Here is a 113,337-nt window from a genome sequence, read left to right on the forward strand (position 1 = left end):
GCCGTTCGGAGGGGAACAATTTCGTAATGAACATCGTTTTCATGTAATGTCGGCGGTCCCACGCCCGGCTCCCTCGCTCCCCGAGCGCGCGCAGCCGGGCGGCCGTCTGTCGAAAGGACCCTGCCCATGGCCGTCCCCAAGCGCAAGATGTCCCGCAGCAACACCCGCCACCGCCGGGCCCAGTGGAAGGCGATCGTGCCGGACCTGGTGCCCGTGACGGTGGACGGGGTGACCCTGCGGGTCCCGCGGCACCTGGTGCCCGCCTACCGGCGCGGTCTCCTGCGCCCGGAGGACTGACCCTCCTCCCCCGCGTTGCGGGTGTGCGGGCCCCGGCGGAGACTGGCGGTGAGCGACTGGCGGCCGGAGAGGGCCTGGGCGATGGGCGACTACGCGGACCTTCCCGGGGTCAGGACCTGGTACGAGACCGAGGGGGACGGCGAACCGCTGGTCCTGCTGCACGGCGGTCTGTGCACCAACGACACGTGGGGAGCGCAGCGTCCCGATCTCGCCGCCGCGTACCGGGTCTTCCTGCCCGAGCGGCGCGCGCACGGGCACACCCCGGACGTGCCGGGCCCCCTCACCTATCAGGACATGGCCGAGGACACGGTGGCGTTCGTCGAGACCGTCGTGGGCGGCCCCGCACACCTGGTCGGCTGGAGCGACGGCGGGGTCGTCGCGCTGCTCGTCGCCGTCGCCCGGCCCGACCTGGTGCGCGGGGTCGTGGTGATCGGGGCCAACTTCCGTCCCGCGACCGAGTGCTTCGCCGCGCCCGGCATGCTCGACGCGATGACGCCCGAGGGACCGGACCTGGCGTTCTTCCGCGAGCTGTACGAGGCGGTCTCGCCGGACGGCGCGGACCACTGGCCGGTGGTGGCGGCGAAGGTGCTCGACATGTGGCGCACCCAGCCGACGCTCACCACCGACGAGCTGGCCCGCGTCCGGGCGCCCACCCTGGTCATGGCCGGTGACGACGACCTGATGACGCTGGAGCACACGACCGCCCTGTACCGCGCCGTGCCCGGTGCCCAGCTCGCCGTCGTGCCCGGCGCCTCCCACCTGGTGCCGCTGGAGAAGGCGACCTTGGTCAACGGACTGATCCTGGACCACCTCGGCCAGGGCGAGGTCGAGACGCTGCTGCCGGTCAGGCGGGCGCCGGCACGCGGCGGGTGACCCGGCGTCAGGGCCGCGCGGCCACCGGGGCCAGGGGGTCGAGCGCCAGGGCGGCGAAGGTCGCCAGCCAGTGGTCGGTGGTGAAGTCACCGCGCTCCACCGCCGGCAGGCCCGCGGTGAGATGTGCCCGGGCCGCCTCGTCCAGGCGGGCGCGGACCGGCCCGTCGGCCAGGGCGTCGGCGAGGGAGCGCAGCGCGGCGGCTCTGCTGAGCGTCAGGCCGAGCAGATGCCCGATCTGCGGGTCGGCGTGGTCGGAGACGACCGGCACCTCCAGCAGGGCGCAGGGGGCACCGGCGCCGAGTCCGGGCAGGAAGCGGTCGAGCCACCGCGCGAGCCGGTCCGGCGCGAGGACCCTGCGCATCGCGTCGGCCTCGGTGAGCGCCGGGGACAGGAAGTCCTGCCCCGACGGTTCCCAGTGCGCGGGCGCGTCGTGGTCGTCGGCGAACCAGCTGAGCAGGCGCTCCCGTACGGCTCGGTCTGTCCCGGCGGACAGTTCGCCCGAGTCGAGTGCGAGGCCCAGTGCGAAGGCGCTGTTGGGGTGGTTGCCGTGGCGCACCGGGTAGGTGGCCTTGGGCAGCCAGTCGGCCAGCAGCCGGTCGACGGCGTCCACGGCCGGCTTCAGCGCACCGGCCCAGCGCTCGCCCTCCGTGCCCCCGTGTGCCCGGCACTCGGCGGCGAGCGCGAGCAGCCACGCCCAGCCGTAGGGGCGCTCGAAGGAGGGACGGTCGCGCAGGTACGCGGCCTCGGTGGCGAGGTTCTCGGGGGTGAGGTGGCGGTCGAGCGCGGCGACGGCGGCCTCGGTGTCCGGCAGTGCGGGGGTGCCGCCGTGGCGGCGGAGCAGGCGGACCAGCAGCCAGTGCATGTGCACCGAGGAGTGCCAGTCGTAGGCACCGTAGAAGGCGGGGTGCAGGGAGCGGGGTGCGAGGTGCTCGTCGGCGGAGGTGATCAGGTGGGCGGGGAAGTTGGGGTACTCGCGGGTGATGTTCGCCAGGGCGAGCTGGGCGAAGGGGGCCGCGTGGGCGCTGAGCGGCATCAGTGGGTGGCTCCTTCGGTGACCTTGAGGTCCTGCGCGGCGGGGGTGCGGGCGGCGGTGGCCAGCAGGGCGCGCAGGCCGTGCGCGACGGTGGCGGGCGGGAGGGCGGGCGCGGTGCCGTCGGGCACCTGTTCCGGGGCCCAGGGCACGTGCGCGAAGCCGCCGCGCAGGTGCGGGAACTCGGTGGCGATGAGGTGGCCGAGGCCGTAGGCCACGTGGTTGCAGACGAAGGTGCCGGCCGTGTTGGAGACGGCGGCCGGGACCCCGGCCTCGCGCATGGCGGCGACGCACGCCTTGACGGGGAGGGTGGAGAAGTAGGCGGCGGGGCCGTCCGGGACCACCGGTTCGTCGATGGGCTGCCCGCCCGCGTTGTCGGGGATGCGGGCGTCGTCGACGTTGATGGCGACCCGCTCGACGGTGACGCCGGGGCGTCCGCCCGCCTGCCCCAGGCAGAGCACCAGGTCGGGGTCCTGCGCCCGGACGGCGTCGCGCAGGGCGTCCAGGGACTCGCCGAAGACGCAGGGCAGTTCGGCGGCGGTGACGGTGAGCCCGGCGGGCGGTTCGGCGGCCACCAGACGGGCCGCCTGCCAGGACGGGTTCACGCGCTCCCCGCCGAAGGGGGCGAAGCCGGTGATGAGGACGCGGGTCATGGGTGTTCCTTGCCGTGCGGGTCGAGGTGGCGGGGATCAGAAGGCGAAGAGCGCCATGATGACGGTGCAGCAGCCGAGCAGGGCGATGCCCGTCGGCAGCTGTGCCTTGATCGGCCCGTACTGGTCCTTCAGTTCGAGCAGGGTGGCCGGGACGATGTTGAAGTTGGCGGCCATCGGGGTGCACAGGGTGCCGGCGAAGCCGGCCAGCATGCCGATCGCGAGGACGGCGGGCTCGTTGCCGTGCATCTGCTGGATGAGCACGGGCCAGCCGATCGCCGCCGTCATCACGGGGAAGGCGGCGAAGGCGTTGCCCATGATCACGGTGAACAGGAACATGCCGACGCAGTAGGCGAGTACGGCGAGGTACTTCGAGTCGTCGGGGAGGACCTTGTTCATGATGTCGCCGACCTGGTCGCCCACCCCGGCGGCGGCGAAGATCGAGCCGAGTACGGCCAGCAGCTGGGGCAGCAGCAGGGCGGAGCCCATCGCCTCCAGCATGGAGCGGCCGGAGTGGACCGGGACGGAGACCCTCTTCTCGCCGGTGACGAACATGCCGACGACGAGTGCGGCGATGCAGCCGAGGCCGAGCCCGAGGAGGGTGGCCTTGCCCGACTCGAAGAGCCCGGACTCGTCGAGGACGGAGGCGCAGACGATGGCGACGAGCGGGATGGTCAGCGCCGGGATGAAGATCTTGTTGCCGAGCCGGGCGGCCGCGGCCTCGCGCTGTTCGCCGGTGGTGGTGACCGGGACGCCCTTGCCGAGGAAGTTGAAGCCGGCCAGCACGATCAGGGCGAGGACGGCGACGCCGAGCGGTTCGGCGGGCAGGGTCCAGCCACCGTTGTCCGCGGTGGCGTTGGCGACGCCGGTGCCGTAGGGGAAGGTGAGTCCGAGCAGGCCCCAGAACGCGGCGGACGTCCACCGCTTGGGGTTGCTGCGGTCGGTGGCCATCTGCACGGCCATCACGACGAAGACGAGGCCTATCAGCCAGTACAGCCATTCGACCTTGATCATTTGTCGGCCCCCTCGGGAAGCGGCAGGTCGTGCTCGGCGGCGGCCTGCGCCATCTCGCGTTCGAGCTGCTTGTCCATGAGCAGCAGCCGGGCGCCGTGGATGAGGAAGGCGCAGACGGCCAGCGGGATCGCCCACAGGGCGAGCTGGGTCGGCTCGATGTCCTGGTGGTACGTGGAGTTCACGAAGCCGGTGATCAGGAGGATGGAGCCGATGGCGATGAAGCAGTCCTCGCCGAAGAAGACGCCCACGGTGTCGGCCGAGGCCGAGTAGGAGCGGACCTTCTCGCGCAGCTTGTCGGGCAGCTTGGCCCCGGTGGAGCGTTCGGCGGCGGCCTCGGCCATCGGTGCCACCAGGGGCCGCACGGTCTGTGCCGGGCCGCCGATGCTGTTCAGGCCGAAGGCCGCGGTGACCTGCCGGACCAGCAGGTAGACGGTGAGGAACCGGCCGGCGCTGAGCTTGCCCAGGCGGCCGATGAGATTGCGGGCCTGCTCGCGCAGGCCGTAGCGCTCGAGCAGCCCGATCACCGGGAGCACGATGGCGTAGACGGTGACCGAGCGGCTGTCGGCGAACGACCGGCCGAAGGCCGCGAGGACCTCCAGCGGGTTCATCTTGCCGAGCAGTCCGGTGACGATACCGGCGACGCCCACCACGAGGACGGGGTTGCGGCGCGTGACGAATCCGAGGATCACCACGACCACACCGAGGAGAACGATCATTCGGTGGCCTTCTTCAGGCATGAGGGGGCAGGGCACGGATCCGGAGCTTCGGAACGTGACTCATCGGTCCCGGGGACCATAGCTCCAGATACGTGGCAGATGCACGGACACTAGCGATCGTTGAACGATCTAACAAGAGGTGAATTCCCTCGTCCTCGCGGGCGGCCGCACGGGCAGTGTCTTGTCGGATCGTTCAACGATCGTCTACTTTCAAGGTGTGATCGACCTCAACGCAGATCTCGGTGAAGGCTTCGGCCGCTGGACCCTCACCGACGACGACGCCCTGCTCTCCGTCGTCACCAGCGCCAACGTCGCCTGCGGCTTCCACGCGGGCGACCCCGCGGTGATGCGCCGTGTCTGCGACCTCGCCGCCGAGCGCGGGGTGCGGATCGGGGCTCAGGTGTCCTACCGCGACCTGGCGGGCTTCGGCCGGCGGGCCATGGACGTGCCCTCCGACGAGCTGGCGGCGGAGGTGGCGTACCAGATCGGCGCGCTCCGGGTGTTCGCCGAAGCCGCCGGGGCCCGGGTGGCCTACGTGAAGCCGCACGGCGCCCTCTACAACCGCACCGTCCACGACGACGAGCAGGCCCGCGCCGTGGTGGCCGGGGTACGGCTGGCGGGCGGCGCGCTGCCCGTGCTGGGACTCCCCGGCTCGCGGCTGCTCACGGCCGCCGCGGACGCGGGGCTCACCGGCGTCCCGGAGGCCTTCGCTGACCGCGCCTACACCGCGGCGGGCACCCTGGTCCCCCGCCGTGAGGCGGGCTCGGTGGTGACGGACGAGGACGCGGTCGTACGGCGTGCGGTGGCGTTCGCCGTGGAGGGCTCCGTCGAGGCCGCGGACGGTACGACGGTCGCGGTGGCCGCCCGCTCCCTGTGCGTGCACGGCGACACCCCGAACGCCGCCCGGATCGCGGCCCGGGTGCGCGAGGCGCTGGAGACGTCCGGGGTCGGGATCGGGGCGTTCGCATGACGGACGACGGCCCCACGACGCACACCGGGTCGCTCACGGCCCGCCCCGCCGGTCGCCACGCCCTGCTCGTCGAGCTGCCCGACGCCGGGCGCACCGCCGCCTTCCACGCCGAGGTGCTGCGCCGGCGCGCGGCCGGGACCCTGCCCCCGGTCGGGGAGATCGTGCCGGGGGCGCGGACCGTGCTGCTGGACGGGGTGCCGGACCCCGAGGCGCTGGCCCACCGGATCGCCGGCTGGGAGGTGCCGCCGGTCGCGGACGACACCGGGGACGTGGTGGAGATCCCCGTGCGGTACGACGGCCCGGACCTGGCCGACGTGGCGGCCCTGTGGGGCGTCGGTAGTGACGAGGTCGGCGCCCTGCACGGCTCGCACACCTACCGGGTCGCCTTCTGCGGGTTCGCGCCCGGGTTCGGCTACCTCACCGGACTGCCCCCTCGGCTGCACGTCCCCCGCCGGTCCACGCCCAGGACCCGCGTCCCGGCGGGCGCGGTGGCCCTCGCCGGTCCGTACAGCGCGGTCTACCCCCGCGCCACCCCCGGCGGCTGGCAGCTGATCGGCACCATGCCCGACCCACGGCCGCTGTGGGACCCGGCACGGGAGCGGGCCGCGCTCCTCACGCCGGGGACGCGTGTGCGGTTTGTCACGGCGGACGGCGCGGCTACGGCGGGCACCGCGACCGGCGGCACCGGGGCGGTCGGGACGGGACCGGAGGCCGGGGCATGACGACGAAGCTCACGATCGTGCGCTCCGGGGCGCTCACGACGGTGCAGGACTCGGGCCGGCCCGGTCACGCCCATCTGGGCGTACCCCGCTCCGGTGCGCTGGACGCGCCCGCGATGCGGCTGGCCAACCGTCTCCTGGGCAACGCTCCGGACGCCGCCGTCCTGGAGACGACCCTGACCGGCTGCGCCCTGCGGCCCGACCAGGACGTCACCGCCGTGGTCGGCGGTGCGCCCTGCCCGGTGACGGTCGACGGCGGACCGGTCGCCTGGGGCGCCCCGGTGCGGGTGCCGGCGGGTTCGGTCCTGGACGTGGGGGCGGCGACCGCGGGCGTCCGCTCGTACGTGGCCGTCGCGGGTGGCATCGCCGCCGAACCCGTCTTGGGCAGCCGCTCGACGGACCTGCTGTCGGGTCTGGGCCCGGAGCCCCTGCGGGACGGGGACCTCGTCGCGGTGGGCACCCCCGCGCGGCCGGTGCCGGCGCCGGTCGCCGCGCCCTGGCCCGGACCGCCCGCCGAACTGGTCCTGCCGGTACGGCTCGGCCCCCGCGCCGACTGGTTCACCCCGGCCGCCCTGCGCGCCTTCACCTCGGCCACCTACCGTGTCTCCCCGCACAGCAATCGCATCGGCCTGCGCACCGAGGGACCCTCGCTGGAGCGCGCGTCGGCCGGCGAACTGCCCAGCGAGGGCATGGTCCTGGGCGCGGTGCAGGTGCCGCCGGACGGACGGCCGGTGCTCTTCCTGCACGACCACCCGACGACGGGCGGCTATCCCGTCGTCGCCGTCGTCCCGGAGCCCGCTCTGGCCGCGGCGGCCCAGGCCGTGGCCGGAACCCCGGTGCGCTTCACGCTCGCCTGACGGCCAGCAGGCCGGTCGCCGCGCCGACCGCGTACCAGAACAGGTCCGGTGCGTTGAAGGTGGAACCCAGGACCAGACGGGCCGCCGTGCTCTGCCGGGCGAGGTGCGCGGGCACGTCGGTGAGCTGGAGGAACTCCACGCCCCAACTCACCGCCAGGGCCGTCGCGGCGGCCTTCGCCGGTGCCGTCCTCGGCGCCACCAGGAGGACGAGGGCGAACAGCAGCAGGGTGTACAGCGCGTCTCCGCCGTACTTGGCCACCGCGCCCGCCGCCACGGCCCTGAGCCCGAGTCCGGCGCCGACGATCACCGCTGCGGCCAGGGCGGCCGTGAGGCGGGTGCGCGTGGGCGTCTGGTCGTCCCGCACGGCGACCCGGGTGGAGGGGGAGGTCATGCGTCCATTGTGCGGCCGGTTCCGCCCTGTCGGAGGGTCGGCAGGTGGGGACGCCCGGGAGCCGGGCGTCGGCCACGTCGATGAAGACGTTGAAGACGTTGGAGACGTAACCGTCGTGGTCGGGCAGTCAGGGCCGGGCGGCGTTGCCGTGGCCGTCGTGGTTCACGAGCCGGCCGTGGTCGACAGGGGCGTGGTGTCACCGCCGCTCTCAGTCCACAGGTAGGTGACGGTCACCCAGCCGTTGTCGTCGAGACCGACGTTGTAGAAGGTGCCGTCGGCGAGGTCGATGCCTGCCGGGTTGGCGACCTGCCGGCCGAACTCGTCGCGCCCGCCGTTGTAGCCGTCCTCGTAGGCGGCCTGGGCCTGGGGCAGCCCCTGCGGCAGGTCCTTCCACTGCTCGCGCTGCGCCGAGGGGTTCCAGTGGTCGTCGTGCGTGTTCCACGGGCCGACGTCCCAGACCGGCGCCGTCTCGCAGCGGGCGGGCCCGCACACCTGCACCGAGTACTGACCGCTGCCCTTGGGCGACAGGGCCCGACGCGAGGGGAGGGCCACGAAGTGATCGTCGGCCTCGATGACGTGCCCGTTGGCGGTGGTGTACCCGACGAGTCCCTCGCGGGTGGCGTAGACGCGGGCGGAGAAGGCGGCGGCCCTGGTCGTCGGCGCGGGCTCGGCGGGGGCGGTGCCCGCGTCGTCCGCCGTCAGGGTCACCGCCCGTACCACCGCGGTCGGCCCGCCCTTGGCGTTCCACAGGGTGAGCCGGGCCTGGACGTCGACGACGTCGCGGGGCAGTTCGGCCGGGGCGCCGGGCGCCGCACCCCGCCACTCGGTCCAGGTGCCGTCGGCCGCGCGTCCGCGTACGTCGGCCTCGACGCTCGCCGTGTCGGGCACCGTCGCGTCGAGGGCCACGGCGACCCGGTTCACGGGACGGCCCACGGGGTGCGGGTCCAGTACCGCGGAGGCGTAGCCGCGGTCCCGGCCGAGGGAGGCGGGGCTGACCGAGCCGTCGCGTACCCGTAGGGCGCCCGAGTCGTACCGGACGTTGACGTCGTCGGTGCCGACCGGGGCCAGGTCGGCCCGCCAGGACACCGGAGCGGATGGGTCGAAGCCCTCGGCGCCCTCGGCGGGCACGGTGGCGAGGGCCGTGCCGACGAGGGCGAGCAGGCACACCGTGCCGCTCGGGGCGCGGGTGGTGCGAGGTCTGGGGCGGGGGGAAGGGGTCAGCATGTGGGCACTCCGGGAGCCAGGCGTCGTCGAGGTCGAGGAAGGTGCGGGAGACGTAGCCGCCGTGGCCGGGCAGACATGACCAGGCGTCGTTGCTGTAGCCGTCGTACTCGACGGGGCCGCCGTGAACCGGGCAGGCCACGCGGAGGGACCTCGGTCCGGGCGGAGTCGCCACCCGTGCGGAGTCGGCCGTCGGCTGCTGACGGGTGCTCACCGACCCCGACGAGACCCGGCGTCTCCGCGGCCGCCTTCGCGAGCCTTGTGTACAGGTCAAGCTGTACAGCTCAACCTGTGGACATTATTCTGGGGGCATGAGCGAGAACGAGAGCCCCTCACCGTCGGCCGTCCAGGCCTCGCGGGAGGTCCGGGCGGTCATCAGCCGGCTGCGCAGGCGCATCCTCAAGGCGTCCGAGGTCGAGGACCTCACCCTGGGCCAGGCCTCGGTGCTGGCCCGGCTGTCCGACCATGGGGGCGTCACGGCCAGCGAACTCGCCGCGACCGAAGGGGTCAGGCACCAGTCGATGACGGCGACGGTCACCGCCCTCGCCTCCATGGGGCTGGTGGAGCGGCACCCCGACCCCGACGACGGACGGCGCCTGCTGATCACGCTGACCCCGGAGGGCGTCCGCCGCGTGGAGGAGGGACGGCAGGCCCGCACGGAATGGCTCGCCGCGCGCCTCCAGGACCGGTGCACCGAGGAGGAACGCCGGACCGTGATCGCGGCCATGGCCGTGCTGGAGCGACTGAACCGTGACTGACGCGAAGGCGGACCCGGAGGTCGGCACGGAGCGGCCCGGCTTCGACCGCGGACTGCTGCCGCCGATGCTGCTCGGTTCGGTGCTCAACCCGATCAACTCGACGATCATCGCGGTCGCCCTCGTCCCGATCGGCAGAGCCCTGGGCGCGCCGGCCTCGCAGACCGCCTGGCTCGTCTCCGCCCTCTATCTGGCCACGTCGCTCGGACAGCCGGTCGTCGGCCGGCTCATCGACGTCTTCGGACCGCGCCGGCTCTTCCTCCTCAGCACCGGCCTCGTCGGCGTCGCGGGTGCCGTGGGCGCCCTCGCGCCCGACCTGGGTGTGCTGATCGGCGCGCGGGTCCTGCTCGGGTTCGGCACCTGCGCCGGCTACCCCGCGGCGATGGCCCTGGTGCGCAGCGAGGCCGAGCGCACCGGACGGAACAGCCCCGGCGGCGTGCTCACCGCGCTGGCGGTGGCCAACCAGACCATCGCCGTCGTCGGCCCGCTGCTGGGCGGCCTGCTGATCGCGGTGGGCGGCTGGCGCGCCACCTTCGCGCTGAACGTGCCCCTGGCCGTCGCGGCCGTCCTGCTGGGGCTGCTGCGGCTGCCCAAGGCTGCGCCCGCGGCGCGGTCCACGGCCGAGCCCGCAGCGGAGTCCACCGCGGAGCCCGCGGACCGGTCCGCGCGGCGCGGGAGCCTGGCCGCCCGCCTCGACCTGCCCGGCATGGGACTGTTCGCGGCGATGCTGGTCTCGCTGCTGCTCTTCCTGATGAACCTGCACCTGCGCGACTGGTACCTGCTCGTGCTCGCCGCCGCCGCGGGAGCGGCGTTCGCGGTACGGGAACTGCGCGCCGCCACGCCCTTCATCGACCTGCGGGTGCTCGGCGGCAACACTCCCCTGCTGGCCACCTACGGGCGGGCCCTCGTGGCCTACGTCGTCGCGTACTCCTTCCTCTACGGCTTCACCCAGTGGACCGAGGAGGGCTTCGGGCTGACGCCCTTCCACGCCGGCCTGGCGCAGATCCCCATGTTCCTGCTGGCGATAGGGGTCTCGCTCGTGTCGGGGCGCAGCACCGGCGTCCGGGGGAAACTGCTGCTCGGCGCGGTCGGACAGATCGCCGCGTGCCTGGTGATCCTCACGCTGGGCGGCGACAGCCCGCTGTGGATGCTGCTGCTGGTCGCGCTGATCTTCGGCGTCCCGCAGGGGCTCAACAACCTCGCCCTGCAGAACTCCGTCTACTTCCAGGCCGACCCGGAGCGCACCGCCTCCTCGGCCGGGTTGCTGCGCACCTTCGCCTACATCGGCTCGATGGTCGCCTCCTCCGCGACCGCGGCCTCCTTCGGACAGCGCGCGGACACCGGCGGCCTGCACCGGCTGGCCTGGGTGATGCTCGGCGCCGGCGTGCTCTATCTGCTGCTCACCCTCTTCGACCGCACGCTCGGCCGGGCGGCGGGGGCGGACACGCGGGTGTCGGCCTGAGCAACCCCCGAAGGGGCAGACCTGAGAGGCCGCGGGCTCAACAACTGTTTCCCGCAAGTGCATTGACCACGACCACGTTTGTGCCTAGCGTCCCGGTCAAGCTTCATTGAATCCTTTCAGTGCCCTGGCCCCACGCTCGGGCGGCCCTCCGAAAGAAGCACATGCACAACACCCCCTCACGCCGCGCCGCCGTACTCGTCGCCGCCGTGTCCTCCCTCAGTCTCCTCACCGCCGCGTGCGGTGAGGGTGACAGCCCGGCGGGCGACACGGCGGCGAACGCCAAGAACGCCGAGGCCTCCCCCAACGCGCCCACCAAGACCGGCCTGACCGTCGGCTTCCTTCCCAAGCAGGTCAACACGCCGTACTTCTCGGTCGCCGACCGGGGCGGGGAGCGCGCCGTCGAGGCCCTGGGCTCCACCTTCAAGGAGGTGGGCACGGACCAGGGCTCCGACGCCTCCGGGCAGGTGTCCCACATCAACGACCTCACCGAGCAGAAGGCCGACGCGATCGCCGTCTCGGCGCTGGACCCCGACGCGCTGTGCGACGCCCTCAAGCAGGCCATGGCGAAGGGCGTCAAGGTCGTCACGTACGACTCCGACACCAAGCCCGAGTGCCGCTACGCCTTCGTCTCCCCGGCGAGCGCCGAGGACATCGCCGTACGGCAGCTGGAACTGCTCGGCGAGCAGATCGGCTACAAGGGCGACATCGCGATCCTGTCCGCCGCCCGGACGGCGACGAACCAGAACGCCTGGATCAGCAGCATCAAGAAGGAGCTGGAGGATCCGCGGTACAAGGAGATGCGGCTGGTGGACGTCGTCCACGGCGACGACGAGGCGGAGAAGTCGTACCGGAAGGCCGAGGAGCTGCTGCGGGACCACGGGAAGCTGAAGGGGATCATCTCCCCCACCACCAACGGGATCAAGGCGGCCGCGAAGTACCTGTCCCAGTCGCGGTACAAGGGCGAGGTGAAGCTCACCGGGCTCGGCGCCCCCAACGACATGCGTCCCTACATCGAGGACGGCACGGTGGAGGCGTTCCTGCTGTGGGACCCGGCCAAGCTCGGCGAACTGGCCGGTCACGCCGCGGTGGCCCTCGCCTCCGGACAGATCACCGGCCGGGAGGGGCAGATGTTCCTGGCCGGCGACATGGGCTGGTACAAGCTCGGCGGGAACGGGGTCATCACGCTCGGCGACCCGACGGTGTTCGACGCCGGGAACATCGACGACTACGACTTCTGACCACCGTGCGCCCGGCCCCGGACGGGTGATGTCCGGGGCCGGGCGGCGGCCGCCTGAAGCGACCGGGCCGGGGTGCCGAGCGCTTGCCGCTCACCGGGCGTCTCCTCCGGGCGGGCCCTGGTTGCCGGAGCCGCCGGCGTTCAGGTGCTGAAGTGCCTCGACCAGCTCGTGGCAGGCGCGCTCCACCGACCGTCTGGTGTTGAGCTGTTCGCTGATCACCGCGGAGAGCAGGAGCGCGGTCAGTCCCAGGGTGCCGTTGAACGCCTGGAGTCGCATCATCGTCTCGATGTCGGTCAGCTTGCTGAAGGAGCCTGCCTCGTGCCGGGCCACGACGGTGGCCGTCACCGACACGAACAGGGCGCACGGGATGCCGCCCGCCAGCTGGAAGCGCAGCGCCGACCAGATCAGGATGGGATACGCCAGGAACAGCACGCTGACCGAGCTGTACATGATCAGCGGCACCAGGACGCACACGACGACGGTGAGCCCGACGGCCTCGGCCCAGCGCGCTGACGGGGGCGGCAGGCGAGCACGGTACAGCAGGAGCAGCAGCGGGGTGACCAGGACGACGCCCATGGCGTCACCGACCCACCAGGCCAGCCAGACGATCTCCAGATGGCCGGTGGGGAGTTTGTCCGCCAGCACGAGCATGCCGACGCCCGTGCCCGAGCTGATCAGCATGGCGGTCAGCGCGCCGAGGAAGACCAGCGCGAGTCCGTCGCGCAGACGGCTCAGGCTCACGCGGAACCCCACCGCGCGCAGCATCAGCCAGGCGCAGACGGGGGCGGCGGTGTTGCCGGCCATGATTCCGACGGCCTCGGCCCCAAGGTCTCCGAGGGAGAGTATGACCAGCAGGGCGCCGAGGGCGATGCCCGGCACGCACCACGGCCCGAACAGGAGCAGGCACGCCACCGCGAGGCCGGTGGGCGGCCAGATGGGCGTCACGACCGAACCGTCGGCGGTCAGCTGCTGCGACAGTCCGAGCCGCCCCGCCGCGTAGTAGCAGCCGGCGACCAGCAGCGTCGCACAGGCGAGGACGACCGGTCGCGGCCATGCACGGATACCCACCACAGCAGCCATCAGACACCGGTGCCGCCGGGTCGGCGAGGTGACAGGCGCGCCGACCCGCCCTACGGCGTAACGCCCCGCCTGTCATGGCCGACGACGAGCACGGCGGCGTCGTCCTCGTGCCCGATCAGCTCGGCGTTCTTGAGCACGGCGGCCGCCAGCGCGTGCACCTCCATCCCGGCGACGGCGGCGAGGCCGGCCAGCCGCACCACCCGTTCCAGGCCGTCGTCGACGCTCAGGGAGGGGCCCTCCACCACACCGTCCGTGACCAGGACGAACACCCCGCCGGTGGCGAGCCGGTACCGGGTCACGGGGTAGTCGGTGCCCTCCAGGACGCCCAGCGGGGGCCCGCCCTCGTCCCGGCAGACCTCCGCCCTGCCGTCCGCCGTGGCCCGGACGCAGGGGACGTGGCCGGCCCGGGCGCTCTCCAGCAGGCCGGACGCCGGGTCGTAGCGCATGAAGGTGCAGGTGGCGAACAGGTCCTTGTTCAGGGAGAGGACCAGCTCGTTCGTGCAGGCGAGGAGGTCACCGGGTTCACTGGTCACGGAGGCGAGCGCTCGCAGGCCGACCCGGACCTGGCCCATGAAGGCGGCCGCGTCGATGGCGTGGCCCTGGACATCGCCGACGGAGAGGCCGATACGGCCGTCGGGGAGGGTGAAGGCGTCGTACCAGTCGCCGCCCACGTTGAGTCCGGCGTACGCGGGCGAGTAGCAGGCGGCCAGGTGAATGCCGGGAACGACGGGCAGGTCCGCCGGGAGCATGTCGCGCTGCAGGGCGATCGCCAGCTCCACCTGCGACCGCCGCAGCTCCGCGAGCTCCTTGGCCCGGGTGGTCAACGAGGCCAGCCGGGCGAGCAGCTCTTCACCGTCAGGTGCGGGCTGTTTGCGGAACATCGACCACTCCCCGCCAGGCCGCCTCCCGGCAGGAGCCTCTCGGCCCCCTGGACAGTGCAAGTCTGTCACCCGGGGCGGAAAAGGTCATGCGGGAGCCGCCCGGGGGCGGCGGCGGAAGGGTGCGCGGGCACGCGGAGAAGGGCGACCGACGGGCGGGTCCCGCCGCCATGCCGGGGTGGGCGGCACCCACCGCGCCGGGAAACAGGACGCCCCCGCTGCAAGCCACCCGCGCGTACGCCTCCCGCACGCCGGGAAGCGCGGCGGGTTCCGTACCCTTGCCGCATGCGCATGCGGCCCACTTTGAGCTGGACCCCGGGAGCGGACCTGCCGCCGGGCACCACGGACCTGGCGCCCGTCGCCGAGGCGCTGCGCGCCGGGGGTGTGCTGGTGCTCAGCGGGGCGGGCATCTCCACGGAGTCGGGCATCCCCGACTACCGGGGCGAGGGCGGCAGCCTGAGCCGGCACACGCCGATGACCTACCAGGACTTCACCGCCCATCCCGACGCCCGCCGGCGGTACTGGGCACGCAGTCACCTCGGCTGGCGCACCTTCGGGCGGGCCCGCCCCAACGCGGGGCACCGGTCGGTGGCGGCGTTCGGGCGGCACGGTCTGCTCACCGGCGTGATCACGCAGAACGTCGACGGGCTGCACCAGGCCGCGGGCAGCGAGGGCGTCGTGGAGCTCCACGGCAGCCTGGACCGGGTCGTCTGCCTGACCTGCGGCGACCTCAGCCCCCGCCGCGAACTCGCCGGGCGACTGGAGGAGGCCAACGCGGGCTTCGCGCCGGTGGCCGCCGGCATCAACCCGGACGGCGACGCCGACCTCACCGACGAGCAGGTCGGTGACTTCCGGGTGGTGCCGTGCACGGTCTGCGGCGGCATCCTCAAACCGGACGTGGTGTTCTTCGGCGAGAACGTGCCGCCACAGCGCGTGGAGCACTGTCGCGAGCTGGTGCGCGAGGCGTCCTCGCTGCTGGTCCTCGGCTCCTCGCTGACGGTGATGTCCGGGCTCCGTTTCGTCCGCCAGGCGGCCGAGGCGGGCAAGCCGGTCCTCATCGTCAACCGCGACGCCACCCGCGGCGACCGGCTGGCCGTCACCCGGGTCGCGCTCCCGCTAGGACCGGCCCTGACGAGTGTCGCCGACCGGCTCGGCCTCTCCGTCGAGGCAGCGGCGACGGCCTGACCAGGCAACCCGCGTCCCGCCGAGGAGCGCAATTCCCCGCGCCACCCCCTTGACCGTGGTCCCCGCACTCCATACAGTCCTCGCACCTCACGAGGTACATCGATTAACCAATCGTTAACCGCTTGGTTGGAGACCACCCCTGTGCGCTCATCGCTGACGCGGCGCGAACTGCTCGCCGCCGGTTCCGGTCTGGCCGCGGCCGCTGCCCTGCCCGCTCTGTCCGGCTGCTCGTCGTTGGCGTCGGCGGACTCCGACCCGGACACCCTCGTCGTCCACACCCAGCTCGGCACCACCGCGCCGGGCTCCCCCACGTACCTCGCGGCCGTGGACCGCTTCCGCGAGGAGAACCCGGGGGTGAAGGTCAAGAACCTCGTCAACGGCGACGACCTCGCCCAGGTCTACGAGACCTCACGGCTGGCCCGCAAGGAGGCCGACATCGTGATGGTCAACCTCTACGACAAGACGCTGGCCTGGACGGACGTGGGCGCGACCGTGGACGTCAAGCCCTACCTCGACGACTGGGGGCTGCGCGGACGCGTCCTGCCCGCCGCGCTGGCCGACTGGACCGACGACGAGGGCCGGGTCCGTGCCTTCCCCTACTTCGCCACGAACTGGCCCGTCGCCTACAACCGCGCCCTGCTCGACCGGGCCGGTGTCGACGCGATCCCCACCACGGGTGACCAGCTGATCGCCGCGGCCCGCAAGCTGCGCGGCAAGGGCATCGCCCCGGTGACCGTGGGCGGCAACGACTGGACCGGCCAGAAGCTGCTGGCGCAGATCATCCAGACCTTCCTCTCCCAGGAGGAGGCGCGGCACGTCTACGCCACGGGGGACTTCTCCGGGCGCGGAGCCCGCCGGGGCATCGAGTACTTCACCCACCTGCGCGACGCCGGTGTGTTCGCCGACAAGGCGCAGGGCCTCACCTCCGACTCGATGACCACGCAGTTCAACACCGAGGAGGCGGCCGTGCAGTCGGCGATGTCCTCCGCCCTGGCCAAGGTGCCCGAGAAGGTGGCCCGGCACACGGAGGTCGGCGGCTGGCCGCTGGCCGACGGGGCGGCGCACGACGGTCCCACCGTCATCCGCGCCTACACCCTCATCGGCTTCTGGATCAGCCCCAACGGCGTCCGCAAGATCGAGCACGTCGAGAGGTTCCTGCGGTTCATGTACCGCGAGGACGTCGTGGCGCGGTTCGTGACCGAGAGCGGCCGGGACATGGCCCTGCGCACGGACGCCGTCTCCACCGGCTTCCCGCTGGTCGGGGCGGCCCAGCGGCTCGGCTCCGGGGTGAGCCAGGTCCTGCTGCCCGACGTGTATGTGCCGCCCGCCGCCGCGCAGCCGCTGATCACCGCGACCAGCACCTCGTTCACCCGGGGCACCAGCCCGGCCCGGGTGCGCGCCGCCCTCGAATCCGCGTACCGGTCCGCATGAGCCGCCCGGACACCCCCGGCTCCCCCGCCCGGTCCTCCCTCGTCCCCCTCCCCCGTTCCACCTGTTCTCCGGGAGTCACCGCATGACGACGCTCACGACGACGCCGGGCGGGAGCGCGGCCCCGAGGTCCGCCCCGCCCGCCTCCCCCGCCCCGGCCGCGCGCCGGCCCCGGCAGGGCGGCACCGTCCTCGCGGTGCCCGCGCTGGTGTGGTACCTGGTCTTCATGGTCGGGCCGCTGCTCGCCATCTTCGTGATCGCGGCACTGCACTGGCCCGGCATGCTCCAGCCGGTGTCCTTCGCCGGCCTCGACAACGCCCGGGTGGTGCTGGACGACCCGGTGTTCTGGGACGCGGTGCGCAACACCGCAGTACAACTGGCCGTCGCCGTCCCGGTGATGATCGTCTGCGCGTACATGCTGGGGTACTACGTGGCCCAGCGGCCGCCCGGGCACCGGGTCATCCGGTACCTGCTCTTCATCCCGGGGCTGATCTCGACGCCCGCGAAGGCGATGGTGTTCTACGCCGCCCTGTCGCCGGACGGGCTGCTCAACGGCGGGCTGGAGAGCGTCGGCCTCGGCTCCCTCTCCGACGCCTGGCTGGCCTCGCCGTCGACGGCCCTGGCGTGTCTGATCGCCCTGGACATCTGGGCCGGCATCGGCTTCACCGCCGTACTGTTCGCCGCCCGGCTGGGCAGCGTGCCGGACGAGCTGGGCGAGGCCGCCCAGCTGGACGGGGCGGGGCACTGGCGGACGATGTGGTCGGTCCACTTCCCCGTCATCCGTGACTACGTCGGCGTGGTGACGATGCTCCAGTTCCTGTGGACGCTGTTCGGCTCCGCGCAGCACGTGCTGCTGCTCACCCAGGGCGGTCCCGGCACGTCGTCCACCACGCTGTCGTTCCTCGTCTACCAGAAGGCGTTCATCGCCGCCGACCTCGGCTACAGCCAGACGGTCGGCGTGCTCCTCTTCCTGGTCGGACTCGTCGGGCTGCTGACGATCCGCCGTGTCTTCCGCCAGAACTACTGATCGGAGCAGCACTGATGAAGCTCGGCAAGCGCTGGCTCCCGGCCCACATCCTGGTGTGGACGTACGCGGTGCTGCTCGTCGTCCCGCTGTACTACTTCCTCGCCTCGGCCTTCAAGTCGAACGACGAGATCTTCGCGCACCCCTTCGCCCCGCCGTCCTCGCTGGGCCTAGGCAACTTCCGCACCGCGTTCGAGAGCGCCGACCTCGGGCCGGCGGTCGTCAACTCGGCGCTGGTGACGGTGTTCTCGCTGGCGCTCACGCTGCTGCTGGCGATCCCGGCCTCGTTCGCGCTGGCGCGTTCGACCGGGCGGCTGGCGGGCGTGGTCGAGAAGGTCTTCTCGCTGGGCTTCCTGATCCCGACGTTCGCGGCCCTCTTCCCCACCTTCCTGCTCGCGGCGGCCACCGGGCTGTTCCACACCCGGATCTTCATGGTGCTGTTCCTGCCGGCCACGGCGCTGCCCCTGTCGGTGGTGATCCTGGTGCAGTTCATGCGCACCATACCGCCGGAGATGGAGGAGGCCGCCCGGCTGGACGGGGCGTCCACCTTCGCGGTGCTGCGGCACGTCTACACGCCGATGTGCCTGCCGGGCATCGCCACCGTGCTGCTGCTGAACTTCCTGACCTTCTGGAACGAGTACCTGTACTCGCTGGTCATCATCGGCCCCGACCCGGCGCAGCGCACGGTGCAGGTGGCGCTGCCCACACTGAAGTCGATCACCGGCACCGACTACGGTGTGCTGACGGCGGGCACGGTGCTGACCCTGGTGCCGGTGTGGCTCGTCTACACCCTGCTGCAGAAGCGCATGCAGCAGGCCCTGGTCAGCGGGGCGGTGAAGATGTGAGCGTCTCCACCGAGCGGCCGGGGCGCCGGCCGACCATCAAGGCGGTCGCGGCGGCGGCCGGGGTGTCGACGGCCGCCGTGTCCCAGGCCTTCAACAACAAGGGCCGGCTCTCCGAGGCGACCCGCCGCCGGATCCTCGACGCCGCGCTGGAGCTGGGCTGGTCGCCCAGTGCCTCCGCCGCGGCGCTGCGCAACGCGCGCACCCGCAGTCTGGCCCTGGTGGTGCGGCGCCCCACGGACGTGCTGGGCTCCGACCCGCACTTCAGTGAGCTGATCACCGGCATAGAGGGCGAGTTGGCGCCGCGCGGTTACGGTCTGCTGCTGCACCTGGTCAGCGGTCACCGCGAGGAGAACGCGCTGTACGAGCGACTCGCGGCCGAGGGCCGGGTGGACGGCGCCGTACTCACCGACGCCCGCGACGACGACGCCCGGCCCGCGCTGCTCGCCCGGCTCGGGCTGCCCGCGGTGCTGCTCGGTTCGCCGGACGACACAGCCGTCGTGCCGCGCGTCGGACTGCGCGACCAGGGCGCGGGGATCGCCGAGGCCGTCACGCACCTGCTGGGCCTCGGCCACCGGCGCGTCGCCTACGTCAGCGGGCCGCCCGAGCTCCAGCACACCCGCGTGCGCCGGGCCGCCTTCGAGGGCGCCCTGCGCGAGGCGGGCCTGCGCCCGTTCGCGGTGCTGCCCACCGACTTCAGCGAGCGGCGCGCCGTCGGCGCCACCGAGGCGCTCCTCGACGCCGCCGACCGGCCCACCGCGATCGTGTACGCCAACGACTCGATGGCGGTCTGCGGCATCGGCACCGCGCAGCGCGCCGGACTGGCCGTCCCCCGGGACGTGTCCGTCGTCGGCTACGACAACCTGCCGCTCGGTTCCTGGCTCCATCCCCGGCTGACCACCGTGGACCAGCAGGTGCAGCGGGTGGGCGCGGCCGCCGCGCGCATGCTGCTCGCCCTGTGCGGCGAGGAGGTCGAGGACACCGCCCTCGCCGAACGGCCGCGCATGGTCGTCCGCGAGTCCACGGGGCCCGCGCCCACCTGACCACCGGACGCGGCACGCCGCCGCGGCCACGCTCCATCCGCACCCTCACCACCCGAGAAGGACCATGCGACGCCACAGCGCCCAGCTCACCCACCAGCCCGACGTCCTGCCCTGGCTCGGCGCCAACTTCTGGTCCCGCACCGGCGGCCCGCTGATGTGGCGGAACTACGACCCGGCTGTCGTCCGTGACGAACTTCGGGTGCTCGCCGGCCACGGCCTGAACACGACCCGGTCCTTCTTCTACTGGCCGGACTTCCACCCGGAGCCGGACCGGATCGACGACGAACTGTGCGCGCGCTTCGAGGACTTCCTCGACGCCCACGTGGAGGCGGGCATGGGGACCGTGCCGACGTTCATCGTCGGCCACATGTCCGGCGAGAACTGGGACCCCGTCTGGCGCGGCGACCGTGACCTGTACGAGGACGTGTGGATGGTCGGCCGTCAGGCGTGGTTCGTCTCCCGCATGGCGCGCCGCTTCAAGGACCACCCGGCGGTCACGGGCTGGCTGATCACCAACGAGATGCCCGGCTACGGGCGGATCTACCAGGTCGACCCGCCGTCCACCGAGGTGGTGACCGCGTGGGCGCAGGCCATGTGCAACGCGGTGCGGGCGACGGGCGCGAGGCAGCCGGTGTCGCTGGGCGACGGGGCGTGGGGCATCGAGGTCACCGGCCGGGACAACGGCTTCTCGCTGCGGGAGACGGCCGAGTACGTCGACTTCGTGGGCCCGCACGTGTACCGCTCGGACACCGACCGGCCGCGCCAGCACTACCGTGCCGCCTTCGAGTGCGAGCTGGCCTCGGTGACCGGACAGCCCGTCGTACTGGAGGAGTTCGGGCTGTCCACCGACACGGTCTCGGCCGCCAACGCGGGGATCTTCTACCGGCAGACCCTGCACAACTCGCTGCTGGGCGGGGCGACCGGCTGGCTCACCTGGAACAACACCGACTACGACGACCTGTGGGACCAGTCCCCTTACGACCACCACCCCTTCGAGATGCACTTCGGGATCACCGACTCCACCGGTGCTCCCAAGGAGCCGCTGCGGGAACTGGCCGCCTTCGCGGGTGTGTTGAAGGCGGTGGACTTCCGGCGCTGCTCCCGGACGGACGCGGACGCGGCCCTCGTCGTCCCGGCCTTCCTCGAACGGGGCTATCCCTACAGCCGCCCCGCCGACCGGCCGCTCATCTTCACGTCCCTGCACCAGGGTTACGTCACCGCGCGCGCCGCCGACCTGCCGGTGGCCCTGACCCGTGAGGCCGACGGACTGCCGGGCGAGGCGTCGCTCTACCTGCTTCCCGCCACCCGGCAGCTCACCACCCGCACCCGCAGGGAGCTGGCCCGCCGGGCCGCCGAGGGCGCCACCGTGTACCTGTCCTTCTGCTCCGGCGAACACCCGGTCACCCGCGGCCCCTGGTTCGACGACCTCGACGGGTTCTTCGGCGTGGAGCTGCAGTTGTCCTACGGCGTCGCCGAGCGGATCGAGGACGACGTACTGGAGATGACGTTCACCGAGGACTTCGGCGGCCTGCGCGCCGGCGAGGTGCTGCGCTTCCCGGTCGCCGGGAACGAGGACAGCCGCGCCTACCTTCCCGTCGTGCCGCGCGCGGGCCGGGTCGTCGCGGTGGACGCCCACGGGCGCCCGGCCCTGGTCGTCCACGAGACGGGGGCGGGCCGGACGGTGCTGGCGACGTATCCGCTGGAGCACATGGCGGCCCGCACGGCACGCGTCAACCCCGAGGTCACGCACCGTCTCTACGCCGCGCTGGCGCGGGTGGCGGGCGTACGGCGACCCGTCACGGTCGCTGATCCGCACGTCTCGGCGGACGTCCTCGTCCACGCCGACGGCCGCCGCTTCGTGTGGCTGGTCAGCCAGAGTCCCGAACCGCTCGTGGTCCGCCCGGCCGCCGAGGGGAAGCTGCACGACCTGACGGACGGCACCCCGGTGGAGGACGTGGCGCTGGAGGCGTACGGCGTCGCAGTGCTGGAGCTGCGATGAGCCTCCCGCGTTACCGCGACCCGGCCGCGCCGGTGCCGGACCGCGTCCGTGACCTGCTGGGCCGCATGACCCTCGCGGAGAAGGTCGGTCAGCTCAACCAGCGCATGTACGGCTGGGACGCCTATGAGCGCGCCGGGGACGGCCACCGCCTCACGGACGCCTTCCGCGCGGAGGTCGCCGCCTTCGACGGCATGGGCGCGCTGTACGGACTCCAGCGGGCCGACGCCTGGTCCGGCGTGGGCTTCGCGGACGGGCTCGACGCGCGGGACGGGGCGCGGACGGCGGCAGCGGTGCAGCGGTACGTCAGGGACCACACCCGGCTGGGCATACCCGTCCTGCTGGTGGAGGAGATGCCGCACGGCCACCAGGCGCTGGACGGCACGGTCCTCCCGGTCAACCTCGCGGTCGGCGCCACCTGGGACCCGGAGCTGTACGCGGACGCGGTGGCCGGCGCTGCCGCCGAACTGCGGGTGCGGGGCGCGCACATCGCGCTGGTCTCCGCCCTCGACCTGGTGCGTGATCCGCGCTGGGGACGCAGTGAGGAGTGCTTCGCCGAGGACCCGTATCTCGCCGCGCGGATGACCGAGGCGCTCGTCGAGGGCGCGGGGCGGGCGGGGGTGGCCGTGGTCCTCAAGCACTTCGCCGGGCAGGGGGCCACGGTCGGTGGCCGCAACAGCGCGGCGACGGAGCTGGGACCGCGTGAACTGCACGAGGTGCACCTGGCGGCGGCCCGGGCCGGGGTGGCGGCGGGCGCGGCCGGGGTGATGGCCGCCTACAACGAGTTCGACGGTCTGCCCTGCGTCGCGAACCGGTACCTGCTCACCGATCTGCTGCGTGCGCGGTGGGGATTCCAGGGGGTCGTCATGGCGGACGGCACCGCGGTGGACCGGCTGGTGCGGCTGACCGGCGATCCGGTGTCGGCGGGGGCGCTTGCCCTGAACGCCGGGTGTGACCTGAGCCTGTGGGACGAGTCCTTCACCCGGCTGGGCGAGGCCGTGGAACGCGGGCTGGTGTCCGAGCCGGCGCTGGATGCCTCGGTGGCGCGGGTCCTCGCGCTGAAGTTCCGGCTGGGCCTGTTCGAACAGCCCCTGCCTCCGGCCCCGTCCGAGGCCACGGGGCTGCCGGACCCCGCCGAGCTGGGCGAGCGCGTCGCCCGTGCGTCGGTGACCCTGCTCACCCACGAGGGCGGTGTGCTCCCGCTGTCCCGTGCGGTGCGGCGGATCGCGGTCCTCGGTCCGAACGCCGACTCCTTGTCCCAGCAGATCGGCGACTACACGGCGCCGCAGCGGCCCGGCGAGGGGATCACCGTCCTGGAAGGCATCCGCGCGGCGGTCGCGCCCGGCACCGAGGTGGTGCACGGGCGGGGGTGCGGCCTGGTGGGCGACGACGTGTCTGACGTTGCCGCGGCGGTCGGTCTGGCGGCCGGTGCCGACGTGGCCGTGCTGGTGCTGGGCGGCTCCAGTGCCCGCAGCGCGGACACGGCCTTCGACGCGAACGGGGCGGCCGTCACCGGTTCCGGAGCGCCGTCCGGCATGACCTGCGGCGAGGGTGTCGACCTGGCGGACCTGGCGCTGCCGCCCGCGCAACGGTCCCTGCTGGCCGCGGTGTCGGCGACCGGGACCCCCGTCGTGGTGGTGCTGGTCCAGGGCCGCCCGCACGCCCTGCCCGAGCTGGACGCGCCGGCGGCGGCGGTGCTCAGCGCCTGGTACCCGGGGCCGCGGGGCGGGCGCGCCGTGGCCGAGGTGTTGTTCGGCGATGCCGAGCCCCGCGGCCGGCTGCCGGTCTCCGTGCCCCGGTCGGCCGCCCAACTGCCCGTCCACTACAACGGGAAGGACCACGGCTACCGCGGGTACGTCGACCAGAGTGCCGGGCCGCTGCACGCCTTCGGGCACGGCCTGTCGTACACGAGCGTCGGGTACGGGGCGCCGCGGCTGTCGCGCTCCCGGGTCGGCGCGGACGCCCCGCGGCTGACCTGCCGGGTCACGGTCCGCAACACGGGGGTCCGGCCGGCCGAGGAGACGGTGCAGCTGTATGTGCGCCGGCTGTCCGGGGGCACGTCCTGGCCGCGGGTGCGCGAACTGCGGGGCTTCGTCCGGCTGGGCATCGCGCCCGGCGACGAGGCCGAGGCGGTCTTCGAGGTGGGCCCGGACACGCTGGCCTCGGTGGGGCGCGACCTCCGGCTCGTGGTGGAGCCGGGGGTGGTCGAGCTGGAGACGGGCCCGTCGTCCGACCGCACGACGGGCACCCGTCTGGAGATCACCGGCTCGGAATCGCACGCAAGTTAGGCTAGCCTTGCCTTCATGGCGAAGGTTCGGCGGCTCACGCCCCAGCACCCGGAGATGTTCCGCGCCCGCGTGGTGCGGACCGAGCGGGTCTCCCCGTCCATGCAGCGCGTCACGGTCACCGGACCGGGGCTCGGCGGCTTTCCGTGGCTGGGGTACGACCACTGGTTCCGCCTGTTCCTCCAACTGCCCCACCAACGGGAGCTGCGTCTGCCGGAGTTCACCGGCTCCCAGTGGTGGCAGCCCTACCTCGCCATCCCGGAGGACGAGCGGCCGCACTGCGCCAACTACTCCGTGGCCGACTACCGCAGGGCGACGGCCGAGCTGGACATCGACTTCGTCGTGCACCGGGGCCCCGCCGGCGAGGTCGAGGGCAGGGCCGCGGTCTGGGCCTGCGGCGCCCGCCCCGGGGACGCGCTCGCCCTGCTCGACCAGGGCATCCTCTTCGACTGCCCGCGGGACGCCTCCGAGGTGACCGTGGTGGCCGACGAGACCGGGCTGCCCGCGACGGCGAGCATCATGCGCTCACTCCCGGACGGCACCGTGGGGCGCCTCATCCAGGAGATCCCCACCGACGCCGACCGCCGTGAGCTGAACGCCCCGGCCGGTGTGGCCGTCTCCTGGGTCGTACGGCGGGACGCCACCGCGGTCCCCGGCGCCGCCGCGCTGCGCGAACTGCACCGGCTGACCCGCGCCGACGCGGCGGGATACGCCTTCGTCGTCGGCGAGTCGACCCTGGCCACCGAGGGGCGCAGGCACCTGCACCGCCTGGGTCTGCCGAAGGAGCGCATCACCTTCTCGGGGTTCTGGAAGCACGAGGCGATGGCGGCGGCGGTCTGACCCCGGCCGTGCTCGCTACGCCTGGGCGCCCTTGACGCGCTCGTAGTGCCGCCGGGCCTTCATCCGGTTCCCGCACTCGGCCATGGAGCACCAGCGGGCAGTGTTGGGCTTGCTGCGGTCCAGCAGGAAGCGCCGGCATTCCGGGTTGCCGCACGGCTTGAGCCGTCCCGGCCGGGTCTCCTCGACGTGCGCCCAGGTCAACAGCAGCTCCACGGTCAGGCGGCGCGCCTCGGGAACCCGAAGGGTCCATTCCAGCCTGCCGCCCTCGAAGGACGGCACGCTGCTCACGCCTTCGAGGAACCGGCCCAGGCACTCGGGGCCCCGCCGCCCCCGGACGACGTCCTGGAGCGCGTCCCGCGCGGCGACCAGGAAGGCGACCTCCTCGTCCGACCCGGCCCCTCCGTGACCGCGTACCCACGCGCGCCCTTCGGCGGGCGTGCCCAGCGCGTCGGTCACCGAGCCCCGCGTGACGGGAGTCGTGTTGAGCAGTTCCAGGAGGACGTCCTCCGCGGCCGTGCCGGTCACCGCCGTCACCCCTAACCGTTTCGTCGACATTGGCAGGTTACAACAACCCGATCTAACCCCTTAAGGCCGCTTGACAGGTTAACCCCGGGAGTGCTGGACTCTACCTAACCACCAATAACCGCTTAAGGGGTTGCGATGAGCGTCGTCGTGCACCACAGGACCACCACCGTCGACGGCCTGGACGTCTTCTACCGGGAGGCCGGTGACCCGCAGGCGCCGAGTGTCGTGCTGCTGCACGGCTTCCCGACGAGCAGCCACATGTTCCGCGACCTGATCCCGAAGCTCGCGGACACCTACCACGTGATCGCACCCGACATGATCGGCTTCGGGTACTCGGCCATGCCTCAGGCCGACGCGTTCGACTACAGCTTCGACTCCCTCACGGACGTGACGGTCGGGCTCCTGGACGGGCTCGGCGTGGAGCGCTTCGCGGTGTACGTGCAGGACTACGGGGCACCGGTGGCGTGGCGCATCGCCGTCCGGAGCCCGCACCGCATCACCGCGATCGTCACGCAGAACGGCAACGGCTACACCGACGGCCTGGTCAAGGAGTTCTGGGAGGGGCTGTTCGCCTACACCGACGACCCGACCCCCGAGACGGAGGCGCCCGCCCGGGCCGCGCTGGCCCCCGAGTCGATCCGCTGGCAGTACCTGAACGGCGTCCCCGACCAGAGCCTCGTCAGCCCCGACACATGGACCCTCGACCAGGCGCTGCTCGACCGGCCGGGCAACGACGCCGTCCAGCTCACGCTGTTCCGCGACTACCCGACGAACGTCGCCCTCTACCCCCGGCTCCAGCAGTACTTCCGCGACACCCGGGTGCCGCTGCTGGCCGTGTGGGGGGCCAGGGACGAGATCTTCGGCCCCGAGGGCGCCCACGCGTTCCGGCGCGACCTCCCGGACGCCGAGGTCCACCTCCTGGACACCGGGCACTTCGCCCTCGAGACCCACCTGGAGGAGATCACCACCCACATCCGGGACTTCCTCGCCCGGACCGCCAAGTAGACCGCCGCGCCGTCACGATCCGGCCGGCCGGCCCAGGGCGTACGGCGCGAGGATGTCGGCCACCGTCCGGTTGCGCGGAACGGGAACGCCGAACCGGCCGGCGAGGTCCACCACTCCCCCGCTGAGCCAGGGCAGTTCGAGGCGGTTGCCCTTCTCCAGGTCGTTGTGCATGGAGGAGGTCATGGCCGCGGGAAGCGTGTCGCAGAAGTTGAGCCGGTCCTCGGCGAAGCCGTCGTCCAGCCGCACCCCCGACGCCTGCGCCACGGCCACCGTCTCGGCCATGACGTCGTACAGCAGCCGCCGGCTGTGCTCGTCGGCGCGGACGACGCCGATCGGCCGGCGGACGGCCGCCGTCGTCGCCGACAGGCCCACGAGGAACACGAACTTCTCCCAGATCGCCCGCTCGATGTCGTCGCTCTCCTCGGTGTCGATCCCCGCCTCCCGGAACACGGCGAGCACGGTCCGGCTGGTCGCCGACTGGCCGGACCGGTAGGGGCCGAGAACGACCTTCTGCAAGGGGCTGTTGTGCCTGACCACCCCGGGCTCCTCGATGAAGGCCGAGATGAAGCAGACACCGCCCAGGACCTGTTCGTCCGTCAGCCGGGCGCGCAGGACGGCGTCCTTGTGCACCCCGTTCTGCAGTGACAGCACCGGTGCCGCGTGCGCCGCCGAGGACCGCAACTGCTCGGCGACCGCCTCGGTGTCCCACAGCTTGACAGCGACGAGCACGAGATCCACGGGGCCCAGCTCCGAGATGCTCCCCACGACGGAGTCGGGCGAGGTGTGCAATTCGCCCAGCGGACTGTGGACGACCAGTCCGGACCGGCGCACGGCATCGAGGTGCGCGCCGCGGGCCACGAAGGTGACCTCGTTTCCCGCGGCGGCCAACCGGGCCCCGAAATAGCCTCCGACCCCGCCCGCCCCGATCACCGCGATGCGCATGGCTCCGCCCCCACCCTCTTAGTAACCATCAGAACGGTTACTATAGAACCATGGACGCCGAGCGGCCCGGACCGCGCAGCAGGGTCACCGCCCGGCAGCGGGAGCTTCGTTTCGACGCCGGGACCCTGTGCCTGAACCTGGTGGCCACCGTGGGCCGCAGGCCCGAGGCCCCCGTCGAGCGGATGGGCGACACCGAGCGCCTCGAAGCCTGGTGCCGGGGGGTGGGGGTGACTCTGGAGGAGGGGTACGACCCCGAGGACGTCCTGCGGTCGCTGCACGCGCTGCGCGCTGCCGCCCACGACATCGCCTCCGGTGCCGTCGACGGGCACCGGCCGCGGCAGGAGTCGGTCGACCTGGTGAACCTCCTGGCCAGGGCCGAACCTCCGATACCGCAGATGGAGTTGGCGGAAGACGGCACATGGGTGCCGAAGGGGAGCGGGACGCTGACGAAGGAGTCCCTGCTGTCGATCGTCGCGCGGGACCTCATCGATCTCATGACCGACGACGCCCGCCGGTCCCGCCTGACCGCCTGCGCCTCAGCGGCGTGCCGGATGCTCTGCCTCGACTCCGGCGGCGGACGGCCGCGCAAGTGGTGCTCCATGCGCCGCTGCGGCAACCAGGCCAAGGCGGCCGGCCGCCGCCTGCGGGAATCGGCGTCCTGAGGATGGCACGTCGCCGGGCGAGGCGTCCGTTCACAGACCGCGGGCCAGCAGCAGGGTGACGTCGTCGGGCGGGGGTGCGGTGGGCAGGGTGCCGATCACCGCCGTACCCGGTTCCTCCAGGGAGGAGGCGCCGCGGGTCAGGGCGCGGCCCACCCGTCGCAGACCGACCTCGATGTCCTGGTCGCGCGGAGCAGGCCCACTCCGAGCGGAAGGCCGTGCGGAAGACCGGGGAAGAGGGAACGGCCGTCGGCGTCGTGCAGGCGCACGAACGAGGCCGAGAGGGCGCGGTCGCCGCGGCTGCCCGCCTGAACCGGGACCCGGTACTCACGGCCGGTGGCACACCGACCGGTGGTCAGCACCCGCCGTACGAGCGCCGCCAGTGCGTCGGCGTCCCCGGCCGGCGACTGCCGCGGGCGCCGGCCCAGCCTCCGTTCGCGGGCGATCCCGTCGTGACGTTCGAGGGCGTCGTTGACCCGGACGCACGGCAGGCCGGTGTCCCACACGGCGAGACCGACGACGGAGTCGGTCAGCAGGGCGGCATCGGCCCAGCCCTCCGGGAACCGGCTCACGCCCACACCCGGACTACGACTTCACGAAGGCCAGCAGATCGGGGTTGAGGATCTCCGGATGGGTCGACAGCATGCCGTGCGGGAGCCCTTCGTACGACTTGAGCGTGCCGTTCGCCAGGAGTTCGACCGACTTCGGCGCCGCGTCCGCGTAGGGCACGACCTGGTCGTCCGTCCCGTGCGCGACGAGGACCGGGACCTCGATCCGCTTGAGATCGTCGGTGAAGTCGGTCTCCGAGAACGCCGCGATGCACTCGTAGTGCGCGTTGGCCGCGCCCGTCATCCCCTGGAGCCACCAGTGGTCGATCAGCCCCTGCGAGACCGTCGCGCCCTCCCGGTTGAAGCCGTAGAAGGGGCCGGACGGCACGTCGATGTAGAACTGCGCGCGATTGGCGGCGAGGGCGGCACGGAACTCGTCGAAGACCTCGATCGGCAGGCCCTCGGGGTTGCTCTCGGACTTCACCATCACCGGCGGCACGGCACTGACGAGGACGGCCTTCGCGACGCGGCCCGGCTCGGCCCGCGCCACATAGCGCGCGACCTCGCCACCGCCGGTGGAGTGCCCGATGTGCACGGCGTCCCGCAGATCGAGTGCCTCGGTCAGCGCCGCGACGTCGGCGGCGTAGGTGTCCATGTCGTGGCCGGTGGAGGGCTGGTCCGAGCGTCCGTGTCCGCGGCGGTCGTGGGCGATCACGCGATAGCCGTGGGAGAGGAAGAACACCATCTGGTTGTCCCAGTCGTCGGCACTGAGCGGCCAGCCGTGGTGGAAGACGACGGGCCGGCCGTCGCGCGGGCCCCAGTCCTTGTAGAAGATGTTCGTGCCGTCCGAGGTGGTGACCGTACCCATGGCTGATCCTTCCGCGTGTGCGACTGATCCCCGCGAGCCACCTTACGCCGATAACCGACATACCTCACTTTTCACTCATATCGACCAGTTCACGAAGGACCGAGGGGCGGAGGAAGCGATGGCGGCGGGGCCGCACAGGGTGGGCGTGCTCGTGTTCGACGGCATGAAACTGCTCGACCTGTCGGGACCGGCGGAGGTCTTCAGCGAGGCCAACCGGTTCGGTGCCGACTACCGGATCAGCATCGTCTCGGCGGACGGGTCGCCGGTGTCCTCGTCCATCGGCATGCGGGTGCCGGCCGACACGGACGCACCGGCGGCGGCCTTCGACACTCTGGTCGTGGTCGGCGGCGACGCGTTGCCCGGCTCCCCCGTGAGTCCCGCTCTCGCCGCCGCCGCGAAGGTTCTGGCGGACCGGGCGGGGCGCGTCGCCTCGGTGTGCACCGGCGCCTTCGTCCTGGGCGCGGCGGGCCTGCTGGAGGGCAGGCGCGCGACGACGCACTGGCAGCACACCGCGGCACTGGCTCGCCGGTGTCCGACGACGCGGGTCGAGCCGGACGCGCTCTTCGTGAAGGACGGCACCACGTACACGTCCGCGGGCGTGACCGCGGGCATCGACCTCGCCCTCGCCCTGCTGGAGGAGGACCACGGTCCGGCCCTGGCTCGCGAGGTCGCGCGTTCGCTGGTGGTGTACATGCAGCGGGCCGGCGGCCAGTCGCAGTTCTCCGCCTCGCTCCAGGGCCCGGCGCCGCGCACACCGGTGCTGCGACTGGTCCAGGAGGCGGTGCAGAGCGACCCGACGGCGGACCACGGCCTGGCGGCCCTGGCCGCGCGCGTGCGGGTCAGCCCACGTCATCTGACACGCATGTTCCGGGCCGAGCTGGACACGACGCCGGCGAAGTACGTGGAGCTGGTCCGCTTCGACCTGGCCAAGGCCCTGCTCGACGCCGGGCTCAACGCCACGGAGGCGGCCACCCGATCGGGCTTCCCCAGCTACGAGAGTCTGCGCCGGGCCTTCGCCCGGCACCTGGGACTGTCCCCCATCCGGTACCAGCAGCGCTTCGCCACCACCGCCCGGGAGTCGTGACCGGTTTCGAGGGACATCTGTCCATCGCGGAGCGGACGCGGCCCGGCCGTCCGGCGCAGGGTGGGAGCCGACACGACAGGCACCCACTCGTGAGGACCGCCATGACCGAGACCATCGCCGGAATCGACATCCCCGACAGCTCGCTCGCGCGGGAGGCGACCGAACTCGTCCGGGACACGACACCGCCCTTGATCTTCCACCACTCGCGGCGCGTCTACCTGTTCGGCAGTCTCCAGGCCGCCGCCCTGGGACTGCGGCCGGACCCGGAGCTGCTGTACGTCGCCGCGCTCTTCCACGACACCGGCCTGGTGCCGCCCTACCGCGGCGACGACCAGCGCTTCGAGATGGACGGCGCCGACCAGGCACGGGCGTTCCTGCTGTCCCACGGCGTGCCCGGGGCCGACGCGGACACCGTATGGACGGCCGTCGCGCTGCACACCACCCCGGAGGTCCCCTACAAGCTGGCGCCGGAGATCGCGGCGACCACCGCGGGCGTCGAGACGGACGTGCTCGGTCTGCATCTGGCCCGCATCACCCGGGCGGAGATCGACGCGGTCACCGCCGCCCACCCCCGCCCCGACTTCAAGAAGCAGATCCTCCAGGCGTTCACGGACGGGTTCAGGCACCGCCCGCACACCACGTTCGGCACGGTCAACGCCGACGTCCTGGAACATTTCGTGCCCGGCTTCCGGCGGACGGACTTCGTCGAGGTGATCGAGAACTCCGCCTGGCCCGAGTGACCCCGCACGAGGCTCCACCCCGCGCGAGGCTCCTACGGCCTCGGATTCCCGCGCGGGGAGAGGGTGGCGTTGGGGAGTACGGGCGCCGGGAGGCGGTCGCCGGGGTAGCCCTCGACCCGGCCGAAGCGCCCGGAGTCGTTCTCCCAGTCCGCCCTGGCCGCCACGATCTCGTCGTGGGTGCGTCCGATGAAGTTCCACCACATGACGATCTCCTCCGGGAAGGGCGGACCCCCCAGCACCAGCAGCCGGGCGCCCGCGGGCGCCGCGTTCGTCAGCGTGAGCGTCCTTCGTCCGGGCGCGGTGTAAGCCAGTTCGGCGGGGCGTACGGCCGTGCCGTCCAGGCGTACGTCGCCGCTGTCGACGAGGACGCCGTGCTCGAAGCCGGGGTCGACGTCGAGGGTCACGCCGGCGCCCGGGTCCAGGGTCACCTCGGCGCCGAGCAGGGGTGTGAAGGTCCCGACCGGTGAGGTGGCCCCGGCGAGTGAGCCGAGGAAGACGCGCGCCTCTCCGCCGTCCAGGCCGACCGGGGCGGGCACGTGGTGCTGGAAGTCCGGAGCGGTGTCGCGGTGCTCCGAGGGCAGCGCCACCCAGAGCTGGACGCCGTGCAGGATCGCGGTGTCCGGCGTGGACACCTCGGAGTGGCTGATGCCGCGGCCGCCCGTCATGAGGTTCACCTCGCCCGGCCTGACGAACGCCTGGCTGCCCAGACTGTCCCGGTGCTCGATCTCCCCGCTGAACAGCCAGCTGACCGTCTGGAGGCCGATGTGCGGGTGGGGAGCGACGTCCATGCCGCCCGACTCCCGGACCTCGTCGGGGCCGTAGTGGTCGGCGAAGCACCAGGCTCCGATCAGTGTCCGGGCCCGTTGCGGCAGGGTGCGGCGCACCTTCATGGCGCGCGGTCCGCCGAGCGGGACGTCCCGTGCGGTCAGGATCTCCACCCCGGCGGCGGGCGACCCGTCCTCCGGTGCCCCGCACCTGACTTCGGCGGGGTGCGCTTCCGTGTTGCTCACCGCTTCGTCCTCCCACTGACCCTGAAAGTTTCAATTTCAACTTCTATGGTTCGATAATAGGACCCGACAAACGCCAGCGCGCAACGGAGGCCACCCCGCATGACGCAGACGCCCGTACGCACCGATGCAGGAACCCCTCAAGGCACCGACGAGCGCCGCGTGTTCATCGACAAGCAGAGCCCCGGGGCCTACACCGCACTGCGCGCCACGGCGGAGGCGGTCCGGGGCGTGGCCGAAGCGGCGGGGCTCGACCGGACCCTCGTGGAACTGGTCAACATCCGCGTCTCCCAGCTCAACGCCTGCGCCTACTGCCTCAACGTGCACACCAGGGCCGCACTGCGGGGCGGCGAGACGGCCCAGCGACTCGGGGTGCTGGCGGCCTGGCGCGACACCGAACTGTTCTCGCCCGCGGAACGCGCCGCACTCGCCCTCGCCGAGGCCACCACCCATCCCGCCGACGCGGGCGCGCAGAGCGCCGCGTACGCGGAGGCGCGGGGTGTCCTGCCGGACGAGCAGATCTCCGCCGTGATCTGGGTGGCGATCAGCATCAACGCCTTCAACCGGGTCTCCGTCCTGAGCAAGCACCCGGTGCGCGGCGCCGCGCGCGCCTGAGCGTCGGTGCGTCCGCCCGGTCCGACGGGTCCGGGCGGACATTCGTACAAGACCCGTGACCGGCACCGGGCACACGATGGCGGCATGAGTCAGTACGACGCCGATCTCTCGCGCGGAATGCACGTGGTGCACGACGGCCCGCCGCAGGCGCCGCCCTTCCTGCTCATCCACGGTTCCGGTGCCTCGGGCGCCTCGTGGAGCCCGGTGGTCCCGGCACTGGCCGAGCACCGGCACGTCCTGCGTGTCGACCTCCCGGGCTGCGGCAAGTCCCCGCCCACCCCGTCCTACGACGTGCCGCAGCAGGCGGGCCGGGTGGCGGCTCTCCTGGACGACCTGGGGCTCCGGTCCGTGACGGTGGCCGGCCACTCCAGCGGCGGCTACGTCGCCACGGCGCTCGCCGAGCGGCGCCCCGACCTGGTGGGGGCGCTCGCCCTGGTCAGCACGGGGCCGGATCTGGGCGCGCTCCTCCCGCAGCCGGTGATCCTGCGGCTGCTGCTGGCCCCGCCCTTCGGCCCGCTGCTGTGGCGGCGGCGCACGGACGCGATGCTCCACAGGGCGATCGCCGCGACGGCCGCCGGTCCCGTGGACGTTCCGGCCGCGATGATCGACGACGTGCGGGGCATCTCGTACCGCTCCTTCAGGACGGTGGCGCGCGGGAACACGGCCTACCTCGCCGAGCGCGGCGTGCCCGAGCGCCTGGCCGCCCTCGACATCCCGGTGCTGGTGCTCTTCGGTGCCGCCGACCCGCGCTGGGATCCGTCGTCGGCGCACCGGTACGAAACCGTGCCGGACACGCGGCTCGAGATGCTGCCGGGCGTCGGACACCTGCCGCCGCTGGAAGCGCCGGGGCCGACCGGAGCGCTGCTGCTCGGCTTCACCGCCCGGGACGCGGACCTCCCGGCCGTCGGCCCCGAGACCTAGACTGACCGGGTGTTGGCCACCGAGGCACCGACCGGGGCGCCGCCCGACTGGTCGATCGTGGACGTCGCCGTCCCGCGCCCCTCGGCCCGGCTCGCGGGGATCAGCATGGCCGGGTTCAGCCAGCACGTGTCCGCGTTCGTGGACATGGCCATGGTGGCGCATCCGTCCGTCACCCTGCTCATCGACCTGAGCGAGGGCGAGGGCATCCGGTACAGCGCCCGGGGCCGACAAGGGCACGGCAGCTTCGCCGCAGGGCTCGCCCCGGGGGACCTCAGGGCAGCGGGCCGGGTGGGCGCGTGTCTGCAGATCCGGCTGGAGCCGGCGGTGGCGGCCGCGGTGCTCGGCCCGTCGGCGGCGCTCGGCGGGAGGGTGGAGTCGTTCGGGGACGTCTGGGGCCGCGAGGCGGAGCGGGTCCAGGACGAGCTGCGCGCCGCCGGGTCGTGGGACGAGCGGTTCGCGTTCGCGGCGGACCTCCTGCGCCGGCGTATGGCGGACCGGGCGCCGGTCGATCCCGAGGTCGCCCACACCTGGCGGACGACGCTCGGCAGCCGGGGGCGCGTACGGGTCGACGGTCTGGCCGAGGAGGTCGGCTGGAGCCGCAAGCGGCTGTCGGCCCGTTTCCACGCGCAGCTCGGCATCACGCCCAAGCGGGCCGCCCGGCTGGTGCGGTTCGACCACGCCGCCCACCTGCTCGCGGCCGGCCTGGCCCCGGCCTCCGTCGCCTTCGAGAGCGGCTATGTCGACCAGTCCCACCTGCACCGGGAGGTCAAGGCGTTCACCGGGCTGACCCCCACGGCCGTGGCCGGCGCACCGTGGCTCGCGATCGACGACGTCGCGTGGCCGGGCTCGTCACCGGCGCGGCCCACGAACTCCCTTCGGTCCGCGGGGGCCGCCGGAGCCGCACCGCGCCGAATGGCACCGCCCGGCCGTGCGTGGAATCGTGGACGGACGGCATGGACGGATGCGCACTGACACGCAACGCGCACCAAGCAGACGTCTTCCGAAGGAGGCACGCATGTCCTCGAAGCGACGCCGCAAGAAGAAGGCACGCCGCAACCACCCCGCCAACCACGGACGGCGGCCCCAGTCCTAGGGCACCGGTCCGGTACGTACCCGGGTCCGCGGCCCGTTGCCGGGCCCGCGGGTCCTTGGTAGGCAGGTGGTGTCCCGGAGGGTTTCGGCCCGCCCGAGCACCTCGTGTCCCACGGCCCGGAACCCAGTACCGGAGATGACCCCATGAAGATCAACCTCACCAGCGTCTTCGTCGACGATCAGGCCCAGGCCCTGCGCTTCTACACCGAGGCGCTGGGCTTCCTGAAGAAGCACGACGTGCCGGTGGGGGCGGGCGGGGACCGGTGGCTGACCGTGGTCTCGCCCGAGGCTCCCGACGGGACCGAGCTGCTGCTCGAGCCCTCCGGTCACCCCGCGGTGCGGCCGTACCGGACGGCGCTGGCCGAGGACGGCATCCCGGCCGCGTCCTTCGCCGTGGACGACGTGCGGGCGGAGTACGACAGGCTGCGCGGGCTCGGGGTGCACTTCGTCCAGGAGCCGCTGGAGACGGGCTCGGTCACCACGGCGGTCCTCGACGACACCTGCGGCAACCTGATCCAGATCATGCAGGCCGGGTAGCGCCAGATCATGCAGGCCGGGTAGCGGACGAGGGGCCCGGTGGCGCGTCCGCTACGGTCCGGCTGTCGCGCTCTCGATCCGGTCGGCCAGGGTCGCGGCGAACTCCTCCGCCCGCGCCAGCCGGGTGCGCAGGTCGGCGACCCGCTGCCGGGCGGCCCGCTCGAAGACACGCACGCGCTCGAGGAGTTGCTCGCGCTCGCCGGCCGACAGCTGCCCCTCGGCGCGGTCCAGGCGGTCGGTCGCCTCCAGGAGGTCGCGCATCTCGTCGAGGGTGAAGCCGAGCGGCTTCATGCGGCGCACGACCATGAGGCGGGCGACGTCGGCCTCCGTGTACAGGCGGAAGCCGCCCTGGGAGCGGGCGGACGGGACGACCAGGCCCGTCTCCTCGTAGTGCCGGATCGTGCGCAGCGACAACTCGGTCCTGGACGCCACCTCACCGATCCGCATGTGCCCGCCGTTCACGCGTGCGCCTTCCTCGTCGTCCGTCCGGCCGCCGTCGCGACGGCCGGACTCTACCGTAACGTTAGGGTAGAGTCGTCGGGTCCCGTACCGACGCCAGGCAGGAGAGAGCGAGCGCATGCCGATGACGCCCAGCGCCGCCGTCTGCCCGCCGTGACGCTCCGCCCCTGAGGAGCGGCCGCCCGTCGGCACGCCGCCTCTTGCCCGACTCCGGGTCCGCCGCGACGCGGCCCTCGCGCAGGACCGGCCCGGCCCGCGCGCTCCTCCGCACGTTCCCCGCCGCCGGGCGTGCCCGACCACGACAGGTACCTCCCTCTTGTCTGCTCCCGCGCTCTCCCCCGCCGCGCGCCTGCGCGGTCTCAAGCCCGACTGGATCTCCGACCCGAAGGCGTGGCGCACCGAGGTCCTCGCCGGACTCGTCGTCGCCCTCGCCCTGGTCCCCGAGGCGATCTCCTTCTCGATCATCGCCGGGGTCGACCCGGAGATCGGGCTGTTCGCGGCGTTCACCATGGCCGTCACCATCTCGGTCGTCGGCGGCCGCCGCGCGATGATCTCCGCGGCGACGGGGGCCGTCGCCCTGGTGATCGCCCCGTTGAACCGTGAGCACGGGCTGGGGTACCTCGTCGCGGCGGTCATCCTCGCCGGTGTCTTCCAGATCGTCCTCGGCGCGCTCGGGGTGGCCAGGTTGATGCGGTTCGTGCCGCGCTCGGTGATGACCGGCTTCGTCAACGCCCTCGCCATCCTCATCTTCATGGCGCAGGTGCCCGAGATGACCGATGTGCCCTGGCCGGTGTACCCGCTCGTGGTGGCCGGGCTCGTGCTGATGGTGCTCTTCCCCAGGATCACCAGGGTGGTCCCGGCGCCGCTGGTGTCCATCGTCGTCCTGACGGTCGTCACCGTGGCGGCCGGCATCGCGGTACCGACCGTCGGTGACAAGGGGGAGCTGCCGCACGCGCTGCCGGTGCCGGGGCTGCCCGACGTGCCCTTCACCCTCGACACGCTGACCACCGTCGCCCCGTACGCGCTCGCCATGGCCCTGGTCGGGCTCATGGAGTCGCTGATGACGGCGAAGCTGGTGGACGACATCACCGACACCCACTCCGACAAGACCCGTGAGTCGATCGGTCAGGGCATCGCCAACATCGTCACCGGCTTCTTCGGCGGCATGGGCGGTTGCGCCATGATCGGCCAGACGATGATCAACGTGAAGGTGTCCGGCGCGCGTACCCGCCTGTCCACGTTCCTGGCGGGTGCGTTCCTGATGGTGCTGTGCATCGTCTTCGGCCCGGTCGTGTCCGACATCCCGATGGCCGCCCTGGTCGCGGTGATGGTGATGGTGTCGTTCACGACGTTCGACTGGCACTCCGTCGCTCCCAGGACCCTCGGGCGGATGCCCGCCGGCGAGATCCTCGTCATGGTGGTCACCGTCGCCGTCGTGGTCGCCACCGGCAACCTGGCCATCGGCGTCGTGGTCGGCTCCGTCACCGCCATGGTGATCTTCGCCCGGCGGGTGGCCCACCTGGCCGACGTCACCTCGGTCACCGACCCCGACGGCGGCCAGGTCGTCTACTCCGTCACCGGCGAGCTGTTCTTCGCCTCCAGCAACGACCTCGTCACGCGCTTCGACTACGCGGGTGACCCCGAGCGGGTCGTCATCGACCTGTCGGCCACCCACATCTGGGACGCCTCGTCCGTCGCCGCACTGGACGCGATCGAGACCAAGTACGCGCAGCGCGGCAAGCGGGTCGAGATCGTCGGTCTCAACGAGCACAGCACGCTGATGCGCGAGAGGCTCGGCGGCGCCCTCGCCGGCAACCACTGACCGTCTCCCGGGCGTCACGTGCGGGGCGGGCGGAACTGGGGGCCGTAGTTGCCCCGGGCGCCCGGGATGCCGGTTTCCATCAGTTCCAGGGCGGTGCCCTCCAGCCCGCGCATCGTCCGCACGGCCGAGCCCAGGGTGCGTGCGTCGCCGTGGGCCCAGGCCGCCTCGAGGGTGCTCAGCACCTTGGCGTAGGCGGTGTCGAACCGGTCGAGGAGGTCCGCCACCCGCTGCGGCGGGTCGGGCCAGCCACCGGCCGGGACCCGGGCCATGGGGCGTGCGTCGGGGAAGGGCACGGGGGCGCCGGTGAACCGCCAGCCGTCGTCCTCCCGGCGCAGCTGCCGTCCGTGGTAGATCTCGCCGAAGGCGTAGTAGTGGGCCGGGTAGTCGTCGCCGAAGGCGTCCTCGGGGGAGCTGGTGGTGCCCTCGCCCTGTTCCTTGATGATCTCGATCGCCCGCTCGACGCCGTCGAGGTCGGTGACGGGTTCGAGGACGTCGGAGCCGATGTGCTGGGACAACTGCCCGCGGGCGGACAGCGGGGGCGCCGTGGACCGGAAGGCGCGCAGCAGGTCGTCGTAGAAGTGGCCGATGCTGGGCGAGTTGTTCACAGCGCGGGCCAGGGGCGCCTCCGGGGCCTCGATCGCCATCATCACGTCGTGCACGAAGGGCCTGGTGAGGCCCGAGAGGTAGACGTTCACCCCGTCGCGCACCCCGCCGGGGAGCGGGCCGGGGTAGGCGGGGGCCGCGTCCGTGACCCGCGGCCGGCCGCCCACGGCCACCAGCAGGTTGCAGACGACGCCCATGTGGAACATCTCGTCGCCGATGATGCGCCGGATCAGCCGTGCGACGTGGCTCGTACGGTCCCCCACGGACCACCATCCGCACAGGTAGGGCGGGATCGTGGCGAGTTCGAGCGCTACGGCGACCTGGAGGGCCTCCCTCAGCCAGTCGACGCCGCGACCGCTTTCGGGGACGGCGAGCAGCCGGGCCACAGACCGGCAGCCGGACACGGCGCCCTCCGGCCGCCCGGCCGCCCGGACCGGGGCGGCGGCCGAGACGGGGACGGCCGCCGTCAGGACGGCCGACGCCATGAAGGTCCTTCGCCCGAACGGGCCGCCCGCCCCCGACGATTCCTCGCGCACACCAGTCACCCGTACTCCCTCTCCACGCCGACGCCCGCCTCTGTCCGAGACGTCCGGATTCCTCCGACGGCTGGCGAAACTAGCAGCGCCGGGGCCGTTTCCCGGGCGGGCGGCACCGCGCGGTGCATCCTCTACCCGGTCGGCCCTACCGCGTCGGTTCAGGAGGCCCCGGCGGCACCGCAGGGACGACCGGTGTGGAGGTTGTCCGTGGCGCCGGTGATGACGGAGTCGAGTCTGTCCCGGGTGCCGACCAGTTCGGTGATCCGGCTCTCGACGCGGTGCCGTTCCGCGGACAGGCGGTCGAGCAGTTCCGGCGTGGCCCTGCCGTCGGCCGCGTACGGCATGAGGTCGACGATGGTCCGGCTCGACAGGCCCGCGGCGTAGAGCTGCTGGATCAGCCGGACGTGGCCGACGGCGCTCTCGGGATAGTGCCGCTGACCACTGTGGCTGCGCTCCGCGACGAGCAGGTCCTGCTCCTCGTAGTAGCGCAGCGCCCGCACGCTGACGCCCGTCCTGGCGGCGAGCTCCCCGATGCGCATCCCGCGCCTCCTCTCCCTGAGCCGGGCCGGGCGACTTGCCCCTCACGTCAACGTCAGGTTTTAGCGTAACTCCCGAGGGCCCCACCCAGTCCCGGGGCCCTTCTCCCCACCCCTGGCCGGCAGAAAGAAGGGCCCCGTCATGACCACACCCGTCCGCGCCACGGCCGGCGTCGCCACCACCGAACCGGTCGTCTCGGTCAAACCCGTCGTGCTGCGCGCCCCGGAGCGCGGCGAGGACCTGCGCGTGCGCGTGTCCGCGCCGGTGACCGGGCACGGCCTGCCCGTCGTCCTCCTCTCGCACGGCTTCGGCTCCTCGCTCGACGGCTACGGCCCGCTCGCCGACCACTGGGCCGCCCACGGCTTCGTGGTGGTCCAGCCCACCCACCTCGACTCCAGGACGTCGGGCCTTCCCGAGGACGACCCGCGCCGGCCGGGGTTGTGGCGCTCGCGCGTCGAGGACATGCGGCGCGTCCTCGACGACCTGGACGTGGTGGAGGCGACCGTCCCCGGCCTCGCCGGGCGGCTCGACCGAACCCGCGTCGCGGCGGCCGGCCACTCCTTCGGCGGCCAGACGGCGGGCATCCTGCTGGGCCTGCGCGTCCGGGACCCCGCCACCGGTGAGGCGGCGGACCTCTCCGACCCCCGGGTCGGGGCGGGCGTGCTGCTCGCGACGGCCGGCGCCGGCGGCGACGCCCTGACGCCGTTCGCCGCCGAGAACCTCCCCTGGCTGAGGCATCCCGACTTCACGCACATGACCGCCCCCGCCCTCGTGGTCGCGGGGGACGAGGACGACCTCCCGCTCACCGTCCGCGGCGCGGACTGGACGGCCGACCCGTACGTGCTGAGCCCCGGCGAGAAGAGCCTCCTGACGCTCTTCGGGGCGGAGCACTTCCTCGGCGGCATCTCCGGCTACGGCGCCGCCGAGACCACCGACGAGAACCCCGCCCACGTCGTCCTGGTCCAACGGGTCACCCTCGCCTACCTCCGCCACGCCCTCGGCATCGACAGCACCGGCTGGACGACGCTCCGGAGGGACCTGGCCGGGGACGCCCATCCCCTCGGACGGCTCGAGTCCAAGTGAGCCTCCGACTGATCACCCGGCACTCCCGCCGTCGCCGGCTCCGACCAACGCGGGCTCTCCGGGGCCCGGTTCGCCGGTGACCCACCCTTGACACGGTCACGTCGACCGCTTGTATGGTCTAGTCCAAAAGAACTCACCGCTCCGTTTACGGAGTTGAGCCCTGCCGGGGTCCCACGCCCCTGCGGGGACGGTGAGTGCGCGTCACCTTCGCGCCTCCTGGCCCCACCCACGAGAGGCCGTACTCGGCGTGCGCGTGGTCCCCCCACACATGGCCGCGCGCGCCCGGAACGGCCGGATGTGAAGGAGTTCCCATGCACGCACGTCGGAAGACCGCTGCCCTGATCGGCGCGGTCCTCGCCCCTGTCGTGGCCGTGAGCCTGCCCGCCTCCTCGGCGAGCGCGCACGGCTACATCTCCGACCCGCCCAGCCGTCAGGCCCAGTGCGCCGCGGGCACGGTGTCCTGCGGCGACATCACGTACGAGCCGCAGAGCGTCGAGGGCCCCAAGGGCCTGACCAGTTGCAGCGGCGGCAACAGCCGCTTCGCGGAGCTGGACGACGACAGCAAGGGCTGGAAGGTCACGCCGGTGGCGAAGACCACCACGTTCTCGTGGCGGCTCACCGCTCAGCACGCCACCAGCACGTGGGAGTACTACGCCGGCGGTCAGCGGATCGCGCTGTTCGACGACGGCGGCGCCAAGCCGGGCGCGGTGGTGAACCACCAGGTCGACTTCGGTGGACTCACCGGACAGCAGAAGGTCCTCGCCGTCTGGAACGTCGCCGACACGTCCAACGCGTTCTACGCCTGCATCGACGTCAACGTCGGCGGCTGACGGGCCGGGTGGAGCGGCCCGGGAGCGACCACGGCCCTTCCGGGGTGCACGCCCCCGCGGGGTGCCCGGTCGCTTCCCCGCTCCGCCCTCCCCCGCCCTCTCCCTCCCATCGAGCAGGAGTACCTACCGTGCTGCACCGCAAGCTCGCCCTGCTGGCCGCCACCGGCGCGGCCGCCGCCCTGTGCACCCTGACCATGGCGCCGTCGGCCGTCGCCCAGAAGCCCGCGAAGCCCGACACCCGAGCCGCCGCCGCCGAATTCGTGGTGAGCGAAGGCCAGTTCGACCAGATGTTCCCGAACCGGAACTCCTTCTACACCTACAGCGGTCTCACCGCCGCGCTCAGCGCCTACCCGGGGTTCTCGAACACCGGCAGCGACACGGTGAAGAAGCAGGAGGCAGCCGCCTTCCTCGCCAACGTCAGCCACGAAACCGGCGGACTGGTCCACGTCGTGGAGCAGAACACCGCCAACTACCCGCACTACTGCGACGCGTCCCAGCCGTACGGCTGCCCGGCCGGCACCGACAAGTACTACGGGCGCGGGCCCGTCCAGCTGAGCTGGAACTTCAACTACAAGGCCGCCGGGGACGCCCTCGGCATCGACCTGCTGGGCAACCCCGACCTGGTCCAGAACGACTCGGCGGTGGCCTGGAAGACGGGCCTGTGGTACTGGAACACCCAGTCAGGTCCCGGCACCATGACCCCGCACGACGCCATGGTCAACGGCGCCGGGTTCGGGGAGACCATCCGGTCCATCAACGGCAGCCTGGAGTGCGACGGGCGCAATCCCGCGCAGGTCCAGAGCCGGATCGACAACTACGAGCGCTTCACCCAGCTCCTCGGCGTCGAGCCCGGCGACAACCTGAGCTGCTAGCGGGCCGAGCCCGGCCCGTCCGCCCCCTCGTGCCCGCCGGCGCGCCCGGTCGCGAGGGGGCCGCGCCGACGGCCGAACCACCGGCCCGCGCGGCGCCGCTGCCGGTGCGGGCCGCGGCGAGCCGGCCGGCCGGCCTCCGCACCGGCGCGGTCCACCGCGGCGGGAGCCCGCCGCCAGTCGTCGTCGGGCGACAGGAGCGGGGACCTGCGTTCCGCCTGGGCCCGGATCTCGACGTGGGACTCGTACGCCGTGGCGCGGAAGGCCTCCTCGTACGAGGCCAGCGCCGCGCCCACCGCCCCGCCCGCCGCGCCCCGGCGGCGCACGCGGGACGCCAGCCAGGTGAAGGAGCCGAGGACCGCGGCGAGGCCACCGGCGAGGAGCACGAACGGCAGGAGCGCATCCATGGGCGCGACGCTACCGGCCGGGCACGCGTCACGCCCCCGGCCCGTGGCCCGCTCCGGGCCCACCGAACCGGGCGAGGTCCTCGGCGTCCGGCTCCTCCAGCAGGAATCCCGCCCCGCCCTCCAGCATCCCGGCGATCTCGGCCGAGCGCGGGAGCATCGTCTTCTCGTAGGTGCGTACGGCGTCGTCGACGGTGGCGGAGCCGGCGAGGGCGAGCGCGAGTTCCGCGCCGTCGAGCATGGCGAGGTTGACGCCGACGCCGAGCGGGGGCATCAGGTGGGCGGCGTCTCCCAGGAGCGTCACGCCGGGCGTGTGCCGCCAGGTGTGCGGTACCGGCAGGGCGAAGAGCGGGCGGTCGACGTAGGGGCCGTCGTTCTCGGTGATCAGGCGGAGTATCCGCGGTGACCAGCCCGCGTACTCGGTGAGGAGCCGTGCGCGGATGCCGTCGGTGTCCTGCGGACGCAGCCCGCTCGCCGCCATCCAGTCCAGGGCGACCCTGCGCATGAGGTAGACGCGCATGTGTCCACCGCTGTTGCGCTGCGCGAAGAGACCTCGCTCGCCGTCGGCCACGTGCGCGCTGCCCTGGCCGACCAGCTCAGCCAGCTCCGGGTGCGCGGACTCCATGTCGTCGAACCACGCTTCGAGGAAGCCGACGCCGGTGTAGCGCGGTACGGCGTCGGACAACGCAGCGCGGACGCGCGAGAAGGCGCCGTCCGCTCCGATCACGAGGTCCGTCTCCACGGTGCTGCCGTCGGCGAACGTCAGGGTCCGCGGCCCGCCGGCCGGCCCTCCCACCGATTCCAGGGCGTGCCCCCACCGCACCGTCCCGGCATCGAGCGAGCGCAGCAGGAGGTCCCGGAGCTGGCCCCGGTCGATCTCCGGGCGGGCCGTCTCGCCCTCCTCCGGCAGCCGGTGGCCGAGGAGGCGCCCCCCGCTGTCGAAGCGGCGCTCCTCCTGGCTCTCGAACCTGGCGAGCGCGAAGAACTCCTTCAGCAGACCCGCTTCGCGGAGCGCGAGCTGGCCGTCCTCCTCGTGCAGGTCGAGCGATCCTCCCTGGTCCCGGGAGGCGGCGTCCGGGTCGCGGTCGTACACCGTCGCCGCGATGCCGTGCTGCCGCAGGACACGGGCGCAGGTGAGCCCGCCCGGGCCCGCACCGATGATGCTGATCCGCGCACCCGAGGGCGTCGGAGCGTTCATGGTGGCTTCCTTCTGTTGGTGGGTCCCCCGTGGAAACCACCAAAGCAGAAACGAGTGAGAAAGTGCAACTGTTTCAGTTTCTGAATCGCTCAGATTTCTGCTTGAGGCCGCTTTCTGTCTCGTTCCAGTCGTGCGCTAGAGTGGCGCCATGCCCGACTCCCCGACCCCAGGCCGTCGCGAGCGCAAGAAGGCCGCGACCAGGCAGGCCATCGCCGACGCCGCCCTCGAGCTCTTCCTGGAGCACGGGTTCGACCGGGTCAGCGTCCGCGACGTCGCCGAGCGGGCCGACGTCTCGACGACGACTCTCTTCGCCCACTTCCCGAGCAAGGAGGCGCTGGTCTTCGACCGCGAGCAGGACGTCGACGCCGCGCTGGCCGCCGCCGTCCGCGAGCGACCCGCCGGCCAGAGCGTGGTCGAGGCCCTCCGCGCGCACGCCCTGGATTCCTGGGTGCCGATCGCGACCGATCCGCGCCGGGCGGGCTTCACCGCTCTGGTCAGCGACACGCCCGCGCTCCGCGAGTACGGGGAGCGCATGTGGATGCGACACGCCGACACACTGAGCGCCGTGATCGCGGAGGAACTCGGCCGGGAGCCGGATGACCCGGCGTGCGCGGCGCTGGCCCGGTTCGTCCTGGAGGTCCCCGCCCTGACCACGGGACGGCGCGATCCCCGTGCGACCGTGGAGACGGTGTTCGATCTGCTCCTGCACGGCTGGCGAGCGCAGGCGGGCCCGACGGACGGGCCCGCGTCCGCTCAGACGGCCGACGGGTAGTCGGGCAGTTCCAGGGACGAGTGGACCGCGCGCCCCTCCTGCGCGCTCGCGGTGACCATCGCCCTCGCCGCCGCCTCCGGGTCGCGCAGCAGGGCGTTGCGGGCCTCGATCTCCTGCCGCGTCGTGGGGGTCACCGCCGAGCCGCCGCTGGTGGCGAGCGCCTGGTTGCGCTCCGCGAAGGGACGCATCCGGCGCTCGTAGGCGGCGAAGGCGTCGGCGTGGTCCGCGTGCGTGGCCAGTTCGCCGGCCAGGACGTACGCACCGACGAGCGCGACGCTCGATCCCTGGCCGGAGATGAACGACGTGGCGTGCGCGGCGTCGCCCGCGAGGACGACACGCCCGTGGGACCACGTACGCATGTGGATCTGGCTCACGATGTCGAAGAACAGGTCGTCGGCCTCCCGCATGGCCTCGACCAGGTGCGGCAGGTGCCAGACCCGCTCGGGGAAGCATGCCGCCACCAGGTCGCGCTGGGCCCGGGGGTCACGGAAGGCATCGAAGGGCGGGGTGTCGCGGGTGAAGGTGAGGAAGCCGTGCACCCGTTCGGAGGGCTCGTGGGCGTAGAGGACGGCGCTGCGGCCCGGCTCGTTCCAGATCACGGCCTCGTGGGCGAGCCCGAACTCGTTCGGCAGGGTGAAGCCCGCGAAGACGTGCCCGAGGTAGCGGTGGAACGGCTCCTCAGGGCCGAAGACCAGCCTGCGCGTGTTCGAGTGCAGCCCGTCCGCGCCGACCACCAGGTCGAAGGTGCGGCGCGCGCCGCTGTCGAAGACGACGTGCACGGCGTCCCCGGTGTCGTCGAGTGTCGCGATCGAGTCGTCGAAGAGGAACTCGACCCGGCCCCGCAGCGGGGTGTAGAGAGCGTCGGCCAGATCACCGCGCCGGACTTCGAGATCCACCCCGGCCTCTCCCCCGGTCAGCTGCTCGGGCTGCAGCGAGCCGACCCTCTCCCCCGCGGCGTCCACGAAGGTGATCCGCTGGCTGTCGACGTGCGCCTTGGTCAGCGCCGGCAGCAGGCCCATGCGGTCCACGGCCTCGCGTGCCGTGCCGCGCACGTCGATCGCGTAGCCGCCCCCGCGGACGGCGGCGGCCTTCTCGACGACGGTCACCTCGAAGCCGTACCGGTCGAGCCAGTGCGCGAGCGCGGGGCCCGCGATACTTGCTCCGGAGATCAGTACGCGGCGAGCGGGACGGGACGTGTGGGTCATGACTTCTCACCCTTCCACCGGGGCGGACCCCGGGAAGACGGAGGCACGTGTCGCATCGACGGCAAACATACGTACCTTAGGTATCTTTATGGAGGCCATACGGCACCCTCCCAGGCACCGGCCGCTCCCTACGATATAGATACCTAAGTCAGGTATGCAAATGGAGACCTCATGACCCACGAACCCCCCGGACCCGCCGAGCCGGACGACCCGCACTCCGGGCTGCTCGACGTGCTGCCGCGGCTCACCCAGCTCAGCGCGGCCTTCACCAAGGGCCGGCTCACGGAGCGCGCCGCCGAGGCGGCCGGGCTCGCCCTCGACCGTCCCGCCATGGGCGTGCTGGTGACCCTCCGTACGGCCGACCAGCCGCTGCGGATCGGCGAGATCGCCGACCGGATGCAGGTCGTGGGCCCGCACGTCACCCGCCAGGTCCAGGCACTGGAGAAACGCGGTCTGGTACGCCGGGTCGCCGACCCCCACGACCGCCGCGCGAGCCTCATCGAACCGACCGGGGCTGGCACCGAGGCCGCCAACCGGTATGTGACATCGCTGCTCGGCTGGTTCGCCGAGGCGCTCGCCGACTGGCCGCGGCAGGACCGTGAGGACCTCACCCGCCTCCTCACCCGTCTCGCCGACGACGTGACGGCGCGTCTGGCCCGGTTCGACGCGCAGGAGTGAGCGCTCGGCTCGCGCGGCGCACGGCCCGGCGGACCATCGCGTCCGCCTGCTCCGGGTGTTGCTCCAGCAGGTGCCGAGCCCGGCGATCGCCCGGCCTGGTCCCCTACCCGGCGCTGCCGGAGCGGGTGGCCCGCCACAGGTCGCGCAGGAGGGCGATCTCGGCCATGTGGTGGATGAACTCGAGGCCGGCCCCGGCCACGACGCCGATGTAGGGGTCGTCCGGGTCGGAGCCGTACGGGTACTGGGAGAAGCCGACGGTGTCGAGCTGCTCGTCGGTGACGCCCCCGACGTCCTCTCGCCAGCGGTCGATCACCGCCCAGAACCGTTCGAGTTCCAGGGCGGCGGAGGGGGTGAAGTCGACCAGCAGCCGCGGATCCCGGCGCCGTTCGCCGAAGGTCCACTCCCACTGACCCGCGAAGCAGGAGTGCAGGTGCGCGAGCCGCCAGGCGATGGTGGTGATCGGCGTCGCGTCGGGCTCCGGCGTGCCGGTGTGGGCGAGGACCTGCTCGACGCGCTCGACGCTCACGCTCCAGTCGTCGGCGATCTTGGTGACCGTCATGCCGCTCGCGGCCTGCCGGGCCACCTCCGCGTACTCGTTCGCCGGGATGTCGGGGGCACCCTTGTCGAGCACCCACTCACCGGGCCCGTACGCCCTGGGCGTCACCGCCTCGCCCCGGCGCCGGATCGACCAGCAGCCGGCCGCGGGCTCCCACAGGTACTCCTCGTCACTCAACCCCGCCAGTCGCACCTGGGCCATCTCCCTGGCCTTGTCGAACTGGTCGAGCAGCACGCCCAACCGGTCCGTCCGCGCGCCCTCGATCTCCATGCCCGGCCCCTTTCACGGTCCACGGTGCGCCCGCGCCACGCGGCGTTCCGGCGGAGGCCGAGGCTAACGACTCGCGGCCCGCGGGCGCGACCGAATTCCTTCCGCACGGCGGGACGGCGACCACCGCGGCGCGGTACCGCCGTTGTCGCATCCCTTGATGCGGCCCGCAGCGCGTGCGTAGGATCGTGAGGACGGGGATTGAATCGTTTCAACCCAGCGATCCCCACCGCCCCCACTCCGCTCCACCTCACTCCCCGTCAATCCGTACGTCCAGGCAGCCGACGCGAGTCACACGCGCGGTTCGTTCCCGCTGCGTCGGCACGACGAGCAAAGGCGGACACACATGACCGACGAATCGGCCGAGGGCACAGCCGGGGGATGGAACCGCAGAGTCTTCCTCCGCGGCACCGTGGCGACCGCGGGCGCCGCCGGCGTCACCGCGCTGACCACCGGCGGCGCGGCCGCGGTGGGCGGAGCCGGCACGGCGGGCCGCCGGCCGGAGACTGGGCCCGGACTCCGCGTCGTGCGCACCAGCGTCGAGTACGCCGAGAACCTGCTCGGCACGGACGTCGAACTCCCCCGGCTGTCCTGGGAGCTGGCCGCTCCCGGTCACGGCGCCCGGCAGACCGCCTATCACGTCCGGGTCACCAGGGACTCCGTCGGCCGGGGCCCGCGCACCCACACGGTGTGGGACTCGGGAAGGGTCGCATCCGACCGCAGCGTCGGCGTCCCCTACGGCGGTCCGATGCTGCGGCCCCGTACCCGCTACCACTGGCAGGTCCGGGTCTGGGACGCCGCCGGACGACGCTCCCCCTGGAGCGAGACCCGCTGGTGGGAGACCTCGCTCCCGGCCGACGGCTGGCGGGCGAGCTGGATCGGCGCCGAGGAGCCGCCGGCGCCGCCGTCCCTGGAGGGCGCCTCCTGGATCTGGTCCCCCGGCGCGACGTCCTCGGACGCACCGGAGGGCGAACGCCGGTTCCGCGCCACGCTCGCCCTGCCCGCGGGCTCCGTGGTGAAGCGGGCCGTCGTGGCCGCCACGGCGGACGACGACTTCACCCTCTACGTCCACGGGCAGCAGGTGCTCCACGCACCGCGGCAGACCGACGGCTGGCGCACCGGCCGCACCGCGGACGTCACGGAGCAGGCCCGCTCGGCCGACGGCGAGATCCTCGTCGCCGCCCTCGCCACCAACCGCGCCGGGGCCAGTGTCAACCCGGGCGGTCTCCTCGCCCGTCTCCTCGTCGAGACCGAGGACGGACGCACCCACGAACTGCGCACCGGCGACGGCTGGCGCACCTCGGACACGCCGCGGGAGGGCTGGGAGCGCCCGGGGTTCGACGACGGAGGCTGGGAACCGGCCGCCGTCCTGGCCCCCTACGGCCAGGGACCCTGGGGCGCGAACGTCTCCGTCACCGCCCCCGAGGCACCCGCCCCTCTGCTGCGCCGCTCCTTCACCGTCCGCGGCCGTGTCACGCGCGCCCGCCTGCACATCAGCGGGCTCGCCTACTACGAGGCGGAGATCAACGGAAGGCGCGTCGGCGACCAGGTCCTCGACCCCGGCTTCACCGACTACGACGAGACGGTGCTGTACGCCGTCCACGACGTGACGGAGTTGCTGAGGCGCGGTGAGAACGCCATCGGGGTCGCCCTCGGGCGCGGCTTCTACGGCATGACCACGCCCAACGTGTGGAACTGGCACCGCGCCCCCTGGCACGGCGAGCCCCGGCTGCTCGCACAGTTGGAGATCGACCACCCGGACGGGACCCGCACCACCGTCGCCACGGACACCGAGTGGCGCATCACCGAGGGACCGACCCTGTCCAACTCCCTGTACGCCGGGGAGACCTACGACGCGCGGCGGGCGCCCGACGGCTGGTCCGGGCCCGGCTTCGACGACTCCGGGTGGCGGCCGGCCGGTGTGCGCGAGGCGCCCGGCGGCAGGCTGCGGGCGCAGCCGCACGACCCGATCGGGATCGTCGACACGGTCCGCCCGAAGGCGATCGAGGAGCTGCGCGACGGCGTGTACGTCGTGGACATGGGCCGCACCATGGCCGGCTGGACCCGGCTGACCGTGCGCGGGGCCGCCGAGGGCACGGTGGTCCGGCTCGTCCACGGCGAGAAGCTCAAGGACGACGGCAGTGTGCACGCGGAGACCGGGCACGTGCCGGGCCGCTTCCAGACCGACGAATACGTGTGCGCCGGCCGGGACGAGGAGGTGTGGGAGCCGAGCTTTACGTACAAGGGCTTCCGGTACGTCGAGGTCCACGGCCTGCCCGCACGTCCGGCGCCCGGGGACGTGCTGGGCCGGCTGGTGCACTCCCGGGTGGAGGAGGTCAGCTCGTTCACCTGCTCGGAGCCGTTCTACGAGTGGCTGGACGGAGCCATGCGCCGCACCGTCCTGAACAACCTGCACGGCATCCCCACCGACACGCCGATGTACGAGAAGAACGGCTGGACCGGCGACGCGCAGCTCGGCACGCCGGTCATGACGTACGCGTTCGGGATGCAGCGCTTCCTGTCGAAGTGGCTCGGCGACCTCGCCGACAGCCAGACCGGCGACGGACAGCTCCCGGTGATCGTGCCCAGCGGCGGCTGGGGCTACGGCGACCTCGGACCCTCGCCCGAGTGGACGACCGTGTACCCCTTCGTGGTCCGCGAGTTGTACCGGGTGTACGGCGACGAGCGGGCGGCCCGGGAGCACTGGACGACCCTGACCCGCTACCTGGACTGGGAACTCGGCCGGCTGCGGGACGGCCTGGCCGTCACCGCGCTCGGCGACTACCTGGCACCCGGCTACGGCGGCAACCCGCCCGAGGACACCCGGCTGACCGCCACGGCCTATCTGTACCGGGCGCTGCTCCACACGGCGGAACTGGGCGAGGCACTCCCCGGCCTGCCCGGCGACAACGATGTCCCCCGCCGCTACCGTGCCGCCGCCGAGGGACTGCGGACCGCGTTCAACGAGGCGTTCCTCGGTCCGGACGGGCACTACCGCACGGCCAAGGACCCGGACTACCGGCAGACGTCCAACGCGATACCGCTGGCGTTCGGACTGGTGCCGCCGGGAGCCAGGGCCACGGTCCTGGAGAGCCTGGTCGCCGACATCGGCAAGCGCGGGAACCACCTCAACACGGGAGCCCTGGGCACGAGTGTGCTGCTGCGGGTCCTGTGCGCGCACGGCCGCCCGGACGTCGCCCATTCCGTGGCCACCCGGCGCACGTACCCGAGTTGGGGCTACTGGCACGACAACGGCGCCGACACCATGTGGGAGATGTGGCCGCTGGACTCGCGCTCGCGCGACCACTACTTCCAGGGCACCGTCGCCCAGTGGCTGTACGAGAACGTGGCCGGGCTCAGGCCGGGCGACGCGGGGTGGCGCACCTTCGCCGTACGACCCGACGCCCGTACGGGTGTGGACTGGGCGCGCACCTCGATCCGCACCGTGCGCGGGGAGGCGGCCGTGGCGTGGTCCGCCGTGGACGGGAGGCTGCGGCTCACGGTCCGGGTGCCCGTGGGCTCGCGGGCGGAGGTCCACGTGCCGGTGTCCGCGGGCGGGCGCGCGAGCGTGCCGGACGGTGCGGAGTTCCTGCGGTCGGTGCCCGGCTTCGACATCCTCCGGGTCGGCCACGGCAGTTGGGAGTTCACCGGCGACGCGTGACGCGGCCGGCCTCAGGCGTCCGCGGACCCGGCCAGGGAACGCGGGCGCAGGTCGGTCCAGTTGGCCTCGACGTACGCCAGGCAGGCGTCCCGGGTGTTCTCCTCGAAGACGGTCGTCCATCCCCCGGGCACCGCCGCGAAGGACGGCCAGAGCGAGTGCTGGCCCTCGTCGTTCACCAGGACGAGGAACCGGCCGTCGGGGTCGTCGAAGGGGTTGGTGCTCATGCGCGCTACCTCCCGTTTGAATTAGGTTAGGCTCGCCTAATGCGCGATGAGCTTAGCCTTCTGGATTTCCGCTCCACAAGGAGACGTTCATGAGCCGGACGGGGCCGGACGCCTTCGCCGCGTACGGGCTGCCCGGGAAGCCCGGCACCGACGCCTTCTGGGCCGCCGTGACGACGCCCTTGGCGGTCCCCGACGGCGACGGGTGGACGACCCTGTTCCTGCGGCGCGGGTCGCGGGCGGCCAGCCTGGTCTTCGAGAGCTGGTCGGCTCCGGTGCCCCTGCGGCGGTGGGGCGACACGGACTGCTGGTACGCCGAGGTGCGCATGCCGGCGCGGCTGCGGGTGACGTACCAGTTCCTGGTGGACGACGCGGCGTATGCCGACCCCCGCAACCCCGCGGGCGCGGGCGGCGAGCGGTCCGTCGCCGCCACCCCGGACGCCCCGGCCCAGCCGCACTGGCCCCTGCTCGACGCCGGCGACGTCCTGCCCCTGCCCCGCACCCGGCTGCGCTGGACCAGCGAGCGGCTCGGCGGGCGGCGCACCGTGCGGGTCCATCCGGTGGGCGGGGGCGGGCCGTTGGTCCTGCTGCTCGACGGCGACGACTGGCTGTACCTGCACCCGGCGACGGCCGCCTTCGACTCGGCCGTCGCGAGCGGTGAGATGCCACCGGTCACCCTGGTGTTCCTCCCGGCCAAGGACCGCGGGGCCGAGTTCGGGTGCCGGCCCGCGCTGTGGGAGGCGGTGCGGGACGAGTTGCTGCCGCTGGTGGCCGATAGCGGGGTGCCCGCCGATCCCGGCCGGACGGTGGTCGCGGGGCAGAGCCTGGGCGGTCTCAGCGCGCTGTACGCGGCGCTGGAGTTCCCGGACATGGTGTCGCGGGTCGCCTGTCAGTCGGCGTCGCTGTGGTGGACGCCCGAGGCCGCGGATCTGGCGGACCCCCTGAGCGGTCCGGTGGGCGGCACTCTCGCGGCGCGGCTGCGCGCGCGTCCCGACCTGTCCGGGCTGCGGATCGCCTTCGACGTGGGCGAACACGAGACGCGGATGCTTCCCCACTGCGCCCTGGTGGAGACCCTGACCGAACAGGCCGGTGCCACCGTACGGGTCTCCAGGTCGGCCTCCGGCCACGACCGGGCGGGCTGGCGGCACGCGCTGCTCCGGGACGTGGCCTGGGCGCTCGCGTAGGACCGGGGCGGATCGCGCACCTGGTCACCTGGTCACCGCCAGGCAGTACGCCTCGTCGGTGGCGAGGAGGTTGCGGTGTGTGTCCTCGGCGGTGACGACGCCGTCGTCGAGGACGAGGACGCGGTCGGCGACGTCCAGGAGGGCGGGGCTGCTGGTGATCACGAGGGTGGTGCGGTCCCGGCGCAGCTTGGCGACGCCCCGCGCGATGAGCTGTTCGGTCACCGCGTCCACCGCCGTCGTCGGATCGCGCAGCACCAGGACGTCGGTGTCGGCGGCCAGCGCGCGGGCCAGGGACAGCCGTTGGCGCTGCCCGCCGGAGAGGTTGGCACCCCGGTCGCGGACGGCGTGGTCGAGCCCTTCGCGGTGCAGGGCGACGACGTCGGTCAGCATCGACGCCTCGACGGCTTCGGGGACCGTCCCGCTGGTGCCCGACGGGTCGATGTTGGAGCGCAGGGTGCCCGCGAAGATCTCGCCGTCGTACGGGTTGACCAGCAGGTGCTCGCGGATCCCCTCGACCGACAGGTCCGCGAGGTCCCGTCCGCCGACCCGCACCGTCCCCTCGTACCCGTCGGGCGGCACGTTCAGCGCGAGGACCGCCGCGAGGTCGGCCGCCGCGCGCGGATCGTACGCGGCGACGGCCACGAACTCGCCGGCCCGGACCCGGAACCGCACCTTGCGCAGCGCCCCGTGCCGGACGCAGTCGACCTCCAGGTCACCGCCCCGGGCCGGTCGCTGTGCCCCCGGTGTCGTCACCGGCGGTGCGGTGAGGACGAGCGCCATCCGCTCGGCCGAGGCACGCGCGATCATCACGTACTTCGGCATCTCCGAGAACAGCTTCAGCGGTTCCATGATGAACTGCGCGAGGCCCACGGCCATGACCAGCTCGCCGATGGTGATCCGGCCCCGGAAGGCCAGCCAGCCCGCGGTGAGGGTCACGGCGGCGGCGAGCACCGCGTTGAGGGCCAGTGCGGTGCCCGCGTAGACACCGCTCACCCGGGCGACGGTGACGGACTGCCGCCTCGCCTCCGCACTGACCTCGCGGTAGGAGCGGAACGCCGCGTGGTTGCCGCCGAAGCCGTGCAGCGGGCGCAGGCCGATGATGAGGTCGGCGACCTTGGCGCCCGCCCGCGCCACCCGGGCCTGCTGCTCACGGGTGCTGGAGCCGATGCGTCTGGACATCACGCTCAGGACGGACAGGATCGCGACGGTTCCCACGACGACCAGCAGCCCGAGCCGGAGGTCGGCCAGCCCCAGCGCGAGGGCCGCGATCAGCACCGCCACCAGCGAGCTGATCAGCAGCGGCACCACCTCGATGATGTCGGCGGTCTGGTCGGCGTCCTCGGTGGCGATGGTCAGCACCTCGCCGGACTTGAGGTCGGCGTCCCTGGCCACCGGCTGGAGCCCGCAGCCCGCGACCCGGACCCGCCAGCGGTGCGCCTCGGTCGTGTTGGCCTTCTGCAGGATCCGCATCCCAAACCGCCAGGACAGGGACACGGTCGTGATGATGACGGCCAGCGCTGCGACGGAGACGCCGAGCGCGTCGAGGCTCCGGTCCCGCATCGTGTGTTCGACGATCAGGCCGAGCGCGATGGGGAAGGCCGTCTCACCGGCCTGGTAGAGGCCCATGAGGAGGGTGCCCCAGGCCATCGCGCCGACGTTGCGCCGCAGGGCGCTACGGAGGATGTCGGACCCCGCGCGGGGCCGCTGTGTGTCAGGAGTCGTCATCGAGGTGGCGGGCAATCGCTTCCGGGGTTCGCAGGGTGAACAGATCGCGGATGGTGATCACTGGACCGTACTCCCGGCGAAGCAGTCCGGTCAGCCGCACCGCCAGCATGGAGTGCCCGCCGAGGGCCATGAAGTCGCTCACGGCGCTCACCTCGTCGTCGTCCAGGTCCAGTGCCTCGGCGAAGAGTTCGCACACCGTCGTCTCGGTCTCCGTCTCCGGTGCGCGCTCCCCCGCCGTGGTCAGCGCACCCAGCGGCTTGGCCTCCGGGAGCGCCTTGGTGTCGGCCTTCCCGTTCACGGTCAGCGGGATGGCGTCGACCCGGGCGTAGTGGGTGGGGCGCAGGAAGTCCGGCAGCCCGGCGCCCACTTCGGCGGCGACCTCGGCCAGGTCGGCGCCGTCCAGCACGAGGTAGGCCGCCAGCCGGTGGGCGCCGTCGACCTGCGGGTCGGGCTGGGCGACAGCGGCGGCGAACCGCACCGCCGGGTGGGCGGCGAACACGGCCTCGACCTCGCCGGGTTCGACCCGGTGGCCGCGGATCTTGACCTGCTGGTCGGTGCGGCCGAGGTACGTCAGGTTCCCGTCGGGCCGCCGCACCACCAGGTCGCCGGTGCGGTACATGCGCTCGCCGGGGGCGCCGAACGGGCAGGCGACGAAGCGGTGCGCGGTCTGGGCGGGCTGCCCGAGGTAGCCGCGCGCGATACCGGTGCCCGTGACGTACAGCTCGCCGGGGACGCCGTCGGGCAGGGGGCGCAGCCACGGGTCCAGCACGTACACGTCGGTGTTGTCGATCGCCACGCCCACCACCGGGTCCGGGCATTCGAAGGTGCCGACTCCGAGGGTGTTGATGGTGTACTCGGTGGGTCCGTACAGGTTGTAGCCGACGGTCCCCTCGGTCTCGGCGAGCCGCCGCCACAGCGCCGGGGTGACGGCCTCGCCGCCGAGCAGCACCAGCGCGGGCCGGCGGGCCGGGTCGTCGAGCAGACCCTCGGCGACCAGTTGCTGCGCGTAGGTCGGGGTGACGTTGACGACGTCGATCCCGTGCTCCAGGCAGTACGCGACCAGCCGGGGCGCGTCGCGGCGCAACTCCTCGTCGCAGATGTGCACTTCGTGGCCGTCGGCGAGCCACAGCAGCTCTTCCCACGACATGTCGAAGGCGAACGACACGGTGTGGGCGACGCGGAAGGTCCGGTGGCCGTGCCGCGCCAGGACCGGTTCGAAGATCCGGCGCTGGTGGTTGACCAGCATGTTGGTGAGTCCGGCGTACTCGGTCACCACCCCCTTGGGCCGGCCGGTCGAGCCGGAGGTGTAGATCGTGTACGCGGGGTGCCGCAGCCGGTCCGGGTCGTCCGGCGCGAACGTCGTGAGCGGCTCGGCCTCGGGCAACGGCCGGTCCAGCTCGACCAGGTCGACCTCCCCGGTGAGCCGGTGCGCGACCGCGCTCACGGTGAGCACGACCTCGGGGCGGGCGTCCGCGACGATCGCGGCGATCCGCTCGTCCGGGTGGTCCAGCTCCAGCGGTACGTAGGCGGCGCCGGTGCGCAGGACGGCGAAGAGGGCCACGATCGAGTCGAGGGAGCGCGGGAGGGCGAGGCCCACCATCGTCTCGGGTCCGACGCCGCGCCGGGCCAGCACGCCCGCCACCGCCCGGCTGCGGTCCCGCAGCTGGGCGAAGGTCATGGTGGAGCCGTGGGCGACGAGTGCCGTCCCTCGCGGGTCCCGGTCGGCGGCGCGGTCGAAGCGGTCCACGACGGTGTCCGTGCCGATGTCGGTGCGTGCGGCGGGTTCGGGTGCGGGGACCAGGCCGGGGAGGGCCCCGACCGGCTCCGCGGACCCGGTGCGCCCGGCGAGGTCGTCGAGCACGCGCAGGTAGTCGTCGAGGAGGCGCCGGGCGCCCGCGGTGTCGTGGTCGCGGTACTCCAGTTTGACGGTGAGCCGGTCGCCGGGGGTGACCACCCAGGTGAACGGGTAGTGGGTGGAGTCGTCGGCCCGCACCGACGTGATGCCGTGCCGGGCGTTCATCTCGGCGAAGGCGTCCGGGTCCAGGAAGTTCTGGAGCACGAACAGGTTGTCGAACAGCGTGTCGTGACCGCCGGCCCGCTGGATCTCGCCGAGCCCGAGGTGCTCGTGCTCCATGGCGTCGACCCTGGCCGCCTGCACCGCCGTCAGATAGGCGCGGACCGTGTCGTGCGGCCGGGCCCGCGTCCACATGGGCACGGTGTTGAGCAGCACGCCGACGACGTCGGCCAGCCCTTCGCCCTCCCGGCCGGAGACGGTCACGCCGAAGACGGCGTCGGCGCGGCCGGTGCGGGCGCCGAGGAAGAGGCCGAAGGCGCCGGTCAGCACCGAGTTCAGCGTGACGCCGTAGGTCCTGGCCGCCGACCTGAGCGCGTCCGACCGTTCGGCGGTCAGCGTGTGCACGAGTGCGCGGGGCAGGTCGTCGCAGAGGGCGGGCGCCGGTCCGGCGAGCAGGGTCGGTCCGGACAGTCCGGCCAGGTGGCGCGCCCAGAAGCGTTCCGACGGGGCCGGGTCCTTGGCGGCGAGGGCCCGGGTGTGGTCCTCGAAGCCGGGCGTGGCCGGCACGGCGTCGAGGGGCGCCCCCTCCAGGACGGCACGGTAGGCGTCGAACAGGTCGCGCAGCACGATCTCCCGCGACCAGCCGTCCCACAGCAGCAGGTGGTAGCTGAGCAGCAGGCCGTCGCGGTCGTCGGGCAGCCGCACCACGGTCAGCCGGATCAGCGGCGGCTCGCCGGGGTCGAATCCCCGCTCCCGGTCCCCCAGGCGCAGGGCGTCGACGTCCGCGTCCGTCCCCGCCTCGACGGTGCGGACCCCGACCCGGCGGCCCGCGGCGAGGACCTGGACCGGGTTCCCGTCCTCGTCCGTGGTGAAGCCGGCGCCGACGGCCGGGTGCCGTGCGAGCACGTGCTCCATCGCCCGGGACAACGCGTCGGCGTCCAGGCGCCGTTCGAAGGTGAAGTAGCTCTGGGCGACGTAGTGTCCGGCCGGGCCGGTCAGCTGGGCCTGGAAGTACAGGCCCCGCTGGAGGGGGCTGACCGGTGCCGTGCGCTCGGCCGTCGCGGCGGCCTCCGCGATCCGTTCCAGCGCGCGGCGCCAGTGCCCGGTGATCTCGTCGGGGACGCCCTCGGCCAGGGTGAAGGCGGCGTGCAGGCTGCCGGTGGCCGCGTCGGTCCACGCGTTCACCTCGACCGCGTACGGGGTGGCGCCCTCGTCTGTGTCCGTGAGGCGCGGAGCGTCGGACTCGCCGCCCCGGCCGAGGTAGTTGAGGAGGACCTGCGGTCGGGCGGTGAGCAGCGGGGCGGTCTGCGGGTTGAGGTACCTGAGGGCGCCGTAGGCGACGTGGGCGCGCTCGTCCGGCCGGCGTTCGGCGACCTCGCGTGCCGCGGCGACGGGGTCGGTGTGCGCGGTGAGCCGTACGGGCGCGATGGCGGTGAACCAGCCGACGGTGCGGGTGTAGTCGTGCCCGTCGAGGGCCGGGACCCTGCCGTGCCGCTCCAGTTCGACCGCCAGGTCGGTGGGCGTCGGCTGGACGCGGGTCAGCGCGGCGCGCAACGCCCCGCACAGCAGCTCGGTGAGACCGAGACCCAGCGCGACCGGTGCGGTACGCGTGACGCGGTCGCTCACGCCGGGGGCGAGTACGACGGTCCGCTCGCGCGGGTTCACCGCGGCGGGCAGCGGGGTGGGGGCCTGGAGGGTGGTGATCCAGTGGGCGAGGCCGTCGGTCTCCTCACCGGACCGGTGGGTCAGTGCTCGGGCGTACTCGGCGTAGGGCGTGGTCTGCGGTGCCGGGTCCGCACCGCGCATCGCGTCGGCCAGGTCGTCCAGCAGGATCAGCCAGGACACGGCGTCTACGGCGAGGTGGTGCACGGCGACCACCAGCGTCCGGGTCGCCTCCAGCCACGTGAAGGCGACGACGTCGCCGTTCTCCGGGTCGAGACGGTCGGCCGCCCGGTCGGCGGCGCCCGCCGCGTCGGTCCCGGTTCCGCGGACCACGGTGACCTCGCCGACGGGTTCGGTGCGCAGGGACCACGCCCCGTGGTCGACGCGCAACCGCAGCCGCAGCGCCGGGTGCGTGGCGACCACGGCACGCGCGGCACGCTCCGCGTCGGCGAAGCCGGTGCCTTCGGGCGCCGTCAGGGTCCTGGCCTGGGCGAACCGGGCGAGCGATCCGCCCAGTTCACGCCGGCGCAGGATGATCGGCGTGGGCGGAAGCGGGCCGTCCTCCTGGCGGGCCGACGCGGACGCCTCGGACCGCGGGGTGCGGGTGCCCAGGTGCTCGGCGAGCGCGCGGGGCGTCCGGAGCAGGAACACGTCGCGCGGCGTCATCGGCAGGCCGAGCGCCCTGGCCCGGTTGATCACCGTGATGGCGACGATGCTGTCGCCTCCTGCGGCGAAGAAGTCCGTGTCGGCGTCCGGGGCGCAGCCGGGCAAGGCCGCGGCGAAGATGTCGACGAGCGACGCGAGGGCGGAGGCGGAGGCATTGCCGTGGGCCGGCGCGCCGCCGTCCGTGGCACCGCCGTCCCACGCACCGTTGCTCGTGGGCGGCGTCAGTGCCGCGCGCTCGGTCAGCGCCCTGCGGTCGAGCTTCCCGTTGACCGTCAGCGGCAGGGCGTCGACGGGCAGCACCCGGCCCGGCACCATGTGCGCGGGCAGCTTCGCCGACAGCAGCGCGGTGAGGTCCGCGGGCACCCGGCCCACGACGTGCGCGACCAGGTGGTCCTCGCTGTCGGCGACCGTGACGGCGGCGTCGGCCACGCCGTCGAGGTCCCGGATCGCGGCCTCCACCTCGCCCAGCTCGATGCGGAACCCCTTCAGCTGTACCTGGTCGTCGGCGCGGCCCACGAACTCCAGCTCGCCGTGGAGCGTGCGGCGGGCGAGGTCGCCGGTGTGGTACATGCGGGAGCCGTCCGCCCGGAACGGGTCGGCCACGAACCTGCCCGCGGTGAGCCCCGGCCTGCCCAGGTAGCCGAGCGACACCTGGTCGCCGGCGACGTAGATGGCGCCCACCCGGCCTGGCGGCACCGGACGGAGCCGGTCGTCGAGGAGGTGGGTCACCAGGCCCGGGACCGGGCCGCCGATGGGGCTGGTGGCGGCCTCCCCGGCGGCGAAGTCGGCGGCGGTCAGCACCCGGTGGGTGACGTGGACGGTGGTCTCGGTGATGCCGTACATGTTGACCAGTTCGGGCGATTCGGTGCCGTGCCGCTCGACCCAGCCGCGCAGCCGCCCGAGGTCCAGCGCCTCGCCGCCGAAGATCACCCGGCGCAGTGCGGGCAGTGGTCCGCCCGCGTGCCGGTCGGCCTCGGCGAACCGGTGGAACGCCGACGGGGTCTGGTTGAGCACGGTCACCCCGCGCTCGCGGACCATCCGGTGGAAGTCGACCGGGGAACGGGTCAGCCCGTACTCCGGCACCAGGAGTTCACCGCCGTGCGCGAGCGCGCCCCACAGCTCCCAGACCGCGAAGTCGAAGGAGAAGGAGTGGAACTGGACCCACACGTCGTCCGGGCCGAAGCCCATCAGGGGCCGGGTGTTGGCGAGCAGCGTCACGACACTGGAGTGCGGGACGACGACACCCTTGGGCCGCCCGGTCGATCCGGAGGTGTAGATGACGTACGCGGGGTCGTTCCAGCCGGCACCGGGTCCGGGCTCCGCCGCGGTGGGCGGGTGGTCCTCCCCCGGTACGAGCACGCGGGCCGGCACGCCCGCGCGGTCCAGCAGCCTCGTGAACCGGTCGCGCCGGTCCGGGTCCACCACGACGACCTGGGGGGCGGAGTCGGCGAGGACGTACTCCAGGCGGTCGTCCGGGTACGCCAGGTCCAGCGGTACGTAGGCCCCGCCCGCGGCGACGACGGCGATCAGCGCGACGACCTGCTCGACGGAGGGCGGCACGGCGACGGCGACCCGCCGGCCGGGACGGACCCCGGCCGCGCACAGGGCCGCCGCCAACTCGTCCTTGGCCGCGGCGAGTTCGCCGTACGTCAGGCACCGGACGGAGCCGTCGAGGGCGCACTGGGTGACGGCGGTGGCGGCCGGGGCGCGGCGGGCCGCGGTGTCGAACAGTTCACCCAGGGTGGTCGGGGCGACCGGCTCGGCGCGCCCGGAATCCTCGGATGCCAGGTCGGCGACCCGGGCGTCCGGCCGGGTGAGCAGAGCGGTGAGGTTCCGGGTGAAGGTGCGCAGGATCTCGCGGACGCCGCTCTCCTCCAGCAGCTCGGCGTCGTGGATCAGGCTGAAGCGCGGGCGGCCGTCCGGCGTGCGTTCCACCACCAGCGTCAGCGGGTAGTGCGGGGCGCCCTCGTTGACGATGCCGGTGACGGCGAGGGTGTCGCCGGGCCGCCGCAGTGCGTCCACGTCGGTCGCCACGTCGAACACCACCAGGGTGTCGAAGAGCGCGCCCGCGCCGGCCCGGCGGGCGATCCGGGCCAGTGAGACGTGCTGGTGCGGCAGTACCGCGCTCTGGTGTGCCCGGACGGAGGCGAGCAGTTCGCGCGCGGTCGTGCCGCCGGCCCAGCGGGCGCGCAGGGGGACGGTGTTGATGAGCAGGCCCACCATGCCCTCGATGCCGGGCACGTCCGCGTCGCGGCCGGAGACCGTGGAGCCGAACACTACGTCGTCGCTGTGCAGGATGCCGCCCAGGGTCAGGGCCCAGGCGCTGTGCACGGCGACGCTCAGCGGTACGCCGGCCGACCGGGCGGCCGCGTCGACGTCGGTGTCCGCCGTCATGGCGATGTCGGCGAAGTGTGCCGAGGGCGGGTGTCCCTCGGCGATCAGCGACGGGCCGGGGAGTCCGGCCAGTTGCTCGTCCCACACCCGGTCGCTCACGGCGTCGTCGAGCGCGGCCAGGTGGCGCACGTGCTCGGGGAATCCGCCGAGCACGTGTGCTGAGCCCGGCGCGTGGTATTCGGCCAGCAGGGTGCGCAGCATGGGCGGCACCGACCAGCCGTCGGCGACGATGTGGTGCACCGTCTGCACCAGGACGTGCCGGCCGGCCCCCGCGCGGATGAGTGTGTACCGCATCAGTGGGCCGGTGGCCAGGTCGAATCCGGCGCGGCGGTCCCGCTCGGCGTGGGCACGGATCTCTTCGTCGGTGATGCCGGGCCGGTCCAGGGTGGTGAAGGGCGCCTCGACGCCGCTCTCCAGCACGCAGACCACACGGCCGTCGGCCAGGGCCACGAAGCGCGCGGCGAGGTTCGGGTGGAGGGTGAGCAGGCGGGTGGCCGCCGTCGCCAGCCGCTCCGGGTCCACCTCGCCCTCCAGCGTGAGCAGTTGCTGCTCCACGTAGCTGCCGGTGGCCTCGTCGTCGTAGACCGAGTGGAAGTACAGGCCCTCCTGCAGCGGGGTCAGCGGAAGGATGTCCCGCAGCGCCGGGCCGTCCAGCGCGTCTACGTCGGCCTGGGTGAGCGGCAGCGGGCGGAAGTCGCTGGGTGAGTGGCCGCCCTCGTCCAGCGCGGCGAGACCCGTGAGCGCCTCCTGGTAGTAGGCGCCGAGGGTGCTGATGTCCGCGTCGGTGAACATGCCGTCGGGCCAGGAGATGGCGGTGACCAGCTCGTGGGCTCCCTTGGGACCGGGTTCGGCGATCGCGTTGAACTCCAGGGCGCGGGGCAGCCGCATCCGCGGGTCGCGCCGCTCGCCCAGCTGACCGGTGGTGCGGGCGAGTTGCCAGTCGCCGGACGAGCCCGCGTCGAAGCGGCCCAGGTAGTTGAAGAGCACCTGCGGTGCGGGCGCGTCGAAGTCGACGTGGGCCAGATGGCGCAGGGCACCGTAGGAGACGCCGTTGTCCGGAACGCGCGCGAGGTCTTCCTTGACCGCCTTGAGCGCGGCGGCCAGGTACCCGGGTGCGGTGGGGTCCGGGGCCGTGCCGGGGTCGACGGTCACCGGGAAGAGGGTGGTGAACCAGCCGACGGTCCGGGAGAGTTCCGGCTCGAAACCGGCGGTCGGGGCGACGAACCGGGACTCGCGGCCGTGGCCTTCGAGTTCGATGTGCGCGAAGGTCTGGTCCTGGCCGAGGTCGCGGCGGCGGCGGGCGAGGGCGACGGCGAGCGCGGTCACCAGTACGTCGTTGACACCCGCGTGGAACTTCGCGGGGGTCTCGCCGAGGAGCGCGGCGGTGGTCCGCGCGCCGACCGCGACGGTCCGGGTCCGCTCGTGCGCCACGGTGTCGTCGTCGGACAGCGCGCGTCTGCCCAGCGGCTCGTCGGGTCCCGGCAGGGGGCGGCGGAAGCAGGCGCTGTCCGCGTCGAACGCGGCGCGTTCCAGCAGCTGGGTCCAGCGCCGGAACGAGGTCCCCTCCGCCGGGAGTTCGAGCGGTGTGCCCGAGGTGAACTGCCGCCATGCCGTGGCCAGGTCGTCCATCAGCACCCGCCAGGACACACCGTCGATCACCACGTGGTGGACGACGACGGCGAGCTGCCGTGCCTCGCGGCGCCACACGGCGCGCAGCATCGCCCCGCCCGTCGGGTCCAGTTCCCCGGTGGCGAGGGCGAGGCACTCCTCCAGTGGCCGGCCGCTCTCCCGCCAGAGGGCCTCGGCCGGGACCGGTTCCGCCTCCGGGATGTCGAAGCTCCAGCGCTCACCGCGCACCAGCCTGGCCCGGAGCATGGGGTGCCGGCGCACGACCGCGGCGAGGATCGCGTCGAGGGCGTCGCCGGTGAGGTCCGCCGGGGTGTTGAGCACGACCGACTGGACGAAGCCGTCGATCGCGTCCGTGGTCTCGCCGAGCCACTGCACGACCGGCGATCCGACGACCGTTCCGGTCGCCACGTCGCGGTGGTCCACTGCCGTGGTGCCCTCGCGGCTCGCCACCGCCGCCAGCGCTCCCAGCGTGCTGTGGGTGAAGATCTGCCGGGCGGTGACGTGGAGTCCGGCGTCGCGCAACGCGCTCAGCAGCGAGATGGCCAGGATGCTGTCGCCGCCGAGCCGGAAGAAGTCCTGGTCGACCCCCACCTGGTCCAGCTGGAGCAGGGCCGCGACCGCCCCGCACACCGTCCGTTCCTCGTCGGTGCCGGGCGGGACGAGGGAGGCCGTGGTGATCACGGGTTCGGGCAGCGCGTTCCGGTCGAGCTTGCCGTTCGCGGTGAGCGGGAACTCGTTCATCACCACGACGTGGGCGGGCACCATGTACTCCACCATGTGCTCGCCGGCCCACGCCTTGACGTCGTCCGCGCGCAGGTCCTCGTATCCGGTGGCCGGGATGACGTATCCCACCAGGTAGGTGCCGCCCGCCGTGTTCTTCTTCGCGACGACGCAGGTGTGGCGCACGTGGGGGTGCTCGGCGAGGCCGATCTCGACGTCCTCGATCTCCAGGCGCATGCCGCGGATCTTGATCTGGTTGTCCGCGCGGCCGAGGAAGTCGAGCGTGCCGTCGGGGGCGAAGCGGGCGAGGTCGCCGGTCCGGTACAGCCGGGAGCCGTCGTCGGCGAAGGGGTTCGCCACGAACCGGGAGGCCGTCAGGCCCGGTGCGTTCACATAGCCGCGCCCCAGCAGCAGCCCTCCCGCGTACAGTTCGCCGCCGACGCCGACCGGGACCGGGCGCAGTTCGTCGTCCAGGACGTACAGCCGGGTGTTGGGGTTGGCCCGGCCGATCGACGTCGACAGGCGCTCGGCCGCTCCCCGGTAGACGACGTGCGAGACTCCGATGGTCGTCTCGGCGGGGCCGTAGCCGTGGTACAGGGGGATGTCGAGCCGGGTGCGGAAGCGCTCGTACAGTTCGGGCGTGAGCACCTCGCCGCCGCACCAGACGTGCCGGAGGCTGTCGAGGCTCCCGGAGTCGCCCGTCATCTCCAGCAGCACGTCCAGCATGGACGAGACGAGGTAGGTGAAGGTGACGCGCTGTTCGGCGATCACGCTCAGCAGGTGGTGCGGGTCGCGTTCGCCACCGGGGCGCAGGACCACCAGTCTGCCGCCGCTGACGAGGGGCAGGAAGATCTCGTTGATGGAGATGTCGAAGGACAGCGGCGCCTTGAACAGGGAGGCGTCGTCGGGTCCGAAACCCAGGATCTCGTGGATCTGCCACAGCAGGCGCTCGCTGATCGCCTCGTGCCGGATCATGGCGCCCTTGGGCCGCCCGGTCGAACCCGAGGTGAAGATGACGTAGGCCAGGGCGTCGCCGGGGGGTGTGATCCCGGTCCCCTCGGTGGGATGGGCGCCCAGCCGCCAGTCGCCGAGGTCGACGGCCACGGCTTCCGGTTCCCCCCGGGCGTGCCCGCCCGAGGAGTTGAGCTGTACGACGACGCCCGCGTCCTCGATGACGACGGCCCGGCGTCCGGCGGGCCAGTGCGGGTCGAGCGGGACGAACGCGCCGCCCGCCTGGAGCACTCCGAGCAGTCCGATCACCATTTCGGCGGAGCGTTCCAGGGAGACCCCGACGACGTCTTCGGCGGTGAGTCCGCGGGCGATCAGGTGATGGGCCAACTGGGCGGACAGCTCGGCGGTCTGGCGGTAGGTCAGGGTGCGGTGTCCGTCGACGACGGCCACGGCGTCCGGCCTGGCGCGCGCCTGTGCGCGGAACATCTCCACCAGGGTGGGGCGGTCCCGGTCGGCGTCGGTGTCGTTCCACCGGGCGAGGAGCTCCAGCCGCTCCGCCGGGCCGGCGGGGCCGATGGTGCCGAGCGGGCGGTCCGGGAAGTCGGCGAGGTCGTCGAGCGCGAGCTGAGCGTCCTCCGGTACGACGCCCTCCGGGAGGCCGATGGTCCGGCCGTCCGCGCCGACGGCCCACCCCGCGGGCGCCGTACCGCCGTTGTCGGTCCAGCCGAGCACGTCGGTGAACAGGGTGCTCGCGGTGAGGTCGAGTCCGGCGGGGCCGCGGCCCGAGGCCCAGTACGCCAGTGAGACGGCGCACGCCTCGGCGACGGCCCGGTCGGAGAAGTCTCCGGTGCGCCGGCGTATGCCGGTCAGGTGCCTGGGAGAAAGCCGTACGAGAGAAGCGGTCGGTTCCATCATCGAAGACTCAACGCCCCTTCCAAGGAATGAAGGCAGGCTAACCTAACTTAGGCATGCCTAACTACTCTGCCTGGCCTCCCTCGCGCCAGGCCCGCCACAGCCGTGCGTAACGGCCGCCCAGAGCCACCAACTCCGCGTGCGTGCCCTCCTCTACGACCCGTCCGGCGTCCAGGACGGCGATCCGGTCCGCCGCCGTCGCCTGGGTCAGGCGGTGCGCCACGAACAGCGTGGTGCGGCCCGCGCACGCGGCCAGCACCGCCCGTTCCAGCTCGGCGGCGCCCTCGCTGCCCGCCTCCGCGGTCGACTCGTCGAGGACCACCACCGGCGCCCGCCGGAGCACCAGCCGGGCCAGCGCGATCTGGGCGGCCTTGGTCGCGTCCAGTCGCTCACCGCCCTCACCCACGAGCGTGTCCAGCCCGTCGGGCAGCGCGTCCACCCACTGACCGGCGCCCACGGTGCGCAGGGCGTCCAGCAGTTCGGCGTCGGTCGCCCGCGGCGCGGCCAGCCGCAGGTCGTCGGCGAGCGGCCCGGAGAAGACGTGGGTCTCCTGGGTCAGGATGCTCACCAGGGCCCGTGCCCCGGCCTCGTCCAGTGCGGCCAGGTCGGTCGGCCCGACCCGCACCGACCCCGCCTGCGGCGTCCCGATGCCCGCGACCAGCGCGGCCAGGGTCGTCTTGCCGGCGCCCGTCGCCCCCACGAGGGCGAGCGAGCCACCCGCCGGGATGGTCAGGTCGACGTCCCTGAGGACCGGTTCCTCGGCACCCGGGTAGGTGAACGTCAGCCCGCGCACCGTCACCGGGTACGGCCCGGCCGCCGCGCCGACGGACTCGTCGCCCACCAGCCGGTCCGCGGCGTCCTCCCCCAGCACGCCGACCAGACGGGTCAGGCTCGCGCCCGACTTCTGCGCCTCGTCGAAGGTGAACATGATGGCGCCCAGCGGGGTGAACAGCCGGTGGAAGAGCAGCGGGGCCGCCGACACCTCGCCCAGCGTGGCCGCGTCCGCCTCCAGCAGCGCGTAGCCCACCACGATGATGAGCGTCAGCCCGATGAACTCGGCGCGGTTCTCCCGGCCGACGAACCGGCCGAAGAACCGGAACACCTCGATGCCGAGGTCGCGCACCCGCCACGACTCGCGGGTGACCCGCTCGCGGAAGGCGTCCTCGAGCCGGTAGGCCCGGACGGTGTCGATGCCGTTCAGGCCGCTGATCAGGGCCTGTGCCCGGTCGGCCTGGGCCACCCGCTGCTTGCGGTACAGCGGGGCGGACCTCGGCAGGTACCAGCGCAGGGCCAGCGCGTAGGCGGGCAGCGCGCCGGCGCCCGCAAGTCCGAGCCGCCAGTCCAGGCCGAACATGCCGGCCGTGGCGATGGCGACGAGGACACCTGCCGAGAACACCGTGGGCACGGCCGTGCGGATGCCCTTGGAGATCACGGCGACGTCGTCGCCGACCCGGGACAACACGTCGCCGCGGCCCACCTCTTCGACGCGCGCGCTGGGCATCGCCAGGACGGCGCGGACGGCGCCCTCCCGCAGCCGGGCTAGCAGGTCGGCGCCCAGCCGCCCGATCAGGTAGGTCGACACCGCCGTCGCCGCCGCGCCGAGCAGCGCCGCGGCGACCATCAGGACCCCGATCACGACCAGGACGGACTGCGACTCACCCCCGGCGACCGCGTCGACCACACGGCCCAGCAGCAGCACGGGGAGCACCTGTAGGGCCGCTCCGGCCACCGTGCTGAGCACCGTGGCGGCCGTCAGCCAGGGCGCCTCGCGGCAGTGGACCGCGACCCATCGGCCGGCCTCGCGCCCGGTCGCCGTACGCAGGACCGACGGCGGGACGCGGATGTCGGTGACGCTCACCCCTGCCCGGCCGCCTTGACGAGCTCGTCGACGGCGTACGGCATGGACAGCAGGGTGCCCTGGGAGATGGCCGCACCGACCGCCGGGCCCTCGCTGTCCAGGAGGTAGGAGACCTTGCCGTTCTTGACGGCGTCCAGGTTGGTGAACAGCTCGAACTTCTTCAACGCGTCCTGGTCCGCCTTGTCGTTGATGACGAAGACGCGGTCCACGTCGACCATGTCGACGCGCTCGGGCGAGAGCGTGGTGTAGAAGTCGCCGCCGGCGACCTTGTCGATCTCGGTCTGGTACTTGAAGCCGATCCCCGTCACCAGCCGCCCGCGCACGTCGGTGGAGGTGAACGGTGCCACCGAGTCCTTGTACCAGGAGAGCACCACCGCGGTCCGGTCCGCGAACTCGGGATGGGCCTGCTTGGCCGCGTCCAGCTTCCCCTGGATGCCGGCGACCATCTTCTCGCCCTCCTCGGCCTTGCCGAGCGCCTTGGCGATGTGCAGCGCGTTGTCCTGCCACGGAGCGCTGAACGGCTCCTTCTCGCCCTTGGTGCGGCCCACCGTGGGCGCGATCTTGGACAGCTTGTCGTAGGCGGCCTGGTCGATCTCGGAGTAGACCGCGACAATCAGGTCCGGGCGCAGGGCGGCGATCTTCTCGTAGTTGGGACCCGTGTCACCGTTCTTCATGACGACCTCGGGCTCGGCGTCCCCCCACTTGTCCTTCACCCAGGGCCACTGGGTGTTGATGTCGGGGCTCTGCCCGGCCGGGTTCGGGTACTGGTCGACCATGCCGACGGGCTTGATGCCGAAGGCCAGGACGCCCTGGTCGTCGGTGTAGCCGACGGTGACGACCCGCTCGGGAGCCTTGTCGATCTTCGTCGTTCCGAACGCGTGCTCCACGGTGACCGGGAAGGCACCGGCGGCGGCCGGGGTGTCGCCGCCGGTCTCGTCCGCCGAGTCGTCCGAGCCGGAACCGCATCCCGCGAGGAGTCCGGCGCCGAGCGCGGCGGCGGACAGGGCCGCCGCGAGTCGTTGCCAGGGCTGCTTACGCGTCGTTCTGAGGAGCATCCGGAGATCCCTTTGCTGTCGCGCCGTCCACTGCGTCCCCTCTGAGGGCAGCAAACCTTACCGCGCCCGAGTGAGGTTAGCCTACCCTCACCGGGACAACTCCGGTTCCGACGAGTGGAGTTCGGCGTGGGTGCGCCCGATCGGCACGATGAGGGGGCGGTCACCGACCGGGTCGTCGATCACCTTGGCGCGCAGTCCGAACGCCTCGTGCAGCAGGTCCGCGGTGATCACGTCGCGAGGGTGCCCCTGCGCCAGGATCGCGCCCTCCCGCATGACGACCAGGTTGTCGCTGTAGCGCGTGGCCAGGTTGAGGTCGTGCAGCACCATGACCACGGTGCGCCCCGACTCGTGCAGGTCGTCCACCAGGTCGAGCACGTCGACCGCGTGCGCGAGGTCCAGGTAGGTGGTGGGCTCGTCCAGCAGCAGCAGGTCGGTGCCCTGGGCCAGGGTCATCGAGATCCACACGCGCTGGCGCTGTCCGCCGGAGAGCGAGTCGACGGGACGGTCCGCGAGATCCGAGACCCCGGTCATGGTCAGCGCCCGCCGTACGACGTCGGCGTCGTCCGAGGACCACTGCCGCAGCCAGCTCTGGTGCGGGTGACGGCCCCGGGCGACCAGGTCGGACACCGTCAGCCCCTCGGGGGCCACCGGTGCCTGGGGCAGCAGGCCGAGCTTCTTCGCCACGTCGCGGGTCCTGAGCGAGGCGATGTCCTCGCCGTCCAGCACGACCGTGCCGCCGGTCGGCCTGAGCAGCCGGGACAGGGTGCGCAGCAGGGTCGACTTGCCGCAGCCGTTCGGCCCGATGATGGTGGTGATCACCCCGGGCGGGATCGCCACGTCGAGACCGTCGATGACGGACCGGGCCCCGTACCCGACGGTGACGCCCCGGGCCGCCAGCCGTGAGGCGGCGTCAACTTCCGTATCGGTCCCGGTGATGGACTGAACGACCACAAGGCCCCCTCGATTAGGCTCGCCTTACTTTGTACCAGCTATCTGCGGTTCGCCCGCACCAGCAGATAGACGAGGAAGGGCCCGCCGACGGCGGCGGTGACCACTCCGACCGGCAGCGAGACGGGCAGCGCGGTGCGCGCGACCAGGTCGGAACCGGTCAGCAGCAGCGCCCCCACCAGGCCGGAGGCCACCAGCGGCGGCGTCGGGCACCTGGCCAGCCGCATCGCCACCTGCGGCGCCACCAGCGCGACGAACGGCACCGGTCCCGCCGCGCTCACCGCCACGCCGGCCAGCAGCACCGCGCACAGCAGCAGCACCGCGCGCACCGCCCCGTACCGGACGCCGAGCCCGGCGGCGACCTCGTCGCCGAAGTGCAGCGGCTTGAACTGGAAGGCGACGCAGGCCACGACGGCCAGCAGGACGAGCGTGCACCACAGCGCGATGTGCACCTCGCCCCACGACCGGTTGTCCAGCGAGCCGACCAGCCATGCCTGGGCCCGGGCCACGTCCCGGATGTCGGCGGTGACCAGCAGCCAGGTCGTGATCGCCTGCATCACGGCGTTCACCGAGATGCCGATGAGGATGAGCCGGAAGCCGTCGATCCCGCGCCGCCACGCCAGGAAGTACACCAGCAGCCCCGTGCCGAGACCGCCCGCGAGCGCCGCCGCCGACAGGCCCACGGAGTCGGCCACGGCCGTGGCGGCGCCGCCCGACACGGTCACCAGGAACACCGCGACCGCGCCGGCGCCGCTGGTGATGCCGAGGACGTCCGGACTGGCCAGCGGATTGCGGGCGATCGACTGGGTGAGGGCGCCGCAGACCCCGAGCGCGACGCCCACGACGAGTCCGGCGAGGGCGCGCGGCATCCGCAGATCCATGATCACGAACCGGTCGACCTGCTCGCCCCCGCCGAGGACCGTGGCCATGACCCGGGTCAGGCCGACGGGGAAGTCCCCGACGGCGATGGACAGGCAGAACACCAGGAAGACCGCCACCGCCAGGAGCAGGCTGACACCGGCGACCCAGGGCCGCCACACGAAGGACACACCGCCGAACCGCACCCCCGGCGCCACCGAAGCCCGTACGTCCTCCTTCGCGTCCACTTCCGCGTCCGCCCCGTTCGCCTTCACGTCCGCCCCGTTCACGCGTTCTTGAACTTCCCGCGCCACACCAGGACGGCGAAGAACGGTGCGCCGAGGAGCGAGACGACGACCCCGGCGTCCAGTTCCCCCGGCCGTACGACCAGGCGCCCCACGATGTCGCAGACCAGCAGCACCACGGCGCCGAGCAGACCGGCGCAGGGCACCAGCCAGCGGTAGTCCGGGCCGGACAGGTACCGGGCCACGTGCGCCACCATGAGCCCGAGGAACGCGATGGGGCCGCAGGCCGCCGTCGCCGCCCCGGCGAGCAGGGTGATGGCGACGATGCCGACCGTGCGGGTCAGCGCGATGTTCACCCCGAGCCCGCGTGCGACGTCGTCGCCCAGGTTGAGCAGGTTGACGGAGGGCAGCGTGGTCAACGCCAGCAGCAGCCCGGCGGCGACGAAGGCGGACACGGGCCAGATGACGTCGAAGCCGACACCGGTCAGCGAGCCCGCGTTCCAGAACCGCAGGGCGTTCAGCGAGGCCTTGTCCGTCAGCGCGACCGCCGTGGTCATCGCCGCGAGGAACACCGTGACCCCCTGCCCGGCCAGCGCGAGCGTCAGGGGGTTGCCCGCCCCCCGGCCGATGCTCGACAGCCCGAACACGACGACACCGGCGACCGCCGCGCCCAGGAAGCCGAACCAGACGTACTGGAACGGGCTGGTGAGACCGAAGGCGGCGATCCCCGACACCACGGCGAACGAGGCGCCGGAGTTGACCCCCAGCAGCCCCGTGTCGGCGATGGGATTGCGGGTGTACCCCTGGATCAGTGCCCCTCCGACGCCCAGCGCGATGCCGGCCACCACGGCGAGCACCGTACGGGGCACCCGCACGGTCCGCACGATGAGCCTGATCTCGGTGAGCCGCTGGTCGGACTCGGGCGCCGCGAACAGCCCGTGCCAGACCTCGGCGGGACTGAGCGCACGCGCGCCGACGGCCAGCGAGGCCGCCGCCACCACCACGAGGAGCGCCGCGAGCACACCCAGACCGGCAACCCGGCGCCGCCGGGCGTCCGTTGGGCTCCCGGGCGCGGACGCGGGGCGCTGGGCCGCAGTCGTGGTCATGGCGACGTACACTAACGCGCGCCGGTGCCGGTTCCGTCGGCGACCGTACGGGTCTCGTCGGAGGCGGACTCGGCGCCCCGGTCGAGGAGCGATTCGAGGATCTCGCCGACCCGGACGGCGGTGTTGGACAGCAGCGACGACGTGATGCCGTGCGAGTGCTCCGTGCCGCCCTGGAGGTAGATGCCGCAGCGCAGGGCCGGGTCGGTGGCGACGCGGTAGTCGCGCTCGACGCGCACCCGTCCCTCGTCGTCGCGCAGGCAGCGGTCCGCGACCTCGCCGAGCAGGCCGAGGGGGTCGGCCGGTCCGTACCCGGTGGCGAAGACCACGACGTCCGCGTCCAGGAGGCTCTCCTCGCCGGTGACCAGGGACGTCACGGTGGCGCGCACCCGGTCCGGCGTCTCCTTGACGTCGGAGATCCGGGACACGTTGAGGAAGCGCAGCCGCTCGGTGCCCAGGACCTTCTCCCGGTACGTCTGCCGGTACAGGTCGTCGATCAGCTCGATGTCCACCACGGAGTAGTTGGTGTTGCCGTGGTAGTCCATCAGCCGTCGTTTGACGCTGCCGGGCGCGGTGAAGTAGTCGTCGACGGCCGACGGGTCGAAGATCCGGTTCGCGAACGCGCTGTCGTCGGCGGGGCTGTAGCCGTAGCGGGCGAAGACCGCGCAGACCTCGGCCGCGGGGAAGCGGCGGTGCAGGTAGGCGACGTTCTCGGCGGCACTCTGCCCGGCGCCGACGACGATGAACCGGGAGGGCGACGTGCCCTCCAACGCATCGACCCTGGCCAGCAGTTCGGAGTTGTGCCAGACACGGTCGCCGCGCTCCACGCCCTCCGGCACGAGGGGGCGCAGTCCGGTGCCGACGACGAGGTTGCGCGCCCGGTGGAGTTCCAGCCCCTCCCCCGAGCGGACCGTCACCTCCAGGTGGTCCACGACTCCGTTCCGCACGACGGGTGCGACACCGACGACCTCGTGGCCGTAGGAGACCATGTCGTCGACCTTGGCCGCGGCCCACTCGAAGTAGTCGTGGAACTCGACCCGCAGCGGGAACAGGCTTTTGTGGTTGATGAAGTCGATCAGCCGTCCCTTGCTCTGCAGGTAGCAGAGGAAGCTGTACTCGCTGGCCGGGTTCCGCAGGGTCACCAGGTCCTTGAGGAAGGACACCTGCATGGTCGCGTCGTCGATCAGCATGCCGCGGTGCCAGCCGAAGCGCGGTTGCTGCTCGAAGAAGCGGGCGTCGAGCGCCTCCTGCCCGCCGGCCCGTGCGTTGTGTTCGCGGATCGCGATCGCCATGGCGACATTGGACGGTCCGAAGCCGATACCGATGAGGTCGTGGACCAGCGTTGAGCCAGCAGGAAGAACCTGTGACATGTCACTCCCCTCGTGCGCCAGAAACTTAGGTGAGCCTAAGCTAATGAGATACGGCTGTCGATAGGGCCCGCGGGGAGTCGATTCACGCCAACTGTGCTGCCTCACATGGGTGTTGCAGACTAAGGTAAGCCTTGCTTAACTGCCCGGATCAGTCCCTGCCTTGAGGAGGAACCCCATGCGGGTCGTCATGTTCGGCTACCAGACCTGGGGGCACCGCACCCTGCGAGCCCTGCTGGACTCCGAACACGACGTGGTCCTGGTGGTGACCCATCCCAAGAGCGAGCACGCGTACGAGAAGATCTGGAGCGACTCCGTCGCCGACCTCGCCGAGGAGCACGGCGTCCCGGTACTGATCCGCAACCGCCCGGACGACGACGAGTTGTTCGAGCGCCTCCAGGACGCCGATCCGGACATCATCGTGGCCAACAACTGGCGGACCTGGATCCCCCCGCGCATCTTCGGCCTCCCGCGGCACGGCACGCTCAACGTGCACGACTCACTGCTGCCGAAGTACGCCGGGTTCTCCCCGCTGATCTGGGCGCTGATCAACGGCGAGACGGAAGTGGGCGTCACCGCGCACATGATGAACGACGAGCTGGACGCCGGTGACATCGTCCGGCAGGAGGCGGTGCCGGTCGGACCGGCGGACACCGCCACGGACCTGTTCCACAAGACCGTCGACCTCATCGCCCCGGTCACCATCGGCGCCCTCGGACTCATCGCGGCCGGGCAGACGGAGTTCACCAAGCAGGACCGTTCCCGGGCGAGCTTCTTCCACAAGCGGTCCGCCGAGGACATCCGCATCGACTGGAGCTGGCCGGCCGAGGACCTGGAGCGTCTGGTGCGGGCCCAGTCCGAGCCGTACCCCAGCGCCTTCACCTTCCACCGGGGCAAGCGGCTGGAGATCCTCGCCGCGGTGGTCTCCGAGGGCCGCTACGGCGGTACGCCCGGCCGGATCTTCTACCGCGAGGGTGAGGGCGTGGTGATCGTCGCCGGAGCCGACGCACGCCGGGGCCGCAATCACGGCCTCGCCGTCACGCGCGTACGCACCGAGGACGGACGGGAGTTGGCCGCGACGGAGTACTTCACCTCCATGGGCGGCTACCTGACGTCCCGTCCCTGAGCCCCCTGCCGGCCGTCCGCAACGGGCAGGGCCCGACCGTGCTGCCACGGTCGGGCCCTGCGCGGGACGGTCGTGCGCGGCCTCAGCCGCTCTTGCGCCGGAACGAGCGCTGACTGGCGGCGGGGCCGTGGGTGCCCCGGATCTTCGCCACGTCGGCGCCGGCGGCGAGGGCCGCGGCCTCCGCCTGCTTGCCGCGCTTGCGCTCCAGCGCCTGGCGGAACTTGTCCTTCAGGTCGTACTGACCGTCGGCGTCGGGTGTCAGGGCGGTGCGCTCGTCCTCCGCCGGCTCCGAACCTGCTTGCGATGAAGACTCTTCAGTCATGACGACCTCCTGGGCTCGGACAACAGGAGCACAGCTTGTCACGACCGGCCGCCCGGAACCACCGAGAATGTGCCCGGGCCCGCCGGCAGGCTCACCGTGTACTGGCGCAGGTACGTGTCCAGGAACGGCGACCGGTCCCCCTGGGTGGCGATGTCGTCGGCCGGGTCGTCCAGGGCCAGGTCGAGCCTGGCTCCCCTGACCTCGATGGTCTCGCCGGAGGGCGTGTCGCGCCAGGAGCCGGTCTGGACGGAACCGATCTCCACGGCCAGGACGTGCCCGGCGGCCAGGGTCCAGTCGGTCGCCTTGAGGTCGACGCTCATCCGGCCGGGCTTCACCAGGGAGACCTGCTCGTCGAACATGACGGCGGTGCCGTCCGGGGCGACGTCGTACAGCTTGAGCATGACGTTGCCCTCACCGCGGGCCGTCAGGGAGATCCGCGGGGTCCCGGTGACGCGCGTGTCCTTCTTCAACTGCTTCGACCAGACGAAGAAGCTGGAGGCGGCCTCACCGGCACGCTGGCGCTTCGCCAGTTCCGCGGCCAGACCGGCCGGGGCGGGCTGCTCGGTCGCGGGCGCGTTCTCCATGTCCCACCTGCCCGTCGGCTGCGGCGGGGCCTTCGGCGCCGGGCTGCCGGACGCGGTCAGGGCCGCGCGGGCGGACACGCCGCCGTCGTCCACATAGGAGCCGCCGCCCAGCGCGAGAGCGACCGACCGCTCGGTCACGGGCCAGGTGCGCTGGGCCCGCCAGGCACCGGTGGAGTCCTCGACGGCGTAGGCCGGGTAACGCACCGTCGGCCTGGTGCCCTTCAGGTACTGGTCGTAGAAGGCGAGGGTCTCGTCGTACCAGCCCTCACGCCCCATGGCCAGGCGTCCGTCCTCGACGCGGTCGCCGCCGCGCACGTGGTCCCACTGGCCGAGCCAGCCGCGCTCGGGGCCGCGGTGGTTGTCGAGGTACTCCTCCATCTCCTCGGGCTTGGTGTTGTTCTCGACGAAGCCCTGCGTGACGAAGAGCGGGGTGTCGCTGCCCCTGGCCATCCTCGCCAGGTCACGGGAGGTCCAGTGCTCGTCCCGCCGGTCGGATATCCGGTATCCGGCCGAGTTCTGCGTCAGGCACTCCGGGTGGCTCTCCTCGTAGCGGGCGGCGGCCTGGTAGCGGGGGTCGTCGTCCGCCATCGGCGGCATCGAGGCGATGGAGTTGTACGCGTCGGCGGTGCCCGTCACGTTCGGACGCGGCACCCCGTTGGAGTAGATGTACGGGTACATGTCCCACAGTGGTTCCTGGGCGACGACGGCCTTGAGCGCGCGCTGGTCCAGGTTGTTGCCGATGAGGCCCGTGACGGCGTCGTACGACTTGCCGTACATGCCGACCGCGCCGGTGGACCAGGGCTGCTTCGCGGCCCAGTCGATCGCGGCCCTGACGTCGGCCTGTTCGCCGGGTCCGCCCCAGTCCAGACAGCCGGTGGAGCCGCCGAAGCCGCGCAGGTCCACCATGACGAAGGCGTACCCCTGGTCGAACAGGTCGGCACCCTCGATGAAGTCCTGGAAGCGGGCGGAGGGTCCGGAGCGGGTCCAGCCCTCGGGGCCGGTCTGGCCCGCGTGGGCGAAGTAGGGGCCGATCGACAGGATGACCGGCACCTTCTCCTTCCGCTTCAGCCCCTCGGGCAGCAGGACGTCGGCGTGCAGCCGGGTGCCCGAGCGGTCGGAGGACGGGAAGTAGTGCTGGGTCCAGACCGAGCCCTGAGGGACGCGGTCGTTCTCCTCGTGCGTGACGGGGCCGGTCCCGGTGGCGGGCGGACCGGCCTCCGCCTCGTGCGCCGCGACGGCGGGGCCGCCCAGGCCGACGGTCAGGGCGAGGGCGGCGACGAGTGCCGATGCGGTCCGGACGACCGCGCGACGGGGTCTCACATGCTCCTCCTTGGAAGGCGGGGTGCAGGTGGTACGGGTGGTGCAGGTCTAGCAGCGAAGTCCCCGCACGTCGATGGGGCCGAATCGCAACTTCCCCTGCCACATCGGGCGTTGGCGGACCCGAACGGACACCCGTCTCCGGCTGGGCCCGCCGGACACGGCACCCTGGTCCGCACCGGCCGTGCGCACGGCTCCGCGTCCGTGTCCGCTCCTTGAATCGCCCGCGCCCCGATCCCTGCCTAGGCTGGGGCACGCCGACGGAACCGGATTCCTTGCCGACCGCAGGAGAGTGGGGCGCCATGGCGCGGGGTGTCGATTCGATCCGGCGCACCGCCGTGGGTGTCCTCGGTGCCGTTCTGCTGCTGATCGGCGTCGCGCTGCTGGTGCTGCCCGGGCCGGGACTGCTGCTCGTCTTCGCCGGGGTGGTGCTGCTGGCGCGCGCCGTTCCGGCGCTGGACCGGTTCGTCGCCCCGGTGCGCGTCCGGGCGATGCGGGCCGCCGAGGAGAGCGTCTCCTCCCGATGGCGGATCGCCGGTTCCGTGCTCGTGGGGCTGTTCCTCCTCGCCGCCGGCGTCGCGTGGGGCCTCGTGCCCGAGCTGCCGTACTCCGGATGGGCCACCGGGGCGAGCCTGATCGTCTCCGGCTTCGTGCTGTTCGCCCTGCTCGGGTGGAGCCACCGCCGTGTCCGGGCGGCGCGTCACGGCTCACCACCGGCTCCGGGACGTACGCGTTGACTAAACGGGACGGCGTTCCGTATATTTAACCGGGACAGCGTCCCGCTTTTCTCGCGCCGACGCACCCCCTCCCGTACGGCCTCGCCGTCTCCGCCGTCGACCCATCGAACGGACCCACGCATCATGAGCGCACAGTCCCACCCGACCGGCTTCGTCTCCCCGCCCGCTCCCGTCCTCTCCGTCGCCCCGGTCGTGCTGCCGGCCCCGGGGCGGCCGGTGGACCTCCAGGTGCGGGTCTCCGCGCCGGTGACGGGGACCGGCCTGCCGGTCGTCCTGCTCTCGCACGGCCAGGGCTACTCGAACCACCTCTCCTCCCTCAACGGCTACGCCCCACTCGCCCACTACTGGGCCGCGCACGGCTTCGTCGTGATCCAGCCGACCCACCTCAGCTCGCGGACACTGGCGCTGGATCCCGGGACCCCGGGAGCACCCCTGTTCTGGCGGTCGCGCGCCGAGGACATGACGCGTGTCCTCGACGGACTCGACGTCCTGGAGGAGGCCGTACCGCAGCTCTCCGGCCGACTGGACCGCGACAGGGTCGCGGTCGCCGGGCACTCGATGGGCGGGCACACCGCGAGCCTGCTGCTCGGCGCCCGGCTCACCGATCCGGACGACGGCACGGAGGTGGACCTGGCCGAGCCCCGCGTCAAGGCGGGCGTGCTGCTGGCCGCGCCCGGCCGGGGCGGCGACGCCCTCAGCGCGTCCGCCGCCGAGAACATGCCCTTCTTCCTGACCACGGACTTCTCCCGCATGACCACGCCCGCGCTCGTCGTCGCCGGCGACAAGGACGACTCCGCCCACCTGACGGTGTCCGGGCCCGCGTGGCATGCCGACCCCTACTCCCTCTCCCCCGGCCCCAAGTCCCTGCTGACCCTGTTCGGCGCGGAACACGGGCTCGGCGGGGTGGCCGGATACGACGTCGCGGAGACCACCGACGAGGACCCCGGACGGGTGGCCGCCGTGCAACGGCTCACCTGGGCCTACCTGCGCTCCGCGCTGTATCCGGGGGACACCGCCTGGCAGCGGGCGCGCGACGGTCTGGCGGCGGGGCCGGACCCGCTCGGACAGGTCGAGTCCAAGTAGGCCCGCCCGAGCGGGCGCGGGGCGCGGGCGGGTCCGCTGGTAAAATGGCGTCACGCTTTGAGGCGCCCGGGTCCGTACCGAGGGGTACGGGCCCGCTCGCGTTCCGGGCGCCTGATCAGAAAGGTCCCCCATGAACGCGAAGCCGACCGCCTCCTTCGACGGCCTCGGGCTGCCGCCCGTGCTGGTGGAGACGATGACCGCCCTCGGGGTGACGCGGCCGTTCCCGATCCAGGCGGCGACCCTGCCCGACGCACTGGCCGGGCGCGACGTCCTCGGCCGGGCGCGGACCGGCTCCGGCAAGACGCTGGCCTTCGGGCTCGCCCTGCTCGCCCGGACCTCCGGCCGGCGCGCGGAGTCGAAGCGGCCGCTGGCCCTGGTCCTGGTGTCGACCCGGGAACTGGCCCAGCAGGTGAGCGACGCGCTGGCGCCGTACGCGCGGGCGCTGGACGTCCGCCTGACCACGGTCGTCGGCGGGCTGTCGATGAACCGGCAGACCCAGGCGCTGCGCGACGGCGCCGAAGTGGTCGTCGCCACGCCGGGCCGTCTGGCCGACCTGGTCTCCCGCCGGGACTGCCACCTGAACCAGGTGCGGATCACGGTGCTGGACGAGGCGGACCAGATGTGCGACATGGGCTTCCTGCCACAGGTCACCGGCCTCCTGGAACAGGTGCCCGCCGACGGGCAGCGGCTCCTGTTCTCGGCCACGCTCGACGGCGACGTCGACCAGCTGGTGCGGGACCACCTCCACGACCCGGTTCTCGCGTCGGTCGACCCGGCGTCGGCCTCGGTGACCACGATGGAGCACCACGTGCTGACCATCCACCCCGCCGACAAGTACGCGACCGCCACCGAGATCGCCGCCCGCGACGGCCGGGTGCTGATGTTCCTGGACACCAAGGCGGGGGTGGACCGGTTCACCCGGCACCTGCGGGCCGCCGGTGTGACCGCCGCCGCCCTGCACAGCGGGAAGTCGCAGCCGCAGCGCACGCACACCCTCGCCCGGTTCGTGGAGGGCGAGGTCACCGTGCTGGTGGCCACCAACGTCGCGGCGCGGGGCATCCACGTCGAGGCGCTCGACCTCGTCGTCAACGTCGATCCGCCGGCCGACGCCAAGGACTACCTGCACCGCGGCGGGCGTACCGCGCGGGCCGGACGGGCCGGGAGCGTGGTCACGCTCGTCACGCCCGACCAGCGGCGCGAGGTGAACCGGATGATGTCCGAGGCCGGGATCCGGCCGACGGTGACCCCGGTGCGCTCGGGCGAGCAGAAGCTGACCGACCTCACCGGCGCGAAGCGCCCGCCGGCCCCACCGGCCCAGGAGGGCGGCAACGCCCCCTTCCGCGGGATGGGCACCCGCCCGGGCCGCGCCGCCAAGGGGTCCCGCAAGGCCGTCGAGGCGCGCAAGGCCGCGGAGGCGCGCGCGGCGGCCCGGGTGCGCAGGGGCCGCTGACCCCGCGGACGAACGGGCCGTCCGGAACGGTGACTTGACGCCGAGAACTTTGCACACAGTGATGACAAAGTATGGACACGTCGAGCGGAAGTCTCCTACCTTGGCGGCGGAACGTCCGTCCTACCGCACAAGACCGGAGCGACATCCGGCACGGTCCGGCCCCCATCTCCCGGAGGACCAATGCACCCACGGCTGTTCTCGCGCGCCCGAAGACACCTCATCCTCCTGCTGACGTCGGCCGTCGCGCTCGGCGGCGCCTGGGCCGCTCCGGCGTCCTCGGCGGCGCCCGCCGACATCCCGCCGCAGGAACCCGGCGTCACCCTGCGCGTGTTCGACGTCCAGACGCCACTGAACGAGCTGTGCACCCTCAAGCCGGGCCAGACCCCCAACCACGACAAGCTGATGCCGACGGTCGACTGGTCCAGCACCGCCGACTTCGGCGGCATCGCCGACAACTTCGTCTCCCAGGCGTCCGGTTACCTGGTCGCCCCTCGTGACGGCACCTATGTGTTCCGGCTGGTCAGCGACGACGGTTCCCGGCTGACCCTCGACGACGCCACGGTGATCGACCACGACGGGCTGCACGGCGCGGAGCCCAAGGACGGGACGGTCGACCTCACCGCGGGAGCGCACCCGCTGCGCATCGAGCACTTCGACCGCGGCGGCGGCCAGCAGCTGCAGCTGTCCTGGATGCCGCCGGGCGAGAGCGAGTTCACCGTCGTACCCACCGAGGCACTGAGCACCGACGCCGGGGTCGTCCGGGTGACGGCACCGGGCCGCAAGGAGTGCGAGGCCGGGCGCGACACCCCCGGCGACGGTCTGCCGCTCACCTCCGTGCGCCCCGACCTCGACCTCACCGACCTGCGCCCCGACGGCTTCGAACCGCAGGTCACCGGCATGGACTGGCTGCCCGACGGCCGCCTGGCGATCAGCACCTGGGGCGGCACCGACAACGTTGCCGGAGAGGTCTACCTCCTGGACAACGTCACCGGTGAGACCAGCCGCGACAAGGTGAGTGTCGAGAAGGTGGCGAGCGGGCTGCGCGAGCCCATGGGCATCAAGTACGTGGACGGTTCGCTCTACGTCTCGCAGAAGCACGAGCTGACCCGGCTCGTCGACCGCGACGGAGACGACGTGACCGACGAGTACCGCACGGTCGCCACCTGGCCCTATGGCGGCAATTTCCACGAGTTCGCGTTCGGCCTGCTCTACCGCGACGGCTACTTCTACGTGAACCTCTCCGTCGCCATCGACCTCGGCGGCGCCACCACCACCCCGCAGCCGGCGCCCAACCGCGGGACGACGTACAGGATCAGCAAGAAGACGGGGAAGATCAGCCCGGTCGCGGGCGGGCTGCGCACGCCCAACGGCATCGGCTGGGGTCCCGGCGGCGACCTGTTCGCCACCGACAACCAGGGCGGCTGGCTGCCCGCCTCGAAGCTCGTCCAGATCAAGCAGGACCGCTTCTTCAACCACTACACCGAGCCCGCCGGACCCTTCGAGGGCTCCCCCGTCACCGAGCCGGTGCTGTGGCTGCCGCAGAACGAGATCGGCAACTCGCCCTCGACCCCGCTGTACCTCACCAAGGGCAGGTTCGCGGGCCAGATGCTGATCGGTGACGTCACCTACGGCGGTCTGCAGCGCGCCTACCTGGAGAAGGTCAAGGGGCAGTACCAGGGCGCCGTCTTCCGCTACACCCAGGGCCTGGAGGCGGGCGTCAACCGGGTCTCCATGGGCCCCGACGGCGCCATCTACACCGGCGGCCTGGGCGCCGACGGAAACTGGGGGCAGGAGGGCAAGCTGAAGTTCGGCCTGCAGAAACTGACACCCAACGGCGGAAACACCTTCGACGTCCAGAGGATGCGGGCCGTGCCGGGCGGCTTCGATTTCACGTACACCCAGCCGGTGTCCGAGGAGACGGCCGCGGAGCTCGCCTCCCGCTACGAGGCCGAGCAGTGGCGCTACACGCCGACCGGCGACTACGGCGGCCCGAAGATCGCCCAGGAGGAGCTGGCCGTGCGGTCCGCGACGCTCTCGGACGACGGCCGCACCGTGCGGCTGCGGCTGGACGGCCTGAGGCCGGACCGCGTCGTGCACGTGCGCTCCCCGCGGCCGTTCACCTCGGCCTCCGGTGAGACGCTGTGGAGCACCGAGGCCTGGTACACCCTCAACGAGATGCCCGGCAAGCAGCCGCCGGCGGCCACCCTGTACGAGGCCGAGGAGGCGCGGCTGACGGGGAAGGCGGGCATCAACACCGACCACGCCGGCTACTCCGGCAGCGGCTTCGTCGACCGCTACGCCACCGAGGGCAAGGCCACCACGACGTTCGACGTGACCGTCCCCAAGGCAGGCACCTACGACGTGGGCCTGCGCTACTCCAACGGCCCGAACCCCTTCGAGGGCACCAAGTCGCTCTCCCTGTACGCCGACGGGAAGAAGGTCCGCCAGACCCAGCTCCCCTCCACCGGGGACTGGGACACCTGGTCCACCCGGACCGAGTCACTGCGGCTGCGCGCCGGACACAACACGGTCTCCTACCGCTACGACCCCGGCGACACCGGGCACGTCAACCTCGACCTGATCACCGTGCGCCCGCACGGCGCCCCGGTCGCCCTGTTCGACGGCACCGCCGCCTCCCAGGAACAGTGGCAGCACACGGACGGCAGGAAGGTGGCCTGGCCGCTGGCCGAGGAGCGGTCGATGGAGGTCTGCTGCGGCGACATCCGCACCAAGGACGCCTACCAGGACTTCAAACTGCACGTGGAGTTCCGCGTACCCCTGCTGCCGGACGACGTGACCGGCCAGGACCGCGGCAACAGCGGCATCTACCTCCAGGACCGCTACGAGCTGCAGATCCTCGACTCCTACGGTGACACCACCCTGGACACCAACGAGGCCGGGGCGATCTACCTGAAGAAGGCACCCGACACCAACGCGGCGACGGCCCCGGAGACCTGGCAGACGTACGACATCGTCTTCCGTGCCGCCCGCTTCGACGAGAACGGCGCCAAGACCGCCGACGCGCGGGTGACGGTGGTGTGGAACGGCAGGACGGTCCACGACGACGTCGCGCTCGACGGGCCCACCGCGGCGGGCCGGGCCGAGACACCGGCCGCCGGGGCGATCCGGCTGCAGGACCACGGGAACAAGGTCCGGTTCCGCGACATCCGGGTCGAACCGCTGGACTGACCCGCAGCCGTGCGGGGCGGCCCCTGACGGCCGCCCCGCACCTCCCGCCCCACCGGACGGTGGGTCCGAGTTCCCCGGACGCCTGTGGGTAGGGTGAATCGAGAACTGCCCTGCCCGTCGAACAAGGAGCGGAATTGAGCGAGCCGGCGTCCATCGCCCTGCAGAAGGAGATCGCCCGGGAACTGGAGGTCGCGGAGACCTTCGACGCCGAACAGGAGATCGAGCGCCGGGTGGCCTTCCTCGCCGAGCGGCTGACCTCCACCGGTCTGCGCGCGCTCGTGCTCGGGATCAGCGGCGGGGTGGACTCGACCACCGCGGGCAGACTGTGCCAGCTCGCCGTGGAGCGGGCCCGCGCCGCGGGGCACGAGGCCCGTTTCTACGCGATGCGGCTGCCGCACGGCGTCCAGGCCGACGAGCACGACGCCCAGCTCGCCCTGTCGTTCATCCGGGCCGACCACGTACTGACCGTGGACATCAAGCCCGCGAGCGACGCTGCGCTCGACGCCCTGCTCGCCGCCGACGTGGCCTTCCGCGACGCGAGCCACCAGGACTTCGTGCACGGCAACATCAAGGCCCGGCAGCGCATGATCGCGCAGTACGCGGTGGCCGGGGCGCACGGCGGCCTGGTCGTCGGCACCGACCACGCGGCCGAGGCGGTCTCCGGCTTCTTCACCAAGTTCGGCGACGGTGCCGCCGACCTCGTACCGCTGACGGGCCTCACCAAGCGCCGGGTGCGTGCCGTCGCGGACGCGCTGGGAGCGCCCGCCGAGCTGGTCCGGAAGGTGCCGACGGCCGACCTGGAGACCCTCGATCCGGGCAAGGCCGACGAGGATGCCCTCGGCGTGACCTACGAGGAGATCGACGACTTCCTGGAGGGCAAGCCGGTGAAGGAGCAGGTCTTCGAGACGATCCTCACCCGCTACCGGCAGACCGACCACAAGCGCCGGCTGCCGATCGCTCCCTGACCGCCGGCCACCGCGCCGGGTCTGTCCTTTATGTGCGGTTTGCCGGAACCGGCCTTAGTCTGTCCAAGGGTGCCCGAACCAGGGCCGACACCGGCCAAAGAGGCGGAGCGAACATGGCGGACTTCATCGGCGCGGTGGACCAGGGGACCACCAGCACGCGGTTCATGATCTTCGACCACGGGGGCAACGAGGTCGCGAAGCACCAGTTGGAGCACGAGCAGATCCTCCCGCGCTCCGGATGGGTGGAGCACGACCCGGTGGAGATCTGGGAGCGCACCAACTCGGTGATGCAGAACGCCCTGCGCAACGGCGGACTGTCGGGGAACGACCTGGCGGCCATCGGCATCACCAACCAGCGCGAGACCACGGTGGTCTGGGACCCGCGCACCGGCCGCCCCTACTACAACGCCATCGTGTGGCAGGACACCCGCACCGACGCCATCGCGGCCAACCTGGAGCGGTCGGGCCGGGGCGACGTCATCCGCCGCAAGGCGGGGCTGCCGCCCGCGACGTACTTCTCCGGCGGGAAGATCCAGTGGATCCTCGAGAACGTCGACGGCGTCCGCGAGGCGGCGGAACAGGGACACGCGGTGTTCGGCAACACGGACTCCTGGGTCCTGTGGAACCTGACCGGCGGCCCCGACGGCGGCATCCACGCCACCGACGTGACCAACGCGAGCCGCACCATGCTGATGGACCTGGAGACGCTCGACTGGGACGACGAACTGCTGGGCTTCTTCGGCATCCCCCGCGGCATGCTGCCCACCATCAACCCGTCCTCGCACCGGGAGGCGTACGGCACGACCCGCACCTCCCGGCCGCTGCGCGCCGCCGTGCCCATCACCGGTGTGCTGGGCGACCAGCACGCGGCGACCGTCGGCCAGGTCTGCTTCTCGCCCGGCGAGGCCAAGAACACCTACGGCACCGGCAACTTCCTGGTCCTCAACACCGGCACCGAACTGGTCCGCTCCCAGCACGGCCTGCTGACGACCGTGGCCTACCAGTTCGGCGACAACCCCCCGGTCTACGCGCTGGAGGGCTCCATCGCGGTGACGGGGTCCGCCGTGCAGTGGCTGCGCGACCAGATGAAGATCATCAAGACCGCGGCCGAGAGCGAGGAACTCGCCCGCACCGTCGAGGACAACGGCGGCATGTACTTCGTTCCCGCCTTCTCCGGCCTGTTCGCCCCGTACTGGCGCTCCGACGCGCGCGGCGCGATCGTCGGCCTCGCCCGGTACAACGACAACGCGCACCTGGCCCGGGCGACGCTGGAGGCCATCTGCTACCAGAGCCGCGACGTCGTCGAGGCCATGGAGCAGGACTCCTCGGTCCACCTGGACGTGCTCAGGGTCGACGGCGGGGTGACCGCCAACGACCTGTGCATGCAGATCCAGGCGGACGTGCTCGGCGTTCCCGTCAGCCGCCCGGTCGTCGCGGAGACCACCGCCCTCGGCGCGGCCTACGCGGCGGGGCTGGCCACGGGCTTCTGGCGGGACACCGACGAACTGCGCACTCACTGGAGCGAGTCCAGGCGCTGGGAGCCGCGGTGGTCCGAGGAGAGGCGCGCGGAGGGGTACGCGGGCTGGAAGATGGCGGTCGAACGCACCCTCGACTGGGTCAAGGTCCCCGAAAGCTGATCCGGGACCGGTGCGACCGGCACCGGGCGGGCCGGGCCCCACCCTCGCGAATGCGGTCGCGCCCGGGCGGGCGGTGGTGTTGGCTGTCGGGCGTGGATCTATTCAACCGCTCCTGGTCGGCGCTGCTCGCCGCGGTCGCCGACCTCTCCGACGAGGACTTCGCCCGGCCCTCCGGCTGCACCGGCTGGCTCGTCCGGGACCTGGTCTGCCACCTGGTCATCGACGCCCAAGACGTCCTGATCACCCTGGCCACCCCGACCGCCGAGGAGCCGACCCGGGACGCGGTGACCTACTGGCGGGTCGTCGAGCCCCCGACCGGGGACGACCCGCTCGACGCGCTCGTCGTCCGCCTGGCCGCCGCCTACGAGCAGCCGGGGCTGCTCAAGTTCCATCTCGACGACGTCGGTTCCGCCGCCGGGCGCGCCGCGGCGCTCGCGGATCCCACGGGCAGGGTCGGCACCCAGGGCCAGGTGCTCACGGCCGGCGACTACCTCTCCGCGTACGTCCTGGAATGGTCCCTGCACCATCTCGACCTGGTCGCGCACCTCCCGGAGGCGGCGGCGCCGCCCGCGGAGGGGCTCGGGCGCTCGCGGGAACTGCTGGAGGGCGTCGTCGGTGCGGCGTTCCCCGCCTCGTTCACCGACCGGGACGCGCTGCTGATCGGCACCGGACGGCGGACGCCGACCGCGGCGGAGACGGCCGCGCTGGGCGCGTTGGCGGCGCGGCTCCCCTTCCCGGTCGGCTGACCCGCCGCGTCCCGCGCGCCGGGCCGGGCCGGTGGGCCGTCCGGCGGTTGGCCCGGCGGGCGGTCCGGTGAGCCGGTGGCCCACCAGCGGCGGTCCGGTGAGCCAGGGAACCGTCCGGCGGCGGTCCGGCGGTTCCGGTGGCCGTCCGGTGGCCCACCAGCGGCGGTCCGGTGAGCCAGGGAACCGTCCGGCGGCGGTCCGGTGGGCCGGTGGCCGTCCGGCAGCGGTCCGGTGGTGCGGCGGCCGTCCGGCGGCGGTCCCGTGGGCCCGCCGGCCGTTCGGTGGGCCGGGGGGGCCATGGGCCGGTCGGTGGGCCCGTAGGCCGTCCGGCGGTTCCGGTGGCCGTCCGGCGGCCCTCCTGGGGCGGGCCGGTGAGCCGAGGGGCGTTCCGGCGGCGGTCAGGTGAGCCCTTAGGCCGTTCGCCGGCCCGGTGGGCCGCCCGGCGGCCTTCCCGTGGGCGGTCCGGGGCCCGGGTAGGCCGGGCGGTGGGCCGGTGGGTCCGTGGAGGTCGGTCGGGGGGGGGCCGGTGGGTCCGTGGGGGTCGGTCGGGGGGTCGTCCGATTGGACGACAGGGCCGTCGTCCGTCCGGCCGGGGGGAAGGAGCCGGTGCGTCGACCCGCGTGGTTGCTCCGCGGGCCCAAGCTGGAGGCATACGTCCCCGACACCGCGGAGCTGTCCCACCATGACCGCCAAGCCACCCACCCCCGCCGACCTCGCCCTGTCGGACGCCGTTCGCCGCGGTGACGCCGACGCCGCCCGGGCGGCGCTGCGGGCCGGTGCCGACCGGGAGCTGCGCGACGAACAGGGCCGCACGCCGCTGCTGCGGGCGGCCCTGGCCGACCGGGTCGCGGTCGCCGAGGTCCTGGTCGCGGCCGGCGCGGACGTCAACGCGCAGGACGCGCGGGACGACAGCGCGTGGCTGGTCACCGGGGTCACGGGCAGCGTCGCGATGATGCGGGCGCTGCTGCCCGGCGGTCCGGACCTCACGCTCACCAACCGCTTCGGCGGCGTCTCGGTGATCCCGGCGAGCGAACGGGGCCACGTGGCCTACGTGCGGACGGTGCTCGCCGAGACGGACATCGACGTCGACCACGTCAATCGGCTCGGCTGGACGGCGCTCCTCGAAGCGGTCGTCCTCGGCGACGGCGACCGTACGCACCTGGACGTCGTGGCCGCCCTGCTCGCCGCGGGCGCCGACCCCTCACTGCCGGACGGCGACGGTCTCACGGCCCGTGCCCATGCCGAGCGCAGGGGCTTCGTGGCCATCGCGGACCTGCTGCGCCGGGCCGAGTCACGCGCGGAGGGTGGCCGGCGGTGAACCGGCGTTCCCTCGCGGGCCGCCTCGCCGCCCTGGCCGCCCTCACCGCGACGCTGGCGGGATGCGCGTCGGACGGAGGCGGCGACAGGTCCGTGTCCCCGGCGCCCACCCCGCCCTCCACCACAGCACCGCGCACTCCGGAAGGCACCCTGCTGGTCACGGACTTCGGCGCCGACACCGTCACCTTCGTCGACCCCGCCGGGCGGGGCGATGCGGCCGATCTGGGCTCGGTACGGGTCGGGACGGCGCCGTACGGGATCGCCCTGGGCGAGGACGGCACGGCGTGGGTGGCGACCGCGGAAGGCGTGGCCGCCGTGGACACCCGCACCCGCGAGCGCACCGCCCTCATCCCCTACCGGACGGACACGGGACCCGTGACGACGGGCGAGTACCGGGGCGGCGGCATGGGCATCGCCCTGTCCCCCGACGGCCGCCGCCTCTACGTCGGAGTCAACGTCCCCGGCGGCAACGGCACGCTGGAGGTGGTCGACACCGGGCGGCGGCAGGTGACGCGGGTCGTGCCGGTCGGCCGCCGCCCCTTCGACGTCGACGTCTCGCGTGACGGGCGGCAGGTCTACGCGACCAACCACGACTCGTTCGACGTGAGCGTCGTCGACACCGACGCCTGGACGACCCGCCGCATCGAGGTCGCCCCGTACGGCACGGAGGGCGGCCTCGGCTCCTGGCTCAAGCCGCACTACACCGCCGTACGCCCCTCCGACGGAGCCCTGCTGCTGCCCTTCGAGGGCGAGCGCCTGGCGGTGGTCGACCCCGGCACCGGGCGCGTCGACATCGAGGACATGACCGCCGACACCCACCAGCACGGCGTCACGGCGGGCACCGACGGCACGCTCTACGTGGTGGGTACCGGCCCGATCGACCCGGACGAGGACGACGGCCCGTCCCTGACCGTCCGCACGCCCGACGGCGACGAACGGATCATCCCCCTGGACGGCCCGCACGAGACCGTCGCCCTCTCCGCCGACGGCGGCACCGCCTACGTCTCGGGCGGCTTCACCCGCGACGGCTACTGGAACGGCCTGAGCGTCGTCGAGGTCGGCACCGGCCGGGTGACCCGGCTGCCGGTGGGCGAGCGGCCCCTGGCCGTCGCGGTCCTCGGCGACGGCCAGGGGCCGCCTCGTCCGGCATGACAGTGCCTGCCCTCGCGTAGACTCCGCGGCATGGGTCGATGGGAGCCGAACGCGCGCGGCCGCCTGGAGCAGGCGGCGCTGGAGCTGTACGTGGAGCGCGGCTACGAGCAGACCCCCGTGGCCGAGATCACCAAGCGTGCGGGCCTGACGGAACGGACGTTCTTCCGGCACTTCGCGGACAAGCGCGAGGTCCTCTTCGGCGGTTCCGGCCGGCTGGAGGAGCTGTGCGTGGGCGCCGTCGCCGCGGCACCTCCGACGGCGACGCCGATGGAGGCGGTGGCCGCGGCCCTCGGCGCCGCGGCGGGCGCCTTCGAGGAGCGCGGCGATCTGGTCCGCCTGCGGCAGGGCGTCATCGACGCCAACGCGGAGCTGCGGGAGAGGGAGCTGACCAAGCTCGCGTCCCTGTCCGGCGCGCTCACCGGCGCGCTGCGTGAGCGCGGCGTGGACGAGCTGACGGCGCGGCTGGCCGCCGAGGCGGCGATCGCCGTACTCAAGGTCGCCTTCGGCCGCTGGATCGACGAGGAGCGGAAGCCGGCTCTGCGACCGCTGCTCACCGAGTGCTTCGACGTGCTGCGCGCCCTGTCCGAACGGTCCGGGCCGCCGGCTCTCTAGCCGGCGCCCGACGGCCGTTCGAAGAAGGTCTCCTTTACCACCGTTGACGTGCTGTTCGCGCAGCTCCCGGGCTACGTTGAACGAGGTACTGATCACCCGCGCTGAGAGGACACCATGTCCACCGACGGCCCGTACGAGATCCTGGACGACCGCTTCCGCATCGGACGCTGTGCGAACGGAGACAGCAGGCTGGAGGTCCTGTACGACGGCTGCCGCTGGGCCGAGGGCCCGCTGTACCTACCCGCCTGGCGCCAGCTGATCTGGAGCGACATCCCCAACGACCGCATCCTGCGCTGGGACGAGGCCACCGGCTCGGTCGGCGTCTTCCGCACTCCGGCGGGCCACAGCAACGGCAACACCCTCGACCGGCGGGGCCGCCTGGTCACCTGCGAGCAGGGAAACCGGCGAGTCACCCGCACCGAACCCGACGGGACGGTGACCGTCCTCGCCGAGCGCTTCGACGGCAGGCGGCTCAACAGTCCGAACGACTCCGTCGTCCGCTCGGACGGCACCATCTGGTTCTCCGACCCGGACTTCGGCATCACCAGCGACTACGAGGGCCATCGTGCCGAGTCCGAGATCGGCGCGTGCAACGTGTACCGGATCGACCCGGTGTCCGGGGACGTACACCTCGCCGCCGACGGGTTCGACGGGCCCAACGGCGTGATCCTCTCCCCCGACGAGCGGCGGCTGTTCGTCTCCGACTCGCGGGCCGCCCGGATCCACGCGTTCGACGTCCGGGAGGACGGCACCCTGTCCGGCCGGAGGGTCTTCGCCGAGGGCCGGGGGGACGTGCACTTCGACAACATCCGCTTCGACGACGAGGGCCGCCTGTGGGCCGCCGCACTGCACGACGGCGTCCACTGCTACGACCCCGACGGCACGCTCATCGGCCGTCTCCGCGTGCCCGAGCCCGTCTCCAACATCACCTTCGGCGGTCCGAAGGACAACCGTCTGTTCATCACGGCCACCACGTCCCTGTACTCACTGGTGATGTCGGTGACGGGCGCGCCGCGCGTCTGAGGGGCGCCACCGTCCCGACGGCATCCCGGCCCCGGCCGGGCCCGTCGGTGTCCGTCAGCCAACCGGTGTACAGAAAGGGGCCGTTGCGACGTAGGTTGTGGTCAAGCACCCACGCCTCGGCTGAAAGACGGACCGCACCCATGAGCGACCCCTCGACGACTCCCGGCCACGCCGCGCAGCAGAAGATCGACACGTCCGTGCCGCACTCGGCCCGGATCTGGAACTACTGGCTCGGCGGGAAGGACAACTACCCGGTCGACGAGCAGGCCGGGGACGCCTACACCGCCGTCTTCCCCGGCATCGTCACCGTCGCCCGCAGCAGCCGCGCGTTCCTGCGCCGCAACATCACCCACCTGGTCGCCGAGGCGGGCATCCGGCAGTTCCTCGACATCGGCACCGGTCTGCCGACCGCCGACAACACCCACGAGGTCGCCCAGCGCATCGCGCCCGAGAGCCGGATCGTCTACGTCGACAACGACCCGATGGTCCTGGCCCACGCCCGCGCGCTGCTGTACTCCACCCCCGAGGGAGCGACCGCGTACATCGACTCCGACGTACTCGACCCCGACACCGTCCTCGCGGCGGCCGCCGAGACGCTGGACTTCGACAAGCCCATCGCCCTGATCCTCAGCAACATCCTGGGCCACATCCCGGACTACGACCGAGCGCGTTCCGTCGCCGCCCGGCTCGTCGGCGCCCTGCCGTCCGGCAGCTACCTCTCGATCAACGACGGCTCGCGCGGTATCGACCCGGAGTTCGACCGGGCCCAGGACGCCTACAACGAGAGCGGTGCCGCGCCGTACATCCTGCGCACCGTCGACCAGATCGCCGCGTTCTTCGACGGGCTGGAGCTGGTGGAGCCGGGCGTCGTCCCGGTGACCCAGTGGCGTCCGGACGCGGACGCCGACGACGCCAAGCCGATCGGCGAACACGGCGGACTCGCGCGCAAGCCCTGACGCGGACGACCTGACCCGCGCCGGACCGAGAGGAACCCGCACCATGTCCGCATGGCCGTTGCCCGAGTCGTTCGCCGGCGCCTCGGGCACCGTCCGCTGGAACCGGCTGGGCGCCCCGGACGGGCGCCCGCTGGTGCTGCTGCACGGCACGCCGTTCTCCTCGTACGTCTGGCGCGCGGTGGCCCGCTCGCTGGGGCGTCACCATCAGGTGTTCGTCTGGGACATGCCCGGCTACGGGCTGTCGGAGAAGAGCGCCGGACAGGACGTGTCCCTGGCCGCGCAGGGCCAGGTCTTCGCCCGGCTGCTGGACCACTGGGGGCTGGCGGAGCCCCTCGTGGCCGCGCACGACTTCGGCGGCGCCGTCGCCCTGCGGGCGCATCTGCTGCACGGCGCCCGGTACGGGGCGCTCGCCCTGGTCGACCCGGTCGCGCTGGCGCCCTGGGGGTCGCCGTTCTTCCGGCTCGTCCGCGAGCACGCCGAGGTCTTCGAGCAGCTGCCCGAGGCGCTGCACCGGGCGCTGGTGCGCGAGTACGTCGGCTCCACCGGCGGCCCGGGACTGCACCCGGCGGTCCTGGACCGGCTGGTCGAACCCTGGCTCGGCGAAACGGGGCGGCCGGCCTTCTACCGGCAGATCGCCCAGGCGGACCAGCGGTACACGGACGAGATCCAGGACGGGTATGCGGGGATCGACGTCCCGACGCTGATCTGCTGGGGCGAGGAGGACGCCTGGATCCCCGTGGCCAAGGGCCGCGAACTGGCCGGTCTCGTCCCCGGTGCCCGGTGGGAGCCGATCGCCCACGCGGGCCATCTGGTCCAGGAGGACGCGCCCGCCGAGCTGACGGCCGCCCTGCTCGACTTCTTCCGCGGCGTTCGCTGACGGCCGCCCGTCCCGCGCGTCGCCCGTCCCTCGCGGGACGACATGCCACAGGGCGGGGTCCCGGGGGAACGAGCGTTCCCCAGGACCCCGCCCTGCTCGGCGATCTCCCGATCAGGCGGGGGTGATGTTCTCCGCCTGCGGGCCCTTCTGGCCCTGGGTGATGTCGAAGGTGACGGCCTGGCCTTCCTGCAGCTCGCGGTAGCCCGTCGCGTTGATGTTGGAGTAGTGCGCGAAGACGTCGGGGCCGCCGCCGTCCTGCGCGATGAAGCCGAAGCCCTTTTCAGAGTTGAACCACTTGACGGTTCCGCTGGCCATGCCTTTTGCCTTTCAGCCGATATCGGATCCGCACCGCGCGAACCCGGAGGTGGTCGTCCTGGTCCTCCGGCATTGCACAGCAAACCGCCCGCACTCCGGCGCGGGCGGTCTGGGCGAACCACGACATCTGCTGCTGACGCTACACGGCATGTCCGAGCCCCACCAGTGAGTAAGGGGTGTGAGCACGAACCTTGTTGCCGACACGCGGCCTCGGTCCCCGCCGCGCGGCCCGCCGCTGCGCCATCCGGGGGAGACGGCGAGGCGGCCGCACACCCCGGTTCCTGAAGTGGTCTAGCTATGAAGAGTCCACCCACGGAGTCGGAGATCGATATGACCGTCAGGAAAGCGCTGGCCCTGGTGATCGGCGCTGTCATGTGCACCGGCGTGCTGGCCACCGGCTGCACCGGGGAGCCCGCGGGCGTCTCCTCGCAGGACGCGCACGCACCCGCGAGTTCCGCGGCCCCGCGCCCCGCTCCCCCGCGCTCCTTCCCCCGTCCGCTGCCCGGGGTCGGGCCGGTCATGCGGGACCGCCTCCCGGACGGCACCCGGCAGGCCCTCGTGGTCACCGGCGAGACCGAGGACTCCTCGGACGCACAGGTGGTGCTCTACGAGCAGTACCCGGCCGAGGGCTGGCGCGCGGTCGCCGGTCCCTGGCCCGCCCACAACGGCCTGCGGGGCTGGACCGACGCCCACGAGGCGGGCGACCTGCACACGCCCATCGGCGTCTTCGGCCTCAGTGACGCCGGGGGCCGGCTGCCCGACCCGGGCACCCTGCTCCCCTATGACGAGGACCCGGAGTTCTCCGTGTCGGGTACCGGGTACCTGGGTGAGCCCCTGGAGGGGTCTTTCGACTACGTGGTCGCCATCGACTACAACCGGGTGCCGGGCACCACCCCGCTGGACAAGACCCGCCCCATGGGCGAGGACAGGGGCGGCGGGGTCTGGGTCCACGTGGACCACGACGGGCCGACCAACGCCTGCGTGTCCCTCAGCGAGGAGCACATGCGTGCGCTGCTGACGGCCCTGGACCCGGGCAAGGAGCCCGTCATCGTCATGGGCCCTCGGGAGGTTCTGGCGCGGTAGGCCGCCGCGGAGGGACGACCGCCCTCAGGGCGTGGTGCCCGTGGGCCGTGCTCAGCCGACGGGCGGCATGTCGGTGGGCGCCGAGTCCAGACCGGGCCTGCGCTCACGCCAGGCGCCCCGGGTGAAGTCCGGGATCTCGACGGGGCGGCCGCCCTTGGCCAGCGACATGACGCTGAGCGGGACGGGCGAGCACCAGGCGGCCGAGTCGTAGACGTCGATGTCCGGTACCAGACCCGCGCGCATCAGCTGGACCGTGCGCCACTGCAGGACGTAGTCCATGCCGCCGTGGCCGCCGTTGTTCGCGGCGTCGTCGCCGACCTTCTGCCACAGCCAGTGGTCGTACTCCTTGCGGTAGCCCTCGAAGTCGCGCCAGGTGTGGCCGCTGTGGTCCGGCTCCACGTAGATGCGGGCGCCGGTCGGGGCGGGTCCGGCGTAGTCCTCGACGATGCCCCGGCTGCCCGCGAGGGTGTTGATCCGGCTGTAGGGCCGGGGCGAACTCACGTCGTGCTCCGCGCGGATCGTCCTGCCCTTCGCCGTTTCGATCATGCAGGTGACCAGGTCACCGTTGATGTAGGTCTCCTTCCAGGACGGGTGGTCCCGTGGGACGAAGCGGGCCCGGTAGTCGGCCAGCCCCTTCGGGGCCGTCGCGGTGGCGCGCAGGGTGGTCATGCGGTCGCCGCGGTTGACGTCCATGGCCGCCGCGATCGGGGCCAGCCCGTGCATGGGGTAGAAGGAGGCGGTGCTGCGGGTGTGCCACAGCCGTCGCCAGGAGTCGGTGTAGTAGGTGTCCGAGAAGAGCAGTTCGCGCAGGTCGTGCAGGTAGCCTCCGTGGCCGTTGGTGAGGTCTCCGAACAGGCCGTCGTGCGCCGCCTTCAGCATGGCCAGTTCGTTGCGGCCGTAGTTGCAGTTCTCGGACAGGAGCAGGTGCCTGCGGGTGCGCTCGGAGGTGTCGACGAGGTCCCACAGCTGGCGCAGCTCGGTCGCGATGGGCAGTTCCACGACGGCGTGCCTGCCGCTGAGCAGCGCCGCCCGGCCGTGCTCGTAGTGGAACTCCCAGGGCGTGGCGACGTACACGAGGTCGATGTCGTCGCGGCGGAGCATCCGGGCGTAGGAGTCGGCGGAGCCGCCGTACTCGGCGGGACGCGGGTGGCCCTTGCTTTCCAGGCGGTCGGCGGCACGCTGGGCCCGGTCGGCGCGGATGTCGCAGACGGCGGTCACGGTGCAGCCGGGCACGGCCGCCCAGCCGGTGATCATGCCGCCGCCCCGGTTGCCGAGGCCGATGACCGCGACGCGGACGGTTCTGTGGGCGGCGAAGGGCACGCCGGTCATCGACTTCTGGCCGGGCCTGCGGCGGGGCGCCTGTTCGGCCGCCGACGCGGACGGGGCGGCGGCCCCGATCCCGGCCGCGAGGGCACCGGTGGCGGCGGCGGAGCCCAGGAGCAGTCGGCGTGAGACAGCGGGCGTTTCGGACATGACGGCAACACTCCTCGTGGCGGTTCGCATCACGTTCGGGGCGCGGTCGGGCAACGTCGGGCTGTCGAACACTTTCGGGGCATGACTCTGCGGGGTCAGCCGAGACATGTCAATACGTGCTCGATACAAAGCCGTTCCGAGCACTTACGCGCACCTGGGGTGCCGCTACATCCCGTCCTGCACCACCCCGCGAGTGGAGAGCGTGACGGGGTCCTTGGTGGTGAAGTCCCCCGGCGGGATGCCCGGATGGTGGCCGTGGTCCGACGGCGGCGTCCGGTCACGCGGGCCCAGGGTGAGCCGGGAGACGATCCGGTAGCGGTCGCCCCGGTAGAGGGAGTGCACGTACTCGACGGGCCGGCCCCCGGTGTCGGTGGTCAGGCGCTCGAAGAGCAGCGCCGGGGAGAGTTCGGGCACGTCGAGCAGGTCGGCCTCGGCGCGGGTGACCACGGTGGGTTCGATGGACTGCACGGCCTCGCTGACCCGGACGTCGTGCCGCTCGCCCAGGTGCTCGTACAGGTCGCCCTGCTCCAGTTCCTCACTGGTCAGGTCCGAGACGAGGTCGGCCGGCACGTGCAGGTACTCGATGGCCATGGGCGAGCCGTCGACCAGCCGCAGACGTGCCACGTAGTGGATCCGCGCCGCCGGCGACATGCGCAGCTTGCGGCCCACCCGGGCGCCCGCGGGCAGGGTGCGGACCTCAAGGAGCCTGCTGGTCCAGGCGCCCGCGGCCTGGGGGAGGCTGAAGGCCCGGCGGTCGGAGACCAGTTCCTGGGTGATCTTCTCGGCGGCGACGAACATGCCCCGGCCGTGCTCGCGCACCAGCAGCCCGGCGACCACGAGTTCGTCGACCGCGGCGCGCAACGTCGGCCGGGACACGCCGAGTTCGGCGCACAGGGTGCGCTCGGAGGGGATGGCGTCCCCGGGGCGCCGTTCCTCGATGAGTTCCAGGATGGCGTCGCGGACGCGCTCCCGCTTGAGCACCGCACCCGAGGCGGCGGCGTCGATCTCCATGCAGTACTCCCGTAACTGGTCTGCTGGTCAGCCGAGCTTACCTGTCCACATCAGGCGCAAACCAGCCACTCCCCGCATCCCGATCGGCCGAAAACCCGGGCATACGGGAGGGGTTGACGCCCTCATTGGTCCATGCCACCTTCGACCAACGCCGACTGGTAAGCCCAGCGCCCCTTACTGGTCAAGTGTGGGTGCGTCGTCCCTTCCAGCTCTCCCAGAGGTGAACCGTGAAGTACCGTTCGCTCGCCCTGCTCTCCGCGCTGGTGCTCAGCGCCGGGCTCGCCGCCTGCTCCTCGTCCGGCGGCTCCTCCGACGGCGCCGGGGACGGCAGGACCGCCCTCGACGTGTGGCTCATGCGTGACAGCGTCTCGGCGAAGTTCCAGAAGGAGTTCGAGACGGGCTTCGAGAAGGCCCACCCCGACATCGACGTGAAGATCCAGATCCAGGAGTGGGAAGGCATAGGCGAGAAGGTGACCGCGGCCCTGGCCAGCAACGACGCCCCGGACGTCATCGAGGTCGGCAACACCCAGGTCGCCCAGTACGCCCAGAGCGGCGGCCTCACCGACTTCTCCGACCGGGTCGGGGACTTGGGCGGCGCCGACTGGCTGGAAGGTCTCGCGGAGCCCGGGTCGTACGAGGGCAAGCAGTACGGCATTCCCTACTACGCGGCCAACCGGGTGGTCATCCACCGCACCGACCTGTTCGAGAAGGCCGGGATCGATCCCGCGCGGATCAGGACCAGGGACCAGTGGATCGAGGCCACCCGCAAGCTGAACACGGGCGGGACCCAGGGCATCTACCTGCCGGGGCAGAACTGGTACGTGCTGTCCGGCTTCGTCTGGGACGAGGGCGGCGACCTGGCCGTGAAGTCCGACGGCGAGTGGAAGGGCGGTCTCGACAGCCCCGGGGCACTGCGGGCCATGGACTTCTACCGGCGCCTCCAGGCCCTCGGCAAGGGCCCCAAGGACTCGGACGAGGCCCGGCCTCCGCAGGCGGAGGTGATGGCGAAGGGGCAGGTCGCACAGATCATCGCCGTGCCGGGCGGGGCGAAGGTCATCGAGGAGCAGAACCCCGAGCTCAAGGGAAAGCTGGGATTCTTCCCGATCCCCGGCAAGACCGCCGACCGTCCGGGCGCCGTCTTCACCGGCGGCTCCGACCTCGTCGTCCCGGCCGTCGCCGCACACCAGGAGGAGGCGTTCACCCTCATCCGCGAGCTGACCGGTGACGCCTGGCAGAAGAAGCTCGCCGTCGCCATGAGCTACGTACCGAACAAGACCACCCTGGCGGGCGCCGTGGCCGACGACCCGGGCACGGCGGCCATGGCGGCCGGCGCCGCGAACGGCCACGCCACGCCCAACACGCCCCAGTGGGCGGCGGTCGAGGCCAAGAACCCGGTCAAGGAGTACACGACGGCCGTGCTCACCGGCAAGGACGCCGAGTCCGCCGCGGCCGGGGCGTCCCGGACCATCACCGAGACGCTGGGCAGCGACTCCTGACCGCCGTCGTCCCCGACACCACGACCACGAGACCAGGAGGCGACGTGTCGACCGTCCGTGAGCGGAGCGTGCCGCGCGGCACGGCGGGCCGGGGAGCCCTCTGGCCCTACCTGCTGGTCGCCCCCGCCGTGCTGGGCATGCTGTACCTGCTGCTCTATCCGCTGGCCCGCGCCGTGCTCATCTCCTTCCAGGACTTCCGGCTGCGTCAACTCATCCTGGGTGACGCCGAGTTCGTGGGTCTGCGCAACTACCGGACGCTGCTCGGCGACCCGGAGTTCTGGGAGGTGGTGCGCCGCACCTTCGTGTTCATGGCGGTCAACGTCGTCGCGATCATGGTGCTGTCCACCCTGGTCGCGCTGATGACCGAGCGGCTGGGCCGGGCGGCCAGGACCGTGGTGCTCAGCTCCCTGGTCCTGGTCTGGGCGGTACCGGTGGTCGCGGCCACCACCGTGTTCCAGTGGCTGTTCCACTCCGAGTTCGGCATCGTCAACGAGACCCTCACCGGCCTCGGATTCGAGTCGTACGAGGGCTATCCCTGGTTCGCGCACGGCGGGGCCGCGTTCGGCATCGTGGTGGTGCTGATCGTCTGGCAGTCCGTGCCGTTCGCCGCGATCACGCTCTACTCGGCGCTGGTCACGGTGCCGGCGGAACTGTACGAGTCGGCGCGCATGGACGGCGCGGGGGCCGCCCGCGTCTTCCGTTCCGTCACGTTCCCGCTGGTCCGGCCGATCTTCATGCTGGTCCTGTCCCTCGAAGTGATCTGGACGTTCAAGGCGTTCGTGCAGATCTGGGTGATGACCCGCGGCGGGCCGGGAGAGGCCACCACCATCCTGCCGGTGTACGCCGTGCAGACCGCGCTGGCACACCAGCGCTACGACCTGGGCTCGGCCGCCTCGATGCTCACGGTCCTGCTGATGAGCGGCGTCCTGGTCCTCTACTTCCGCCAACTGTTCCGTCAGGAGGGCGAGCAGCCGTGAGCACCCCGCGTCCCCGTCCCCCCGTGCGCCGCGCGCTGCGCCGCCTCCCGCTGAACGCCGCCGCCGCGCTCACCGTGGTGGTCTGCCTGTTCCCCGTGTACTGGATGGTCACGACCGCGTTCACACCGTCGACGGACATCCAGTCCTACGACCCCCGGCTGGTGCCGCGCGCCTGGACCCTCGAGCACTTCCGCGAGGCGGTCGGCGCCGACGGCTTCGCGCTGTTCTGGCGCAACAGCCTCCTGGTCACCCTGAGCGCGGTCCTGCTCGCCCTGCTGGTCGCCCTCGGCGCCGCCTACGCCGTGGCCCGCATGCGCTGGCGCGGGCGCCGGCAGTTCATGCTGGCGGTGTTCGTCGCGCAGATGGCGCCCTGGGAGTCGCTGATCATCCCGGTCTACATCATCTCCCGCGACACCGGGATGCTGGACCGGCTCCCGACGCTGACCCTGATCTACTTCATGATCACGCTGCCGTTCACGGTGGTCGTGCTGCGGGGCTTCATCGCGGGCATCCCTCGGGAGCTGGAGGAGGCGGCACAGGTCGACGGCTGCACCCGGGCCGGGGCGTTCCGCAAGGTGGCGTTCCCGCTGCTGGCTCCGGGGCTCATGGCCACCTCGCTGTTCGGCTTCATCACCGCCTGGAACGAGTTCACCTACGCCAACTTCCTCATCATCAAGCAGCAGGACAGCCGCACGCTCCCGGTGTGGCTCTCCTCGTTCCAGTCGACCTTCGGCACCGACTGGGGGGCCACCATGGCGGCCGCCACGCTCTTCGCGCTCCCCGCGCTGATCATCTTCCTCTCCCTGCAACGGCATGTGACGGCCGGGCTCGCCTCGGGAGGCGTCAAGGGCTGACCGCGTCAGCCGCCCGCCGTTCCCCGCCCCTCTCCCCCACCCTCGCGCACCGCCTTCCCGCCGTCACGCACCGCCCGCCCGCCGTAGCCCACCTCCGACCACCGGAGTCGCCCCGTGGACCTGCCACGCCCCGAACTGGCCCTCGTCCCCCGTCCCCGCCGCCTCTCCACCCGCTCCGGCCGCTTCCGCCTCGACGGCACGACCCGGCTGCGGGTCACCCCGGGGGCCGGTGCGGCCGCGGCCCTGCTGCGCACCCTCCTCGCCCCGGCCACCGGGCTGCGCCTGGACTCCGCGACCGACGGCGCCTTCGTGCTCGCCCTCGACCCGGCGCTGACCGGCCTCGGCGAGGAGGGGTACGGCCTGACCGTGAGCCCCCAGGGCGCCCTGCTGCGGGCCGCCCGCCCGGCCGGGCTCCTGCGCGGAGTGCAGACGGTGCGGCAGCTCATGCCCTACGACGCCCTGTCCGGGCGGCCGGTGCGCGGGGTGCCGTGGGAGCTGCCGGCCGTGGAGATCACCGACGTACCCCGCCACGCCTGGCGCGGTTCCATGCTCGACGTGGCCCGGCACTTCCAGCCGGTGTCCTATCTGCGGCGCTACGTCGACCTGCTCGCGCTGCACAAGCTGAACGTCCTCCACCTCCACCTCACCGACGACCAGGGCTGGCGGATGCCGGTGGCCGCCCGTCCCCGGCTCACCGAGGTCGGCGGCCGGCGCGCGGAGTCGATGGTGGGCCCCGCGGGCAGCGACCGGTTCGACGGCGTGCCGCACGGCGGCTCCTACACCCGTGCCGAGCTGCGGGACCTGGTCGCGTACGCGGCGGAGCGGGGCGTGAGCGTACTGCCGGAGACCGGCGTGCCGGGGCACGTCCGCGCCGCCCTGGCCGCCTACCCCGAGCTGGGCACCGACCCCACCCGCCGACTGGACGTGTGGACGCGCTGGGGCGTGTGCGAGAACGTCCTGGGCACCGGCGAGCACGTCCTGGACTTCTTCCGCACCGTCCTGGACGAGGTGATGGACGTCTTCCCCTCGCCGTACGTGCACATCGGCGGGGACGAGGTCCCCACCACGGAGTGGGAACGGAGCCCGGCGGCGCGGGCCCGCGCCGCCCGGGAGCGGCTGGCGGGTCCCCGTGCGCTGCACCCCTGGTTCATCGCGCGGCTGTCCGAGCACCTGGTGCGCGCCGGACGCAGGCCGGTGGTCTGGGCCGAGAGCGGCGTAGCCCTCCCCCTGGACTGCACGGTGATGAGCTGGCGCGAACCGGCGCACGCCCGGGCGGCGGCCCTGCGCGGACACCAGGTCGTGCACGCCGACCACCGCGCGACCTACTTCGACTACGCGCGCGGCCCGGGCCCCGGCGAACCGCCCGCCCAGCCCGGGATGATCGTCGACCTGCGCGCCGTCCACGACGTGGACCTCGCACCGCCGACGCCGGAGGCGGCCTCCCGGGTGCTGGGCGCCCAGGGCCAGTTGTGGACGGAGTTCGTGCGGACCCCCGAGCACATCGAGTACCTCACCTTCCCCCGGCTGTGCGCGCTCGCCGACCGGGTCTGGGACGGCACGTCGGGCTGGCGGGACTTCACGGGCCGGCTGGCCGGGCACCGCGCCCGGCTGGACGCCCTGGACGTCCCGCACTCCGGCCCGCCGCCCGGGCTTCCCCTGACGTTCCCCCACACCACGCACCATCCACCGACGCTCCCGCGCCGCCGGGAGCCGTGCCGAAAGGATCCCGCATGAGAACCCGACCCACCGCGGGCCGCGCCCGCCTGGCGCTCGCCCTGTCCGTCCTCCTGGGCGGCGGTGCCCTGACCGCCCTCCCCGCCCACGCCGCTCCCGCCGCCGAGGGCGTCACCGTCCAGTACCGCACCAGCGCGAGCGGGGCCGCCGCGGACCAGGCGGAACCCTGGTTCAAGGTCCGCAACACCGGTTCGTCCACCGTGCGGTTGAGCGAGGTGAGGATCCGCTACTACTTCAAGGCGGACTCCCCGAGCGCCTCCTACCGCTTCGCCTGTTCCTGGGCGGTGCGCGGCTGCGCCGCCGTCACCGGCACGTTCGGCACCCTGGGCAACCCGACCGCGACGGCCGACCGCTACCTGGAGATCGGCTTCACGGCGGCGGCCGGCACCCTGGCCCCCGGCGCGGACACCGGTGACCTGCAGCTGCGCTTCCACCAGAGCAACTGGCAGACACTGCGCCAGAGCGACGACTACTCCTTCGGCGGCGGCCAGACCTCTTACGCGAACTGGGACAGGGTCACCGCCCAGCTGGCCGGCGCCACCGTCTGGGGGACGGCTCCCGAGGGCAACGACCCCACCGATCCGACGGACCCCACCGATCCGCCCGGCGGCGGCCAGAGCCTGTTCGACGACTTCGACTACGGCTCGCACGCCGATCCCGCGCTCTCCGCGCACGGCTGGAGCGTGCGCTCCGACTCCGGCGGGCCCGGCGTGCCCGGAGCCACCTGGGACCCGTCGAAGGTCACCTTCGTCTCCACGGGCGGCAACTCGGTGATGAACCTGGAGACCTCCACCGCCGGAACCGGTGCCTCCACCACGCAGACCGAGGTCCTGACCAAGTCGACGAAGTTCAAGAACGGCACCTACGCCGCGCGCGTCAAGTTCGCCGACACGCCCAAGTCGGGGCCCGACGGGGACCACTTGGTGCAGACCTTCTTCACCATCAACGACCTCAAGGCGCCGATGGCCGACGACTACGCCGAGTACGACTTCGAGTACCTGCCGAACGGCGGCTGGGGCGAGCCGTCGAACATCCTCTACACGACCTCCTGGGAGACCTACGACCCGGACCCCTGGCAGGCCGTCAACCAGCACTCCGAGCAGCGCGGCAGCTACGACGGCTGGCACGACCTGGTGGTGACCATCGACGCAGGTGCCATCACCTACTACGTGGACGGGCAGCTGTTCGGTACGCATGACGCGCAGTACCTGCCCGAGCGGCCGATGTCGATCAACTTCAACCAGTGGCTGATCGATCTGAACGGCCAGACCGCGACGTCCTCACGCGCCTACGACCAGCAGGTCGACTACGTCCTGCACGTCAAGGACCAGGTGCTCACCCCGGCCGAGGTGGCCGCGAAGGTCGCCGGGTACCGCGCCGCCGGTACCGGGTTCGTGGACGAGGTGCCCGCCCCGTGACCCCTGGCGGGGACGGTCAGAACAGCCGCTCCTGACCGGGCGCGGGCCGTCCCCGCCGGTGGCGCGGCCGGGTGCCGGGTGCCGGTGCCGTCTCGCCGAACAGCGGGGCGGTGCCGTACTCGTCGGGCTCGGCCGGGACGGTGGCGGGGCCGGTGCCCACGTTGAGGACCAGGGGGGCGTCCCGGTCGAAGTCGCCCGGCGTCATCGCCGTCCAGTCACGGTCCTGCCGCTCTCCCACGCACCGACACCTCTCTCGCGCCGCCCGCCGCGACCACGCGACGCTACCAGCCCCGCGGGAGCCGCGTGATCACGGCTCCCGTCCGGCTCGTATCCATCGTTCCCGGACATCCGGGAACCGACGCCTGATGATTGATTCTGCACCGTACGAGCTGATTTCGATCACCTTCATGCATGGCCTCTCTCGTTTCGAACCCTTGACAGGGCCTGGACCCGGTCGATTTACTCCCGGTCAACGCCGATGTCGTGTGATCGGCGGCAGAGGTACGCCCAGCCGGTAGCTGGCCTCGCGCCAGGAGCCCGGACTGAGTCGCCAGGACGTCCACGCGCGTCCGAGGCGGGGACGTGCCCACCATCCTCCGGAGCTCGAACGATGAGCCGTACACAGGTGCACACCCCCAGGAAGCCGGTACTGGCCGGCATAGGTGCCACCGCCGTCCTCGTCACCGCCGCCGCGCTCGTCCCGGGCAGCAGCCCGGCCGAGGCGGCGACCTACACCCCGCCCCCCGCCCACGCGGGCTTCGACTACCAGATCGGCGGCGCCTACACCCCGCCGGCCGGTGTGCGAGTGGTCAGCCGCGACCACACGGCCTCCCCGGCGCCGGGCCTGTACAACATCTGCTACGTCAACGCCTTCCAGGCCCAGCCCGGCGCCGAGCAGGACTGGGACGACGACCTGCTGCTGCGCGACGCGAACGGCGACGTCGTCTACGACACCGACTGGGGCGAGGCCTTCCTCGACATCCGCACCGCCGACAAGCGCGAGCGCATCGCCGAGAAGGTCGGCACCTGGATCGACGGCTGCGCCGACAAGGGCTTCCAGGCCGTCGAACCGGACAACTACGACAGCTACACCCGCGCGGGCGACCTGCTGGACGCCGCCGACGCACAGGGCCTGATCAAGCTGCTGGCCGAGCGCGCGCACTCCGACGGGCTGGCCATCGGGCAGAAGAACACGGTCGAGCTGGCCCCGAACCGCGAGCGGAAGGGGCTGGACTTCGCGGTCGCCGAGGAGTGCGGCGAGTGGGACGAGTGCGGCGACTACACCGCCGAGTTCGGCGACCGGGTGATCGTCATCGAGTACACCGCCAAGGGCCTTTCGAAGGCGTGCGCGGGTTTCGGCGACGAGCTGAGCATCGTCCGGCGCGACCTGGACGTGTCGCCGAAGGGCAGCAGCGGCTACGTCCGTGAGACCTGCTGACACCGCCCGACGGCCAGTCCAGTCCTTGGAGGTACAGATGGATGCGGTCCGACGTGCCGCGCGCCCCTCGCGCCGGGGTGTGCTGCGGGCCGGCGGTGGCGCCGCGCTCGCGGCGGTCGCGGGTACCGCGGTGACCGGCTGCGGTGCCGGTACGGACGACGGCGTCGCGGCCGACGGCACGGTCACCGTCGAGATGTGGCACGGCCAGGCGGACACGGCGAAGAAGGTCCTGGAAGGGCTCGTCGCCGACTTCGAGCGGGCCCACCCGAAGATCAGGGTGAAGCTGGGCGGCGGTGTGCTGTCGGACGTGATGCTGCAGAAGGTGACGGCCGCCCTCGCCGCCGGTTCCTACCCCGACATCGCCTACATCTTCGGGTCGGACCTGGCCCGGGTGGCCCGCAGCCCGCAGGTCGTGGACCTCACCGACATGGTCGGGGCGGGGCCCGTGCCGTGGAAGAACTACTGGGCCGCCTCCAGGGACGCCGTCACGCTCAACGGCAGGGTCAGGGCCGCTCCCGCGGTGCTCGACTCGCTCGCCGTGGTCTGCAACAAGAAGCTGTTCCGCGAGGCCGGTCTGCCCCTGCCGAAGGCGGGCTGGACCTGGCGGGACTTCGTCTCCTGTGCGCGCACGCTCACCGAGTCGGGCCGGGGCAGGTTCGGCACCGGCTGGCCGGGCACCGGCGACGAGGACACCGTGTGGCGCCTGTGGCCGCTGATCTGGGACCTGGGCGGCGACGTCGTCGACGACGGCGGCAAGGGCATCGGCTTCGCCGACACCGGTGCCCGGGCGCTTCAGGTGGTGGCCGACCTGGCCCGGGACAAGAGCGTGTACGTCGATCCCAAGCCCGGCAGTGAGCAGATGTACCAGGTGTTCCAGTCGGGCCGCATGGGCATGGTGGTCACCGGCCCGTGGCAGCTGCCCGACATCGAGACCGCCGGGGTCGACTACCACGTCGCTCCCCTGCCCTCCTTCAGTGGACGCCCGGTCACCATCTCGGGTCCGGACACCTGGACCGTGTTCGACAACGGCGAGGCCCGGTCCGAGGCCGCCCGGACCTTCCTGACCTGGCTGGCCCGGCCCGAGCAGGACGTGCGCTGGGACATCGAGGCCGGCAGCCTCCCGCTCAGCCGCCGCACCGAGGCCCTGCCCGCCTGGCAGGACAAGGTCGCCCGCACCGAGGGCCTGAACGTGTTCACCACGGCGTTGGAGACGGCGCGGGTGCGTCCCGTCCACCCGGCGTACCCGGAGGTCTCGCAGGCGCTGGGGCAGGCGGTCGTCGCCGTGCTCCTGGGACGCAGCACCCCCGAGAAGGCGCTGCGTTCCTGCGCCGACGAAGCCAACGCCGCCCTGCTCATCCCGCGTTGAGGAGCCACACCGCCATGCCGCGCCTCCCCCGCCCCATCACCGTAGAGGGCCCGCCGCCGGACCCACGGCCACTGCGCCGCAAGCGCCGGCGCGAAACCGGCACCGCCTGGGCGTTCGTCTCACCGGCGGTCCTGATCGTCCTCGGCCTGAGCATCGTCCCGGTCGTCTGGTCGCTGCTGCTGTCCTTCCAGGCCAGCGACCTGGTCACGCCCAGCCGCTGGGTCGGCCTGGACAACTACCGCGCCCTCGCCCAGGACCCGAACTTCAGCCAGGCGGTCCGCAACACCCTGCTCTACACGGTGCTGTACGTGCCGCTGAGCCTGCTGCTGGGACTGGCTCTCGCCATGGTCCTGAACCAGCGCATCCGCTTCGTCGGCCTCTACCGCACCCTGATCTTCGTGCCGTTCGTGCTCTCGGCGACCGCGCAGGGCGTGCTGTTCTCCTTCATCCTGGACCCGGAGTTCGGCGCCGCCAACTCGGTGCTGCACCGCCTCGGCGTCTCGTCGCAGGGCTTCCTGTCCGATCCCTCCCAAGCACTGCTCGTGCTGGTGGCGATCACGCTGTGGAGCGGCACCGGGTTCTGTGTCGTCGTCTACCTCGCCGCCCTCCAGGACGTGCCGCAGTCCCTGATCGAGGCCGCGCGCCTCGACGGCGCCGGGCGCCGGCACCTGCTGCGCCACGTCACGCTGCCCACGCTCACGCCGGTCACCGTCTTCCTGGTGCTGTGGCAGGCCATCCAGTCCCTCCAGGTCTTCGACCTCGTGTACGTCACCACCAAGGGCGGTCCGCTCGGTTCGACGACGGTGATCGTCTACTTCATCTGGGAGCAGGCCTTCAAGAACGCCACCGCCGGATACGGGGCCTCGGCCGCCTACGTCCTGGCCGTCGCCCTCGGCCTGGTCGCGGGTGCCGTCCGCATCCTCCGGCGTCGGGGACGCCACCGTCTCGAAGGGGCCCGATCATGACGGCGACCTCCACCCCGGGCACCGCGAAGGCCCTGGCGGCACAGCCCGCCGCCGCCGAACGGCGGCGCCCGCGACTCCCGTTCAGTCCCTGGCACCTGCTGCTCGCTCCGCTCGCGCTGGTCTTCGCCGTGCCGCTGGTCTGGCTGGTGCTCAGCTCGGTCATGAGCAACGCGGAGATCGACCGGTTCCCGCCGGCCCTGTGGCCGTCCGGCATCGACCTCGGCGGCTACCGCTATGTGCTGGGCAACGCGATGTTCCCCCGCTGGTTCGTCAACTCGCTGATCGTCTCCGCCGTCACGGTCGCCGCGAACCTCGTCTTCGGCTCGCTGGCCGGGTACGCCTTCGCCCGGATGCGGTTCGCGGGCTCCCGGGTGCTGATGGGGCTGATGCTGGCCACCATGGCGGTGCCGTTCCAGCTGACGATGATCCCGACCTTCCTGGTGATGAAGAAGCTCGGCCTCATCGACACCCTGGGCGCGCTGATCGTGCCGTCGCTGGTCACGCCGTTCGCGGTGTTCCTGCTGCGGCAGTTCTTCCTCTCGCTGCCCAGGGAGTTGGAGGAGGCCGCCTGGATCGACGGCTGTTCACGGCTGCGGGTGCTGTGGCGGATCGTGCTGCCGCTGTCCCGTCCGGCGCTGGCCACGGTGGCCGTGCTCACCTTCCTGACCACTTGGAACGACCTGACCTGGCCGCTGATCGCCATCAACCACGACACGCAGTACACGCTGCAACTGGGCCTGACCACCTTCCAGGGGCAGCACCACACGCAGTGGGCGGCCGTGATGGCGGGCAACGTCATCACCGTGCTGCCGGTCCTGCTCGCCTTCCTCGGCGCGCAGAAGACCTTCATCCAGTCGATCACCTCCAGCGGGCTCAAGGGCTGACCGCCCGCCCTTGGTCCGCCGTCCACCCTCACTCCAGGGAAGACCCATGCCGCACAGCCTCGACCTGCTCGTCGTCGGCGACGCCAATCCCGACGTCGTCGTAGGGTCCCTCGACGCCCCTCTCGCCTTCGGACAGCGCGAACAACTCGTCCCGGACGGTGCCCTCACGCTCGGCGGCTCCGCCGCGATCATGGCGTGCGGGGCCGCCCGCCTCGGCCTGCGGGTGGCGTTCGCCGGCCGCGTGGGCGACGACGACGCGGGCCGCTACGTCCGCGACACCCTCGGCGCCCACGGGGTCGACACCGGTGCCCTGCTCGTCGATCCGCGACGGCCGACCCCGCTCACCGTCGTGCTCACCCGGGGCGACGACCGCGCCATCGTCACGGCCCCGGGCACCCTGCCGGCCACGACGGCCGCGGACGTCCCGGCCGGGTTGCTCACCGCCGCCCGGCACGTGCACGCCGCGTCGTACTTCCTGCTGCCCGGCCTCGCCGCGGGCCTGCCCGGCCTGCTGCGCACGGCGCGCTCCCACGGGGCGACGACGTCCCTCGACACCAACGACGACCCCGCCGGCCGCTGGGACCCGGCCGGGCTGGACGCCGTACTCCCGCACGTCGACTACCTGCTGCCCAACGCGGCCGAGGCCCGGCGGCTCGCCGGACTCGACGGCCCGGACCTCGGGAAGTCCGCCGCCGCGCTCGCCGACCGGGGACCGACGGTCGTCGTCAAGAACGGGGCCGAGGGCGCCCTGTGCCACGACGGGCAGACCCTGTTCACCACGCCCGGCATCCCGGCCAGGCCCGTGGACACGGTGGGCGCCGGTGACAGCTTCGACGCCGGCTTCGTCGCCGCGCTCCTCGCCGGACTCGCCCTGCCCGAGGCCCTCGAACTCGCCGCCGTCTGCGGCGCGCTGTCCACCCGCGCACACGGCGGCACCACTGCCCAGCCCACCTGGGACGAAGCGATCGCCCAGGTCACCCGCAACGGAAAGAACCCCGCATGAGCACCGCCCACCCGACCGCACCCAAGATCACCTTCGTCGGAGCCGGCAGCGTCGTCTTCACCCAGGGTCTGCTCGCCGACCTCTTCGCCTTCGACGAGCTGAAGTCCGCGCACATCGCGCTGCACGACATCGACCCGGAGCGCCTGGCCACCGCGCGGGCCGCCGCCGAGTACATCGCCGCCGAACGCGGTGCCCGGCCGCGCGTCACCGCGCACGCCGACCGCCGCGAGGCGCTGGTCGGCGCCGACTTCGTCATCAACATCGTGCAGGTCGGCATGGGCGAGGCGACCCGTACCGACTTCGAGGTACCGGCCCGGTACGGACTGCGCCAGACCATCGGCGACACCCTCGGCGTCGGCGGCATCTTCCGCGCCCTGCGCACCTTCCCGCTGCTCAAGGCGCTCGGCCAGGACATCGCCGAGGTCTGCCCGGACGCCTGGCTGCTCAACTACACCAACCCGATGGCGATGAACGTCCAGTACCTCGCCGAGGCGACCGGCCTGACACGGGTGGTGGGGCTGTGCCACTCCGTGTACTGGACCGTCCAGGGCCTGTGCGAGCTGCTGAAGGTCCCCTACGAGGAGGTCACCTACCGGGCCGCGGGCGTCAACCACCAGGCGTGGGTGCTGCGCCTGGAACACGCGGGCGAGGACCTCCACCCGCGTCTGGACGCCCTGATCGCCGAGGACCCGCAGCTGCGCCGCCGGGTCCGCATGGACATGTACCGGCGCCTCGGCCACTACCCGACGGAGACCAGCGAGCACTCCTCCGAGTACGTCCCCTGGTACCTGCACCACGACGGCGAGATCGACCGGCTGCGGCTGCCCGTCGGCGCCTATCTGGGCATCGTGGACGAGAACGTGGCCGAGTACGAGCGCACCCGCGACGCGCTGGCGTGCGGGGCGCCGCTCACGGTCGAGGGCACCATGGAGTACGCGCCGCAGATCATCCACAGCATCGTGACCGGCACGCCCCGCACGGTCTACGGCAATGTGCCGAACCACGGGCTGATCGAGAACCTGCCCGCCCGGGGCACCGTCGAGGTGCCGTGCCTGGTCGACTCCGCGGGCCTCCAGCCCACCCGTATCGGCGCGCTGCCCCCGCAGCTGGCGGCCCTGAACCGGGCCTACCTCAGCACCACCGACCTGGTGGTGCGGGCGGCGACGGAGGACGACCCGCGACACATCAGGCACGCGGCGATGGCCGACCCGGCGACGGCGGCGACCCTCACGGTCGAGGAGATCTGGCGGCTGTGCGACGACATGGTCCGTGCGCACGGGGACCGGCTGCAACCGGGGCTGCGGGGCGCACTCGCCCTCTGAGCCGGACCGCCTCGCGGCCCCACTGGTGCGGCCCCGCGTACGGGGGAGAACGCGGGGCCGCACCTGCAAGCTATCGGAGTAATCAGCCGCCTGCCAGACCCGGCGCTCCCGGACGGGCACGGACCTTTCGCACCAGACCGCCACCGGCGCCCCTCTCCCCGGGCTTTCACCAGGCGGCTTCACCCGACCGGCGGACAGAAGCGCCGACGGAGGCGGGGCGCGCCGCGACGGCGCGCGCTGCGGGGCGAGCCGTGCGGGGCCCACACTGAGGTCATGGGTTACCCCGATCCGCCGCCGGCGGCGGTGTCACGGTGTTTTCCCGACGGGCCGGTGAGCGTGGCGGCGGCCCGTCGGTTCGTGTGTGCCGCGCTGGAGGGTGCCCCCTCCGACCTGGTGGGAACGGCCCAGCTCCTGGTCAGCGAGCTGGTCACCAACGCGGTGCTGCACGCGCGCACCGAGGTCGAGGTGAGTGTGGCACGCCTGGACGGCCGGGTGCGGGTACGGGTCGGGGACCGGCGGCCGAGCCGTGGACTGGTACCGCAGCGCTGCTCACCGTACGCGGGTACGGGACAGGGACTGGCGCTGGTGGAGCAGTTGGCCTCCCGGTTCGGGGCCGACAGCGGTGACGCGGGCAAGACGGTGTGGTTCGAGTTGTGGCACGACGGTCCGCCACCGCCGTCGGCCGGGTGGGAGACCGCCGTGCCGCCCCGACGCGCCGAACGGACGGTGACGCTCGTCGACCTGCCGGCCGCCCTGGAGTCCGCGTGCCGCCAGCATCGGCACGCGGTGCTGCGCGAGCTGACCCTCGCCGCGTCCGCGGGAGACCTCCTCGGGGTGCCGCCCGAGGACCTCGCGGCGGCCAACGACGTCAACAACGTGATCAGCGCCGGTGTGGCGGCCACGCTGGAGGACCCGGTCCCCGAGTCCGGTCTGCGCACCCTGCCCCTCCCCCTGTCGGCCGACGCCCTGCCGGCGGTGCGGGCACTGCGCCGCGTACTCGACCTGGCCGAGGCACGGGCGCGGGAGGAGCGGCTGCTCACGCTGCCGGCCCTGCCCCGCGGCCGCGCCTTCCAGGACTGGCTCTTCGACGAGATCGTCGGGCAGCTGACCGGGGGCCGGCCCACCGCGTGGACGGTGGTCCCCCGTGAGCCGGAGGTCAGCTCCGCCGAGCTCGTCCCGTGGGACGCCGGCCAGGTGCGGGCCAGCAGGATGCCGATCGTCGCCGCCGACGAGGGCAACCGGATCGTGGCGGCCAACGGGGCCGCGGCCGGCCTGCTGGGCTGGGACCCGGACGACCTGGTCGGACGCCGTCTCACCACCCTCGTCCCCGAGCATCTGCGCGATCGGCACACGGCGGCGTTCACCTCCATGCTGCTCACCGGCCGCACCCGCATCGTGGGGCGCTCGGTGCCGCTCCCGGCGCTGCACCGGGACGGCCGGCTGGTCCCGGTGCGGCTGTACATCCAGACGCAGGAGACGGCCGACGGCCGCACCGTCTTCGTCGCCCAGCTCGTCCCGCGGGCCACCACCTTCCTCGACGGACCACGCACTCCCGGCAGGATCCGGAAGGCGGCGGTCGACGAGTCCGACGGGGACCGGTCACCGGCCGCTTCGGAGGCCGACGCCAGGACGGCCGGTGCCCGGGGCGGCATGACGCCGCTGGCCCGGCTCACCCTGCTGGCCGACCTCGCGGCGCAGCTCAACAACACGCTGGACCTGGACGAGGGGCTGCAGCGCGCCGGCCGGCTGCTGACCCGGCGGCTGGCCGACTGGTGCGTGGTGGACCTGTTCACCTCCGACACCCGGGTGGACCGGGTCTGTGTGGTCCACCGGGACCCCCGGGCCCTGCGCCCGGGGGCGTACGAGGGGGCGCTGCCGGGGGTCTCCGAGGAGTCGCGGGGCCCGCTGGCCCGGGTGCTGCGCGGCGCCGGGCCGCTCCTGCTCACCGACGCGCCGCAGCCGGGCCAGACCGAGAGCGCGCTGGACAGGGCGTACGTCGACCTGTTCCGGGAGCTGGGGGCGGGCAGCGCCGTCGTCGCTCCGCTGCGGGCCCGCCGGAAGATCTTCGGCGCCCTGACCCTGGCCCGTGCGGCCGGCGGGCCGCCGTTCACGCAAGAGGACCTCACGCTGGTCGACGACCTGGTGCACGGTCTCGCTCTGGGGGTGGACAACGTCCGCCTCTACCAGGACACCCGCTCCATCGCCGAACGGCTCCAGCGTTCGCTGCTGCCGGTGCTGCCGGAGGTCGAGGGCCTGCGGCTGGCCGCCCGCTACGCCGCCTCCTCGACCACCGCGCAGGTCGGCGGGGACTGGTACGACAGCTTCGTCCTGCCCGGCGGCAACACGGCGCTGGTCATCGGCGACGTCACGGGGCACGACCTCGACGCGGCCATCGCGATGAGTCAGTTGCGCAGCATGCTGCGCGGCATCGCGGTGGACCGCGAGGAGCCGCCCGCGGAGGTGCTGCGCCGGCTGGACCTGGCGAATCACAGTCTTCACCGGGAGGCGACCGGCACCTGCGTCTACGGCCTGATCAAGGGGCCTCCCGAGGGACCCTGGGAGCTGAGGCACTCCTCGGCCGGCCATCTGCCGCCGCTCCTCACCACCCGCGACGGCCGGACCCGTTACCTCGACGGCGGTGCCGGTCTGCTGCTCGGCATGGACCCGCACGCGGCCCGTGGCACGGCCAGTGACGCGCTGCCGGCCCACTCGACGCTCCTGCTGTACACCGACGGACTCGTCGAACGCCGCGACGAGTCCCTCGACAGTGCCCTGGACCGGCTGCGCCGACACGCCGGCGACCTGGCCCGCGAGCCCCTCGACACGTTCTGCGACGAGTTGCTGATCGGCCTGGGGGCGGACAGCGCGGACGACATCGCGGTCCTCGCCGTCCGTCCCTCGCCGCCCTGAGTCCTGTCCGTTCGGGCAGCTCCTTCTGCCTCGACGGCTCCTGACACCGGTACGGGACGGCGATAGCGTCCCCTCGTGAGCATCACGTCCCGGCGAGCGGCCAGATGAACGACGAGTGGCTGACCGTGGCGCAGACGGCCGACGGCACGGACGGCCCACGGCCGGCACGGAACCAGCCGGAACCACCGGAACAGCTTCCGGACCAGCCGGACCAACCGGACCAGCCGCAGCAACCGGATCAGGCCCGCAGGCGAAAGCGCCGGGGGCCGGGGCCCTTCACCCTGTTGGTGCTGCCGGCGCTGGTGACCGTCACCGGTGTGGCGGCCTTCCTCGCGCTCGGCGGACTGCCGGACCCGTGGACCGACGACTCCGACGCCAACGCGTCCGCCGGGGCCGACATCGACCCCTCCTACGTCCCGTGGCTGCGCAAGGCCGCCTCGGCCTGCACCGTGCTGGAGCCGTCCGTGCTGGCCGCGCAGATCGACCAGCTCTCGGGCTGGAGCGACGACTCGGACGAACTCTCGGGACAGAAGGGCATCGCCGCCTTCACCGACAGCGAGTGGCGGACCTGGGGCAAGGACGACGACGGCAACGGGCACGCCTCGCCCCGCGATCCGGCGGACGCCATCATGGCGCTGGGCCGGCGGGACTGCTCGCTGGCGAAGAAGGTGACCGAACTGCGCACCGAGGGCCGGGTCAACGGCGACCTCGTGGAGCTGACCCTCGCCGCGTACGCCGCGGGGCCGGCCGCCGTGACCGAGGCGGGGCGCGTACCCGCGGAGGCGGAGACGTATCTCGACGAGGTGCAGGCCCTGCTGCCGCGTTACGAGGCGCTCGACCGGGAGGACTCCGGCGGCGCGGGCGGGCCCGCGGGGGCCCTGCTGACCGCGCCGGTGAGCCCGCTCACCATCACCTCGCCCTTCGGTTCGCGTGAGCATCCGCTGACCGGGGTGACCAAGCTGCACACCGGCGTGGACTTCGCCGCCCCGCAGGGCGCGCAGGTCGTGGCGGCGCGGCGGGGCCGCGTCGTGTTCGCCGCGCTCACCAGCGCGTACGGCAACCGCATCGTGATCGACCACGGGACCATCCAGGGCAAACGGGTGGAGACTACCTACAGCCACCTCTCCTCACTGGGCGTGGCGGTGGGCCGGTCCGTGGAGGCCGGGGCGCCGATCGGACGAGTCGGTTCCACGGGCCTGTCCACCGGACCGCACCTGCACTTCGAGGTGATCCTCGACGGGTACTACACCGATCCGCGCCCCTGGGTGGTCCCGAACGGGGTTTGATCCGGCGGATCGTGCCGAAGGACTCAACATGACCCAGTCGAAGCACGAGACAGAGCGGAAGTACGAACCGCCTCCCGGCGGCCTCGCCGGGCTGCCGGACCTCACCGGCGCCGGGCCCGTAGCCTCGGTCACCACGGCGGAGTCCGAGGAACTCGACGCGGTGTACTACGACACCGAGGACCTGCGGCTCGCCGGGTCCTCGGTCACGCTGCGCCGCCGTACCGGCGGTCCGGACGCGGGCTGGCACCTGAAGCTGCCGCTCGCCGGGGACACCCGGGAGGAGGTCCGGGCACCCCTGACGGACGACCTGCCCGAGTCGCTGCGCGAGCTGACCCTGTCCCGCACGCGGGGCGCCCGGCTGCGTCCCGTCGTACGCATCC

At 72.7% G+C, this 113,337-nt stretch carries 98 protein-coding genes (1 of these 98 running past the window's edge); 62 read left to right on the forward strand and 36 right to left on the reverse strand.

Annotation, left to right across the window (positions count from 1 at the left end):
* The first annotated feature begins 126 nt into the window (after positions 1-126).
* A complete protein-coding gene (rpmF, locus tag ACZ6IM_RS15305; RefSeq protein ID WP_052841391.1) occupies positions 127-297 on the forward strand; it encodes a 50S ribosomal protein L32 in 171 nt (56 codons plus the stop codon).
* A gap of 81 nt (positions 298-378) precedes the next feature.
* Positions 379-1,170 (forward strand): alpha/beta fold hydrolase, encoded by a 792-nt coding sequence (locus ACZ6IM_RS15310; protein ID WP_469557217.1) that lies wholly within the window; start codon positions 379-381, stop codon positions 1,168-1,170.
* A 7-nt stretch (positions 1,171-1,177) separates the two neighbouring features.
* Here the strand turns inward: ACZ6IM_RS15310 and ACZ6IM_RS15315 are convergent, their stop codons facing one another.
* From ACZ6IM_RS15315 to ACZ6IM_RS15330, 4 genes are read right to left on the reverse strand one after another with little or no spacing between them, the layout of a single operon-like run.
* The gene (locus tag ACZ6IM_RS15315) at positions 1,178-2,203 is read right to left on the reverse strand and encodes a DUF2891 domain-containing protein (protein WP_469556917.1); all 1,026 of its coding nucleotides are present in this window, start codon (positions 2,201-2,203) and stop codon (positions 1,178-1,180) included.
* On the reverse strand, positions 2,203-2,853 hold the full coding sequence (gene pcp, locus ACZ6IM_RS15320; RefSeq protein WP_052841388.1) for a pyroglutamyl-peptidase I: 651 nt from the start codon (positions 2,851-2,853) through the stop codon (positions 2,203-2,205). Before pcp ends, ACZ6IM_RS15315 begins: the two co-directional genes overlap by 1 nt.
* Before the next feature lie 36 nt (positions 2,854-2,889).
* On the reverse strand, positions 2,890-3,864 hold the full coding sequence (locus tag ACZ6IM_RS15325; RefSeq protein WP_052841387.1) for a DUF979 domain-containing protein: 975 nt from the start codon (positions 3,862-3,864) through the stop codon (positions 2,890-2,892).
* A complete protein-coding gene (locus ACZ6IM_RS15330; protein WP_052841386.1) occupies positions 3,861-4,580 on the reverse strand; it encodes a DUF969 domain-containing protein in 720 nt (239 codons plus the stop codon). Before ACZ6IM_RS15330 ends, ACZ6IM_RS15325 begins: the two co-directional genes overlap by 4 nt.
* A 217-nt stretch (positions 4,581-4,797) precedes the next feature.
* On the opposite strand from ACZ6IM_RS15330, the gene ACZ6IM_RS15335 reads away from it, so the two are divergent.
* From ACZ6IM_RS15335 to ACZ6IM_RS15345, 3 genes are read left to right on the forward strand one after another with little or no spacing between them, the layout of a single operon-like run.
* Positions 4,798-5,550: a 5-oxoprolinase subunit PxpA gene (locus ACZ6IM_RS15335; protein WP_052841385.1), complete on the forward strand. Its 753-nt coding sequence runs from the start codon at positions 4,798-4,800 to the stop codon at positions 5,548-5,550.
* Complete coding sequence (locus ACZ6IM_RS15340) at positions 5,547-6,272, forward strand: 5-oxoprolinase subunit B family protein (protein ID WP_052841384.1); 726 nt, start codon at positions 5,547-5,549, stop codon at positions 6,270-6,272. Before ACZ6IM_RS15335 ends, ACZ6IM_RS15340 begins: the two co-directional genes overlap by 4 nt.
* The gene (locus tag ACZ6IM_RS15345; protein WP_469556920.1) at positions 6,269-7,126 is read left to right on the forward strand and encodes a 5-oxoprolinase subunit C family protein; all 858 of its coding nucleotides are present in this window, start codon (positions 6,269-6,271) and stop codon (positions 7,124-7,126) included. The genes ACZ6IM_RS15340 and ACZ6IM_RS15345 overlap by 4 nt, the downstream gene beginning before the upstream one ends.
* Here the strand turns inward: ACZ6IM_RS15345 and ACZ6IM_RS15350 are convergent.
* Both ACZ6IM_RS15350 and ACZ6IM_RS15355 read right to left on the reverse strand, forming a co-directional pair.
* Positions 7,113-7,517 (reverse strand): ribosomal maturation YjgA family protein, encoded by a 405-nt coding sequence (locus ACZ6IM_RS15350; RefSeq protein WP_469556922.1) that lies wholly within the window; start codon positions 7,515-7,517, stop codon positions 7,113-7,115. The two genes, ACZ6IM_RS15345 and ACZ6IM_RS15350, sit on opposite strands and share 14 nt — an antisense overlap.
* Positions 7,518-7,679: 162 nt before the next feature.
* Positions 7,680-8,741, reverse strand: a complete 1,062-nt coding sequence (locus tag ACZ6IM_RS15355) for a hypothetical protein (protein WP_469556924.1) — start codon at positions 8,739-8,741, stop codon at positions 7,680-7,682.
* Positions 8,742-9,049: 308 nt separating this feature from the next.
* On the opposite strand from ACZ6IM_RS15355, the gene ACZ6IM_RS15360 reads away from it, so the two are divergent.
* The 3 genes from ACZ6IM_RS15360 (at position 9,050) to rhaS (ending at position 12,193) form a co-directional block, all read left to right on the forward strand.
* Positions 9,050-9,496 (forward strand): MarR family winged helix-turn-helix transcriptional regulator, encoded by a 447-nt coding sequence (locus ACZ6IM_RS15360; RefSeq protein WP_052841381.1) that lies wholly within the window; start codon positions 9,050-9,052, stop codon positions 9,494-9,496.
* Complete coding sequence (locus ACZ6IM_RS15365) at positions 9,489-10,955, forward strand: MFS transporter (protein ID WP_052841380.1); 1,467 nt, start codon at positions 9,489-9,491, stop codon at positions 10,953-10,955. Before ACZ6IM_RS15360 ends, ACZ6IM_RS15365 begins: the two co-directional genes overlap by 8 nt.
* A gap of 161 nt (positions 10,956-11,116) precedes the next feature.
* Positions 11,117-12,193, forward strand: coding sequence for a rhamnose ABC transporter substrate-binding protein (gene rhaS, locus ACZ6IM_RS15370; RefSeq protein ID WP_052841379.1), 1,077 nt, complete (start codon positions 11,117-11,119; stop codon positions 12,191-12,193).
* Between the two features lie 90 nt (positions 12,194-12,283).
* Here the strand turns inward: rhaS and ACZ6IM_RS15375 are convergent, their stop codons facing one another.
* Entirely contained in the window at positions 12,284-13,273 is a 990-nt protein-coding gene (locus ACZ6IM_RS15375) for an MASE1 domain-containing protein (RefSeq protein ID WP_052841378.1), read from the reverse strand.
* A gap of 50 nt (positions 13,274-13,323) precedes the next feature.
* Complete coding sequence (locus tag ACZ6IM_RS15380; RefSeq protein WP_052841377.1) at positions 13,324-14,154, reverse strand: PP2C family protein-serine/threonine phosphatase; 831 nt, start codon at positions 14,152-14,154, stop codon at positions 13,324-13,326.
* 282 nt (positions 14,155-14,436) lie between these two features.
* Between ACZ6IM_RS15380 and ACZ6IM_RS15385 the strand changes: the two genes are divergently transcribed.
* The 8 genes from ACZ6IM_RS15385 (at position 14,437) to ACZ6IM_RS15420 (ending at position 24,794) form a co-directional block, all read left to right on the forward strand.
* Complete coding sequence (locus ACZ6IM_RS15385; protein WP_469556927.1) at positions 14,437-15,336, forward strand: NAD-dependent protein deacetylase; 900 nt, start codon at positions 14,437-14,439, stop codon at positions 15,334-15,336.
* 141 nt (positions 15,337-15,477) lie between these two features.
* The gene (locus ACZ6IM_RS15390; protein WP_052841375.1) at positions 15,478-16,767 is read left to right on the forward strand and encodes an ABC transporter substrate-binding protein; all 1,290 of its coding nucleotides are present in this window, start codon (positions 15,478-15,480) and stop codon (positions 16,765-16,767) included.
* Between the two features lie 82 nt (positions 16,768-16,849).
* On the forward strand, positions 16,850-17,791 hold the full coding sequence (locus ACZ6IM_RS15395; RefSeq protein ID WP_052841374.1) for a carbohydrate ABC transporter permease: 942 nt from the start codon (positions 16,850-16,852) through the stop codon (positions 17,789-17,791).
* Between the two features lie 14 nt (positions 17,792-17,805).
* Positions 17,806-18,633: a carbohydrate ABC transporter permease gene (locus ACZ6IM_RS15400; RefSeq protein WP_052841373.1), complete on the forward strand. Its 828-nt coding sequence runs from the start codon at positions 17,806-17,808 to the stop codon at positions 18,631-18,633.
* On the forward strand, positions 18,630-19,673 hold the full coding sequence (locus ACZ6IM_RS15405) for a LacI family DNA-binding transcriptional regulator (protein WP_469556930.1): 1,044 nt from the start codon (positions 18,630-18,632) through the stop codon (positions 19,671-19,673). Before ACZ6IM_RS15400 ends, ACZ6IM_RS15405 begins: the two co-directional genes overlap by 4 nt.
* A gap of 64 nt (positions 19,674-19,737) precedes the next feature.
* Positions 19,738-21,672: a glycoside hydrolase 5 family protein gene (locus ACZ6IM_RS15410; protein WP_469556932.1), complete on the forward strand. Its 1,935-nt coding sequence runs from the start codon at positions 19,738-19,740 to the stop codon at positions 21,670-21,672.
* A complete protein-coding gene (locus tag ACZ6IM_RS15415) occupies positions 21,669-23,957 on the forward strand; it encodes a glycoside hydrolase family 3 N-terminal domain-containing protein (RefSeq protein WP_469556934.1) in 2,289 nt (762 codons plus the stop codon). The genes ACZ6IM_RS15410 and ACZ6IM_RS15415 overlap by 4 nt, the downstream gene beginning before the upstream one ends.
* A 15-nt stretch (positions 23,958-23,972) precedes the next feature.
* Complete coding sequence (locus tag ACZ6IM_RS15420; RefSeq protein ID WP_052841369.1) at positions 23,973-24,794, forward strand: siderophore-interacting protein; 822 nt, start codon at positions 23,973-23,975, stop codon at positions 24,792-24,794.
* A 15-nt stretch (positions 24,795-24,809) separates the two neighbouring features.
* Here the strand turns inward: ACZ6IM_RS15420 and ACZ6IM_RS15425 are convergent, their stop codons facing one another.
* Positions 24,810-25,319: a CGNR zinc finger domain-containing protein gene (locus ACZ6IM_RS15425; protein WP_469556936.1), complete on the reverse strand. Its 510-nt coding sequence runs from the start codon at positions 25,317-25,319 to the stop codon at positions 24,810-24,812.
* Between the two features lie 135 nt (positions 25,320-25,454).
* Between ACZ6IM_RS15425 and ACZ6IM_RS15430 the strand changes: the two genes are divergently transcribed.
* Positions 25,455-26,324, forward strand: a complete 870-nt coding sequence (locus ACZ6IM_RS15430) for an alpha/beta fold hydrolase (protein ID WP_469556939.1) — start codon at positions 25,455-25,457, stop codon at positions 26,322-26,324.
* A gap of 12 nt (positions 26,325-26,336) precedes the next feature.
* Here the strand turns inward: ACZ6IM_RS15430 and ACZ6IM_RS15435 are convergent, their stop codons facing one another.
* Complete coding sequence (locus ACZ6IM_RS15435) at positions 26,337-27,266, reverse strand: ketopantoate reductase family protein (RefSeq protein WP_052841366.1); 930 nt, start codon at positions 27,264-27,266, stop codon at positions 26,337-26,339.
* A 50-nt stretch (positions 27,267-27,316) separates the two neighbouring features.
* Here ACZ6IM_RS15435 and ACZ6IM_RS15440 point away from each other — a divergent pair, with 50 nt between their 5' ends.
* Positions 27,317-27,928: a CGNR zinc finger domain-containing protein gene (locus ACZ6IM_RS15440; protein ID WP_052841365.1), complete on the forward strand. Its 612-nt coding sequence runs from the start codon at positions 27,317-27,319 to the stop codon at positions 27,926-27,928.
* Between the two features lie 30 nt (positions 27,929-27,958).
* Here ACZ6IM_RS15440 and ACZ6IM_RS15445 read toward each other — a convergent pair whose 3' ends face one another.
* From ACZ6IM_RS15445 to ACZ6IM_RS15455, 3 genes are read right to left on the reverse strand one after another with little or no spacing between them, the layout of a single operon-like run.
* Complete coding sequence (locus tag ACZ6IM_RS15445; RefSeq protein ID WP_469556941.1) at positions 27,959-28,081, reverse strand: hypothetical protein; 123 nt, start codon at positions 28,079-28,081, stop codon at positions 27,959-27,961.
* Positions 28,066-28,497, reverse strand: coding sequence for a PAS domain-containing protein (locus ACZ6IM_RS15450; RefSeq protein ID WP_469556943.1), 432 nt, complete (start codon positions 28,495-28,497; stop codon positions 28,066-28,068). The genes ACZ6IM_RS15445 and ACZ6IM_RS15450 overlap by 16 nt, the downstream gene beginning before the upstream one ends.
* A 13-nt stretch (positions 28,498-28,510) precedes the next feature.
* Positions 28,511-29,341: an alpha/beta fold hydrolase gene (locus ACZ6IM_RS15455; protein ID WP_052841363.1), complete on the reverse strand. Its 831-nt coding sequence runs from the start codon at positions 29,339-29,341 to the stop codon at positions 28,511-28,513.
* A gap of 118 nt (positions 29,342-29,459) precedes the next feature.
* On the opposite strand from ACZ6IM_RS15455, the gene ACZ6IM_RS15460 reads away from it, so the two are divergent.
* Positions 29,460-30,425, forward strand: coding sequence for a GlxA family transcriptional regulator (locus tag ACZ6IM_RS15460; protein ID WP_469556945.1), 966 nt, complete (start codon positions 29,460-29,462; stop codon positions 30,423-30,425).
* Positions 30,426-30,526: 101 nt separating this feature from the next.
* A complete protein-coding gene (locus tag ACZ6IM_RS15465; RefSeq protein WP_469556947.1) occupies positions 30,527-31,165 on the forward strand; it encodes an HD domain-containing protein in 639 nt (212 codons plus the stop codon).
* A gap of 32 nt (positions 31,166-31,197) precedes the next feature.
* Here ACZ6IM_RS15465 and ACZ6IM_RS15470 read toward each other — a convergent pair whose 3' ends face one another.
* Positions 31,198-32,175: a pirin family protein gene (locus ACZ6IM_RS15470; RefSeq protein ID WP_052841360.1), complete on the reverse strand. Its 978-nt coding sequence runs from the start codon at positions 32,173-32,175 to the stop codon at positions 31,198-31,200.
* A 99-nt stretch (positions 32,176-32,274) separates the two neighbouring features.
* Here ACZ6IM_RS15470 and ACZ6IM_RS15475 point away from each other — a divergent pair, with 99 nt between their 5' ends.
* The 5 genes from ACZ6IM_RS15475 (at position 32,275) to ACZ6IM_RS15495 (ending at position 35,337) form a co-directional block, all read left to right on the forward strand.
* Complete coding sequence (locus tag ACZ6IM_RS15475; protein WP_052841359.1) at positions 32,275-32,787, forward strand: carboxymuconolactone decarboxylase family protein; 513 nt, start codon at positions 32,275-32,277, stop codon at positions 32,785-32,787.
* 84 nt (positions 32,788-32,871) lie between these two features.
* Positions 32,872-33,708 (forward strand): alpha/beta fold hydrolase, encoded by an 837-nt coding sequence (locus ACZ6IM_RS15480; RefSeq protein WP_469556950.1) that lies wholly within the window; start codon positions 32,872-32,874, stop codon positions 33,706-33,708.
* A 9-nt stretch (positions 33,709-33,717) separates the two neighbouring features.
* Positions 33,718-34,680: a helix-turn-helix domain-containing protein gene (locus ACZ6IM_RS15485; RefSeq protein ID WP_469556951.1), complete on the forward strand. Its 963-nt coding sequence runs from the start codon at positions 33,718-33,720 to the stop codon at positions 34,678-34,680.
* A 43-nt stretch (positions 34,681-34,723) separates the two neighbouring features.
* Positions 34,724-34,801 carry a hypothetical protein gene (locus tag ACZ6IM_RS15490; RefSeq protein ID WP_464863028.1) on the forward strand — a complete coding sequence of 26 codons (78 nt, stop codon included), beginning with the start codon at positions 34,724-34,726 and terminating at the stop codon, positions 34,799-34,801.
* Positions 34,802-34,944: 143 nt separating this feature from the next.
* A complete protein-coding gene (locus tag ACZ6IM_RS15495) occupies positions 34,945-35,337 on the forward strand; it encodes a VOC family protein (RefSeq protein ID WP_052841357.1) in 393 nt (130 codons plus the stop codon).
* Positions 35,338-35,388: 51 nt separating this feature from the next.
* Here ACZ6IM_RS15495 and ACZ6IM_RS15500 read toward each other — a convergent pair whose 3' ends face one another.
* On the reverse strand, positions 35,389-35,784 hold the full coding sequence (locus ACZ6IM_RS15500) for a MerR family transcriptional regulator (RefSeq protein ID WP_052841411.1): 396 nt from the start codon (positions 35,782-35,784) through the stop codon (positions 35,389-35,391).
* Between the two features lie 328 nt (positions 35,785-36,112).
* On the opposite strand from ACZ6IM_RS15500, the gene ACZ6IM_RS15505 reads away from it, so the two are divergent.
* Entirely contained in the window at positions 36,113-37,618 is a 1,506-nt protein-coding gene (locus ACZ6IM_RS15505; RefSeq protein ID WP_052841356.1) for a SulP family inorganic anion transporter, read from the forward strand.
* A 14-nt stretch (positions 37,619-37,632) separates the two neighbouring features.
* On the opposite strand, the gene ACZ6IM_RS15510 is transcribed toward ACZ6IM_RS15505, so the two are convergent.
* Both ACZ6IM_RS15510 and ACZ6IM_RS15515 read right to left on the reverse strand, forming a co-directional pair.
* Positions 37,633-38,706, reverse strand: a complete 1,074-nt coding sequence (locus ACZ6IM_RS15510) for a ferritin-like domain-containing protein (RefSeq protein WP_469556953.1) — start codon at positions 38,704-38,706, stop codon at positions 37,633-37,635.
* Between the two features lie 209 nt (positions 38,707-38,915).
* Positions 38,916-39,296 carry a MerR family transcriptional regulator gene (locus ACZ6IM_RS15515; RefSeq protein ID WP_052841354.1) on the reverse strand — a complete coding sequence of 127 codons (381 nt, stop codon included), beginning with the start codon at positions 39,294-39,296 and terminating at the stop codon, positions 38,916-38,918.
* A gap of 139 nt (positions 39,297-39,435) precedes the next feature.
* On the opposite strand from ACZ6IM_RS15515, the gene ACZ6IM_RS15520 reads away from it, so the two are divergent.
* From ACZ6IM_RS15520 to ACZ6IM_RS15530, 3 genes are all read left to right on the forward strand, one after another.
* Positions 39,436-40,377 (forward strand): alpha/beta hydrolase family protein, encoded by a 942-nt coding sequence (locus ACZ6IM_RS15520; protein ID WP_052841353.1) that lies wholly within the window; start codon positions 39,436-39,438, stop codon positions 40,375-40,377.
* A 311-nt stretch (positions 40,378-40,688) separates the two neighbouring features.
* Positions 40,689-41,207 carry a lytic polysaccharide monooxygenase auxiliary activity family 9 protein gene (locus ACZ6IM_RS15525; protein WP_052841352.1) on the forward strand — a complete coding sequence of 173 codons (519 nt, stop codon included), beginning with the start codon at positions 40,689-40,691 and terminating at the stop codon, positions 41,205-41,207.
* 128 nt (positions 41,208-41,335) lie between these two features.
* The gene (locus ACZ6IM_RS15530; protein WP_052841351.1) at positions 41,336-42,079 is read left to right on the forward strand and encodes a chitinase; all 744 of its coding nucleotides are present in this window, start codon (positions 41,336-41,338) and stop codon (positions 42,077-42,079) included.
* Here the strand turns inward: ACZ6IM_RS15530 and ACZ6IM_RS15535 are convergent.
* Positions 42,076-42,483, reverse strand: coding sequence for a hypothetical protein (locus ACZ6IM_RS15535; protein WP_052841410.1), 408 nt, complete (start codon positions 42,481-42,483; stop codon positions 42,076-42,078). The two genes, ACZ6IM_RS15530 and ACZ6IM_RS15535, sit on opposite strands and share 4 nt — an antisense overlap.
* A gap of 28 nt (positions 42,484-42,511) precedes the next feature.
* On the reverse strand, positions 42,512-43,678 hold the full coding sequence (locus ACZ6IM_RS15540; protein ID WP_469556956.1) for an FAD-dependent oxidoreductase: 1,167 nt from the start codon (positions 43,676-43,678) through the stop codon (positions 42,512-42,514).
* A 148-nt stretch (positions 43,679-43,826) separates the two neighbouring features.
* On the opposite strand from ACZ6IM_RS15540, the gene ACZ6IM_RS15545 reads away from it, so the two are divergent.
* Positions 43,827-44,450: a TetR/AcrR family transcriptional regulator gene (locus tag ACZ6IM_RS15545; RefSeq protein WP_469556958.1), complete on the forward strand. Its 624-nt coding sequence runs from the start codon at positions 43,827-43,829 to the stop codon at positions 44,448-44,450.
* On the opposite strand, the gene ACZ6IM_RS15550 is transcribed toward ACZ6IM_RS15545, so the two are convergent.
* Positions 44,432-45,655 carry an FAD-dependent monooxygenase gene (locus ACZ6IM_RS15550; protein ID WP_469556960.1) on the reverse strand — a complete coding sequence of 408 codons (1,224 nt, stop codon included), beginning with the start codon at positions 45,653-45,655 and terminating at the stop codon, positions 44,432-44,434. The two genes, ACZ6IM_RS15545 and ACZ6IM_RS15550, sit on opposite strands and share 19 nt — an antisense overlap.
* 171 nt (positions 45,656-45,826) lie before the next feature.
* Here ACZ6IM_RS15550 and ACZ6IM_RS15555 point away from each other — a divergent pair, with 171 nt between their 5' ends.
* Positions 45,827-46,333 (forward strand): MarR family winged helix-turn-helix transcriptional regulator, encoded by a 507-nt coding sequence (locus ACZ6IM_RS15555; RefSeq protein ID WP_052841347.1) that lies wholly within the window; start codon positions 45,827-45,829, stop codon positions 46,331-46,333.
* 103 nt (positions 46,334-46,436) lie between these two features.
* Here the strand turns inward: ACZ6IM_RS15555 and ACZ6IM_RS15560 are convergent, their stop codons facing one another.
* On the reverse strand, positions 46,437-47,159 hold the full coding sequence (locus tag ACZ6IM_RS15560; protein ID WP_052841346.1) for a DinB family protein: 723 nt from the start codon (positions 47,157-47,159) through the stop codon (positions 46,437-46,439).
* A gap of 343 nt (positions 47,160-47,502) precedes the next feature.
* Here ACZ6IM_RS15560 and ACZ6IM_RS15565 point away from each other — a divergent pair, with 343 nt between their 5' ends.
* Positions 47,503-50,817 (forward strand): family 78 glycoside hydrolase catalytic domain, encoded by a 3,315-nt coding sequence (locus tag ACZ6IM_RS15565; protein ID WP_469556963.1) that lies wholly within the window; start codon positions 47,503-47,505, stop codon positions 50,815-50,817.
* Between the two features lie 11 nt (positions 50,818-50,828).
* Here ACZ6IM_RS15565 and ACZ6IM_RS15570 read toward each other — a convergent pair whose 3' ends face one another.
* Positions 50,829-51,041, reverse strand: coding sequence for an MbtH family protein (locus ACZ6IM_RS15570; protein ID WP_052841344.1), 213 nt, complete (start codon positions 51,039-51,041; stop codon positions 50,829-50,831).
* 89 nt (positions 51,042-51,130) lie between these two features.
* Here ACZ6IM_RS15570 and ACZ6IM_RS15575 point away from each other — a divergent pair, with 89 nt between their 5' ends.
* Positions 51,131-52,222, forward strand: a complete 1,092-nt coding sequence (locus ACZ6IM_RS15575) for an alpha/beta hydrolase-fold protein (protein WP_469556965.1) — start codon at positions 51,131-51,133, stop codon at positions 52,220-52,222.
* Between the two features lie 24 nt (positions 52,223-52,246).
* On the opposite strand, the gene ACZ6IM_RS15580 is transcribed toward ACZ6IM_RS15575, so the two are convergent.
* The 8 genes from ACZ6IM_RS15580 to ACZ6IM_RS15615 all read right to left on the reverse strand — a co-directional run bounded on the left by ACZ6IM_RS15580 (position 52,247) and on the right by ACZ6IM_RS15615 (position 72,332).
* Positions 52,247-53,947: an ABC transporter ATP-binding protein gene (locus ACZ6IM_RS15580; protein ID WP_469556967.1), complete on the reverse strand. Its 1,701-nt coding sequence runs from the start codon at positions 53,945-53,947 to the stop codon at positions 52,247-52,249.
* Positions 53,934-64,898, reverse strand: coding sequence for a non-ribosomal peptide synthetase (locus ACZ6IM_RS15585; protein WP_469556969.1), 10,965 nt, complete (start codon positions 64,896-64,898; stop codon positions 53,934-53,936). The genes ACZ6IM_RS15580 and ACZ6IM_RS15585 overlap by 14 nt, the downstream gene beginning before the upstream one ends.
* Before the next feature lie 61 nt (positions 64,899-64,959).
* Entirely contained in the window at positions 64,960-66,753 is a 1,794-nt protein-coding gene (locus tag ACZ6IM_RS15590; protein ID WP_469556971.1) for an ABC transporter ATP-binding protein, read from the reverse strand.
* Positions 66,750-67,808, reverse strand: a complete 1,059-nt coding sequence (locus ACZ6IM_RS15595) for an iron-siderophore ABC transporter substrate-binding protein (protein ID WP_469556973.1) — start codon at positions 67,806-67,808, stop codon at positions 66,750-66,752. Before ACZ6IM_RS15595 ends, ACZ6IM_RS15590 begins: the two co-directional genes overlap by 4 nt.
* Positions 67,809-67,895: 87 nt before the next feature.
* A complete protein-coding gene (locus ACZ6IM_RS15600) occupies positions 67,896-68,759 on the reverse strand; it encodes an ABC transporter ATP-binding protein (protein ID WP_469556975.1) in 864 nt (287 codons plus the stop codon).
* A gap of 38 nt (positions 68,760-68,797) precedes the next feature.
* Positions 68,798-69,904 (reverse strand): FecCD family ABC transporter permease, encoded by a 1,107-nt coding sequence (locus tag ACZ6IM_RS15605; RefSeq protein WP_469556977.1) that lies wholly within the window; start codon positions 69,902-69,904, stop codon positions 68,798-68,800.
* Positions 69,901-70,965 (reverse strand): FecCD family ABC transporter permease, encoded by a 1,065-nt coding sequence (locus tag ACZ6IM_RS15610; RefSeq protein WP_052841409.1) that lies wholly within the window; start codon positions 70,963-70,965, stop codon positions 69,901-69,903. The genes ACZ6IM_RS15605 and ACZ6IM_RS15610 overlap by 4 nt, the downstream gene beginning before the upstream one ends.
* Positions 70,966-70,976: 11 nt before the next feature.
* Positions 70,977-72,332 carry a lysine N(6)-hydroxylase/L-ornithine N(5)-oxygenase family protein gene (locus ACZ6IM_RS15615; protein ID WP_052841336.1) on the reverse strand — a complete coding sequence of 452 codons (1,356 nt, stop codon included), beginning with the start codon at positions 72,330-72,332 and terminating at the stop codon, positions 70,977-70,979.
* 175 nt (positions 72,333-72,507) lie between these two features.
* On the opposite strand from ACZ6IM_RS15615, the gene ACZ6IM_RS15620 reads away from it, so the two are divergent.
* The gene (locus ACZ6IM_RS15620) at positions 72,508-73,455 is read left to right on the forward strand and encodes a methionyl-tRNA formyltransferase (protein ID WP_052841335.1); all 948 of its coding nucleotides are present in this window, start codon (positions 72,508-72,510) and stop codon (positions 73,453-73,455) included.
* 82 nt (positions 73,456-73,537) lie between these two features.
* Here the strand turns inward: ACZ6IM_RS15620 and ACZ6IM_RS15625 are convergent, their stop codons facing one another.
* On the reverse strand, positions 73,538-73,777 hold the full coding sequence (locus ACZ6IM_RS15625) for a DUF5302 domain-containing protein (protein WP_052841334.1): 240 nt from the start codon (positions 73,775-73,777) through the stop codon (positions 73,538-73,540).
* A gap of 38 nt (positions 73,778-73,815) precedes the next feature.
* Positions 73,816-75,681 (reverse strand): CocE/NonD family hydrolase, encoded by a 1,866-nt coding sequence (locus ACZ6IM_RS15630; RefSeq protein ID WP_052841333.1) that lies wholly within the window; start codon positions 75,679-75,681, stop codon positions 73,816-73,818.
* A 299-nt stretch (positions 75,682-75,980) separates the two neighbouring features.
* Between ACZ6IM_RS15630 and ACZ6IM_RS15635 the strand changes: the two genes are divergently transcribed.
* The 13 genes from ACZ6IM_RS15635 to ACZ6IM_RS15695 all read left to right on the forward strand — a co-directional run bounded on the left by ACZ6IM_RS15635 (position 75,981) and on the right by ACZ6IM_RS15695 (position 91,422).
* The gene (locus ACZ6IM_RS15635) at positions 75,981-76,415 is read left to right on the forward strand and encodes a PGPGW domain-containing protein (protein ID WP_052841332.1); all 435 of its coding nucleotides are present in this window, start codon (positions 75,981-75,983) and stop codon (positions 76,413-76,415) included.
* 123 nt (positions 76,416-76,538) lie between these two features.
* Complete coding sequence (locus ACZ6IM_RS15640; protein WP_052841331.1) at positions 76,539-77,498, forward strand: alpha/beta hydrolase family protein; 960 nt, start codon at positions 76,539-76,541, stop codon at positions 77,496-77,498.
* A gap of 130 nt (positions 77,499-77,628) precedes the next feature.
* Positions 77,629-78,948 (forward strand): DEAD/DEAH box helicase, encoded by a 1,320-nt coding sequence (locus ACZ6IM_RS15645; RefSeq protein ID WP_469556980.1) that lies wholly within the window; start codon positions 77,629-77,631, stop codon positions 78,946-78,948.
* Between the two features lie 180 nt (positions 78,949-79,128).
* Complete coding sequence (locus ACZ6IM_RS15650) at positions 79,129-82,137, forward strand: 3-keto-alpha-glucoside-1,2-lyase-like domain-containing protein (protein WP_469556982.1); 3,009 nt, start codon at positions 79,129-79,131, stop codon at positions 82,135-82,137.
* Between the two features lie 134 nt (positions 82,138-82,271).
* On the forward strand, positions 82,272-83,102 hold the full coding sequence (nadE, locus tag ACZ6IM_RS15655; protein WP_052841328.1) for an ammonia-dependent NAD(+) synthetase: 831 nt from the start codon (positions 82,272-82,274) through the stop codon (positions 83,100-83,102).
* 113 nt (positions 83,103-83,215) lie between these two features.
* Positions 83,216-84,739, forward strand: coding sequence for a glycerol kinase GlpK (glpK, locus tag ACZ6IM_RS15660; protein WP_052841327.1), 1,524 nt, complete (start codon positions 83,216-83,218; stop codon positions 84,737-84,739).
* 92 nt (positions 84,740-84,831) lie between these two features.
* Positions 84,832-85,485 carry a maleylpyruvate isomerase N-terminal domain-containing protein gene (locus ACZ6IM_RS15665; protein ID WP_052841326.1) on the forward strand — a complete coding sequence of 218 codons (654 nt, stop codon included), beginning with the start codon at positions 84,832-84,834 and terminating at the stop codon, positions 85,483-85,485.
* A gap of 682 nt (positions 85,486-86,167) precedes the next feature.
* Positions 86,168-86,803 (forward strand): ankyrin repeat domain-containing protein, encoded by a 636-nt coding sequence (locus ACZ6IM_RS15670; protein WP_469556984.1) that lies wholly within the window; start codon positions 86,168-86,170, stop codon positions 86,801-86,803.
* Entirely contained in the window at positions 86,800-87,954 is a 1,155-nt protein-coding gene (locus tag ACZ6IM_RS15675; RefSeq protein WP_469556986.1) for a YncE family protein, read from the forward strand. Before ACZ6IM_RS15670 ends, ACZ6IM_RS15675 begins: the two co-directional genes overlap by 4 nt.
* Before the next feature lie 30 nt (positions 87,955-87,984).
* A complete protein-coding gene (locus ACZ6IM_RS15680; RefSeq protein WP_052841323.1) occupies positions 87,985-88,566 on the forward strand; it encodes a TetR/AcrR family transcriptional regulator in 582 nt (193 codons plus the stop codon).
* Positions 88,567-88,680: 114 nt separating this feature from the next.
* Complete coding sequence (locus ACZ6IM_RS15685) at positions 88,681-89,589, forward strand: SMP-30/gluconolactonase/LRE family protein (protein ID WP_052841322.1); 909 nt, start codon at positions 88,681-88,683, stop codon at positions 89,587-89,589.
* Between the two features lie 140 nt (positions 89,590-89,729).
* Positions 89,730-90,545: an SAM-dependent methyltransferase gene (locus ACZ6IM_RS15690; protein ID WP_469556989.1), complete on the forward strand. Its 816-nt coding sequence runs from the start codon at positions 89,730-89,732 to the stop codon at positions 90,543-90,545.
* A gap of 43 nt (positions 90,546-90,588) precedes the next feature.
* On the forward strand, positions 90,589-91,422 hold the full coding sequence (locus ACZ6IM_RS15695) for an alpha/beta fold hydrolase (RefSeq protein WP_469556990.1): 834 nt from the start codon (positions 90,589-90,591) through the stop codon (positions 91,420-91,422).
* Between the two features lie 111 nt (positions 91,423-91,533).
* Here the strand turns inward: ACZ6IM_RS15695 and ACZ6IM_RS15700 are convergent, their stop codons facing one another.
* Positions 91,534-91,737 (reverse strand): cold-shock protein, encoded by a 204-nt coding sequence (locus tag ACZ6IM_RS15700; protein ID WP_019330262.1) that lies wholly within the window; start codon positions 91,735-91,737, stop codon positions 91,534-91,536.
* Positions 91,738-92,067: 330 nt separating this feature from the next.
* On the opposite strand from ACZ6IM_RS15700, the gene ACZ6IM_RS15705 reads away from it, so the two are divergent.
* A complete protein-coding gene (locus ACZ6IM_RS15705; protein WP_469556992.1) occupies positions 92,068-92,820 on the forward strand; it encodes a hypothetical protein in 753 nt (250 codons plus the stop codon).
* Positions 92,821-92,871: 51 nt separating this feature from the next.
* Here the strand turns inward: ACZ6IM_RS15705 and ACZ6IM_RS15710 are convergent, their stop codons facing one another.
* Together ACZ6IM_RS15710 and ACZ6IM_RS15715 are read right to left on the reverse strand one after the other, a co-directional pair.
* On the reverse strand, positions 92,872-94,293 hold the full coding sequence (locus tag ACZ6IM_RS15710) for a Gfo/Idh/MocA family protein (RefSeq protein WP_469556994.1): 1,422 nt from the start codon (positions 94,291-94,293) through the stop codon (positions 92,872-92,874).
* Between the two features lie 165 nt (positions 94,294-94,458).
* A complete protein-coding gene (locus ACZ6IM_RS15715; RefSeq protein ID WP_052841317.1) occupies positions 94,459-95,304 on the reverse strand; it encodes a GntR family transcriptional regulator in 846 nt (281 codons plus the stop codon).
* A 227-nt stretch (positions 95,305-95,531) separates the two neighbouring features.
* On the opposite strand from ACZ6IM_RS15715, the gene ACZ6IM_RS15720 reads away from it, so the two are divergent.
* The 5 genes from ACZ6IM_RS15720 (at position 95,532) to ACZ6IM_RS15740 (ending at position 101,783) form a co-directional block, all read left to right on the forward strand.
* Complete coding sequence (locus tag ACZ6IM_RS15720; protein ID WP_469556996.1) at positions 95,532-96,800, forward strand: extracellular solute-binding protein; 1,269 nt, start codon at positions 95,532-95,534, stop codon at positions 96,798-96,800.
* 44 nt (positions 96,801-96,844) lie between these two features.
* Entirely contained in the window at positions 96,845-97,777 is a 933-nt protein-coding gene (locus ACZ6IM_RS15725; RefSeq protein ID WP_469556998.1) for a carbohydrate ABC transporter permease, read from the forward strand.
* Positions 97,774-98,631 carry a carbohydrate ABC transporter permease gene (locus ACZ6IM_RS15730; RefSeq protein ID WP_052841314.1) on the forward strand — a complete coding sequence of 286 codons (858 nt, stop codon included), beginning with the start codon at positions 97,774-97,776 and terminating at the stop codon, positions 98,629-98,631. Before ACZ6IM_RS15725 ends, ACZ6IM_RS15730 begins: the two co-directional genes overlap by 4 nt.
* Positions 98,632-98,745: 114 nt before the next feature.
* Positions 98,746-100,365, forward strand: coding sequence for a beta-N-acetylhexosaminidase (locus ACZ6IM_RS15735; protein ID WP_469557000.1), 1,620 nt, complete (start codon positions 98,746-98,748; stop codon positions 100,363-100,365).
* Entirely contained in the window at positions 100,362-101,783 is a 1,422-nt protein-coding gene (locus tag ACZ6IM_RS15740) for a cellulose binding domain-containing protein (RefSeq protein WP_469557002.1), read from the forward strand. Before ACZ6IM_RS15735 ends, ACZ6IM_RS15740 begins: the two co-directional genes overlap by 4 nt.
* 16 nt (positions 101,784-101,799) lie before the next feature.
* Here the strand turns inward: ACZ6IM_RS15740 and ACZ6IM_RS15745 are convergent, their stop codons facing one another.
* Positions 101,800-102,021, reverse strand: coding sequence for a hypothetical protein (locus tag ACZ6IM_RS15745; RefSeq protein ID WP_052841311.1), 222 nt, complete (start codon positions 102,019-102,021; stop codon positions 101,800-101,802).
* Positions 102,022-102,393: 372 nt separating this feature from the next.
* Between ACZ6IM_RS15745 and ACZ6IM_RS15750 the strand changes: the two genes are divergently transcribed.
* The 9 genes from ACZ6IM_RS15750 to ACZ6IM_RS15790 all read left to right on the forward strand — a co-directional run.
* Positions 102,394-103,221: an endo alpha-1,4 polygalactosaminidase gene (locus tag ACZ6IM_RS15750; RefSeq protein WP_469557004.1), complete on the forward strand. Its 828-nt coding sequence runs from the start codon at positions 102,394-102,396 to the stop codon at positions 103,219-103,221.
* 37 nt (positions 103,222-103,258) lie between these two features.
* Positions 103,259-104,587 (forward strand): ABC transporter substrate-binding protein, encoded by a 1,329-nt coding sequence (locus ACZ6IM_RS15755; protein ID WP_469557006.1) that lies wholly within the window; start codon positions 103,259-103,261, stop codon positions 104,585-104,587.
* 14 nt (positions 104,588-104,601) lie between these two features.
* Positions 104,602-105,552: a carbohydrate ABC transporter permease gene (locus tag ACZ6IM_RS15760; protein WP_469557008.1), complete on the forward strand. Its 951-nt coding sequence runs from the start codon at positions 104,602-104,604 to the stop codon at positions 105,550-105,552.
* On the forward strand, positions 105,549-106,436 hold the full coding sequence (locus ACZ6IM_RS15765; RefSeq protein WP_469557010.1) for a carbohydrate ABC transporter permease: 888 nt from the start codon (positions 105,549-105,551) through the stop codon (positions 106,434-106,436). The genes ACZ6IM_RS15760 and ACZ6IM_RS15765 overlap by 4 nt, the downstream gene beginning before the upstream one ends.
* A gap of 46 nt (positions 106,437-106,482) precedes the next feature.
* Positions 106,483-107,439, forward strand: a complete 957-nt coding sequence (locus ACZ6IM_RS15770) for a carbohydrate kinase family protein (RefSeq protein ID WP_469557012.1) — start codon at positions 106,483-106,485, stop codon at positions 107,437-107,439.
* Positions 107,436-108,761 carry an alpha-galactosidase gene (gene melA, locus ACZ6IM_RS15775; RefSeq protein WP_469557013.1) on the forward strand — a complete coding sequence of 442 codons (1,326 nt, stop codon included), beginning with the start codon at positions 107,436-107,438 and terminating at the stop codon, positions 108,759-108,761. The genes ACZ6IM_RS15770 and melA overlap by 4 nt, the downstream gene beginning before the upstream one ends.
* A gap of 273 nt (positions 108,762-109,034) precedes the next feature.
* Positions 109,035-111,671, forward strand: coding sequence for a SpoIIE family protein phosphatase (locus ACZ6IM_RS15780; RefSeq protein ID WP_469557015.1), 2,637 nt, complete (start codon positions 109,035-109,037; stop codon positions 111,669-111,671).
* 104 nt (positions 111,672-111,775) lie between these two features.
* A complete protein-coding gene (locus tag ACZ6IM_RS15785) occupies positions 111,776-112,957 on the forward strand; it encodes a M23 family metallopeptidase (protein ID WP_469557017.1) in 1,182 nt (393 codons plus the stop codon).
* A 28-nt stretch (positions 112,958-112,985) separates the two neighbouring features.
* A protein-coding gene (locus tag ACZ6IM_RS15790; protein WP_469557019.1) for a CYTH and CHAD domain-containing protein crosses the window boundary here: on the forward strand, positions 112,986-113,337 show its start. It continues 1,175 nt past the right edge of the window; 352 of the gene's 1,527 nt are visible here — the first part of the coding sequence; its start codon is at positions 112,986-112,988; its stop codon lies off the right edge, out of view.

This window comes from Streptomyces sp. NPDC042336 (genome assembly GCF_055581985.1).

What these genes read in the sequence shown, in the direction of transcription:
- ACZ6IM_RS15385 (WP_469556927.1), top strand. Translation starts at nt 14,437, where the DNA reads ATGCGCATGCGGCCCACTTTGAGCTGGACCCCGGGAGCGGACCTGCCG.
- ACZ6IM_RS15560 (WP_052841346.1), bottom strand. Translation starts at nt 47,159, where the DNA reads ATGGAGATCGAGGGCGCGCGGACGGACCGGTTGGGCGTGCTGCTCGAC.
- ACZ6IM_RS15415 (WP_469556934.1), top strand. Translation starts at nt 21,669, where the DNA reads ATGAGCCTCCCGCGTTACCGCGACCCGGCCGCGCCGGTGCCGGACCGC.
- ACZ6IM_RS15640 (WP_052841331.1), top strand. Translation starts at nt 76,539, where the DNA reads ATGAGCGCACAGTCCCACCCGACCGGCTTCGTCTCCCCGCCCGCTCCC.
- ACZ6IM_RS15545 (WP_469556958.1), top strand. Translation starts at nt 43,827, where the DNA reads ATGCCCGACTCCCCGACCCCAGGCCGTCGCGAGCGCAAGAAGGCCGCG.
- ACZ6IM_RS15400 (WP_052841373.1), top strand. Translation starts at nt 17,806, where the DNA reads ATGAAGCTCGGCAAGCGCTGGCTCCCGGCCCACATCCTGGTGTGGACG.
- ACZ6IM_RS15540 (WP_469556956.1), bottom strand. Translation starts at nt 43,678, where the DNA reads ATGAACGCTCCGACGCCCTCGGGTGCGCGGATCAGCATCATCGGTGCG.
- ACZ6IM_RS15375 (WP_052841378.1), bottom strand. Translation starts at nt 13,273, where the DNA reads ATGGCTGCTGTGGTGGGTATCCGTGCATGGCCGCGACCGGTCGTCCTC.
- rpmF (WP_052841391.1), top strand. Translation starts at nt 127, where the DNA reads ATGGCCGTCCCCAAGCGCAAGATGTCCCGCAGCAACACCCGCCACCGC.
- ACZ6IM_RS15520 (WP_052841353.1), top strand. Translation starts at nt 39,436, where the DNA reads ATGACCACACCCGTCCGCGCCACGGCCGGCGTCGCCACCACCGAACCG.
- ACZ6IM_RS15350 (WP_469556922.1), bottom strand. Translation starts at nt 7,517, where the DNA reads ATGACCTCCCCCTCCACCCGGGTCGCCGTGCGGGACGACCAGACGCCC.
- ACZ6IM_RS15760 (WP_469557008.1), top strand. Translation starts at nt 104,602, where the DNA reads ATGCCGCGCCTCCCCCGCCCCATCACCGTAGAGGGCCCGCCGCCGGAC.
- ACZ6IM_RS15610 (WP_052841409.1), bottom strand. Translation starts at nt 70,965, where the DNA reads ATGACCACGACTGCGGCCCAGCGCCCCGCGTCCGCGCCCGGGAGCCCA.
- ACZ6IM_RS15355 (WP_469556924.1), bottom strand. Translation starts at nt 8,741, where the DNA reads ATGCTGACCCCTTCCCCCCGCCCCAGACCTCGCACCACCCGCGCCCCG.
- ACZ6IM_RS15465 (WP_469556947.1), top strand. Translation starts at nt 30,527, where the DNA reads ATGACCGAGACCATCGCCGGAATCGACATCCCCGACAGCTCGCTCGCG.
- ACZ6IM_RS15315 (WP_469556917.1), bottom strand. Translation starts at nt 2,203, where the DNA reads ATGCCGCTCAGCGCCCACGCGGCCCCCTTCGCCCAGCTCGCCCTGGCG.
- ACZ6IM_RS15615 (WP_052841336.1), bottom strand. Translation starts at nt 72,332, where the DNA reads ATGTCACAGGTTCTTCCTGCTGGCTCAACGCTGGTCCACGACCTCATC.
- ACZ6IM_RS15695 (WP_469556990.1), top strand. Translation starts at nt 90,589, where the DNA reads ATGTCCGCATGGCCGTTGCCCGAGTCGTTCGCCGGCGCCTCGGGCACC.
- ACZ6IM_RS15480 (WP_469556950.1), top strand. Translation starts at nt 32,872, where the DNA reads ATGAGTCAGTACGACGCCGATCTCTCGCGCGGAATGCACGTGGTGCAC.
- ACZ6IM_RS15310 (WP_469557217.1), top strand. Translation starts at nt 379, where the DNA reads ATGGGCGACTACGCGGACCTTCCCGGGGTCAGGACCTGGTACGAGACC.
- ACZ6IM_RS15570 (WP_052841344.1), bottom strand. Translation starts at nt 51,041, where the DNA reads ATGAGCACCAACCCCTTCGACGACCCCGACGGCCGGTTCCTCGTCCTG.
- ACZ6IM_RS15705 (WP_469556992.1), top strand. Translation starts at nt 92,068, where the DNA reads ATGACCGTCAGGAAAGCGCTGGCCCTGGTGATCGGCGCTGTCATGTGC.
- ACZ6IM_RS15500 (WP_052841411.1), bottom strand. Translation starts at nt 35,784, where the DNA reads ATGCGGATCGGTGAGGTGGCGTCCAGGACCGAGTTGTCGCTGCGCACG.
- ACZ6IM_RS15780 (WP_469557015.1), top strand. Translation starts at nt 109,035, where the DNA reads ATGGGTTACCCCGATCCGCCGCCGGCGGCGGTGTCACGGTGTTTTCCC.
- ACZ6IM_RS15670 (WP_469556984.1), top strand. Translation starts at nt 86,168, where the DNA reads ATGACCGCCAAGCCACCCACCCCCGCCGACCTCGCCCTGTCGGACGCC.
- ACZ6IM_RS15420 (WP_052841369.1), top strand. Translation starts at nt 23,973, where the DNA reads ATGGCGAAGGTTCGGCGGCTCACGCCCCAGCACCCGGAGATGTTCCGC.
- ACZ6IM_RS15360 (WP_052841381.1), top strand. Translation starts at nt 9,050, where the DNA reads ATGAGCGAGAACGAGAGCCCCTCACCGTCGGCCGTCCAGGCCTCGCGG.
- ACZ6IM_RS15490 (WP_464863028.1), top strand. Translation starts at nt 34,724, where the DNA reads ATGTCCTCGAAGCGACGCCGCAAGAAGAAGGCACGCCGCAACCACCCC.
- ACZ6IM_RS15440 (WP_052841365.1), top strand. Translation starts at nt 27,317, where the DNA reads ATGGACGCCGAGCGGCCCGGACCGCGCAGCAGGGTCACCGCCCGGCAG.
- ACZ6IM_RS15555 (WP_052841347.1), top strand. Translation starts at nt 45,827, where the DNA reads ATGACCCACGAACCCCCCGGACCCGCCGAGCCGGACGACCCGCACTCC.
- ACZ6IM_RS15715 (WP_052841317.1), bottom strand. Translation starts at nt 95,304, where the DNA reads ATGGAGATCGACGCCGCCGCCTCGGGTGCGGTGCTCAAGCGGGAGCGC.
- ACZ6IM_RS15585 (WP_469556969.1), bottom strand. Translation starts at nt 64,898, where the DNA reads ATGATGGAACCGACCGCTTCTCTCGTACGGCTTTCTCCCAGGCACCTG.
- ACZ6IM_RS15625 (WP_052841334.1), bottom strand. Translation starts at nt 73,777, where the DNA reads ATGACTGAAGAGTCTTCATCGCAAGCAGGTTCGGAGCCGGCGGAGGAC.
- ACZ6IM_RS15435 (WP_052841366.1), bottom strand. Translation starts at nt 27,266, where the DNA reads ATGCGCATCGCGGTGATCGGGGCGGGCGGGGTCGGAGGCTATTTCGGG.
- ACZ6IM_RS15495 (WP_052841357.1), top strand. Translation starts at nt 34,945, where the DNA reads ATGAAGATCAACCTCACCAGCGTCTTCGTCGACGATCAGGCCCAGGCC.
- ACZ6IM_RS15575 (WP_469556965.1), top strand. Translation starts at nt 51,131, where the DNA reads ATGAGCCGGACGGGGCCGGACGCCTTCGCCGCGTACGGGCTGCCCGGG.
- ACZ6IM_RS15340 (WP_052841384.1), top strand. Translation starts at nt 5,547, where the DNA reads ATGACGGACGACGGCCCCACGACGCACACCGGGTCGCTCACGGCCCGC.
- ACZ6IM_RS15580 (WP_469556967.1), bottom strand. Translation starts at nt 53,947, where the DNA reads ATGACGACTCCTGACACACAGCGGCCCCGCGCGGGGTCCGACATCCTC.
- ACZ6IM_RS15330 (WP_052841386.1), bottom strand. Translation starts at nt 4,580, where the DNA reads ATGATCGTTCTCCTCGGTGTGGTCGTGGTGATCCTCGGATTCGTCACG.
- pcp (WP_052841388.1), bottom strand. Translation starts at nt 2,853, where the DNA reads ATGACCCGCGTCCTCATCACCGGCTTCGCCCCCTTCGGCGGGGAGCGC.
- ACZ6IM_RS15750 (WP_469557004.1), top strand. Translation starts at nt 102,394, where the DNA reads ATGAGCCGTACACAGGTGCACACCCCCAGGAAGCCGGTACTGGCCGGC.
- ACZ6IM_RS15460 (WP_469556945.1), top strand. Translation starts at nt 29,460, where the DNA reads ATGGCGGCGGGGCCGCACAGGGTGGGCGTGCTCGTGTTCGACGGCATG.
- ACZ6IM_RS15410 (WP_469556932.1), top strand. Translation starts at nt 19,738, where the DNA reads ATGCGACGCCACAGCGCCCAGCTCACCCACCAGCCCGACGTCCTGCCC.
- ACZ6IM_RS15785 (WP_469557017.1), top strand. Translation starts at nt 111,776, where the DNA reads ATGAACGACGAGTGGCTGACCGTGGCGCAGACGGCCGACGGCACGGAC.
- ACZ6IM_RS15380 (WP_052841377.1), bottom strand. Translation starts at nt 14,154, where the DNA reads ATGTTCCGCAAACAGCCCGCACCTGACGGTGAAGAGCTGCTCGCCCGG.
- ACZ6IM_RS15645 (WP_469556980.1), top strand. Translation starts at nt 77,629, where the DNA reads ATGAACGCGAAGCCGACCGCCTCCTTCGACGGCCTCGGGCTGCCGCCC.
- ACZ6IM_RS15430 (WP_469556939.1), top strand. Translation starts at nt 25,455, where the DNA reads ATGAGCGTCGTCGTGCACCACAGGACCACCACCGTCGACGGCCTGGAC.
- ACZ6IM_RS15680 (WP_052841323.1), top strand. Translation starts at nt 87,985, where the DNA reads ATGGGTCGATGGGAGCCGAACGCGCGCGGCCGCCTGGAGCAGGCGGCG.
- ACZ6IM_RS15700 (WP_019330262.1), bottom strand. Translation starts at nt 91,737, where the DNA reads ATGGCCAGCGGAACCGTCAAGTGGTTCAACTCTGAAAAGGGCTTCGGC.
- ACZ6IM_RS15395 (WP_052841374.1), top strand. Translation starts at nt 16,850, where the DNA reads ATGACGACGCTCACGACGACGCCGGGCGGGAGCGCGGCCCCGAGGTCC.
- ACZ6IM_RS15650 (WP_469556982.1), top strand. Translation starts at nt 79,129, where the DNA reads ATGCACCCACGGCTGTTCTCGCGCGCCCGAAGACACCTCATCCTCCTG.
- ACZ6IM_RS15595 (WP_469556973.1), bottom strand. Translation starts at nt 67,808, where the DNA reads ATGCTCCTCAGAACGACGCGTAAGCAGCCCTGGCAACGACTCGCGGCG.
- melA (WP_469557013.1), top strand. Translation starts at nt 107,436, where the DNA reads ATGAGCACCGCCCACCCGACCGCACCCAAGATCACCTTCGTCGGAGCC.
- ACZ6IM_RS15535 (WP_052841410.1), bottom strand. Translation starts at nt 42,483, where the DNA reads ATGGATGCGCTCCTGCCGTTCGTGCTCCTCGCCGGTGGCCTCGCCGCG.
- ACZ6IM_RS15325 (WP_052841387.1), bottom strand. Translation starts at nt 3,864, where the DNA reads ATGATCAAGGTCGAATGGCTGTACTGGCTGATAGGCCTCGTCTTCGTC.
- ACZ6IM_RS15525 (WP_052841352.1), top strand. Translation starts at nt 40,689, where the DNA reads ATGCACGCACGTCGGAAGACCGCTGCCCTGATCGGCGCGGTCCTCGCC.
- ACZ6IM_RS15690 (WP_469556989.1), top strand. Translation starts at nt 89,730, where the DNA reads ATGAGCGACCCCTCGACGACTCCCGGCCACGCCGCGCAGCAGAAGATC.
- ACZ6IM_RS15620 (WP_052841335.1), top strand. Translation starts at nt 72,508, where the DNA reads ATGCGGGTCGTCATGTTCGGCTACCAGACCTGGGGGCACCGCACCCTG.
- ACZ6IM_RS15685 (WP_052841322.1), top strand. Translation starts at nt 88,681, where the DNA reads ATGTCCACCGACGGCCCGTACGAGATCCTGGACGACCGCTTCCGCATC.
- ACZ6IM_RS15455 (WP_052841363.1), bottom strand. Translation starts at nt 29,341, where the DNA reads ATGGGTACGGTCACCACCTCGGACGGCACGAACATCTTCTACAAGGAC.
- ACZ6IM_RS15755 (WP_469557006.1), top strand. Translation starts at nt 103,259, where the DNA reads ATGGATGCGGTCCGACGTGCCGCGCGCCCCTCGCGCCGGGGTGTGCTG.
- ACZ6IM_RS15515 (WP_052841354.1), bottom strand. Translation starts at nt 39,296, where the DNA reads ATGCGCATCGGGGAGCTCGCCGCCAGGACGGGCGTCAGCGTGCGGGCG.
- ACZ6IM_RS15635 (WP_052841332.1), top strand. Translation starts at nt 75,981, where the DNA reads ATGGCGCGGGGTGTCGATTCGATCCGGCGCACCGCCGTGGGTGTCCTC.
- ACZ6IM_RS15510 (WP_469556953.1), bottom strand. Translation starts at nt 38,706, where the DNA reads ATGGCGTCGGCCGTCCTGACGGCGGCCGTCCCCGTCTCGGCCGCCGCC.
- ACZ6IM_RS15710 (WP_469556994.1), bottom strand. Translation starts at nt 94,293, where the DNA reads ATGTCCGAAACGCCCGCTGTCTCACGCCGACTGCTCCTGGGCTCCGCC.
- ACZ6IM_RS15565 (WP_469556963.1), top strand. Translation starts at nt 47,503, where the DNA reads ATGACCGACGAATCGGCCGAGGGCACAGCCGGGGGATGGAACCGCAGA.
- ACZ6IM_RS15740 (WP_469557002.1), top strand. Translation starts at nt 100,362, where the DNA reads ATGAGAACCCGACCCACCGCGGGCCGCGCCCGCCTGGCGCTCGCCCTG.
- glpK (WP_052841327.1), top strand. Translation starts at nt 83,216, where the DNA reads ATGGCGGACTTCATCGGCGCGGTGGACCAGGGGACCACCAGCACGCGG.
- ACZ6IM_RS15770 (WP_469557012.1), top strand. Translation starts at nt 106,483, where the DNA reads ATGCCGCACAGCCTCGACCTGCTCGTCGTCGGCGACGCCAATCCCGAC.
- ACZ6IM_RS15345 (WP_469556920.1), top strand. Translation starts at nt 6,269, where the DNA reads ATGACGACGAAGCTCACGATCGTGCGCTCCGGGGCGCTCACGACGGTG.
- ACZ6IM_RS15475 (WP_052841359.1), top strand. Translation starts at nt 32,275, where the DNA reads ATGACGCAGACGCCCGTACGCACCGATGCAGGAACCCCTCAAGGCACC.
- ACZ6IM_RS15765 (WP_469557010.1), top strand. Translation starts at nt 105,549, where the DNA reads ATGACGGCGACCTCCACCCCGGGCACCGCGAAGGCCCTGGCGGCACAG.
- ACZ6IM_RS15550 (WP_469556960.1), bottom strand. Translation starts at nt 45,655, where the DNA reads ATGACCCACACGTCCCGTCCCGCTCGCCGCGTACTGATCTCCGGAGCA.
- rhaS (WP_052841379.1), top strand. Translation starts at nt 11,117, where the DNA reads ATGCACAACACCCCCTCACGCCGCGCCGCCGTACTCGTCGCCGCCGTG.